At 61.4% G+C, this 109,959-nt stretch carries 120 protein-coding genes and 11 tRNA genes (1 of these 131 only partly in view); 103 read left to right on the top strand and 28 right to left on the bottom strand.

Annotated elements, in window-relative coordinates; translation table 11 throughout:
- The 3 genes from ACFOKJ_RS10390 to ACFOKJ_RS10380 all read left to right on the top strand — a co-directional run.
- Positions 1-150: the 3' end of a phosphoribosylaminoimidazolesuccinocarboxamide synthase gene (locus tag ACFOKJ_RS10390; RefSeq protein ID WP_390279275.1), read on the top strand. 729 nt of this gene lie to the left of the window's left edge; the window shows 150 of its 879 coding nt (coding positions 730-879); its start codon lies beyond the left edge, outside the window; its stop codon occupies positions 148-150.
- Between the two features lie 310 nt (positions 151-460).
- Positions 461-1,042, top strand: a complete 582-nt coding sequence (locus tag ACFOKJ_RS10385; protein ID WP_390279273.1) for a GNAT family N-acetyltransferase — start codon at positions 461-463, stop codon at positions 1,040-1,042.
- Positions 1,043-1,146: 104 nt separating this feature from the next.
- Positions 1,147-2,061 carry an alpha/beta fold hydrolase gene (locus ACFOKJ_RS10380; protein ID WP_390279271.1) on the top strand — a complete coding sequence of 305 codons (915 nt, stop codon included), beginning with the start codon at positions 1,147-1,149 and terminating at the stop codon, positions 2,059-2,061.
- Between the two features lie 10 nt (positions 2,062-2,071).
- Here the strand turns inward: ACFOKJ_RS10380 and ACFOKJ_RS10375 are convergent, their stop codons facing one another.
- Positions 2,072-2,629, bottom strand: coding sequence for a carbonic anhydrase (locus ACFOKJ_RS10375; RefSeq protein WP_390279269.1), 558 nt, complete (start codon positions 2,627-2,629; stop codon positions 2,072-2,074).
- Between the two features lie 196 nt (positions 2,630-2,825).
- On the opposite strand from ACFOKJ_RS10375, the gene ACFOKJ_RS10370 reads away from it, so the two are divergent.
- Together ACFOKJ_RS10370 and ACFOKJ_RS10365 are read left to right on the top strand one after the other, a co-directional pair.
- Positions 2,826-4,847: an oxidoreductase gene (locus ACFOKJ_RS10370; RefSeq protein WP_390279267.1), complete on the top strand. Its 2,022-nt coding sequence runs from the start codon at positions 2,826-2,828 to the stop codon at positions 4,845-4,847.
- Between the two features lie 368 nt (positions 4,848-5,215).
- Positions 5,216-7,999: a putative bifunctional diguanylate cyclase/phosphodiesterase gene (locus ACFOKJ_RS10365; protein ID WP_390279265.1), complete on the top strand. Its 2,784-nt coding sequence runs from the start codon at positions 5,216-5,218 to the stop codon at positions 7,997-7,999.
- Between the two features lie 8 nt (positions 8,000-8,007).
- Here ACFOKJ_RS10365 and ACFOKJ_RS10360 read toward each other — a convergent pair whose 3' ends face one another.
- Complete coding sequence (locus tag ACFOKJ_RS10360; RefSeq protein ID WP_390279263.1) at positions 8,008-8,487, bottom strand: TlpA disulfide reductase family protein; 480 nt, start codon at positions 8,485-8,487, stop codon at positions 8,008-8,010.
- A gap of 123 nt (positions 8,488-8,610) precedes the next feature.
- Between ACFOKJ_RS10360 and ACFOKJ_RS10355 the strand changes: the two genes are divergently transcribed.
- The 5 genes from ACFOKJ_RS10355 to ACFOKJ_RS10335 all read left to right on the top strand — a co-directional run bounded on the left by ACFOKJ_RS10355 (position 8,611) and on the right by ACFOKJ_RS10335 (position 13,596).
- Positions 8,611-9,555 (top strand): carbohydrate kinase family protein, encoded by a 945-nt coding sequence (locus tag ACFOKJ_RS10355; RefSeq protein WP_390279261.1) that lies wholly within the window; start codon positions 8,611-8,613, stop codon positions 9,553-9,555.
- Positions 9,556-9,885: 330 nt separating this feature from the next.
- Positions 9,886-11,166, top strand: coding sequence for a glutamate--cysteine ligase (gshA, locus tag ACFOKJ_RS10350; RefSeq protein WP_390279259.1), 1,281 nt, complete (start codon positions 9,886-9,888; stop codon positions 11,164-11,166).
- Positions 11,167-11,195: 29 nt separating this feature from the next.
- Positions 11,196-12,152 carry a glutathione synthase gene (gene gshB, locus ACFOKJ_RS10345; RefSeq protein ID WP_390279257.1) on the top strand — a complete coding sequence of 319 codons (957 nt, stop codon included), beginning with the start codon at positions 11,196-11,198 and terminating at the stop codon, positions 12,150-12,152.
- 29 nt (positions 12,153-12,181) lie between these two features.
- The gene (locus ACFOKJ_RS10340; protein ID WP_390279256.1) at positions 12,182-13,213 is read left to right on the top strand and encodes an FAD:protein FMN transferase; all 1,032 of its coding nucleotides are present in this window, start codon (positions 12,182-12,184) and stop codon (positions 13,211-13,213) included.
- Positions 13,210-13,596 carry a diacylglycerol kinase gene (locus tag ACFOKJ_RS10335; RefSeq protein ID WP_390279254.1) on the top strand — a complete coding sequence of 129 codons (387 nt, stop codon included), beginning with the start codon at positions 13,210-13,212 and terminating at the stop codon, positions 13,594-13,596. Before ACFOKJ_RS10340 ends, ACFOKJ_RS10335 begins: the two co-directional genes overlap by 4 nt.
- On the opposite strand, the gene ACFOKJ_RS10330 is transcribed toward ACFOKJ_RS10335, so the two are convergent.
- The 6 genes from ACFOKJ_RS10330 to ACFOKJ_RS10305 form a co-directional block, all read right to left on the bottom strand.
- Positions 13,597-14,346: a hypothetical protein gene (locus ACFOKJ_RS10330; protein WP_390279252.1), complete on the bottom strand. Its 750-nt coding sequence runs from the start codon at positions 14,344-14,346 to the stop codon at positions 13,597-13,599.
- A gap of 81 nt (positions 14,347-14,427) precedes the next feature.
- Positions 14,428-14,805, bottom strand: a complete 378-nt coding sequence (locus ACFOKJ_RS10325) for a hypothetical protein (RefSeq protein WP_390279251.1) — start codon at positions 14,803-14,805, stop codon at positions 14,428-14,430.
- A 271-nt stretch (positions 14,806-15,076) separates the two neighbouring features.
- On the bottom strand, positions 15,077-17,374 hold the full coding sequence (topA, locus tag ACFOKJ_RS10320; RefSeq protein ID WP_390279249.1) for a type I DNA topoisomerase: 2,298 nt from the start codon (positions 17,372-17,374) through the stop codon (positions 15,077-15,079).
- 129 nt (positions 17,375-17,503) lie between these two features.
- On the bottom strand, positions 17,504-17,962 hold the full coding sequence (locus ACFOKJ_RS10315) for a DUF494 family protein (protein ID WP_390279247.1): 459 nt from the start codon (positions 17,960-17,962) through the stop codon (positions 17,504-17,506).
- A 17-nt stretch (positions 17,963-17,979) separates the two neighbouring features.
- Positions 17,980-19,086, bottom strand: coding sequence for a DNA-processing protein DprA (dprA, locus tag ACFOKJ_RS10310; protein ID WP_390279245.1), 1,107 nt, complete (start codon positions 19,084-19,086; stop codon positions 17,980-17,982).
- On the bottom strand, positions 19,083-20,105 hold the full coding sequence (locus tag ACFOKJ_RS10305) for a LysM peptidoglycan-binding domain-containing protein (protein ID WP_390279243.1): 1,023 nt from the start codon (positions 20,103-20,105) through the stop codon (positions 19,083-19,085). The genes dprA and ACFOKJ_RS10305 overlap by 4 nt, the downstream gene beginning before the upstream one ends.
- Positions 20,106-20,215: 110 nt before the next feature.
- Between ACFOKJ_RS10305 and def the strand changes: the two genes are divergently transcribed.
- The 8 genes from def to ACFOKJ_RS10265 all read left to right on the top strand — a co-directional run bounded on the left by def (position 20,216) and on the right by ACFOKJ_RS10265 (position 28,851).
- Entirely contained in the window at positions 20,216-20,719 is a 504-nt protein-coding gene (gene def, locus ACFOKJ_RS10300; RefSeq protein WP_390279241.1) for a peptide deformylase, read from the top strand.
- A gap of 72 nt (positions 20,720-20,791) precedes the next feature.
- Complete coding sequence (gene fmt, locus ACFOKJ_RS10295; protein ID WP_390279239.1) at positions 20,792-21,712, top strand: methionyl-tRNA formyltransferase; 921 nt, start codon at positions 20,792-20,794, stop codon at positions 21,710-21,712.
- A 57-nt stretch (positions 21,713-21,769) separates the two neighbouring features.
- Positions 21,770-22,624 carry a zinc metalloprotease HtpX gene (gene htpX, locus ACFOKJ_RS10290; RefSeq protein WP_390279237.1) on the top strand — a complete coding sequence of 285 codons (855 nt, stop codon included), beginning with the start codon at positions 21,770-21,772 and terminating at the stop codon, positions 22,622-22,624.
- Between the two features lie 227 nt (positions 22,625-22,851).
- Positions 22,852-24,102 carry a 16S rRNA (cytosine(967)-C(5))-methyltransferase RsmB gene (gene rsmB, locus ACFOKJ_RS10285; protein ID WP_390279235.1) on the top strand — a complete coding sequence of 417 codons (1,251 nt, stop codon included), beginning with the start codon at positions 22,852-22,854 and terminating at the stop codon, positions 24,100-24,102.
- The gene (locus ACFOKJ_RS10280) at positions 24,062-24,661 is read left to right on the top strand and encodes a DUF4390 domain-containing protein (RefSeq protein WP_390279233.1); all 600 of its coding nucleotides are present in this window, start codon (positions 24,062-24,064) and stop codon (positions 24,659-24,661) included. The genes rsmB and ACFOKJ_RS10280 overlap by 41 nt, the downstream gene beginning before the upstream one ends.
- The gene (locus tag ACFOKJ_RS10275; RefSeq protein ID WP_390279231.1) at positions 24,628-26,772 is read left to right on the top strand and encodes a sensor histidine kinase; all 2,145 of its coding nucleotides are present in this window, start codon (positions 24,628-24,630) and stop codon (positions 26,770-26,772) included. Before ACFOKJ_RS10280 ends, ACFOKJ_RS10275 begins: the two co-directional genes overlap by 34 nt.
- Positions 26,772-28,040, top strand: coding sequence for a sigma-54-dependent transcriptional regulator (locus ACFOKJ_RS10270; RefSeq protein ID WP_390279230.1), 1,269 nt, complete (start codon positions 26,772-26,774; stop codon positions 28,038-28,040). Before ACFOKJ_RS10275 ends, ACFOKJ_RS10270 begins: the two co-directional genes overlap by 1 nt.
- A 49-nt stretch (positions 28,041-28,089) precedes the next feature.
- Entirely contained in the window at positions 28,090-28,851 is a 762-nt protein-coding gene (locus ACFOKJ_RS10265) for a HesA/MoeB/ThiF family protein (RefSeq protein ID WP_390279228.1), read from the top strand.
- Positions 28,852-28,909: 58 nt separating this feature from the next.
- On the opposite strand, the gene ACFOKJ_RS10260 is transcribed toward ACFOKJ_RS10265, so the two are convergent.
- The 5 genes from ACFOKJ_RS10260 to ACFOKJ_RS10240 all read right to left on the bottom strand — a co-directional run bounded on the left by ACFOKJ_RS10260 (position 28,910) and on the right by ACFOKJ_RS10240 (position 31,565).
- Positions 28,910-29,395, bottom strand: a complete 486-nt coding sequence (locus tag ACFOKJ_RS10260) for a TlpA family protein disulfide reductase (protein WP_390279226.1) — start codon at positions 29,393-29,395, stop codon at positions 28,910-28,912.
- A 39-nt stretch (positions 29,396-29,434) separates the two neighbouring features.
- A complete protein-coding gene (locus ACFOKJ_RS10255; protein ID WP_390279224.1) occupies positions 29,435-29,845 on the bottom strand; it encodes an acyl-CoA thioesterase in 411 nt (136 codons plus the stop codon).
- A gap of 80 nt (positions 29,846-29,925) precedes the next feature.
- Entirely contained in the window at positions 29,926-30,294 is a 369-nt protein-coding gene (locus ACFOKJ_RS10250) for a VacJ (protein WP_390279222.1), read from the bottom strand.
- 62 nt (positions 30,295-30,356) lie between these two features.
- Complete coding sequence (locus ACFOKJ_RS10245) at positions 30,357-31,070, bottom strand: energy transducer TonB (RefSeq protein ID WP_390279220.1); 714 nt, start codon at positions 31,068-31,070, stop codon at positions 30,357-30,359.
- A 30-nt stretch (positions 31,071-31,100) separates the two neighbouring features.
- Positions 31,101-31,565, bottom strand: a complete 465-nt coding sequence (locus ACFOKJ_RS10240) for a Dps family protein (protein WP_390279218.1) — start codon at positions 31,563-31,565, stop codon at positions 31,101-31,103.
- A gap of 70 nt (positions 31,566-31,635) precedes the next feature.
- On the opposite strand from ACFOKJ_RS10240, the gene ACFOKJ_RS10235 reads away from it, so the two are divergent.
- Complete coding sequence (locus ACFOKJ_RS10235; protein ID WP_390279216.1) at positions 31,636-31,932, top strand: DUF167 domain-containing protein; 297 nt, start codon at positions 31,636-31,638, stop codon at positions 31,930-31,932.
- On the opposite strand, the gene ACFOKJ_RS10230 is transcribed toward ACFOKJ_RS10235, so the two are convergent.
- Positions 31,929-32,381, bottom strand: a complete 453-nt coding sequence (locus ACFOKJ_RS10230; protein WP_390279214.1) for an FxsA family protein — start codon at positions 32,379-32,381, stop codon at positions 31,929-31,931. The two genes, ACFOKJ_RS10235 and ACFOKJ_RS10230, sit on opposite strands and share 4 nt — an antisense overlap.
- Positions 32,382-32,396: 15 nt before the next feature.
- Between ACFOKJ_RS10230 and cutA the strand changes: the two genes are divergently transcribed.
- The 5 genes from cutA to ACFOKJ_RS10205 all read left to right on the top strand — a co-directional run bounded on the left by cutA (position 32,397) and on the right by ACFOKJ_RS10205 (position 34,995).
- A complete protein-coding gene (gene cutA / locus ACFOKJ_RS10225) occupies positions 32,397-32,729 on the top strand; it encodes a divalent-cation tolerance protein CutA (RefSeq protein ID WP_390279212.1) in 333 nt (110 codons plus the stop codon).
- A 98-nt stretch (positions 32,730-32,827) separates the two neighbouring features.
- Positions 32,828-32,903: transfer RNA gene (locus ACFOKJ_RS10220), tRNA-Lys, on the top strand.
- Positions 32,904-32,919: 16 nt separating this feature from the next.
- Positions 32,920-32,995, top strand: a tRNA-Lys gene (locus ACFOKJ_RS10215).
- 15 nt (positions 32,996-33,010) lie between these two features.
- A tRNA-Lys gene (locus tag ACFOKJ_RS10210) sits at positions 33,011-33,086 on the top strand.
- Positions 33,087-33,246: 160 nt separating this feature from the next.
- Positions 33,247-34,995 carry a PglL family O-oligosaccharyltransferase gene (locus tag ACFOKJ_RS10205; protein WP_390279210.1) on the top strand — a complete coding sequence of 583 codons (1,749 nt, stop codon included), beginning with the start codon at positions 33,247-33,249 and terminating at the stop codon, positions 34,993-34,995.
- Between the two features lie 124 nt (positions 34,996-35,119).
- On the opposite strand, the gene rpoH is transcribed toward ACFOKJ_RS10205, so the two are convergent.
- From rpoH to ftsY, 4 genes are all read right to left on the bottom strand, one after another.
- Entirely contained in the window at positions 35,120-35,980 is an 861-nt protein-coding gene (gene rpoH / locus ACFOKJ_RS10200; RefSeq protein ID WP_390279208.1) for an RNA polymerase sigma factor RpoH, read from the bottom strand.
- 109 nt (positions 35,981-36,089) lie between these two features.
- Positions 36,090-37,001: a permease-like cell division protein FtsX gene (gene ftsX / locus ACFOKJ_RS10195; protein ID WP_390279207.1), complete on the bottom strand. Its 912-nt coding sequence runs from the start codon at positions 36,999-37,001 to the stop codon at positions 36,090-36,092.
- Positions 36,998-37,651: a cell division ATP-binding protein FtsE gene (ftsE, locus tag ACFOKJ_RS10190; RefSeq protein WP_390279205.1), complete on the bottom strand. Its 654-nt coding sequence runs from the start codon at positions 37,649-37,651 to the stop codon at positions 36,998-37,000. Before ftsE ends, ftsX begins: the two co-directional genes overlap by 4 nt.
- Positions 37,652-37,687: 36 nt before the next feature.
- A complete protein-coding gene (ftsY, locus tag ACFOKJ_RS10185; RefSeq protein ID WP_390279686.1) occupies positions 37,688-38,740 on the bottom strand; it encodes a signal recognition particle-docking protein FtsY in 1,053 nt (350 codons plus the stop codon).
- Between the two features lie 161 nt (positions 38,741-38,901).
- On the opposite strand from ftsY, the gene rsmD reads away from it, so the two are divergent.
- The 51 genes from rsmD (at position 38,902) to ACFOKJ_RS09930 (ending at position 73,891) form a co-directional block, all read left to right on the top strand.
- Positions 38,902-39,453, top strand: a complete 552-nt coding sequence (gene rsmD / locus ACFOKJ_RS10180; protein WP_390279203.1) for a 16S rRNA (guanine(966)-N(2))-methyltransferase RsmD — start codon at positions 38,902-38,904, stop codon at positions 39,451-39,453.
- Positions 39,454-39,530: 77 nt separating this feature from the next.
- Positions 39,531-39,782 (top strand): YfhL family 4Fe-4S dicluster ferredoxin, encoded by a 252-nt coding sequence (locus ACFOKJ_RS10175; protein ID WP_390279201.1) that lies wholly within the window; start codon positions 39,531-39,533, stop codon positions 39,780-39,782.
- Positions 39,783-39,912: 130 nt separating this feature from the next.
- Positions 39,913-39,997 (top strand) — tRNA-Tyr (locus tag ACFOKJ_RS10170).
- Between the two features lie 46 nt (positions 39,998-40,043).
- Positions 40,044-40,117: transfer RNA gene (locus tag ACFOKJ_RS10165), tRNA-Gly, on the top strand.
- Positions 40,118-40,129: 12 nt separating this feature from the next.
- Positions 40,130-40,204, top strand: a tRNA-Thr gene (locus ACFOKJ_RS10160).
- A 40-nt stretch (positions 40,205-40,244) separates the two neighbouring features.
- Positions 40,245-41,435, top strand: a complete 1,191-nt coding sequence (tuf, locus tag ACFOKJ_RS10155; protein ID WP_390279199.1) for an elongation factor Tu — start codon at positions 40,245-40,247, stop codon at positions 41,433-41,435.
- Between the two features lie 10 nt (positions 41,436-41,445).
- Positions 41,446-41,521: transfer RNA gene (locus ACFOKJ_RS10150), tRNA-Trp, on the top strand.
- Positions 41,522-41,585: 64 nt separating this feature from the next.
- Entirely contained in the window at positions 41,586-41,939 is a 354-nt protein-coding gene (secE, locus tag ACFOKJ_RS10145) for a preprotein translocase subunit SecE (protein WP_390279197.1), read from the top strand.
- 2 nt (positions 41,940-41,941) lie between these two features.
- Entirely contained in the window at positions 41,942-42,475 is a 534-nt protein-coding gene (gene nusG, locus ACFOKJ_RS10140) for a transcription termination/antitermination protein NusG (RefSeq protein ID WP_390279196.1), read from the top strand.
- A gap of 91 nt (positions 42,476-42,566) precedes the next feature.
- Positions 42,567-42,998 (top strand): 50S ribosomal protein L11, encoded by a 432-nt coding sequence (rplK, locus tag ACFOKJ_RS10135; RefSeq protein ID WP_390279194.1) that lies wholly within the window; start codon positions 42,567-42,569, stop codon positions 42,996-42,998.
- Position 42,999: 1 nt separating this feature from the next.
- Positions 43,000-43,695: a 50S ribosomal protein L1 gene (gene rplA, locus ACFOKJ_RS10130; RefSeq protein ID WP_390279192.1), complete on the top strand. Its 696-nt coding sequence runs from the start codon at positions 43,000-43,002 to the stop codon at positions 43,693-43,695.
- Positions 43,696-43,712: 17 nt separating this feature from the next.
- Positions 43,713-43,787, top strand: a tRNA-Thr gene (locus ACFOKJ_RS10125).
- A 124-nt stretch (positions 43,788-43,911) separates the two neighbouring features.
- Positions 43,912-43,986, top strand: a tRNA-Thr gene (locus ACFOKJ_RS10120).
- Between the two features lie 82 nt (positions 43,987-44,068).
- Positions 44,069-44,566 carry a 50S ribosomal protein L10 gene (gene rplJ / locus ACFOKJ_RS10115; RefSeq protein ID WP_390279190.1) on the top strand — a complete coding sequence of 166 codons (498 nt, stop codon included), beginning with the start codon at positions 44,069-44,071 and terminating at the stop codon, positions 44,564-44,566.
- A 36-nt stretch (positions 44,567-44,602) separates the two neighbouring features.
- The gene (gene rplL, locus ACFOKJ_RS10110; protein WP_390279188.1) at positions 44,603-44,974 is read left to right on the top strand and encodes a 50S ribosomal protein L7/L12; all 372 of its coding nucleotides are present in this window, start codon (positions 44,603-44,605) and stop codon (positions 44,972-44,974) included.
- Between the two features lie 150 nt (positions 44,975-45,124).
- Positions 45,125-49,300 (top strand): DNA-directed RNA polymerase subunit beta, encoded by a 4,176-nt coding sequence (rpoB, locus tag ACFOKJ_RS10105; protein ID WP_390279186.1) that lies wholly within the window; start codon positions 45,125-45,127, stop codon positions 49,298-49,300.
- A gap of 57 nt (positions 49,301-49,357) precedes the next feature.
- Positions 49,358-53,548, top strand: coding sequence for a DNA-directed RNA polymerase subunit beta' (rpoC, locus tag ACFOKJ_RS10100; protein ID WP_390279184.1), 4,191 nt, complete (start codon positions 49,358-49,360; stop codon positions 53,546-53,548).
- A gap of 152 nt (positions 53,549-53,700) precedes the next feature.
- A complete protein-coding gene (rpsL, locus tag ACFOKJ_RS10095; RefSeq protein ID WP_390279182.1) occupies positions 53,701-54,072 on the top strand; it encodes a 30S ribosomal protein S12 in 372 nt (123 codons plus the stop codon).
- A gap of 115 nt (positions 54,073-54,187) precedes the next feature.
- On the top strand, positions 54,188-54,658 hold the full coding sequence (rpsG, locus tag ACFOKJ_RS10090) for a 30S ribosomal protein S7 (RefSeq protein WP_390279180.1): 471 nt from the start codon (positions 54,188-54,190) through the stop codon (positions 54,656-54,658).
- A gap of 27 nt (positions 54,659-54,685) precedes the next feature.
- Positions 54,686-56,785, top strand: a complete 2,100-nt coding sequence (gene fusA / locus ACFOKJ_RS10085) for an elongation factor G (RefSeq protein WP_390279178.1) — start codon at positions 54,686-54,688, stop codon at positions 56,783-56,785.
- 73 nt (positions 56,786-56,858) lie between these two features.
- Positions 56,859-58,049, top strand: a complete 1,191-nt coding sequence (gene tuf / locus ACFOKJ_RS10080) for an elongation factor Tu (RefSeq protein WP_390279176.1) — start codon at positions 56,859-56,861, stop codon at positions 58,047-58,049.
- Positions 58,050-58,063: 14 nt separating this feature from the next.
- Positions 58,064-58,375, top strand: coding sequence for a 30S ribosomal protein S10 (rpsJ, locus tag ACFOKJ_RS10075; RefSeq protein WP_011137734.1), 312 nt, complete (start codon positions 58,064-58,066; stop codon positions 58,373-58,375).
- A 144-nt stretch (positions 58,376-58,519) separates the two neighbouring features.
- Complete coding sequence (gene rplC / locus ACFOKJ_RS10070; protein WP_390279174.1) at positions 58,520-59,164, top strand: 50S ribosomal protein L3; 645 nt, start codon at positions 58,520-58,522, stop codon at positions 59,162-59,164.
- Positions 59,164-59,784, top strand: a complete 621-nt coding sequence (gene rplD / locus ACFOKJ_RS10065) for a 50S ribosomal protein L4 (RefSeq protein WP_390279172.1) — start codon at positions 59,164-59,166, stop codon at positions 59,782-59,784. Before rplC ends, rplD begins: the two co-directional genes overlap by 1 nt.
- Positions 59,781-60,089, top strand: coding sequence for a 50S ribosomal protein L23 (gene rplW / locus ACFOKJ_RS10060; protein ID WP_390279170.1), 309 nt, complete (start codon positions 59,781-59,783; stop codon positions 60,087-60,089). Before rplD ends, rplW begins: the two co-directional genes overlap by 4 nt.
- Before the next feature lie 11 nt (positions 60,090-60,100).
- Complete coding sequence (gene rplB, locus ACFOKJ_RS10055) at positions 60,101-60,928, top strand: 50S ribosomal protein L2 (RefSeq protein ID WP_390279168.1); 828 nt, start codon at positions 60,101-60,103, stop codon at positions 60,926-60,928.
- Positions 60,929-60,941: 13 nt separating this feature from the next.
- Positions 60,942-61,220 carry a 30S ribosomal protein S19 gene (rpsS, locus tag ACFOKJ_RS10050; RefSeq protein ID WP_017507372.1) on the top strand — a complete coding sequence of 93 codons (279 nt, stop codon included), beginning with the start codon at positions 60,942-60,944 and terminating at the stop codon, positions 61,218-61,220.
- Positions 61,221-61,229: 9 nt separating this feature from the next.
- Positions 61,230-61,559, top strand: coding sequence for a 50S ribosomal protein L22 (gene rplV / locus ACFOKJ_RS10045; protein ID WP_390279165.1), 330 nt, complete (start codon positions 61,230-61,232; stop codon positions 61,557-61,559).
- A gap of 10 nt (positions 61,560-61,569) precedes the next feature.
- On the top strand, positions 61,570-62,274 hold the full coding sequence (rpsC, locus tag ACFOKJ_RS10040) for a 30S ribosomal protein S3 (RefSeq protein WP_390279163.1): 705 nt from the start codon (positions 61,570-61,572) through the stop codon (positions 62,272-62,274).
- The gene (gene rplP, locus ACFOKJ_RS10035; protein WP_088965559.1) at positions 62,258-62,674 is read left to right on the top strand and encodes a 50S ribosomal protein L16; all 417 of its coding nucleotides are present in this window, start codon (positions 62,258-62,260) and stop codon (positions 62,672-62,674) included. The genes rpsC and rplP overlap by 17 nt, the downstream gene beginning before the upstream one ends.
- Complete coding sequence (gene rpmC / locus ACFOKJ_RS10030; protein ID WP_088965558.1) at positions 62,674-62,862, top strand: 50S ribosomal protein L29; 189 nt, start codon at positions 62,674-62,676, stop codon at positions 62,860-62,862. Before rplP ends, rpmC begins: the two co-directional genes overlap by 1 nt.
- A gap of 1 nt (position 62,863) precedes the next feature.
- Positions 62,864-63,127 carry a 30S ribosomal protein S17 gene (gene rpsQ / locus ACFOKJ_RS10025; RefSeq protein WP_390279160.1) on the top strand — a complete coding sequence of 88 codons (264 nt, stop codon included), beginning with the start codon at positions 62,864-62,866 and terminating at the stop codon, positions 63,125-63,127.
- A 172-nt stretch (positions 63,128-63,299) separates the two neighbouring features.
- Complete coding sequence (rplN, locus tag ACFOKJ_RS10020; RefSeq protein ID WP_390279158.1) at positions 63,300-63,668, top strand: 50S ribosomal protein L14; 369 nt, start codon at positions 63,300-63,302, stop codon at positions 63,666-63,668.
- Positions 63,669-63,679: 11 nt separating this feature from the next.
- The gene (gene rplX, locus ACFOKJ_RS10015) at positions 63,680-63,994 is read left to right on the top strand and encodes a 50S ribosomal protein L24 (protein ID WP_390279156.1); all 315 of its coding nucleotides are present in this window, start codon (positions 63,680-63,682) and stop codon (positions 63,992-63,994) included.
- 9 nt (positions 63,995-64,003) lie between these two features.
- Complete coding sequence (rplE, locus tag ACFOKJ_RS10010; RefSeq protein WP_088965554.1) at positions 64,004-64,543, top strand: 50S ribosomal protein L5; 540 nt, start codon at positions 64,004-64,006, stop codon at positions 64,541-64,543.
- A gap of 4 nt (positions 64,544-64,547) precedes the next feature.
- On the top strand, positions 64,548-64,853 hold the full coding sequence (gene rpsN / locus ACFOKJ_RS10005) for a 30S ribosomal protein S14 (protein WP_088965553.1): 306 nt from the start codon (positions 64,548-64,550) through the stop codon (positions 64,851-64,853).
- Between the two features lie 13 nt (positions 64,854-64,866).
- Positions 64,867-65,262 (top strand): 30S ribosomal protein S8, encoded by a 396-nt coding sequence (gene rpsH / locus ACFOKJ_RS10000; protein ID WP_088965552.1) that lies wholly within the window; start codon positions 64,867-64,869, stop codon positions 65,260-65,262.
- Positions 65,263-65,275: 13 nt separating this feature from the next.
- Positions 65,276-65,809 carry a 50S ribosomal protein L6 gene (gene rplF / locus ACFOKJ_RS09995; RefSeq protein ID WP_390279153.1) on the top strand — a complete coding sequence of 178 codons (534 nt, stop codon included), beginning with the start codon at positions 65,276-65,278 and terminating at the stop codon, positions 65,807-65,809.
- A gap of 13 nt (positions 65,810-65,822) precedes the next feature.
- Positions 65,823-66,176 carry a 50S ribosomal protein L18 gene (gene rplR, locus ACFOKJ_RS09990; RefSeq protein WP_390279151.1) on the top strand — a complete coding sequence of 118 codons (354 nt, stop codon included), beginning with the start codon at positions 65,823-65,825 and terminating at the stop codon, positions 66,174-66,176.
- Between the two features lie 12 nt (positions 66,177-66,188).
- The gene (gene rpsE, locus ACFOKJ_RS09985) at positions 66,189-66,707 is read left to right on the top strand and encodes a 30S ribosomal protein S5 (protein WP_390279149.1); all 519 of its coding nucleotides are present in this window, start codon (positions 66,189-66,191) and stop codon (positions 66,705-66,707) included.
- Positions 66,700-66,885, top strand: a complete 186-nt coding sequence (gene rpmD, locus ACFOKJ_RS09980) for a 50S ribosomal protein L30 (RefSeq protein ID WP_088965548.1) — start codon at positions 66,700-66,702, stop codon at positions 66,883-66,885. Before rpsE ends, rpmD begins: the two co-directional genes overlap by 8 nt.
- Before the next feature lie 3 nt (positions 66,886-66,888).
- Entirely contained in the window at positions 66,889-67,323 is a 435-nt protein-coding gene (rplO, locus tag ACFOKJ_RS09975; RefSeq protein ID WP_390279147.1) for a 50S ribosomal protein L15, read from the top strand.
- 9 nt (positions 67,324-67,332) lie between these two features.
- Positions 67,333-68,649, top strand: coding sequence for a preprotein translocase subunit SecY (gene secY, locus ACFOKJ_RS09970; RefSeq protein WP_390279145.1), 1,317 nt, complete (start codon positions 67,333-67,335; stop codon positions 68,647-68,649).
- A 20-nt stretch (positions 68,650-68,669) separates the two neighbouring features.
- Positions 68,670-68,888: a translation initiation factor IF-1 gene (gene infA, locus ACFOKJ_RS09965; protein ID WP_144372263.1), complete on the top strand. Its 219-nt coding sequence runs from the start codon at positions 68,670-68,672 to the stop codon at positions 68,886-68,888.
- 34 nt (positions 68,889-68,922) lie between these two features.
- Positions 68,923-69,036 (top strand): 50S ribosomal protein L36, encoded by a 114-nt coding sequence (gene rpmJ / locus ACFOKJ_RS09960; RefSeq protein WP_011137711.1) that lies wholly within the window; start codon positions 68,923-68,925, stop codon positions 69,034-69,036.
- A gap of 69 nt (positions 69,037-69,105) precedes the next feature.
- Entirely contained in the window at positions 69,106-69,468 is a 363-nt protein-coding gene (rpsM, locus tag ACFOKJ_RS09955) for a 30S ribosomal protein S13 (RefSeq protein ID WP_390279142.1), read from the top strand.
- 16 nt (positions 69,469-69,484) lie between these two features.
- Positions 69,485-69,880, top strand: coding sequence for a 30S ribosomal protein S11 (gene rpsK / locus ACFOKJ_RS09950; RefSeq protein WP_088965543.1), 396 nt, complete (start codon positions 69,485-69,487; stop codon positions 69,878-69,880).
- Between the two features lie 17 nt (positions 69,881-69,897).
- A complete protein-coding gene (gene rpsD, locus ACFOKJ_RS09945) occupies positions 69,898-70,518 on the top strand; it encodes a 30S ribosomal protein S4 (RefSeq protein ID WP_390279139.1) in 621 nt (206 codons plus the stop codon).
- A gap of 23 nt (positions 70,519-70,541) precedes the next feature.
- A complete protein-coding gene (locus tag ACFOKJ_RS09940; protein ID WP_390279137.1) occupies positions 70,542-71,525 on the top strand; it encodes a DNA-directed RNA polymerase subunit alpha in 984 nt (327 codons plus the stop codon).
- A 22-nt stretch (positions 71,526-71,547) separates the two neighbouring features.
- On the top strand, positions 71,548-71,940 hold the full coding sequence (rplQ, locus tag ACFOKJ_RS09935) for a 50S ribosomal protein L17 (protein WP_390279135.1): 393 nt from the start codon (positions 71,548-71,550) through the stop codon (positions 71,938-71,940).
- Between the two features lie 310 nt (positions 71,941-72,250).
- Positions 72,251-73,891 carry a methyl-accepting chemotaxis protein gene (locus tag ACFOKJ_RS09930; protein ID WP_390279133.1) on the top strand — a complete coding sequence of 547 codons (1,641 nt, stop codon included), beginning with the start codon at positions 72,251-72,253 and terminating at the stop codon, positions 73,889-73,891.
- A 94-nt stretch (positions 73,892-73,985) separates the two neighbouring features.
- On the opposite strand, the gene lnt is transcribed toward ACFOKJ_RS09930, so the two are convergent.
- The 7 genes from lnt to ACFOKJ_RS09895 form a co-directional block, all read right to left on the bottom strand.
- Positions 73,986-75,497, bottom strand: a complete 1,512-nt coding sequence (gene lnt / locus ACFOKJ_RS09925) for an apolipoprotein N-acyltransferase (RefSeq protein WP_390279131.1) — start codon at positions 75,495-75,497, stop codon at positions 73,986-73,988.
- A 2-nt stretch (positions 75,498-75,499) separates the two neighbouring features.
- Complete coding sequence (locus tag ACFOKJ_RS09920) at positions 75,500-76,339, bottom strand: HlyC/CorC family transporter (RefSeq protein WP_390279129.1); 840 nt, start codon at positions 76,337-76,339, stop codon at positions 75,500-75,502.
- A 12-nt stretch (positions 76,340-76,351) separates the two neighbouring features.
- The gene (ybeY, locus tag ACFOKJ_RS09915) at positions 76,352-76,861 is read right to left on the bottom strand and encodes an rRNA maturation RNase YbeY (RefSeq protein WP_390279127.1); all 510 of its coding nucleotides are present in this window, start codon (positions 76,859-76,861) and stop codon (positions 76,352-76,354) included.
- A complete protein-coding gene (locus tag ACFOKJ_RS09910; protein WP_390279125.1) occupies positions 76,842-77,810 on the bottom strand; it encodes a PhoH family protein in 969 nt (322 codons plus the stop codon). The genes ybeY and ACFOKJ_RS09910 overlap by 20 nt, the downstream gene beginning before the upstream one ends.
- Positions 77,807-78,172: a hypothetical protein gene (locus tag ACFOKJ_RS09905; RefSeq protein ID WP_390279123.1), complete on the bottom strand. Its 366-nt coding sequence runs from the start codon at positions 78,170-78,172 to the stop codon at positions 77,807-77,809. The genes ACFOKJ_RS09910 and ACFOKJ_RS09905 overlap by 4 nt, the downstream gene beginning before the upstream one ends.
- A 23-nt stretch (positions 78,173-78,195) precedes the next feature.
- The gene (gene miaB, locus ACFOKJ_RS09900; protein WP_390279121.1) at positions 78,196-79,530 is read right to left on the bottom strand and encodes a tRNA (N6-isopentenyl adenosine(37)-C2)-methylthiotransferase MiaB; all 1,335 of its coding nucleotides are present in this window, start codon (positions 79,528-79,530) and stop codon (positions 78,196-78,198) included.
- 131 nt (positions 79,531-79,661) lie between these two features.
- On the bottom strand, positions 79,662-80,849 hold the full coding sequence (locus tag ACFOKJ_RS09895; RefSeq protein WP_390279120.1) for a cation:proton antiporter domain-containing protein: 1,188 nt from the start codon (positions 80,847-80,849) through the stop codon (positions 79,662-79,664).
- A 112-nt stretch (positions 80,850-80,961) separates the two neighbouring features.
- Between ACFOKJ_RS09895 and ACFOKJ_RS09890 the strand changes: the two genes are divergently transcribed.
- Positions 80,962-81,282, top strand: coding sequence for a hypothetical protein (locus ACFOKJ_RS09890; RefSeq protein WP_390279118.1), 321 nt, complete (start codon positions 80,962-80,964; stop codon positions 81,280-81,282).
- Between the two features lie 317 nt (positions 81,283-81,599).
- Here ACFOKJ_RS09890 and ACFOKJ_RS09885 read toward each other — a convergent pair.
- The 3 genes from ACFOKJ_RS09885 to ACFOKJ_RS09875 all read right to left on the bottom strand — a co-directional run bounded on the left by ACFOKJ_RS09885 (position 81,600) and on the right by ACFOKJ_RS09875 (position 83,045).
- A tRNA-Met gene (locus ACFOKJ_RS09885) sits at positions 81,600-81,676 on the bottom strand.
- A gap of 35 nt (positions 81,677-81,711) precedes the next feature.
- Positions 81,712-81,788: transfer RNA gene (locus ACFOKJ_RS09880), tRNA-Met, on the bottom strand.
- A gap of 102 nt (positions 81,789-81,890) precedes the next feature.
- Entirely contained in the window at positions 81,891-83,045 is a 1,155-nt protein-coding gene (locus ACFOKJ_RS09875; protein ID WP_390279116.1) for a class I SAM-dependent methyltransferase, read from the bottom strand.
- A gap of 117 nt (positions 83,046-83,162) precedes the next feature.
- Here ACFOKJ_RS09875 and ACFOKJ_RS09870 point away from each other — a divergent pair, with 117 nt between their 5' ends.
- The 27 genes from ACFOKJ_RS09870 to ACFOKJ_RS09740 all read left to right on the top strand — a co-directional run bounded on the left by ACFOKJ_RS09870 (position 83,163) and on the right by ACFOKJ_RS09740 (position 109,836).
- A complete protein-coding gene (locus ACFOKJ_RS09870) occupies positions 83,163-83,915 on the top strand; it encodes a pteridine reductase (RefSeq protein ID WP_390279114.1) in 753 nt (250 codons plus the stop codon).
- Positions 83,916-84,165: 250 nt separating this feature from the next.
- A complete protein-coding gene (ttcA, locus tag ACFOKJ_RS09865) occupies positions 84,166-85,161 on the top strand; it encodes a tRNA 2-thiocytidine(32) synthetase TtcA (protein ID WP_390279112.1) in 996 nt (331 codons plus the stop codon).
- 46 nt (positions 85,162-85,207) lie between these two features.
- A complete protein-coding gene (locus tag ACFOKJ_RS09860) occupies positions 85,208-85,951 on the top strand; it encodes a polyamine aminopropyltransferase (protein ID WP_390279684.1) in 744 nt (247 codons plus the stop codon).
- 124 nt (positions 85,952-86,075) lie between these two features.
- A complete protein-coding gene (locus tag ACFOKJ_RS09855) occupies positions 86,076-87,134 on the top strand; it encodes a Gfo/Idh/MocA family protein (RefSeq protein WP_390279110.1) in 1,059 nt (352 codons plus the stop codon).
- Between the two features lie 41 nt (positions 87,135-87,175).
- Positions 87,176-87,595: a GxxExxY protein gene (locus ACFOKJ_RS09850; RefSeq protein ID WP_390279108.1), complete on the top strand. Its 420-nt coding sequence runs from the start codon at positions 87,176-87,178 to the stop codon at positions 87,593-87,595.
- Positions 87,592-88,158: an acyltransferase gene (locus ACFOKJ_RS09845; protein WP_390279106.1), complete on the top strand. Its 567-nt coding sequence runs from the start codon at positions 87,592-87,594 to the stop codon at positions 88,156-88,158. Before ACFOKJ_RS09850 ends, ACFOKJ_RS09845 begins: the two co-directional genes overlap by 4 nt.
- A 147-nt stretch (positions 88,159-88,305) precedes the next feature.
- Positions 88,306-89,403: a DegT/DnrJ/EryC1/StrS family aminotransferase gene (locus ACFOKJ_RS09840; RefSeq protein WP_390279104.1), complete on the top strand. Its 1,098-nt coding sequence runs from the start codon at positions 88,306-88,308 to the stop codon at positions 89,401-89,403.
- Positions 89,404-89,754: a DUF3147 family protein gene (locus ACFOKJ_RS09835; protein WP_390279103.1), complete on the top strand. Its 351-nt coding sequence runs from the start codon at positions 89,404-89,406 to the stop codon at positions 89,752-89,754.
- Complete coding sequence (locus ACFOKJ_RS09830) at positions 89,751-91,043, top strand: lipopolysaccharide biosynthesis protein (RefSeq protein WP_390279101.1); 1,293 nt, start codon at positions 89,751-89,753, stop codon at positions 91,041-91,043. The genes ACFOKJ_RS09835 and ACFOKJ_RS09830 overlap by 4 nt, the downstream gene beginning before the upstream one ends.
- Positions 91,036-91,560: an acyltransferase gene (locus ACFOKJ_RS09825; RefSeq protein ID WP_390279099.1), complete on the top strand. Its 525-nt coding sequence runs from the start codon at positions 91,036-91,038 to the stop codon at positions 91,558-91,560. Before ACFOKJ_RS09830 ends, ACFOKJ_RS09825 begins: the two co-directional genes overlap by 8 nt.
- Positions 91,554-92,780, top strand: a complete 1,227-nt coding sequence (locus ACFOKJ_RS09820) for a DegT/DnrJ/EryC1/StrS family aminotransferase (RefSeq protein WP_390279097.1) — start codon at positions 91,554-91,556, stop codon at positions 92,778-92,780. The genes ACFOKJ_RS09825 and ACFOKJ_RS09820 overlap by 7 nt, the downstream gene beginning before the upstream one ends.
- Positions 92,777-93,832 (top strand): glycosyltransferase, encoded by a 1,056-nt coding sequence (locus ACFOKJ_RS09815; RefSeq protein ID WP_390279095.1) that lies wholly within the window; start codon positions 92,777-92,779, stop codon positions 93,830-93,832. Before ACFOKJ_RS09820 ends, ACFOKJ_RS09815 begins: the two co-directional genes overlap by 4 nt.
- A gap of 171 nt (positions 93,833-94,003) precedes the next feature.
- Positions 94,004-95,113, top strand: a complete 1,110-nt coding sequence (locus ACFOKJ_RS09810; RefSeq protein WP_390279093.1) for a glycosyltransferase family 4 protein — start codon at positions 94,004-94,006, stop codon at positions 95,111-95,113.
- The gene (locus ACFOKJ_RS09805; RefSeq protein ID WP_390279092.1) at positions 95,110-95,547 is read left to right on the top strand and encodes a hypothetical protein; all 438 of its coding nucleotides are present in this window, start codon (positions 95,110-95,112) and stop codon (positions 95,545-95,547) included. Before ACFOKJ_RS09810 ends, ACFOKJ_RS09805 begins: the two co-directional genes overlap by 4 nt.
- A 2-nt stretch (positions 95,548-95,549) precedes the next feature.
- Positions 95,550-96,245, top strand: a complete 696-nt coding sequence (locus ACFOKJ_RS09800; protein ID WP_390279091.1) for a DUF1345 domain-containing protein — start codon at positions 95,550-95,552, stop codon at positions 96,243-96,245.
- A 187-nt stretch (positions 96,246-96,432) separates the two neighbouring features.
- Complete coding sequence (locus ACFOKJ_RS09795; RefSeq protein ID WP_390279089.1) at positions 96,433-97,668, top strand: glycosyltransferase family 4 protein; 1,236 nt, start codon at positions 96,433-96,435, stop codon at positions 97,666-97,668.
- 36 nt (positions 97,669-97,704) lie between these two features.
- Positions 97,705-98,748: an acyltransferase family protein gene (locus ACFOKJ_RS09790; RefSeq protein ID WP_390279087.1), complete on the top strand. Its 1,044-nt coding sequence runs from the start codon at positions 97,705-97,707 to the stop codon at positions 98,746-98,748.
- Positions 98,749-98,868: 120 nt separating this feature from the next.
- Complete coding sequence (locus ACFOKJ_RS09785) at positions 98,869-100,032, top strand: DegT/DnrJ/EryC1/StrS family aminotransferase (protein WP_390279085.1); 1,164 nt, start codon at positions 98,869-98,871, stop codon at positions 100,030-100,032.
- On the top strand, positions 100,032-100,694 hold the full coding sequence (locus ACFOKJ_RS09780; protein ID WP_390279083.1) for a sugar transferase: 663 nt from the start codon (positions 100,032-100,034) through the stop codon (positions 100,692-100,694). The genes ACFOKJ_RS09785 and ACFOKJ_RS09780 overlap by 1 nt, the downstream gene beginning before the upstream one ends.
- Before the next feature lie 218 nt (positions 100,695-100,912).
- Positions 100,913-102,799, top strand: a complete 1,887-nt coding sequence (locus tag ACFOKJ_RS09775) for a polysaccharide biosynthesis protein (protein WP_390279081.1) — start codon at positions 100,913-100,915, stop codon at positions 102,797-102,799.
- A gap of 260 nt (positions 102,800-103,059) precedes the next feature.
- A complete protein-coding gene (locus ACFOKJ_RS09770) occupies positions 103,060-104,373 on the top strand; it encodes a dicarboxylate/amino acid:cation symporter (RefSeq protein ID WP_390279079.1) in 1,314 nt (437 codons plus the stop codon).
- 407 nt (positions 104,374-104,780) lie between these two features.
- On the top strand, positions 104,781-105,113 hold the full coding sequence (locus tag ACFOKJ_RS09765; RefSeq protein ID WP_390279077.1) for a PadR family transcriptional regulator: 333 nt from the start codon (positions 104,781-104,783) through the stop codon (positions 105,111-105,113).
- Positions 105,110-105,949: a DUF1700 domain-containing protein gene (locus ACFOKJ_RS09760; protein WP_390279075.1), complete on the top strand. Its 840-nt coding sequence runs from the start codon at positions 105,110-105,112 to the stop codon at positions 105,947-105,949. The genes ACFOKJ_RS09765 and ACFOKJ_RS09760 overlap by 4 nt, the downstream gene beginning before the upstream one ends.
- 29 nt (positions 105,950-105,978) lie before the next feature.
- Positions 105,979-106,890: a LysR substrate-binding domain-containing protein gene (locus ACFOKJ_RS09755; RefSeq protein WP_390279073.1), complete on the top strand. Its 912-nt coding sequence runs from the start codon at positions 105,979-105,981 to the stop codon at positions 106,888-106,890.
- Positions 106,891-107,361: 471 nt separating this feature from the next.
- Entirely contained in the window at positions 107,362-108,765 is a 1,404-nt protein-coding gene (gene aspA / locus ACFOKJ_RS09750) for an aspartate ammonia-lyase (protein ID WP_390279071.1), read from the top strand.
- A 166-nt stretch (positions 108,766-108,931) separates the two neighbouring features.
- Positions 108,932-109,414 (top strand): GNAT family N-acetyltransferase, encoded by a 483-nt coding sequence (locus ACFOKJ_RS09745; RefSeq protein WP_390279069.1) that lies wholly within the window; start codon positions 108,932-108,934, stop codon positions 109,412-109,414.
- A gap of 53 nt (positions 109,415-109,467) precedes the next feature.
- On the top strand, positions 109,468-109,836 hold the full coding sequence (locus tag ACFOKJ_RS09740; protein WP_390279067.1) for a hypothetical protein: 369 nt from the start codon (positions 109,468-109,470) through the stop codon (positions 109,834-109,836).
- Positions 109,837-109,959 lie beyond the last annotated feature (123 nt).

Below are 109,959 nucleotides of genomic sequence, written 5' to 3'. Positions count from 1 at the left end.
CCGCCGTCCTTCGACAAGCAGTTCGTGCGCGACTGGCTGGAGGCTTCCTGCTGGAACAAGCAGCCGCCGGCCCCGGCCGTGCCGCTGGACGTGCGCGAGAAGACCGCCGCCAAGTACCGCGAAGCGCTGGAGCGCCTGACCGGCAACTAAGGTTGGCCGCAAGGTCGTATCGCCTGAACCCGTGCTCGCCGGCACCGTTGATTGTGCAAACAAAGTCCTTTTGCCTCGCAAAAGGACTTTGTTTTGTAAACGGTAAGGCTGCCGATTCAAAGATTTGGCCGGGGCGCCCCGGCTTTGCCGGGTCCGGTGACGCTTAAGCGGGCTGTATGTCTGCAGCCTGAACCCGTGCCCGCTGGCACGGGTTTTTTCATGGCTGCCGTCGGTGGCGCTGTCGTAATCAAACCGCGAACGGCCGCTTGATGGCATACTTGCGCCTTTCTGCCGTAGCCCGGAGTGATCGATGGCGACATCGCAGCCCCCCTTGTCCACTGACCGTCTGCAACTGCTGCCCGCCGAGTCCGCGTGGGCCCGCGCCGTGCTGGATTACCAGCAGCGCAACCGCGAGCATTTTGCGCAGTGGGAGCCTACGCCGGGCGGCATGTTCTTCTCCGAGTTTTTCTGGTCGATGCGCATGCGCCAGCGCGAAGAAGACTGGCGTGAAGGCCGTGGCGCCACCTTTCTGCTGATGCGCGACAAGGAGCCGGGCCGGGTGATCGGCATGATCACCATCAGCAATATCGTGCGTGGCGTGTTCCAGGCCTGCCATGTCGGCTACAACCTGGACAAGGACTGCGAAGGTCAGGGCCTGATGCGCGAGGCGCTGGAGGCGGTGGTGCAGTTCGCCTTCATCAATCTGCGCCTGCACCGGGTACAGGCCAACTACCAGCCGCACAATGTGCGCAGCGCCGCGCTGCTCAAGCGCCTGGGCTTCCACATTGAAGGCCATGCCAAGGACTACCTGTTCCTGGATGGCGCCTGGCGCGACCACGTGCTGACCTCGCGCATCAACCCCGATTACGACAGCAAGCCGCTGCAGGCTTGAAGCGTGCCGCCGACGGCTTTTTTCCGGCGGCATATTCTGACAAACTGCAGCCATCATGCAGCCATTGTTACGCAATGGCTGTTTTCTTGTGGACAGGATACGTGATGCAGACATTCGTGCTGGCAGCCAGCGACGACACCCCCATTCATGGCCTGTGCTGGCTACCGGTAGACGCGCCGCGTGGCGTGGTGGTGATCAGCCACGGCATGAGCGAGCACGCGGCGCGCTACGCGCCGCTGGCGGCCAAGCTCGCGGCAGCAGGTTACGCGGTGTATGCACACGACCACCGCGGCCATGGCCGCTACGCGCCGGTGCCCGGCTGGTTCGCGGCGCAGGCAGGCTGGAGCCTGGTGGTGGATGATGTGCGCTGCGTGGTGGATCACGCGCGCAGCCAGCACGACTGCCCGCTGGTGCTGTACGGCCACAGCATGGGCAGCTTCATCGCCCGCAGCTTCCTGCTGCAGTACGGCCAGCGGCTGGATGGCCTGGTGCTGTCGGCCACCGGCTACCGCCAGCGGTGGCTGGCGCGCGTCATGCGCCAGGTCGCCCGCCTGGCCGGGCGGCTGGGCGGCGCGGATCGACCCAGCCCGTTCATGACTGCGCTGGTATTCGGCAGTTTCAATCTGGGTTTCCTGCCGGCACGCACCCGGCTGGACTGGTTGAGCAGCGATCCGGCGGCGGTGGATGCCTACATTGCCGACCCGCTGTGCGGGCAGTTTCCCACCCCGCGGCTGTGGCAGGACCTGTTCGGCGGCATTATCGCCATGGAGGCCGGCGAGGCCGACGGCCGGGCCTTGCCGAAGAACTGCCCGGTGTGGCTGCAGGCCGGCAGCCGCGATCCGGTGAGCCTGGGCAAGTTCGGCCTGGGGCAGTTGGCCGCGCGCTACCGCCGCGCCGGCCTGCAGGATGTGACGGTAACGGTGTATCGCGGCTGCCGCCACGAAATGCATCAGGAAACCAATCGCGCGGAATTCGAGGCCGATCTGCTGGCCTGGCTCAACCGCGTTACCGCGCGCTGATTTTACGGGTTCAGCTGCGCGGCACGATCTGCTGCACGCTGCCGTCCAGCGCCATCAGGTAGGTGTGCACCTGCAGCTGCGGGTATTTAGCCAGAATCTGTTGCCGCAACTGCATCAGGGTTTCGGCGTGTACCGCCGTCTCCGCATCCGGCGTCTTGCCGAAGTCCTCGCCCAGAATCACCTTGTAGGCGCCGCAGTCGCGGTGGTCGAGAACGATTACCTGATGGATGTGGTGCAGGTCGATGGCCACCTGCAGATGCTCCCAGAACGCGGTGTTCCACGCCGGAAACTTGCGCGTTACCGCACCCAGCGCCGCGCCGGCCAATACGATGTGGTCGTACTTGTTGCGCATGCCCATGCCGGCCATGAAGCGCTCGGTATCATCCACCAGCCGATAATCCATGCACGACAGCAGCAGGGCATCGGTACCGCCGGCCGCCAGCGCGGTCTGCGGCAGAAAGCTGCCCAGCAGCGTTGCACCGCCGCCCAGTGCGGCCAACCGCAGGAACTGGCGGCGGCCCAGCTGCAGCGCGGCTGCCGGGGTGACATGACAGGATGGCTGGCACATGGTGACTCCCTGAGAGTGTTGTGATTTTGTCATCAATTGTAAGCCAGCGTGCTGCGCATGACAGACAGGCGTGCGAATTAAAACGATCGTTTGACAACTTACTTACCAGTAAGTATCGTCGCTGGCAGGCTGTGCCATACCGATAATCAAGGGCTTGCCCGCGCAGACGGGCCGCCGCGACACGAGGATGAACATCATGACCGCATACCCGCACCTGCTGGCGCCACTGGATCTGGGCTTCACCACCCTGAAGAACCGCGTGTTGATGGGCTCGATGCATACCGGGCTGGAAGAAGCGCCGGGCGGCTTCGAGAAGATGGCCGCTTTCTATGCCGAGCGCGCACGCGGCGGGGTGGGGCTGATCGTTACCGGCGGCGTGGGGCCGAATGAGGAAGGCCGCGTGGCCGATGGTGCCTCCATGCTGGCGGACGAGCACGAAGTGCCGCAGCACCGCACCGTTACCGACGCGGTGCATGCCGCCGGCGGCAAGATCGCCATGCAGATCCTGCACACCGGGCGCTACAGCTTTCAGGAGCAGCTGGTGTCGGCATCGCCGATCTGTGCGCCGATCAACTTCTACCGCCCGCGCGAGATGTCGGAAGACGATATCCAGCGCACCATCGCCGATTTCGCCCGCTGCGCGAAACTGGCGCAGCAGGCCGGTTACGACGGCGTGGAAGTGATGGGCTCGGAAGGCTACCTGATCAACCAGTTCATCGCCCGCCACACCAACAAGCGTACTGACCGCTGGGGCGGCAGCTTCGAAAACCGCATCCGCTTCGCGCTGGAAGTGCTGCGCGCGGTGCGCGCCGCGGTTGGCCGCGAGTTCATCATCATCTACCGGCTGTCGATGCTGGACCTGGTGCAGGACGGCAGCAATTTCGACGAAGTGGTGGCGTTGGCGCAGGAAGTGGAAAAGGCTGGCGCCACCATCATCAACACCGGCATCGGCTGGCATGAGGCGCGGGTGCCCACCATTGCCACCAGCGTGCCGCGCGGCGGTTTTGCCTGGGTGACCAGGAAACTGATGGGCAAGGTCAGCATTCCGCTGATCACCACCAACCGCATCAACACGCCGGATATCGCCGAGCAGATTCTCGCCGACGGCTGCGCCGACATGGTATCGATGGCGCGGCCGTTCCTGGCCGATGCCGAGTTCGTCAACAAGGCCGCCGCCGGCCGGGGCGACGAGATCAACACCTGTATCGGCTGCAACCAGGCCTGCCTGGACCACATCTTCCAGGGCAAGCTCACCAGCTGCCTGGTGAACCCGCGCGCCTGCCGCGAGACCGAACTCAACTACCTGCCTGCCGCCACGCCGAAAAAACTGGCGGTGGTGGGTGCCGGCCCGGCCGGCATGGCGTTTGCCACCATCGCCGCCGAGCGCGGCCACGCGGTAACGCTGTTCGATGCCGCAGGCGAGATCGGCGGCCAGTTCAACGTGGCCAAGCGCATTCCGGGCAAGGAGGAATTCCACGAGACGCTGCGCTACTTCGCGCGCCGCATCGACACTACCGGTGTGCAGCTGCGGCTGAACACCCGCGTGTCGGCGGCGGATCTGGCGGACTTTGACGAGGTGGTGCTGGCAACCGGCATTGCGCCGCGCACGCCGGACATTCCGGGCATCGATCACCCCAAGGTGCTGAGCTACCTGGATGTGCTCAAGCACGGCAAGCCGGTTGGCCGCAAGGTGGCCATCATCGGTGCCGGTGGCATCGGTTTCGATACCGCCGAGTTTCTCACCCATGAGGGCAAGTCGCCGTCGCTGGATGTGGCGGCCTTCATGCGCGAGTGGGGGGTGGACATGGATATCGCCACTGCCGGCGGTCTGGCAGCCAGCGGCCCGCAGCCGCATCCCAGCCCGCGTGAGGTGTACCTGCTGCAGCGCAAGAACAGCAAGGTAGGTGAGGGTCTGGGCAAGACCACTGGCTGGATTCACCGCAGCAGCCTGCAGATGAAGCAGGTGAAGATGATTCCGGGCGTGAGCTACGAACGCATCGACGATGCCGGCCTGCATGTAGTGATCAAGGGCGAAGCGCAAGTGCTGGCGGTGGACAACATCATCCTCTGCGCCGGGCAGGAGCCGCTGCGCGAACTGCAACAGCCCTTGCTGGCTGCCGGCAAGCCGGTGCACCTGATTGGCGGCGCCGACGTGGCGGCGGAGCTGGATGCCAAGCGGGCAATCGATCAGGGGGCGCGCCTGGCGGCAACAATCTGAAGCTGTTGCAGACGCATTCCAGCAAGGCGGCCGGTATATCCGGCCGCCTTGTTGTTTGTGGCGGCAAGGACAAAATCGGCAGCCAGCCGGCAGGCAAGTGGCGCGCGCGTGTGGCAAAGCGCTGCTTGTTTGCGTTTAGTCATAAACTACTTTTATCGAAAATATACAGTTGCTGACGATTTGGCGATTGTTGCTGGAAGCAATCGTAGTGGCATGGCAATCTTGTCTGACAAAATCCATATCGATAAATGCAGGCGGAAAACAACCACAGGGAGCCGGGGCGAAGGTCTTTCCGGTCAGGCGACATGCCGGCTCGGCAATAGCGCCCCTGGCAAGCCGCCGGCGGAGCAGCAATCACAACCAACATCATGATCCGCACCTTGAGTGAATATCTGCTGTCGTGGCGCCTGACGCCAGTATTGCTGAGTTGCCAGTTGGCGCTGCTGCTGTGGTGGCAATGGCTGGGTTGGCCGCATGCCCATGGCGCCTGGCTGATGCTGCCCTTGTCCGCGCTGTGGCTGGGGCTGCTGTATCGCCGCCAGTGCTGGCGGCTGCAGCAGCTGGCCCGGCGAGCCGGGGCGCAGGCCGAAGGCGCCTTGCTGGAGCGGTTGCCGGAAGCACCCGGCGATGCCACCTCCGCACTGGCCAGCGCCTGCAACCGGTTGGCCGCACAGCTGCAGCGGGCGCGGCAGGGGGAGAATCATGGCCGGCATTTTGCCGACATGCTGCTGCAGGCAATGCCGATGCCGGTGTTCTACAAGGACCTGCAGGGGCGCTACCTGGGTTGCAACGAGGCCTTTGCCCGCGTGATCGGCCAGTCGCGGCACGCCATTCGTGGCAAGAGTGCCGAGGAGCTGTGGGGGCGCCGGCTGGCGCAGGTGCATCAGCAGCATGACGAGGCGCTGCTGCAGGGCGCGGCGCGGCAGGACTACCACGGCCAGTTGCGCGACCAGTACGGCGCTTGCCGCCAGGTGATCTTTTCCAAGAACGTGTTCTACGGCGAGGATGGCAAGCTGGCCGGCATCATCGGCGCCTGGAACGATGTCAGCGAGCTGCGTCAGGCTGAAAGCCGGCTGCGGCTGCTGGCCGGGGTATTCAAGCACTCGCACGAGGGCATCGCCATTACCGATGCGCGCGGCCGCATCCTGGATGCCAACCGCGCGCTGTGCCAGATCAGCGGTTACCAGCGTGAAGCGCTGCAGGAGGTGCGGCTGCAGGATTTCTGCTCCGCCCGGCATGAGCCGGCGTTCTACGACGCGATCCTGCAGCAGCTGCAGGCTGACGGCCACTGGCAGGGCGAGGTGTGGGCCCGCCGCCACGACGGCGAACCCTACCCGGTGCTGCTGTCGATTTCCAGCGTGCCGGATGCCGACGGTACCTTGCGCAACTACATCGCCATCTTCACCGATATCCGCGTACTCAAGGAGCAGGAGCAGCGGCTGGACCAGCTGGCGCAGCACGATGCGCTGACCCAGCTGCCCAACCGCGCACAGTTGGCCGCGCGCATGCAGCAGAGCATGGCGCGCGCGCAGGGCAACGGCCTGCTGCTGGCGGTGTGCTTCATGGACCTGGATGGCTTCAAGCGGGTGAACGACCGCCACGGCCAGCAACTGGGCGACCAGTTGCTGATCCAGGTGGCTGGCCGGCTGCGCGATGCGCTGCGCGGCAGTGACACCGTGGCACGGCTGGGGGGCGACGAATTCGCGCTGGTGCTGACCGACCTGCCGGATCTGGAAGCCTGCCACAGCAGCCTGCAACGCCTGCTGGACATCATCGCCCAGCCTTATGAACTGTCCGGCATGCAGCTGCAGATCAGCGCCAGCATCGGCGTGGCCTTGTACCCGCAGGACGAGCACGATCCGGACACCTTGTTGCGCCACGCCGACCAGGCCATGTACCAGGTAAAAGAGCAGGGCCGCAACGGCTACCGGCTGTTCGATGCCGAGCACGACAAGCGCCGCCGCAGCCGCAAGGAAAGCCTGGTCCGCTTGCGGCAGGCGCTGGAGCAGGGCGAGCTGCGGCTGTACTACCAGCCCAAGGTGAACATGCGCAACGGCAAGGTAGTGGGGGCAGAGGCGCTGCTGCGCTGGCACCACCCGCAACACGGCGTGCTGGCGCCCGGCGCCTTCCTGGCCGATATCGAGGACAGCGAACTGGACATCCCGCTGGGCGAGTGGGTGATCCGTACCGCGCTGGCGCAGATGCAGGAATGGCGCGCCCGTGGCCTGCTGCTGGGCATCAGCGTCAATATTTCCGCCTTCCACCTGCAGCAGCCGGACTTTGCCCGCCGCATGGCGGTGCTGCTGCAGGAATACCCGCAACTGCCACGCGACATGCTGGAGATCGAGGTGTTGGAAAGTACCGCGCTATCCGACCTGGAGCGGGTAATCGCGCTGATGCGCGACTGCCAGGCGCTGGGGGTGCGCTTTGCGCTGGATGACTTCGGTACCGGCTACTCCTCGCTGCTGTACCTGAAGCGGTTGCCGGCGGACAAGCTCAAGATCGACCAGTCCTTTATCCGCAACATGCACGAGGACACCGACGATCTGGCCATCGTGCAGGGCATCATCGGCCTGTCCGGCGCCTTCAACCGCCACCTGGTGGCCGAAGGAGTGGAAACCGACGAGCACGGCAAGCTGCTGCTGTATCTGGGTTGTGAAGTGGCACAGGGCTACGGCATCGCCCGACCGATGCCGGCGGACCACTTCTTTGACTGGGTGCGCCGCTGGCAGGGCAACCCGCACTGGGAGTTCGCCGCGCGCCAGCGCTGGACCCAGCAGGACATCGCGCTGTTCCGCCTGGAGCTGGCCTACCGCGCCACGCTGGGGCGACTGCTGGAACTGGCGGCCGGCGATGGCAAACCGGGCGACTGGGATGCGGCCAGCTACGCCGAGTTTGCCGGCTGGTATCTGGAGGAAGGGCAGCGTGGCTACGGTCATCACCCGCGCTACCGCGAGCTGGGCGAATTGCTGCAGGCCATCGGCAGCCACAGCTTCCAGCTATGGCAGGCCATGCAGCAGCACGACCAGCAGGCAGTGGCGGCCGAGGTGCCCGAGCTGCTGCGCCTGCGCGAAACACTGACCGAGGCGGTGCGCAGCCTGCTGCCCGGCCACAGCATGGCAGATGAGCGCAACGCGTTTTTTGATCTGTAGCCGGCCGCTCAGCGCAGCGGCAGCGCCTGCAGCAGCGCTTTTTCGTCGATGATGCCGAGGATACGCTTCACCGGCTGGCCGCGTTCGTCCAGGATCACGGTGAACGGCAGCCCTCCGGCCTTGTTGCCCAGGGTGCGCATCAGCTCGATGCCGTCACCGTCGGCCAGCACGATGGGGTAGCTCACCGGCGTCTGCTTCAGAAAGCCCTGTACCTGCTCCGGCTGGTCCAGCGCGATGCCGACAAAGCGCACGCCGCGTGCGGCCAAGCGCTTCGCCTCCGCCGACAGCATCGGCATCTCTATACGGCAGGGGGCGCACCAGGTGGCCCAGAAGTTCACCACTGTCAGCTTGCCCTGCAGGCGGGCAAACTGTGCCGGCTTGCCTTCCGGCGTGTTCAGCGGGATGGTGCCCAGGTCGTTGGCAGCCAGTGCCTTGAGCGGGAGCAGCAGGGCCAGCAGCAGTGCTGCGGCAGGGCGGACAATTGCCATGGTTTATTCCGGAGTAATACTTAAAAAGTCGTTAGTTATCTGCATGTTGGCCGCAGTTCACGGCTGACTGTCACACAGGCTTCATGCTAGACTCGCCGATTGCCTTTTAGTTTTGCACCAGCCATGTCGATTCTGGTTTGCGGGGCGCTAGCCTACGATACCCTGTTTGCCTTTAAAGGCCGCTTTGACAGCCAGATCCTGCCGGATCAGCTGCACAAGATTTCCACTACCTTCCTGGCCCCGTCCATGCGGCGCGAGTTTGGCGGCATGGCCGGCAACATCGCCTACAGCCTGAGCCTGCTGGGCGAGCGCCCGATGGTGATGGGCGTGGTGGGCGAGGATTTCGAGCCCTACCGCCAGCACCTCAAGCGCAACAATGTGGATGACCGCTTCATCCGCACCGTGCCCGGGCAGTACACCTCGCAGTGCTTCGGTATCTCCGACAAGGACGGCAACCAGCTGATGGCCTTCCACCCGGGGGCGATGGATTTTGCCACCGATAACCATATTGCCGATATAGCCGAGCCGATTGAGCTGGCCATTCTGTCGCCGGGCGGCCATCAGGCTTTCCTGCAGCACTCGCGCGAACTGCACGCCGCCGGCATTCCCTTCATCTTCGACCCCGGTCAGGAGCTGCCGCTGCTGTCGGCGGAGGAAATCCGCGAGATCGTGGCATTGGCCAATTACGTGGCGATCAATGACTACGAAAGCGAGCTGATGCGCGAGCGCGCCGGGCTGACGGTGGACGACCTGCGCCAGCAAGTCGAGGCGCTGGTGGTGACGCGTGGCTCCAAGGGTGCCGAGATCTACGTTGGCGACAGCGTGCACCTGATTCCGCGCGTGCAGATGCCGGTGAAACCGGTGGATCCGATGGGCTGCGGCGATGCCTTCCGCGCCGGCCTGCTGTACGGCATCAAGTACGGCCTGGACTGGAAAGTCACCGGCCGGCTGGCCAATGTGATCGGCGCCATCAAGGTGGCGACCCACGGCTGTCAGAACCATTTCTTCGACTGGAACAAGCTGCGCCAGCTGTATCAGGAAGCCTACGGCGAGCCGTGGCCGCTGTGATGCGGCCAACCGTGCTTTGTTTTGTAAACAGGAAGGCTGCCGATTCAAGCGCTTAGCTGGAGCGGCCCGGCTTTGCCGGGTCCGGCAATGCATAAATGGGCAGTTTGTCAGCAGCCTGAAACCCGGCCACGGCCGGGTTTTTTGTTGTCTGTCCGGTCGCGTTGCTACCCAGGCTGGTCGGCTGGTTTCTGTCCGCCACGCGGCACTTGTGGTTTGCTAAGCTGGCAATAAAACACGCTGTTCAATTTCCATGTTGGCCGCAGGCTTGAATCTCGTCGTCATCGGCCCCACCATGCATGGATTGCGAATTCCCTCGGCAGAAAGGGCAACATGACCGTACCGCATCTCACCACCGCACTGACCGGCCCGCTACGCGAGCTGGAAAGCCGCATCCTGGCTGCGCAGCCGCATATCGAACACTGGTTCCGCAGCCAGTGGCACAACCACGCGGTGCCGTTCTACGGCTCGGTGGACCTGCGCAACAGCGGCTTCAAACTGGCGCCGGTGGACATGAACCTGTTTCCGGGCGGGCATAACAACCTGAATCCGGACTTTCTGCCGCTGGCGGTACAGGCCGCGCAGAGCGCGGTGGACCGGGTCTGCCCGGAAGCGCGCAACATCCTGGTGATTCCGGAGAATCACACCCGCAACAGCTTCTACCTGCAGAACGTGGCGGCACTGGTGCATATCTTCGAGCAGGCCGGCCTCAAGGTACGCCTGGGCTCGCTGAACCCGGAAATCACCGCGCCTACCCAGCTCACCGCCGCCAATGGCGCGGTGATCACCCTGGAGCCGCTTGAACGCCGTGGCAACCGCCTGGTGCTGGCCGACGGTTTCAGTCCCTGCATCGTGCTGCTGAACAATGATCTGTCCGGCGGCATTCCGGACATCCTGAAAAACCTGGAGCAGAACCTGCTGCCGCCGCTGCATGGCGGCTGGGCGGTACGGCGCAAGAGCAACCACTTTGCCGCCTACGACAAGGTGGCGGACGACTTCTCCTCGCTGATCTCCATCGACCCGTGGCTGATCAACCCCTACTACAGCACCGCCACCGGCCTGGATTTCCATACCCGCCAGGGCGAGGACGAGCTGGCCGCCAAGGTGGAAAGCGTGCTGGCGCGCACCCGTGCCAAGTACCGCGAGTACGGCATCGACCATGAGCCCTACGTGATCGTGAAGGCTGATGCCGGCACCTACGGCATGGGCGTGATGAGCGTGAAGACACCGGAAGAGGTGATTGGCCTCAACCGCAAGGCGCGCAACAAGATGTCGGTGGTGAAGGAAGGCCTGGAAGTGTCCGAGGTGATCGTGCAGGAAGGCGTGTACACCTTCGAATCGATCAACGAGGCAGTGGCCGAGCCGGTGGTATACATGATGGACCGCTACGTGATCGGCGGCTTCTACCGGGTGCATACCGGCCGCGGCGTGGACGAGAACCTGAACGCCCCCGGCATGCACTTCGTGCCGCTGTCGTTCGAGAAGCCCTGCCTGCCGGACCGCCATGCCGGCCCGGACGCCCCGCCGAACCGCTTCTATGCTTACGGTGTGATTTCGCGCCTGGCGCTGCTGGCGGCATCGCTGGAGCTGGAAGCTACCGACCCGGACGCCTGAGCCTGCGGCCAACTTGAGGAAATTACGCAATGCACATCCTGTTCATCGCCGACCCGCTGGAACACTTCAAGCTGTACAAGGACACCACCTACGCCATGATGGAAGAGGCCGCCAAGCGCAGCCACGGCATCTGGTTCTGCGAGGCGGGCGACCTGTACGTGGAAGGCGGGCGCATCCTGGCCGAGGCGGTGCCGGTGCACCTCACCGGCAGCAAGGACAAGGACTGGTTCCGCAAGGGCACGTTGCAGGCGCAGGCGCTGCAGAACTTCTCCGCCATCGTGATGCGCAAGGACCCGCCGTTCGACCTGGAATACCTGTACGCCACCCAGCTGCTGACCCAGGCCGAGGCACAGGGCGCCCGGGTGTTCAACCGCGGCCAGGCGCTGCGCGACTTCAACGAAAAGCTGGCCATCCTCAATTTCGAGGAGCAGATTGCGCCGACCATGGTCACCTCGCGTCCGGATCGCCTCAAGCGCTTCGTGCGCCAGCACCAGGATGCCATTCTCAAGCCGCTGGACGGCATGGGTGGCAGCGGTATCTTCCGCGTTACCCCGGACGACCCCAACCTCAATGTGATCATCGAAACCGTCAGCCACAATGGCACGCGCACGGTGATGGCGCAGCGCTATATTCCGGAGATCCGCAACGGCGACAAGCGCGTGCTGGTGATCGACGGCGTACCGGTGGAGTACTGCCTGGCGCGTATTCCGCAGGCTGGTGAAACCCGTGGCAACCTGGCGGCCGGTGGCCGTGGCGAAGCGCGGGCTCTGACCGACCGCGACCGCGAGATCGCGCTGGCGCTGGCGCCTGAGCTGAAGCGCCGCGGCATCCTGCTGGCCGGGCTGGACGTGATCGGCAACTACCTTACCGAGGTCAATGTCACCAGCCCCACCTGCTTCCGCGAAATCATGGACCAGGCTGGCATCAATGTCGCCGGCCTGTTCATCGACGCGCTGGAGCGCGCGGTGGAGCATCCGGCGACGTGAGCCTGATGCGTCATCGGCAAAGGGCGGCCTTGGCCGCCCTTGTCGTTTTGGCACTGGCGGCCTGCAGCCGCGAACCGGAGCCTTACCAGCAGGAAAGCTATGTGTTCGGCACCCGCGTGGAGCTGACACTGTATGCCGATAATCAGGCGTTGGCCGCACGCGCCGCCGGCGCGGTGCTGGCAGACCTCGACCGCCTGCACCGGCAACTGCATGCCTGGGCGCTGGATGGCGAGCTGGCGGCGGTCAACCGCGCGCTGGCCGCCGGGCAGCCGTTTACGCCCTCGCCGGAGCTGGCGGAACTGATCGCCAAGGGCCAGCGGCTGGAAGCGCAGTCCGATGGTCTGTTCTCGCCGGCAATCGGTGCGCTGGTGGCGGCCTGGGGTTTTCATGCCGATAGCTACGCTGCCCGCCTGCCGGCACCTGAGCAGCTGGCCGCGCTGCTGGCGGCACGGCCACGCCTGGCCGATCTGCAGGCCGGTAGCGGGCGGATGGTTGGCCGCACCCGGGCCATGCAGCTGGATTTCGGCGGCATGGCCAAGGGCTGGGCGCTGGATCGGGCCCGCCGCCAGCTGCTTAAGGCTGGCATCAGCTCGGCATTGTTGAATATCGGCGGCAATATCATCGCGCTGGGGAAAAAGCCGGATGGCACGCCGTGGCAGGTCGGCATCCGCCATCCGCGCCGTGGCGAGGCCATGGCCAGCATCGCGCTGGCGGATGGCGAGGCACTGGGCACTTCCGGCGACTACCAGCGCTACTTCGAACTGGGCGGCCGGCGCTACTGCCACCTGATCGACCCGCGCGATGGCAACGCCGACTGTCGCGTACAATCGGTGTCGGTACTGGCCCGGCCGGGGCCGGATGCCGGCCTGCTGTCGGATGTCGCCAGCAAGCCGCTGTACTTTGCCGGGGCTGCCGCTGCGGCCAACTATGCCCGCCGTTTCGGCCTGGGAGGCTGGCTGTTGATCGATGGCCGCGGCGAAGCCTGGCTCGGCCCGGCCATGCAGGCGCGGCTCCAGTGGCGCCTCAAGCCTGCTGTCATTCACCTAACAGGAACACCATGACGCTGCACAAGGAGAGCCCGTTCAAGGGCAAGACCGGTCTCAAGCGCCTGAGCAATGCGCTGGGCTATTCGCTGGATGGCCTGCGCGCGGCGCTGCGCCACGAGGATGCTTTCCGCCAGTTGTCGCTGCTGGCGGTGGTGCTGATTCCGCTGGCTATCTTCGCGGTACCGGCAAGCGGTGTGGGCAAGGCGCTGCTGGTGGCCGCCTCGCTGGCCACGCTGGTGATCGAGCTGCTGAATTCCGCTATCGAGGCCGCGGTGGACCACACCTCGCTGGAACGTCACCCACTGGCCAAGCGCGCCAAGGACATGGGCAGCGCCGCCCAGCTGCTGGGCCTGCTCAACCTGGCCGCCATGTGGGCGCTGGTGTTGTTTTACCCGTAATCAGCGCAGCAGGCGACGTTGCAGCTCGCTTATCGCCAGGCAGCCCAGTATGGCTATCGCGATGCTTTGCCAGATGCCGGTGCGCTCAAGGCACACGGCCATAATCCCGCAGAAGGCAATGAAGGCCGGACGTCCCGCGCTCATGCCATGCATCAGATCATTCACTGCGCTGACGTTTTGGTAACGATGTATCTCGATTGCCAGCAGACAGCCCAGTATCGGGAACACCGCAAAAGTGCCTCCCCATTGCGGGCCGGCATGCGCTGCGATGAAGCTGGTCAATAGTGTCAGACTTGCACCCGCCAGCAAGCGTAAACCCAAGGGACTTTGCCGACTGGCAGAAGCAGCATGCGTTTTGTCGCGGGGCGGTAGCAGCCTGCTGTTCAGATAGCTGGCCAGCAGCGCTACGATGATCGCAGGGCCCAATCCTGGACCTATGCCGGGAAGCAGGGCGGCCGTTGCCGTCCATAAAGATATGCCGGCAAGGGTGGCAAGTTGCCATCCACGATGACTGTTGCGGGCATAAGCCAGGTTGAAAGCTTCCGATGCGGCAACCGCCGCCACCGACATCGATGCAGCCTGGGCTGCAAAGTGCTTGCCCTGCTCCAGCGCCAGAATGGCGAGTATCGGGCCTGCTACCCAGGGGAGTGCCGTCAGCCTGCCGGCAACATGCTGCCCCCACCATTTACCGCTTTGCGCTAGGGCATATAGCAGGCAGGGAACCAGAATCAGCTTGAGGGTGAGGAGCATGGCTGTGCTTGCAGAAATGACAGCCAATTATACTGACTCTTGTTTCAGGTGGCTGCTCAAGCAGGTACTGGCCACGGCTGGTCATGATTTCCGGCATCGGTACAAGAGCCCTGGATAGACACGAATATAGTCGCCGCCAGGCTCCATGCTCGGCGGTTCTTCGACCAACTCCCATTCACATCCACCAGCCCGCAGGATGCGGTACACCGGGCAGCCGCTCTCGTAGCGCAGCAGCTCCTGGCCGCGAAAGCGCTCCAGCGGCAGCAGCGGCAGCTCCTGGCGCGCCAGGAACATCGCCAGCGTGCTGGGCGTCATGTCGGCAAGCTGTTCCTGATCCGCGCGCCAGATGCCGGTAAACATCACCAGCAGAGAGAAGCCCAGCAAGGGCCAGGCGCCATCGGCGGCAAACATCAGACTGAGTACGCTGGCGCCCACAAAGAAAAATTGGCTGTTTGGCATGATGCGGATACTCCGCTTGCACATCCGTCATGGGCGGCATGCGCCAATGCGAAACGCCGCGCGTTGGCGGCGTGTTGAGGGGAGCCCGTCGGGAATGGAGCGCGATCATCGCTCCGGATGCACTTCCCGCATGACAATCTCCGGCGTGCTCCCTTGCCTGAATCATAGCCACTGCCCGGAGGGATGCCAGCGCAAAAAGTAGGCGCCGACAAAGAAAAACCGCCCTGAAGGGCGGTTTCGGGAGATCGGCTTGCGGCCAACGTTGGCCGCATCAGGCCTCGGCTTCCTTGCCTTCCGGTGGCGCGATCTGCTCGGCGTAGCCGCATTCCTTCTGCGGGCATACCTTCTCGGTGCCGCGGCGCTTGGTGGTCTTGATGGTCAGCACCGGCCATTGGCATTTCGGGCAGGTCTCGGCGATCGGCGGGTTCCAGGTGGCGTAGGTGCACTTGGGGTAGGTGTTGCAGCTGTAGAACAGCTTGCCGTAGCGGCTCTTGCGCTCGATCAGGCTGCCGGCCTTGCACTGCGGGCAGGTAACGCCGGTGTCGCGCGGTTTTTCCAACGGCTCGATGTGCTTGCACTTCGGATAGTTGGCACAGCCGATGAACTTGCCGTAGCGGCCTTTCTTGATGTGCAGCTCGCCACCGCAGTCCGGGCAGGTGCGATCTTCGATCACGGTTGGCGCTTCGGCTTCGGCGGCGGCCTGCTCTGCGGTTTCGCCCACGTTGCGGGTGTAGTCGCAGTCCGGGTAGCCGGTACAGGCGATGAAGCGGCCGCGCTTGCCGAACTTGATCGACAGCGGTTGGCCGCATTTCGGGCAGGCTTCGTCCAGGCTCTCGGTAGTGACCTCGGCGCGGCTTATGCCTTCCTTCTCGGTGATCTGCTTGTGGAAGCCTTTCCAGAAGCTATCCATCACCGGCACCCATTGGCGCTGGCCGCTGGCGATTTCGTCCAGCTGGTTTTCCAGCTTGGCGGTGAAGTTGTAGTCCACGTACTGGGCGAAGTGTTCGGTGAGGAACTTGTTGACGATGTCGCCGGTGTCGGTGGGGAAGAAGCGCTTCTTGTCCAGGATCACGTACTCGCGATCCTTCAGCGTGGAGATGATGCTGGCGTAGGTGGAAGGGCGGCCGATGCCGAATTCTTCCAGTGCCTTCACCAGGCTGGCTTCGGAGAAGCGCGGCGGCGGCTGGGTGAAGTGCTGCTCGCTGTACAGCTTGTCCACCGGCAGGGTTTCGCCTTCTTCCAGCAGCGGCAGCTTGGCGTTTTCCTCGTCCTCGGCGTCGTCCACGTCTTCCTCGTACACCGACAGGAAGCCGCCGAACACCAGTACCTGGCCGCTGGCGCGGAACACGCCTTCGCCAACATGGATATCGATGCTGGTGGTGTCGAACTTGGCCGGCGCCATCTGGCAGGCCAGGGTGCGCTTCCAGATCATCTCGTACAACTTGAACTGGTCGGCGGTGAGGAAGGCTTTGACTGATTCCGGCGTGCGCAGGATGGAGGTCGGGCGGATCGCCTCGTGCGCTTCCTGCGCGTTCTTGGACTTGTTCTTGTAGGTAACCGGGTTCTTCGGCAGGTGGTCGCCGTCGAAGCGCTCGGTGATGTAGCTGCGGATTTCTTCCACCGCCTCATTGGCCAGCGCCACCGAGTCGGTACGCATATAGGTGATCAGGCCGACGGTGCCCTGGCCGATGTCGATACCTTCGTACAGCTGCTGCGCGGTACGCATGGTGCGGTCGGTGGTCATGCCCAGCTTGCGCACTGCCTCCTGCTGCAGGGTGGAGGTGGTGAACGGTGCCGCCGGGTTGCGGGTTTTCTTTTTCTTCTCGATGCGGCCAACCTGGGCGCTGTGGCCCTGTAGCGCGGCCAGCAGGCGCGCCTGCTCGGCATCATCGGGAATATCGAACTGCTCCAGCTTCTTGCCGGCGAACTCATTGAGTTTGGCGCTGAACTTGGTGCGGCTCTTGTGGCTGTCCAGGTGCACCGTCCAGTATTCCTGCGACACGAAGGCCTTGATCTCGTGCTCGCGCTCGCAGATCAGGCGCAGCGCCGGGCTCTGCACGCGGCCGGCGGACAGGCCGCGGCGGATTTTCTTCCACAGCAGCGGCGACAGGTTGAAGCCCACCAGGTAGTCCAGCGCACGGCGCGCCTGCTGCGCATCCACCAGCTCTTGCGAGATATCGCGCGGGTGGGCAATGGCATCCAGCACCGCGTTCTTGGTGATCTCGTGGAAAACCACGCGCTGCGCGGTCTTGTCCTTCAACAGCTTTTTCTTGTTGAGGATTTCCACCAGGTGCCAGGAAATCGCCTCGCCTTCGCGGTCCGGGTCAGTTGCCAGGTAGACGTGGTCCACCTTGGCCACCGCGTCGATGATGGCGTCGACGTGCTTGCTGTTGCGCGCGATCAGCTGGTACTTCATGGCGAAGTCTTTTTCCGGATCCACCGCACCGTTCTTGGGGATCAGGTCGCGCACGTGGCCGTAGGAGGCGAGGACTTCAAAGTCCCCCCCCAGGTATTTTTTCAGGGTCTTCGCCTTGGAGGGCGATTCGACAATCAGCAGGCTAGTGGGCATGTGGATCGTTTCTGCAGAGGTCCCGACAGTCAGGACGACAATATTGTGTATTCATCAAACAAAACAAGAGCGCAAGTCGGCGCTCTTGTCTGAAGCATGCAGGGTGGCGCGGCAAAGCCGGCCAGCGCCTTACTGCATGGTGGGTTCGCCATGCAGCGCAGTCAGCAGATCCTCGCCTACCAGTACCGGCAGCTCGGCCCGCTGCGCCCACAGCACCATCAGTGCCGCGAGCTTGGCGGTGGGCAGGGAAATCTCGTCGTCCGGCATGGCCAGCAGGCGGTCGATCAGCATCTCGCGCTGCGCAGGAGACAGGGCGCCATTGGCTTCCAGGAACAGGATCAGGCCACGTACCTCGGTGGGCAGGCGCTCGATTTCCTCATCGTGGAACACGCGCATGCCGCTGCCTTCGTTGGCACCCTGGTAGGCGCCTTCATTGAGGCTGTTCAGGCCATCCAGCCATTCCAGCGCATTGCTGATTTCATCGTTTTCGAAACCGGCAGCCGCCAGCTGACGGCCCAGATCTTCATGCGCCGGGCAGTTGTCAGGGTCGCTGAACTCTTCCAGCAGGTAGGCAAGGACATCAAACATTCAGGCAAATCAACCGGTTAGCAGGCCGCGTCATCGATGCTGGCCCGTCGCTGATAGCGACTGCCCGGCATGCTGTCAACATGGCCTTGTATTTCAAGCTCGAGAAGCATCGCGTAAACCTCCCCCGGCGTCAACCCGAGCCGTCCGGCCAGAGTGTCGATATCCACCGGATCGAAGCCCATTGCCTGCAGGATGCCGGTTGCCGGCGGGCTGTCCGCGATCCTGGTGCTCGCCGCGGGACGGGGAGGGGCGGGGGCGATGCGGCCAACCTCGTCCAGCACATCGTCCACGGTTTCCACCAGCCTGGCGCCATCCTTGATCAGCCGGTGGCAGCCGCGTGCCTGCGGGTTGAGGATGGAGCCGGGTATGGCCATTACCTCGCGCCCGGCTTCCAGCGCCAGCCGCGCGGTGATCAGCGAGCCGCTTTGCAGCGTGGCCTCCACCACCAGGCAGCCACGGGCCAGCCCGGCGATGATGCGGTTGCGGCGCGGAAAGTTCTGCGCGGCTGGCGGGGCGCCAAGCGGGAACTCCGACAGGATCAGCCCCTGTTCGGCAATCTGGTGTGCCAGCGCGCGGTTGCGAGCGGGGTAGACACGGTCGATGCCGGTGCCGATCACCGCCACGGTACTGGCCGGCTGCGTCAGCGCGCCTTCGTGTGCGGCGGCATCGATGCCTTCTGCCAGGCCGCTGACGATGCTGTAGCCGTTGGCCGCCAGGTTGCGGGCGAAGCTGCGGGCATGCTCGTCCCCCTGGGCGGTGGAGTTGCGGCTGCCGACCATGGCCAGCATCGGCCGTTGCAGCAGCTCGCGCCGGCCGCGCGCGAACAGCAATGGCGGCGCGGCGCCGGCTTCGGCCAGCTGGGTGGGGTAGTCGTCGTCCAGCAGGGTGATGAGCTGGCAGTTGTCGGCCTCGGCCCAGGCGAGTGCCGCGCTGGCGGCCTCGCGCGCCAGTTCGCCGCCCAGTTGCTCGGCAATATCGCGTTCCAGGATGCCTTCCAGCTGTGCTGGCCGTGCTGCCAGCACCGCGGCGGCATTGCCGAAACGCTGGATCAGCTGCAGGAAACGCTGCGGGCCGACGCCGGGCGACAGCGCCAGCGTGGCCCATTGCAGCAGGCTGTCACTCATTCGGGCGCGGCGACGCGGTCACCTACGAAAGCAGGCTGGGTGGCGCGCAGCACCAGGGCATAGGATGCTTTCTGGAACACGCGGTAGACGATCATGTCGCCGATCTTTTCGCTGGGCATGGTCAGCTGCTGCGGCTGGCCCTGGTTTTCCACCTTGATGATCTTGGGCGCGCGGTAGATGCCGAACACATGGCCGACTTCCACGCCTTCGCGCAGGCCGCGGTTGATCACCACGCTGTATAGCTGGCCGATCTCGTTCACGCCGTTGACGCTTTGCACGATCTTGCCTTGCAGCCCGGCTGGCGGCTCATGCGGGATATATTGCAGGTCTTCCTTTTCCGCCTTGTGCGCCAGGCGGTCGCCAATCAGGATTTCCTCATTGACCTTGCCCACCAGCAGGGTGCTGACCTGGTCGAGCTTGCGCACCTGCAGTTCGCCACCGTAGACCACCTCGTGCCCCAGCAGCTCCTTGCTGTCCGGGTCCACTACCGGGCGGCCCATGCGGTAGGCCTGCCACACCCCTCCCGCATTGAGGCCGGTGGCGTAGGCCGGGTCCATGGTGGACAGGATCACGCGGTTTTCCTGGGTGGCGACAATGCGCGGGGCACGCTCGTACTCGGCGGTGTCATCCACCAGCAGCGGGCGCTTGAGGAAGGGTTCGATCACCTTGGCCGGAATCATGGTGATGGCTTCGTCCAGCGCGGTGCTGCGTACCTGCGGCGACAGCTTCACCGTGCGGTTGTTGCCGATGCGCAGTACCGGCTGGCCATTCACGTATTCCAGGTACAGCACGTCACCGGGGTAGATCCAGTGCGGGTTCTTGATCTCGGCGCGATTCATCCGCCACAGCTGCGGCCACTTCCATGGCGATTTCAGGTATTTGCCGGAGATGTCCCACAGCGTATCGCCCTTCTTCACCACGTAGCGTTGCGGCGCATCCTCGCGCAACTGCAGGGTATCGGCGATGGCCGGGGCGGACAGGCCAACGGCCAGGACAAGAGATATAATAGGTTTGAACATCGGAAAGTGACCCCATCTGTAGCCGGCACTGGACGGAAAACGCATTTCACCGGATGCTGACCGCATTATTGACAGCCGTGTCGGCATCCTCAACTGGAACGGTTTTGATTATGGCATTACTCAATATCCTTCATTATCCCGATCCGCGCTTGCACAAGGTAGCCAGGCCGGTAGAAGTTTTTGATGCAGCACTGCAAAAACAGATCGATGACATGTTCGAAACCATGTACGAAGCACGTGGTATCGGCCTGGCCGCCACCCAGGTGGACTTCCACCAGCGGCTGATCGTTATCGATATTTCCGAGGACAAATCGGCGCCCTACGTATTCATCAACCCGGAATTCCTGCAGAAAGACGGCGAGACGGTATACGAGGAAGGCTGCCTGTCAGTGCCCGGCATCTACGACAAGGTGACCCGCGCCGAGCACGTGAAAGTGCGTGCCCAGGATCGCCACGGCAAGCCATTCGAGCTGGAGACCGATGGCCTGCTGGCAATCTGCCTGCAGCACGAGGTGGATCATCTCGACGGCAAGGTGTTCGTGGAGTACCTGTCCGAACTGAAGCAGAACCGCATCAAGACCAAGCTCAAGAAGCGCGAAAAACACACCATGTAAGCTTGCGGCCAACCTGGCCGCAGCTTGACGCGGGGCACGCCAGTCGTGCCCCGCGGCATTTGAGGATTCCCGATGAAACTGATTTTTGCCGGCACGCCGGTATTCGCCGCCAAGGCGCTGGAAGCACTGCTTGCCGCCGGCCACGAGATAGCACTGGTACTGACCCAGCCGGACCGCCCCGCCGGGCGTGGCATGAAGCTCAAGCCCAGCCCGGTGAAGGAGCTGGCGCTGCAGCATGGCCTGCGCGTGGAGCAGCCGCTGACGCTGAAAACCCCGGAAGCACAGGCGCTGGTGTCCGAGGTGGGCGCCGAGGTGATGGTAGTGGCGGCCTATGGCCTGCTGCTGCCCAAGGTCGTGCTGGACATGCCGGCGCGCGGCTGCCTCAACATCCATGCCTCGCTGCTGCCGCGCTGGCGCGGTGCTGCGCCGATCCAGCGCGCCATCCTGGCAGGTGATGCCGAAACCGGCATCACCATCATGCAGATGGACGTGGGCCTGGATACCGGCGACATGCTTAGCGTGCACCCGCTGGCGATCAGTGCCAGCGATACCGCAGCCAGCCTGCACGACAAGCTGGCAGTGCTGGGGGCCGAGGCCATTGTCAGCACTCTGGCGGTGCTGGATAGCTGTCAGCCGACAGTGCAGCCGGAAGATGGCGTGACTTATGCCGCCAAGCTCAGCAAGGAAGAGGCGCGCGTGGACTGGACGCTGCCGGCCGCCGACATCGCCCGCGCCATCCGCGCCTACAACCCGGCGCCTGGCGCGCACACCCTGCTGGCCGGCGAGCCGCTCAAGCTGTGGTTTGCCGAGGCGCTGGACGGCCAGGGCGCACCAGGCGAGGTGCTGCGCGCCGATGCCGACGGTGTGGTGGTGGGCAGCGGTCACGGTCTGGTGCGCATCACCGAGCTGCAGGCTGCTGGCAGCAAGCGGTTGGCCGCACGCGAGTTTGCTGCCGGGCGCAGTGCGCTGGCGGGAACCGTGCTGGGGGCTTGAGGCTCCAAAACCTGCCCGCATCTCATGGGTAGCGCTTGACTGAAAGAGGGAACGGCTATGGGCTTTAACTGGTTGAAGACCACGGTGTTGATGGCGGCCATCGTGGCCTTGTTTGCCGTGATCGGCGGCATGATCGGAGGCAAGAGCGGCATGCTGCTGGCTCTGCTGTTCGGTGGCGCCATGAATATCTTCGCCTACTGGAACTCCGACAAAATGGTGTTGCGTATGTACAACGCCCAGGAGGTGGACGCCCACTCCGCACCGGAGCTGTACGGCATGGTGGCCGAGCTGGCACAGCGTGCCGGCATGCCGATGCCGCGGGTGTACGTGATTCATGAAGACCAGCCCAACGCCTTCGCCACCGGGCGCAACCCGGAAAACGCGGCTGTGGCAGCCACCACCGGCATCATGCGCATGCTCAGCTACCGCGAGCTGCGCGGGGTGATGGCGCACGAACTGGCGCACGTACAGCACCGCGACACGCTGATTTCCACCATCAGCGCCACCATGGCCGGTGCCATTTCCGCACTGGCCAACTTCGCCATGTTCTTTGGCGGCCGCGATGAAGACGGCCGTCCGGTGAACCCGATTGCTGCCATCGCGGTGGCGATACTGGCACCGTTGGCCGCCAGCCTGATCCAGATGGCGATTTCGCGCGCCCGCGAATTCGAGGCGGACCGTGGCGGCGCCGAGATCAGCGGCGACCCGCTGTCGCTGGCAGCCGCGCTGCAGAAGATCGAGTACTACGCGCAGGGCCGGCCGATGCCTGCTGCCGAGGCGCATCCGGAAACCGCGCAGATGATGATCATCAACCCGCTGTCCGGTGGCGGCATCAGCGGCCTGTTCCGCACCCACCCGCATACCGAAGACCGCATCGCCCGGCTGCAGGAGATTGCCCGCGGCATGCGCTGAACCGGTATCATCCGCACAGTCGAATCACGGCCACCGTCCCATCTGCGGGATGGTGGCCGGTTTTCTTGGGCACCTCGCAAACCCCTCGCTTTCGTCGCGATACTGCGTTGCTCACGCAAAATCCCTCCTCACATATCACCCATATGCTGCGTCGGGATTTTGCGCGTGCGCTTTGTCTCGCTTAGAAACCGGGGGTTTTCGAGGCACCCTCTTGTTGGAACCTAAATATGCACCTTATCCAGGAATTGGCTGCCGGCGTGCTCGAACGCGTCGAGAAGGGCCGCACCCTGACCGAAGCGCTGGCCCAGGCCCAGCGCAAGCAGGAACTTAGCCCCGCAGAACGCGGAGCACTGCAGGACATCACCTATGGCAGCCTGCGCCAGCTGGGCCAGTTGCGTTTCGTGCTGCGCCGGCTGGTACCCAAACCGTTGCCGGTGCCGGAGATCGAGCGCCTGCTGCTGGTAGCGCTGTACCAGCTGTTGCACACCCGCGCCGCTGACTACGCGGTAGTGGATCAGGCGGTGAATGCTGCGGCCAAGCTGGCGCACGGCAAGTTCAAGGGCCTGGTGAACGGCGTGCTGCGCAATGCCCTGCGCCAGCGCGACGAGCTGCTGGCCGCAGCGCAGCGCGACAACGAGGCGCGCTACAACCACCCGCGCTGGTGGCTGCAGCGCTTGCGTGCGGCCTATCCGGCGCAGTGGGCCGACATCCTGGACGAGAGCAACCGTCACCCGCCGATGACGCTGCGGGTCAATGCCCGCCATGGCGATGCCGCTGGTTACGTGGCCGAGTTGGCCGCACAGGGCATGGCGGCACGGGCGCTGGATAGTCACGCGGTATTGCTGGAAGTGCCATGCAATGTGCGTGAGCTGCCGGGTTTTGCCGATGGCCGCGTGTCGGTGCAGGACTGGGGCGCACAGCAGGCCGCGCGCTGGCTGGACGTGCAGCACGGCATGCGGGTGCTGGACGCCTGTGCCGCGCCGGGTGGCAAGAGCGGTCATCTGCTGGAGCTGGCCGACATCGAACTGACCGCGCTGGACGTGGATGCCGCACGCCTGACGCGAGTGACGGACAACCTGGTGCGGCTGGGACTTGCGGCCAACGTTGTCGCCGCCGATGCCGGTCAGCCGGCGGTGTGGTGGGATGGCAAGCCGTTCGACCGCATCCTGGCCGACGTACCGTGCTCGGCCAGCGGCGTGGTGCGCCGCCATCCCGATATCAAGTGGCTGCGTCGCCCGGCCGATTTTGCCGCGCTGGGGCAGCAGCAGGGGGCCTTGAGCGATGCGCTGTGGCCGCTGCTGGCCGCCGGTGGCAAAATGCTGTACGCCACCTGTTCCATCATGCCGGAGGAGAACCGTCAGCAGGTGGAAGCCTTCCTGCAGCGTCACCCCGACGCTCAGCTACTACAAGACGAACAATTGCTGCCCACTGCGGAACATGACGGCTTTTACTACGCGCTACTGGCGAAACGTTCTTAGCCTGCTACTGCTGGCTGCCTGCCTGCTGCCGCTGTCGGCACAGGCAGCCGAAGGCATCACTTCGCTGCGCGCCCGCGCCGAGGTGGAAGACAATGCTCTGGCAATTTCCTCGCGTTACCAGGTCGTGCTGCCCGGCAACCTGCAGGATGCCATCCAGCAAGGCATTCCACTGACCTTCCGCCTGACCTTCGAGCTTACCCACCCGCGCAGCAGTGCCTACTGGCTGCGGCTCAAGCATCTATTCGACCCCACTGCCACCCTGAGCTTCAAGGTGATGTACTACCGGCTGACCAACCGCTACCGGGTGGTGATTGGCGGCCTGGCCAACAACTACAACACCCTGGCCGAGGCGATGGCGGCAGTGGGCAGCATTGCCGGCTGGCACGTGCTGGATGTCAGTGACTGGGACGAGGAAGACCGTAAGCTGCTGAAAGGCCGCATCAAGCTGGAGCTGGATATTGGCCAGCTGCCGCGCCCATTCCAGCTCAATGCCCTGGGGGCTGGTGACTGGGGGATGGAGTCGCCGTGGAGTCACGTGGCGGTCGGGGGGGGCAGCTGATGCGTTACCCGGCGATAGCTGCCGCGCTGGGCGTGGTGCTGATGTACCTGCTGGCCATTTCCACCGGCAACACCTCCAAGCTCGCCGAGTACTACTGGTGGGTATTCGGCGCCAACGTGCTGGGCCTGGCCGGCCTGCTGGGCATTGTGCTGCGTCAGGTGCTGCGCTTGCGCCGACGGGTGAAAAGCCGCGAGTTCGGCGCCAAGCTCACCCAGAAGATGGTGGTGATGTTCACCGTGGTGGCACTGCTGCCCGGCATGCTGGTGTTCACCGTTTCGGCACAGTTCCTGACCCGCAGTATCGAGAGCTGGTTCAACGTGCAGGTGGAAACCGCGCTGGATCGAGGCCTGGAGCTGGGCCGCAATGCGCTGGGCTATGTGCTCAACGACCTGTCGCGCAAGGCACGGGTGGTGGCCAATGATATTACCGACCAGAGCGAGCGCGATCTCACCAGCCGGCTGGCACGCCTGCGCGAACAGCTGGGGGTGGAGGAAATTGCCGTCTACACCCGGCAGGGCAAACTGGTGAGTTTTGCCGGGCCGGATGAACTGCGTTACCTGCCGCGGGCGCCGGATTACGAGGTGCTGCGCGCGCTGCAGGGTCGTAAGCAGCACGAGAGTATCGACAACGACCCCAGTAGCGGTCTGCTGCTCAAGGTATTGCTGCCGTATCGCAGCTACGTTACCGACGAATCGCTGGTGGTGCAGCTGATCCAGCCGGCGCCGCGCCAGATCGCCCGCGATGCGGAGCTGATCGAGGAGGCGCGCGCCGACTATCGCCAGCTGGTGCTGGCGCGCGATGGCCTGAAGACCTTCTACATGCTGACGCTGGCGCTGGTATTCCTGCTGGCGCTCACCGCGGCGCTGGCCTTCGCGCTGTTCATTTCCGAGCGCCTGTCCGCGCCGCTGTCGGAGTTGGCCGCAGGCACGCGCGCGGTGGCGCAGGGCGACTACTCCAAGCGCCATCCGGTGTACCGCAAGGATGAGCTGGGCATTCTCACCACCATGTTCAACCGCATGACGCAGCAGCTGGAAGAGGCGCGCTATGCCGCCGACGAAAACCGCCGTTTGCTGGAGGCGGGCAAGCTGTACCTGGAAAGCATTCTTGCCAACCTCTCTGCCGGGGTGGTGGCCTTTGACAGCAACTGGAACCTGCGTGCGGCCAACACCAGTGCCGGGCGCATTCTGGGGGTGGATTTCGAGGCGCTCGCCACGCAGGAGCTGCAAGTGTGGCCTGCCTTGCTGCCGGAACTGGCGCCGCTGGTGGATACCATCCTGCGTGAAGCAAGCAATGTCAGTCCGCATGACTGGCAGCAGCAGATCGACTACAACGGCGTGCATGGCCAGCGTCAGCTGGTGGTACGCGGCGCGGTGCTGCCGGAGCGCTCCGGTACCGGCTACGTGGTGGTGTTCGACGATATCACCGAGCTGGGCCGTGCCCAGCGCGATGCCGCCTGGGGCGAGGTGGCCAAGCGGCTGGCACACGAGATCCGCAACCCGCTGACGCCGATCCAGCTGTCGGCCGAACGGCTGGCGATGAAGCTGGCCGACAAGCTGGAAGGGCCGGATGCCGACATGCTGCGCCGCGCCACCGATACCATCATCAAGCAGGTTGCCGCGCTCAAAGGCATGGTGGATGCGTTCCGCGACTATGCCCGCGCTCCGCGTACCAAGCTGGTGCCGCTGGAGCTCAACACCTTGATTCGCGAGGTGTTGATACTGTACGAGAGCAACCCGGCGGTGAAGGCGGAGCTGTGCAGCGAAGCCCTGCCGTTGATGGGCGATACCGCGCTGCTGCGCCAGGTACTGCACAATCTTCTGCAGAACGCACAAGATGCAGTCCTTGACGCTGACATCCCGATGATTCACATTAGCAGCCGACTAGAAGGAAGGAACGCGCTCGTTTGTGTGCAAGACAACGGCGCAGGGTTCACGGCAGACATACTGCACCGTGCTTTTGAGCCTTATGTAACAACCAAGGCGAAGGGCACGGGGCTGGGCCTTGCGGTAGTTAAGAAAATAGTGGAGGAACACCATGGTCAGGTTCAACTGGCCAACGGTGACAATGGCGGCGCGCGGATCCTTCTCACCCTGCCATTGCTGGAGGCTTAATGCGTAGCAGCGACATTCTGATTGTTGACGACGAAATCGGTATCCGGGAATTGCTCTCGGAGATCCTGCAGGACGAAGGTTTTACCGTAGCGCTTGCCGAAAACGCCGAGGTGGCCCGCCAGTTGCGAGGTCAGACCCGACCCGCGCTGGTACTGCTGGATATCTGGATGCCGGACTGTGATGGCGTCACCCTGCTCAAGGAGTGGGCCAAGTCCGGGCAACTGAACATGCCGGTAGTGATGATGTCCGGCCATGCCAGCATCGATACCGCGGTGGAGGCCACCCGTATCGGGGCTTTCGATTTTCTGGAAAAGCCGATCGCACTGCAGAAGCTGCTGAGCACGGTGCACCGTGCGCTCAAGTATGGCGACATGCAGGCTAACACTTCGCTGAACCTGGACAAACTGGGTAAGAGTGCGCCGATCCAGGAATTGAAGCGTCAGCTCGATCGCGTGTCCAAGGTGAAATCGCCGGTGCTGCTTACCGGTGAGCCGGGCGTGGGTTTTGAGCTGGTGGCACGTTTCTTCCACCACGGCAACATGCCGTGGGTGATGCCGGCCAAGCTGGAACAGCTGGCGGATGCTCCGCTGGAGCTGCTGCAAAAGGCTAACAATGGTGTGCTGTTCCTGCCGGAGATCGGCCAGTACAACCGTCGCACCCAGCAGGGCCTGCTGTTCCTGCTGTCCAAGCTGGATCGCTTCAACGTGCGCCTGGTGTGCTCCTGCAGCCGCCCGCTGCAGGAGTTGCTGGTAGACCCGGAGTGCGACAATCGCATGCTCACCGCGCTATCCAGCGTGATCGTGCCGATTCCGCCGCTGCGCGAGCATGCGGAAGACATCATCTTCATCGCCGAGCAGATCCTGCACGAGCTGGTGGAGTCCAAGCAGATCCCATCGCGCAAGCTCACTACCGCGGCACTCAACGCCATGCGTCAGTATGACTGGCCGGGCAACCTGGAACAGTTGCGCAGCATCATCAAGAGCCTGGGGCTGACGACCGAAGCGGAAGAGATCGACGTCAGCGAGGTGAACAAGGTGCTGGCGCAATTCCGCCACGAAAAACCAGTGGAAGAAACCGGCTTCGACTTCAACCTGCCGCTGCGTGAGCTGCGCGAACAGTTGGAGCGCCGCTATTTCGAGTACCACATCGTGCTGGAAAACGGCAATATGAGCCGCGTGGCGCAGAAGGTGGGGCTAGAACGCACCCACCTGTACCGCAAGCTCAAGCAGCTGGGCGTGAAATTCAGTCGCAAGACCGCCGAGGAATAAACGGCGCAACAACTTACGGGACGGCCGCCTTGGCGGCCGTTTTTGCATCATGAACAAAGAACTCGACGACGCAGCACTGCTGCGCTACAGCCGGCACATCCTGCTGCCGGAAATCGACGTAGTGGGCCAGGAGCGGCTGTTGGCCGCACGCGTGCTGGTGGTGGGGGCCGGTGGCCTGGGCGCGCCGGCGCTGCTGTACCTGGCCAGTGCCGGTATCGGTCAGCTGACACTGGTGGATGACGATACGGTGGAGCTGACCAATCTGCAGCGCCAGATCATCCACGACATGAACACGCTGGGGCAGCACAAGGTGGCCTCCGCAGCCACGCGGCTGGCGGCGATCAATCCGGACGTGCAGCTGCGGCTACTGGCCGAGCGCCTGCAGGGTGAGCAACTGGCCGCCGAGGTGGCGGCACACGACCTGGTGCTGGATTGCTCGGATAATTTCGCTACCCGCCATGCCATCAATCGTGCCTGCGTGCAGGCCGGGGTGCCGCTGGTCTCCGGTGCTGCGGTGCGTTTTTCCGGGCAGCTGGCGGTGTACGACACCCGTGATGCGGCATCGCCGTGCTACCACTGCCTGTTTCCGGAGGAGGGTGAGGCCAGCGATGGGCCGTGTGCCACCTTTGGCGTGCTGGCACCGCTGGTGGGGGTGATCGGCAGCCTGCAGGCGGTAGAGGCGATCAAGCTGCTGGCGGGCTTACGGCCAACCCTGGGGCAGCTGACGCTGTACGATGCGCTGGATGGCAGCTTCCGCCAACTGAAGGTGCCACGCGATCCGGACTGCCCGGTGTGCGCGGCTCGCAAGTAAATCCGCAGGCATGAAAAAAGCCGCTTTCAGCTGAAAGCGGCTTTTTTACGGCATTGACTCAGGCCTTGAGATTCTGCTCGATCAGCTGGTGCAGCTCATCGAAGTTGGGTTCGCCAACGAAGCGCTTGATGATATTGCCCTGCTTGTCGATCAGGATCGAGGTCGGGGTGAGCTGGATGTCGCCGAAGGCCTTGGCAATGCTGCCCTGGCTATCCAGGGTGACAAAGAACGGTAGCTTCTTGTCGCTGACATAGCTCTGCACATAGTTCGGTGGGTCGTAGCTCATGGCCACGGCCACGGTCTGGTAGCCCTGCGCGCCGTATTTCTGCTGGGTGGCAACCAGCTTGGGCATTTCTGCCATGCAGCCACTGCAGCTGGTAGCCCAGAAGTTCACCAGCACCACCTTGCCCTTCAGGCTGTCGGTGCTGGCTTGCTGGCCGCTCAGGCTGGTGTACTGCACTGCCGGTGCGCCGTCGGTGAAACAGCCGGCCAGCAGCGTACTGGCAGCAAGCAGGACAACGGTGAGGGCGTGGTTGAGCTTCATGGTTGGCTTCCGGGTTGGCCGCATGTGCTGCGGCAGCGATCAGGCTTGGTGCTGCAGCGTTTCCAGAAGTTCCCGCAGCTGGCCCTCGATAGGAATGGCCTTCTGCTGGCGGCCATTATAGGCCACCAGGGTCACGTCGGCAGAGGCGGCAATCTTGTCACTGCCGGCCAGCCGGACGCTCTGGTGCAGCACGCTGCTGCGATTTCCTACCGATTTTACCGAAGTTTCGATCACCAGTTCGTCGTTCATGGTGGCCGGGTGACGGTAGTCAATATTGATGTTGACCACGATCAGCGCGATGCCGGAGGCCAGGAAGGCCGGCAGGTCGGCGCGATCTTCAAAGAATGTCCAGCGCGCCTCCTCCAGAAACTCCAGGTAACGGGCGTTGTTGACGTGGCAGTACAGGTCCAGATGATAGCCGCGGACTTTGATGCTGGTTTGGTGTGGCATGGTTTCCCCTCGTGGAAAAAGCCGGTACGTTGCCGGCAGGCCCCGGTTGCTGCTGCAGCCGGTGGCCGAAAGCGGTATTGCTATTCCTGATCCAGATCGAACGGCACGAATGGTTCGCGCTCCAGCGGAAAGTCCACCAGATCGGTCAGTACCGAGTGGATTTCCACATCGAACCAGTGCAGGAACAGTTGCGGTGACATCTCCGGCCAGAACACCTCGTCGTCACACCAGTCGGCCAGTTCTGCGCCAAACAGCGTGCGGTAGTGCTGGCGCACGAAATCCTCGGCACTGGCGTAGTCATCGGCGGCAGGAATCAGCAGGGCATTGCAGTCGCGGCGCAGCTCTGCCAGCTGCAACTGGCCATCCAGCGAGCCCGGCAGCTGCTGCAGCCAATCCAGAAATGGCTGCCGTGGCTTGAGAATGGCGACACTGCGGTTGACTTCGTACATGGCAATTCCTTGGTTGTGCCTGATCATGGGCCGCTAGCAACGCTAGCCGGGCGAGGTGGTCCTTAACTGCCGGCCAGCTGATTAGCGGTGGTAAAGGTCCATTTTCGCACGACTTGCAGTGAGCCGTATTCGGCGGCCAGGCTTGCGGGGAACGGCGGATAGGGGGCGGCCAGTTGTACGATGCGCAGCGCGGCGGCATCCAGTACCGGGCTGCCGGAGCTGCGCAACAGGCGTACATCCAGCAGCGCGCCATCTGCGCCAATGGTCACCAGCAGTTCCAGGCTGCCATACAGATTCTGGGCTTTGACTTCCGCTGGGTAGTTCTGGTTGCCGATGCGTTCGACACGCTTGCGCCAGTCTTCCACGTAGCCGGCCCAGCTCACGCCAATGGCGGCGCTACCAAGCTGCGCTTGCGGCCGCGGGGTACTGCGCTGTGGGGAACTCAGCGTAGCCTGCTGCTGGTTTTCCGGGGCAAGGGGCTGGTTGTTGTCCTGGATTTTGGCCTGCTTGGCCTGCGTTGCTTGCTGCAGCAGGCCTGCGCTGTCATGTTGGGCCAGCAGTAGTGCTTGGGTGGGGCGCTTGGTGGCGGGGGTGGGCAGCAAGGTGACTTGCAGCGAACTTACCGGCAGATTGACTGCCGGCGCGCCGGAGGGAAGCCAGCCGCTGATCGCCACCAGAACAAGCAGGTGCAGCGCCAGCGATATCATGATCGCGACCTTGAACAGGGAAGGGTCCACCGTGGCAGGTGGTGGACTGAAGCGATGTGGAGCGGGCATGCCAGCAGTGTAGCATGCCCTGACAAATGCTTAGTTTTCCAGCAGGCTGCGCAGCATCCAGGCTGTCTTTTCATGCACTTGCAGACGCTGGGTCAGCAGGTCGGCGGTGGGTTCGTCACTGGCCGCGCCTACCAGCGGGAACAGTGAGCGTGCGGTGCGGCAAACGGTTTCATGACCTTGTACCAGTTCGCGGATCATGTCCTGCGCCTTGGGTACGCCACTGCTTTCGGTAATGGAGGTCAGGCGGGCGTAGTCGCCGTAGCTGCCAGGGGCCACATGCCCGAGCGCACGGATGCGCTCCGCCACCAGGTCGACTGCCAGTGCCAGTTCGTTGTACTGGGTTTCGAACATCAGGTGCAGGGTCTGAAACATCGGCCCGGTAACGTTCCAGTGAAAGTAATGGGTCTTCAGGTACAGGGTGTAGCTGTCAGCCAGCAGTCGGGACAAGCCGTCGGCAATCTGGGCGCGGTCCTGTTCGGAAATGCCGATATCCATGGTGTGCTCCTCTCAGTCTGGGGGAAGTTACGTTCTACAATGGCGTCTTTGCGTGAAGCAAGAGACGGTAATGAAAATATGGTTGACCGAACAGCCGACGGGCATCCGGCTGACGCTGCACGTGCAGCCGGGTGCTCGTAAAAGCGAAGTGGCTGGCGAGCATGGCGATGCGCTCAAGATCAGGTTGGCCGCACCGCCGGTAGAGGGCAAGGCCAATGCCGCTCTGCTGCTGTGGCTGGCGGAGTGCCTGCAGGTGCCGCGCAAGGCTGTCAGCCTGCTGTCAGGAGAGCGCAACAGGCACAAGATAGTCGCGGTGCAGGGGCTGGACGCCGTCACGGCACTGCAGCGCCTGTTGCCGCATGCTTAGCGCAGGTGGCGATCCTGTGGCGTGCGCGGCTCCACCCGCTCGTACTCTCCTTCGATGATGTCTGCGCTGCCATTGTCGCCTTGCTGTCCAGGTTGGCTAAACGGTGCCTGGGGAATGTTCAGGTCGGCAAGCTTGGGGCCAGGCCACGGCAACAGCAGCAGTAGCGCGAACAGATCGCTGAGCAGGCCCGGAATCATCAGCAGCAGGCCGGCCAGCATGATGCGCAGCGGCCACAGTAGCGTGAACAGGCTGACATTGCCGGCGCGCATGGTGCCGGCAATGGTCAGCAGGCCGCCCAGCTTGCTGCCGCGCATCAACAGCGAGCCGGCAAAGAAACTGACAATGACCCAGGCCAGGGTCCAGCCGCCACCAATGTGATCTGCTAGCCAGAACAGCGAGTAGATTTCGAAAAACGGGTACAGCAGCAATAAAATCAAGAAACCACGCATGAAACGGATATCCGCATGAAAGTGTTACTGGTTATATGCAATATGCCGGATGCCACGCAGGCGCGGCAGCTGGCGGAAACGCTGGTGGCCGAGCAGCTGGCCGCCTGTGTCAACATACTTCCGGGTTGCCAGTCGATTTATCGCTGGCAGGGGCAGCTGGAGTCAGCCAACGAAGTGCCGCTGCTGATCAAGACCACTGACACAGTATATGCATCCTTGGAACGAAGAATCCAAGAGCTGCACCCGTACGAGCTGCCGGAAATCCTCGCCTTGCCGCTGGCAGCGGGCCTGGCGGCTTATCAGCAGTGGGTGCGCGATGCCGTGCAGCCACCGCTCACTGGAGTGTGACGCTACGGTAAATGTTCCGGGAAGGCGTGGTTTTGTAATTTTTTACAGAAACACTTGACGCGGAAAAAGAGCATCCGTATAGTTGCGAACTCTCTCGGGGGTCGTTAGCTCAGCTGGTAGAGCAGCGGACTTTTAATCCGTTGGTCGCAGGTTCGAATCCCGCACGACCCACCACCCAGAGATATGCGTAGGGTCGTTAGCTCAGCTGGTAGAGCAGCGGACTTTTAATCCGTTGGTCGCAGGTTCGAATCCCGCACGACCCACCACGCAGCCCTCAGGTAGGGTCGTTAGCTCAGTTGGTAGAGCAGCGGACTTTTAATCCGTTTGTCGCAGGTTCGAGCCCCGCACGACCCACCACCATATATTTCAAAAAGCCCGATCAGCAGATCGGGCTTTTTGTTTTTATCTCTCCTGCGGCAGCTCCGGTTGCCCGGCGCTGGCATCGTTACACAGCGCTTTTTACAGTCTGTGGCGGCTGGGCTAGACTTGCCGTTTTTCCGCCCGATTGCATCTGTTCATGACCTTTTTCTTGCGTCGTCAGTCGCTGGCTGGCCTGATGCTGGCTGCCATCGCCTCGCTGCCATTTCTGTCGCGTTTCCATTATTTGCCCTTGCCGCAATGGTGGGGTGAAATCACCGTGGTGATCCTGGCTGCTCTGGCTTGTTGCTGCATGCCACGTCAATGGGAGGCCGAGCTGCCGCGAACCAGTATCTGGATGCTGTTGCTGGCTGCGGTGTGGGCCGTGCAGCCACTATTTCAGACGCTGTTGTTCCCTGGCCTTAATCAGGCTACGGCATTGGCTTTTGTTGCGCTGGCACTGCTTGGCTGGGTAACGGCGCAATGGCGGGCGGCGGAAGGTAGCGAGGCGGTGATTACCTTGCTGGCCAAGTCGCTGTTATTGGGTGCCCTGGCGCAGTCGCTGATCGGGCTGGCGCAGCTTACCGGCTTGGCGCAAGTCATGGGTGGGGTGCTGTTTTATGATGGCGCGCACCCGACCACCAATATTTTTGGCCATATCGGCCAGCGTAATCAGTACGCACATTATCTGACCTGGGGTGTGGTGGCCGCGTGCTGGTTGGCCGCATGTGGCCAGTGGTCGCGTCGTTGGCTGGCGCTCGCGGTGTGCTGGCTGGCGTTGTCGATTGCTTTTGCCGGCTCGCGTACGGTGTTGTTGTATGCGCTGGCTCTGGCACTGCTGGCGCCATGGTGGCACTGGCGGGTAGCGGACGAGTTGTCGCGCCGCATGCGCAACATGCTGTGGCTGGCAGTGCTGGCCATTATCGCCATGCAGTTCGCTCTGCCATTGGGGGAGCGCTTGCTGGCGCCGCTACTGCATGGAGAGGTGGTGGCTAGTGGAGTCGAGCGCCTGACTGGCAATGCCGACGGTATGGGTGCGCGGCGCTTGGCGGAGTGGGGCAAGGCCTGGCTGGTGTTCCAGGCGCACCCAAGCTTCGGCATTGGTTGGAGCCAGTACGCGGCGGAAAGCGTGCGCTTGCAGATGCTGCCGCAGTTTGCCAACGCCGGGATCAATAGCGGGCTGTTCACCAATGCGCATAACCTGGTTTTCCAGTTGTTGGCGGAAATGGGGTTGGTCGGCACGGTGGCGGTACTGCTGGGTTTTGCCTGGTCGGTGTGGCCGTATCTGTCGCGTCGGGTGACCGCCGCGCAGCTGCTGCCGGTGGCGGTCATGAGCATTACCCTGATTCACAGCATGCTGGAATATCCGCTGTGGTATCTCTATTTTCCTGCCGTGCTGGTGATGATGGCGACCTTGGTGCCACCGCCAGGGCGGGCGGCGCCACGGCAGCTGGCCATGCTGGCGCGTGTAGTGGCGCTATTGCTGCTGGGCCTGGCTGCCTATGGCAGCTGGCGTTATGTGGAAATGCAGGGGCTGTATTACCCGACTGCACCCAAGCAGCGTGCGCGGCTGGAGCAGATCATGCGCGAGGAGCCGATGTTTGCTGCACATGCACTGGGCCTGATGGATGATGTGATGACGCCATCGCGCAGTAACTTGCATGAGTACCGCAAGTGGCTGGAGCTGATGGCAGCCTACCGGCCATACCCGGATGTATTGCTGCGCAAGGCGCAGATGGAAGCGCTGGCAGGCGAGCGGCTCAAGGCGCGGCAAACGCTGCGTGCGGCGCTGGCGTCATTCCCGACCTATGCCGGGCAGTTCCTGGATGATCTGGACGAAGATGAGCCTGCATGGCAGGAGCTGCGCAGCATTGTGTTGCAGGCGGTAGAGGCGAAATCGCGGCCTTGAGTCGGCAAGTCGGGCAGGCTAGATAAAATAAATGCCGCACGCCTTTGCAGGTGTGCGGCATTTTTCCTGTTCTGCTGCCGGCAGAACGCACGGGCATTGGCCGTGCCGGTAGCTGTGCAGCAAATCAGGCGTTGATCACGTCACCGCTGGCCAGTGCTGCTTTCATCTTGCCCAGCGCCTTGGCCTCGATCTGACGGATGCGCTCGGCGGAAACGCCGAATTCTGCGGCCAACTCGTGCAGGGTGGCGCCACCATCGTCGGCCAGCCAGCGCGCTTCGATGATGCGGCGGCTGCGCTCGTCCAGCGAGGACAGTGCATGTTCCAGCCCTGCGCTTTGCAGAAGATCCAGCGAACGGCGCTCCAGCGCACGCGTGGGTTCGTCGTGCGAATCGGCCAGCCAGTCGATCGGGGCAAAGCCCTCGTCGTCACCGTCGTCGGCCATCAGGGCGATGTCCTGGCCGCTCATGCGGGTTTCCATCTCGCGCACTTCTTCCGGCTTTACACCCAGCTCCTGCGCAATGTCGAAAGCTTCCTTCTCGCTCAGCGCAGACAGGCTCTGGCGCATGCTGCGCAGGTTGAAGAACAGCTTGCGCTGCGGCTTGGTGGTGGCAATGCGCACCAGACGCCAGTTGCGCAGGATGAATTCGTGAATCTCGGCCTTGATCCAGTGCACGGCGAAGGAGAACAGCCGCACGCCGCGAGTGGGTTCGAAGCGCTTTACCGCCTTCATCAGGCCGATATTGCCTTCCTGGATCAAATCAGCCTGTTGCAGGCCATAGCCGGAGTAGCCGCGGGCAATGGACACCACCACGCGCAGGTGCGACAGCACCAGACGCTTGGCTGCATCCAGGTCACCATCCTGCTGGTGGCGCGTAGCGAGCTCCAACTCTTCTTCCTGCGACAGCATCGGAATGCTGTTCACGGTCTGGATGTACTGTTCCAGGCTGCCGTTGGAAGAGAGCACGGGCAAGGCAATTGCGGTCATAAATGGCTTATCCTCAAGAAAACCTGAACTGATGTTAGCACTCGAGTTATGAGAGTGCTAGCTGCAAGCAGTTCCCGATTGATGATATTTTTTTATGTGCTTCATAGCCTTAGTGCGGTCTGGCGCGGCGCAGATGGTGGTCTGCCGCCAGGCGGGCGCCAAGCAGGCATAGGGCGATGCTGCTGGCGGCAAGCATGCCCAGTTCGAACATGTTCAGTGCAGCCAGCTGGATATTCTCGCCATAAAGATTGGCAAACTGGTTGATCGCTGGCGCGGCCTGCTGCACGAACAGGGTGGATATGCCCCAGCAACACAGGGTGCTGAGCATGCCTACCCAGAAGGCGTGATACAGGAAGGGGCGGCGGATAAAGCTGTCGGTGGCGCCAATCAGTTTGGCGACTTCGATTTCCTCCTGCCGGGCCAGGATCTGCATCCGAATGGTGTTATGGGTAATCAGCACCAGGGCGAGGCCGAATCCGCCGCCCAGGAACCATGCCAGCTTCACCGCAAGGTCCAGCAGACCGTGCAGACGGCGTGCCCAGGCGGCATCAAACTGGGATTGCTCTACCATGGGCAGGCCGGACAGCTCCTTCTGCAGCATGTCCAGCTCCTCGGGGGCTACCTCGGATTTGGGGGTGACAATAAAGGCATCGGGCAGCGGGTTGCCTTCCAGCCCTTCGCTGATGCCGGTCAGCCCACTGCGCTGTTCCAGGTCGTGCAGCGCCTGGTCACGGCTGACAAAGCGGAAGCTGGCCACCCGGGGGTGGGCGCTGAGGCTGGACTGCACCGCGGCGATATCGGCCTGTTCGGCGGACAGTTCCATGAACAGGGTAATTTGCGGCGCGGCTGTAAGCTTGCCGACCCAATGCTGGATGCTGCCGGCGGTCAGATACAGGCTGACCGGTAGTGACATGGCGATGGCCAGCATCAGCAGGTTGAGCAGGTTGCCAAGCGGTTGGCGCAGCATCTTGCGCAGCGCCTGTCTGGCATCCTGCCAGTGCAGGTAGAAAAAGTGCTTCATGAGGCGAATTGTCCCTCCCGCAGCCGAATGATGCGGCGTCCATAGTCTTCCATCAGGCTTTCGTCATGTGCCGAGATCAGCACGGTAACGCCAACCTGATGAAAGGATTTGAACAGTTCCATGATGTCCAGTGCGTAGGCGCGATCAAGGTTGGCCGAAGGCTCGTCGGCCAGCAGGATGCTGGGGCGGTGTACCACGGCGCGAGCGATGCACAGTCGCTGTTGTTCACCGCCGGACAGGCGCACCGGCATGACTTTTTCCTTGCCGGCCAGGCCAACCTTGTCCAGCGCGGCGCGTACGCGACGGGCGGCGTCGCGGCGGTCGAAGCCGATGATGTCCAGCGGCAGCATCACGTTATCGAACACATTGCGGTCGAACAGGATCTTGTGGTCCTGGAACACGATGCCGATATGCTGGCGCACATAGGGCAACTGGCTGGCACGCAGCCGGCTCAAGTTCTGGTTGTTCACCAGTACGCTGCCACTGGTGGCGCGCTCAATGCCGGCGATCAGCTTGAGCAGCGTGCTCTTGCCTGCGCCGGAATGGCCGGCGAGAAACACCATCTCGCCACTTTCAATGGTAAATGACAGGTTGCGCAGTGCCTCATGGCCGCCAGGGTAGCGCTTGGTTACCTGGTCAAACTGGATCATGTCGCATCCTCAAAAAGCGAAGGGTTGGCCGCCGGGTTAATCGAACAGCGCGTCGATGTAATCGCGGCTTTCGAACGGACGCAGGTCGTCAATGCTTTCGCCTACGCCGATGAAGCGCAGCGGTACCGGGCGCTGTTTGGCGATGGCGGCAATCACCCCGCCCTTGGCGGTGCCGTCCAGCTTGGTGAGCACCAGGCCGGTTAGGCCGAGTGCATCGTCGAAGGCTTTTACCTGGTTGATGGCGTTCTGGCCGATGTTGGCATCCAGTACCAGCATCACTTCGTGCGGGCCGTCCGGAATCGCTTTCTGGATCACCCGCTTTACCTTCTTGATCTCTTCCATCAGGTGCAGCTGGGTGGGCAGACGACCAGCGGTATCCGCCAGCACGATGTCGATGCCACGTGCTGTGGCTGCCTGGATCGCATCGTAGCAAACGGCGGCGGCATCACCGCTTTGCTGGGCGATCACGGTCACATTGTTGCGCTCACCCCAGGCCATCAGCTGTTCACGGGCCGCGGCACGGAAAGTGTCGCCGGCGGCGAGCAGTACACTCTTGCCCTGGCTCTGGAAGTATTTGGCGAGCTTGCCGATGGAGGTCGTTTTGCCGGCACCATTGACGCCGACCATCATGATCACGAACGGCTTCTTGGTTGACACGTCCAGCGGCTGCTGCAGCGGGGCAATCAGTTCGTCCAGCGAGTCCTTGAGGGCTCCCTTGAGTTCGCTGGCGTCTTTCAGGCCTTTCAGCGAGACACGCTCGCGAACATCTTTCAGCAGGTGCACGGTGGCATCAATGCCCATATCGGCGGTAAGCAGCACGGTTTCGAGTTCCTCGTACAGGTCCTCGTCGATCTTGCCGCCGCCGAACAGTCCGGCCAGCTGCTTGCCAAGCTTGTCGCGGGTTTTGGACAGGCCGGCCTTCAGTCGTTCGGTCCAGCTGGGCTTGCTGCTGGTGCTGGCTTCGGCTGGTGCGGCTGCAGACTCTGCGGCGGCCGGGGTGGAAACCTGGGCGTCGTCGGCCGGAGCGGACGAGGCGGTGGACTCGGGTTTTTTCTTGAAGAAGCTAAACATGCTTTGGGAATAAGGCAGCTGGACAAACCGCGATTGTAACGTCAAATGCGGTTGCTGACAGTTGGCCGCATGGCATTCCTTATATAGGAGTGTGTGCAGCGGCAGCGTTCGCCGCACGTAATAACAGACGCGGCAGGCCGAGTCGGGTAGAATCGCGCCCTTGAAATTCAGGAGGATACATGACGCAGCAACGCAACAAGGTGCGCATCATCGGTGGGCAGTATCGCAGAAGGCTGCTGGAGGTGCCGGCAGTGGACGGTCTGCGGCCAACACCTGATCGTGTGCGGGAAACCCTGTTCAACTGGCTGGGTCAGGATCTCTACGGCTTGCGCTGCCTGGATCTGTTTGCTGGCAGCGGTGCGCTGGGATTCGAAGCAGCGTCGCGCGAAGCGAGGGAAGTCGTGCTGGTGGAAAAGGCGCGGGCGGTAGCGGACGGTTTGCGGCGTAACGCCCAGCTGCTAGGTGCGAGCCAGCTGCAAGTGCAGTGCCAGGACGTGCTTGCCTACCTGCGCGGCAATCGCCAGGCCTTCGATATCATTTTTGTCGACCCGCCGTACGGTAGCGACCTGCTGGAGCAGGTGTTGCCGCTGCTGGCGGATAGTCTGGCGCCGCAAGGGCGTATTTACGTGGAAACCGGCAAGGTGCGCGACTTTGCCGGCTGGCAGATACTGCGTTCCATTCGCGCTGGACTGGTGCATGGCTATCTGCTGGCGCGCGAAACTGACATATAAGGTTATAACGGCTCGAACTTGCCTGTGCGCAGGTCGAGTGACAGAATTCACTGTGTGGAATACTTGAGGAAATTACTATGGCTTTGATGATTACTGACGAGTGCATCAACTGCGACGTCTGTGAACCGGAATGCCCGAACAATGCGATTTCGCAGGGCGAAGAAATCTACGTGATCGACCCGAACCTGTGCACCCAGTGCGTGGGTCACTATGATGAGCCGCAGTGCCAGCAGGTCTGTCCGGTAGATTGCATTCCGCTGGATCCGTCTCATGAAGAGACGCAAGAGCAGCTGCATGAAAAATATCTGAAGATCAGTGCCAAGGCCTGATGGCTTTAAGTGACTGATTTGCAACACAGCCCTGTCAACGACAGGGCTGTTTGTTTACGAAATGCGAAAAAAAGCCCGTTTGGGTGTTGACGCGGGTGTGGGGTGTCTATACTATTCGGGCTTCTTTAGCGGCGGGATTCCCGAGCGGTCAAAGGGATCAGACTGTAAATCTGACGGCTCTGCCTTCGAAGGTTCGAATCCTTCTCCCGCCACCAGTTGCTATGAGTCTTGGCGGCGATTGTTTGGTTGTCCGGTTCGTAGGCGGGTGTAGCTCAATGGTAGAGCAGAAGCCTTCCAAGCTTACGACGAGGGTTCGATTCCCTTCACCCGCTCCAAGATTTAAGTTGGCCCATGTAGCTCAGGGGTAGAGCACTCCCTTGGTAAGGGAGAGGTCGGCAGTTCAATTCTGCCCATGGGCACCAGTTATATTTAGCCTTTAACTTGCATTCAGGGAATTTTGCCATGGCAAAGGAAAAGTTCGAGCGGACTAAACCGCACGTAAACGTCGGCACCATCGGTCACGTTGACCATGGTAAAACCACTCTGACCGCTGCTATCACCACCATTCTGTCCAAGAAGTTCGGTGGCGAAGCTAAAGACTACTCCCAGATCGACAGCGCGCCGGAAGAAAAAGCCCGCGGTATTACCATTAACACCGCGCACGTAGAATACGAAACCGCTACCCGCCACTACGCACACGTAGACTGCCCGGGTCACGCTGACTACGTTAAGAACATGATTACCGGTGCCGCCCAGATGGATGGTGCGATCCTGGTATGTTCCGCTGCTGACGGTCCGATGCCGCAGACTCGCGAACACATCCTGCTGTCCCGTCAGGTTGGCGTGCCGTACATCATCGTGTTCCTGAACAAGGCCGACCTGGTGGATGACGCCGAGCTGCTGGAACTGGTGGAAATGGAAGTGCGCGATCTGCTGTCTTCCTACGACTTCCCGGGCGACGACACTCCGATCGTTACTGGTTCTGCTCGTCTGGCGCTGGAAGGCGATCAGTCCGAGTACGGCGAGCCGGCAATCTTCCGTCTGGCTGACGCTCTGGATTCCTACATCCCGACTCCGGAGCGTGCCATCGACAAGCCGTTCCTGCTGCCGATCGAAGACGTATTCTCCATCTCCGGCCGCGGTACCGTGGTTACCGGTCGTGTAGAGCGCGGTATCGTTAAGGTTGGTGAAGAACTGGAAATCGTTGGTCTGAAGGCCACCGTTAAGACCACCTGCACCGGCGTGGAAATGTTCCGCAAGCTGCTGGACCAAGGTCAGGCTGGCGACAACGTTGGCGTGCTGCTGCGTGGTACCAAGCGTGAAGACGTTGAGCGTGGTCAGGTTCTGTCCAAGCCGGGTTCCATTACCCCGCACACCAAGTTCCAGGCATCCGTGTACGTGCTGAGCAAGGATGAAGGTGGTCGTCACACCCCGTTCTTCGCTAACTACCGTCCGCAGTTCTACTTCCGTACTACTGACGTTACCGGCGCAATCAGCCTGGCCGAAGGTGTGGAAATGGTTATGCCGGGTGATAACGTGGAAATCACCGTAGAACTGATCGCTCCGATCGCTATGGAAGATGGTCTGCGTTTCGCGATCCGCGAAGGCGGCCGCACCGTTGGTGCTGGCGTAGTTGCCAAGATCATCGCTTAAGTAAGGTTTTAGGCCAGTAGCTCAATTGGTAGAGTATCGGTCTCCAAAACCGAGGGTTGGGGGTTCGAGACCCTCCTGGCCTGCCAAATAAGACTAACCGGCGTTTTCGCCGGTTAGTCTTTTCACGTATCTGCAACACGAGAAAATCGAATGGACTCGCAAGACAAGATCAAACTTGGCCTGGCTATCCTGTTGGTAGTGGCTGGGGTGGCTGGTTTCTATCTGCTGGCGGCAGATCAGACCGTGCTGCGTGTGGTGCTGTTCATTGCGTCCTTGCTGGCAGCTGCTGCTGTGCTTTGGCAATCGAACATGGGGCGCAGCTTTGTGGTGTACGCCCAGGAGTCGGTGGCGGAGGCGCGCAAAGTGGTGTGGCCGGAGCGCAAGGAGGCTACGCAGCTGACGCTGCTGGTATTTGCGTTTGTTTTCGTGTTGGCGCTGTTCATGTGGCTGGTTGACTCCTCGTTGTCCTGGCTGTTTTATGACGTGTTGCTTCGTCGGGGTTGATTATGGCTAAGCGTTGGTATGTTGTGCATGCGTACTCTGGTTTTGAGAAGAGTGTGCAAAAGGCGCTGAAAGAGCGTATTGAGCGCGAGAGCATGCAGGATCTGTTTGGTCAGGTGCTGGTGCCGGTGGAAGAAGTGGTGGACATCAAGAATGGCCGCCGTTCCATTTCCGAACGCAAGTTCTTCCCGGGCTACGTACTGGTCGAGATGGAAATGACCGACGATACCTGGCACCTGGTGAAAAGCACGCCCAAGGTGACTGGTTTTGTTGGTGGTACGGCCAACCGTCCTGCACCGATTTCCGTAAAGGAAGTCGAGGCCATCATGCAGCAGATGCAGGAGGGTGTGGAGAAGCCGCGTCCCAAGGTGCTGTTCGAAGTGGGTGAAAAGGTGCGTGTCAACGACGGCCCGTTCACCGATTTCAATGGCTCGGTGGATGAAGTGAATTACGAACGTAACAAGCTGCGTGTGTCGGTGCAGATTTTTGGTCGCGACACGCCGGTAGAGCTGGATTTTTCGCAAGTCGAAAAACTGTAAGCTTGTAATTTGAAAAAGCCTAAGATATACTCTTGGGCTCACTTGGGGAGCGCCTTGTTGGCGCGTTATACCCGTTTATTAGGAGTTAATCGTGGCAAAGAAAATTGTAGGCTATATCAAGCTGCAAGTGGCCGCTGGTAAAGCAAACCCGTCGCCGCCGATCGGTCCGGCGCTGGGTCAGCGCGGTCTGAACATCATGGAATTCTGCAAGGCCTTCAACGCTCAGACCCAAGGTCTGGAGCCGGGTATGCCGATTCCGGTGGTGATCACCGCCTACGCCGACAAGTCCTTCACCTTCACCATGAAGACTCCGCCGGCAACCTTCCTGCTGAAGAAAGCTGCTGGCATCAAGTCCGGCTCCGCCAAGGCGCATGTCGACAAGGTCGGCAAAGTGACTCGTGCACAGCTGGAAGAAATCGCCAAGACCAAATCTGCTGACCTGACCGCTGCTGACCTGGATGCTGCCGTACGCACCATCGCTGGTTCTGCTCGTTCCATGGGTCTTGAAGTGGAGGGTCTGTAATATGGCTAAGGTTTCCAAGCGTCTGCAGGCTCTGAACGCTCAGGTTGATCGCAACAAGCTGTACGCAGTTGAAGATGCAATCACCCTGGTAAAAGGTGCTGCTACCGCCAAGTTTGACGAGTCCATCGACGTGGCCGTTAACCTGGGTGTTGATCCGCGTAAATCCGACCAGGTGGTACGTGGCTCCGTTGTTCTGCCGCGTGGTACTGGCAAGTCCGTGCGTGTGGCTGTATTTGCTCAAGGTGCCAACGCCGAAGCCGCCAAGGCTGCCGGTGCTGAAGTTGTCGGTTTCGACGACCTGGCTGAGCAAGTTAAAGCCGGTAACCTGAACTTCGACGTGGTAATTGCTTCCCCGGATGCAATGCGCGTTGTTGGTCAGCTGGGCCAGATCCTGGGTCCGCGTGGCCTGATGCCGAACCCGAAAGTTGGTACCGTAACCCCGAACGTTGCTGAGGCTGTTAAAAACGCCAAGGCTGGTCAGGTTCAGTACCGTACCGACAAGACCGGTATCATTCACGCTACCATCGGTCGCGCGTCTTTCGACGTTGAAGCCCTGCGCGAAAACTTCGCAGCGCTGGTAGATGCCCTGGTTAAAGCCAAACCGGCTGCAGCCAAGGGTCAGTACCTGAAGAAAATCGCCGTATCCAGCACCATGGGTGTTGGTGTACGCGTAGATGTGGCAACTGCTCAGGCTTAATGTCTGACATTGCCCGGGCCCATGTAGCTCAGGGGTAGAGCACTCCCTTGGTAAGGGAGAGGTCGGCAGTTCAATTCTGCCCATGGGCACCAAAGGCTTTGGGCTGGCGGACTTCGGTTCGCCAGATTGTCAAAGACCGTAGGTGTCAACGACTTAATGCTCCTTGTGAGTAGCCTACGCAGACGGTGTACCCTTAGAAGGCTGTATCAACGATACGCTCATGTAGCTCAGGGGTAGAGCACTCCCTTGGTAAGGGAGAGGTCGGCGGTTCAATTCCGCCCATGAGCACCATCCGTTTGTATGTCTCCTGATTAGGTCGCCGCTGCAAAGAGGAGCAGGATATCCTGCTTCATTTCAGTCTAGGAGGTGGACCTTGAGTCTCAATATCGAAGATAAAAAGGCGGTCGTCGCTGAAGTATCTGCACAACTGGCAGATGCTCAGACGGTAGTTATCGCTGAGTATCGGGGCATCGAGGTTAGCAGCATGACCAAACTGCGTGCCAAGGCACGTGAGAATGGTGTTTACCTGCGCGTTCTGAAGAACACGCTGGTGCGTCGTGCGGTAGCCGGTACCCAGTTCGAAGCTCTGGCCGATCAGATGGTTGGCCCGCTGGTATACGGTGTTTCCGTTGACGCAGTTGCTGCTGCCAAAGTGCTGCATCAATTTGCCAAAGAAGACAACAAGATTGTCATCAAGGCAGGTTCCTACAACGGCAAGCTGCTGAACGCTGCCGAAGTAACCGAACTGGCTTCCATTCCGAGCCGCGAAGAGCTGCTGTCCAAGCTGCTGTTCGTTATGCAGGCTCCGGTATCCGGTTTTGCCCGTGCTCTGGCCGCTCTGGCCGAGAAGAAGCAATCCGAAGCCGCTTAATCAATTCGACATACCCCATATTCAGGAGTTATACAAATGGCTATCACCAAAGAAGATATCCTCGAAGCAGTTGCTGGTCTGACCGTTATGGAACTGAACGACCTGGTTAAGGCGTTCGAAGAGAAGTTCGGCGTTTCCGCTGCTGCTGTTGCCGTTGCTGGCCCGGCTGCTGGTGGCGCTGCTGCTGCTGAAGAGAAGACCGAATTCGACGTAATCCTGACCGCCGCTGGCGACAACAAGGTTAACGTGATCAAGGTAGTTCGTGCACTGACCGGTCTGGGCCTGAAAGAAGCCAAGGATCTGGTAGACGGCGCTCCGAAAGCTGTTAAAGAAGGCGTATCCAAGGCTGAAGCCGAAGACGTTGCCAAGCAGCTGACCGAAGCCGGTGCTAAGGCTGAAGTAAAATAATCTTCCTTAGGGAAGATTGTTGAGGCTGGCGGAGAAATCCGCCAGCCTTGTTGCGCTTGTAATGCTTTGCAAGTGGGCAAAGGTCAGCAATCAAGTTGAATGTGGCTGCTGACGTTTGATTTCTTGCGCCACCCCTCCGATGGAGACTCTATGAGTTATTCGTTTACTGAGAAGAAGCGTATTCGTAAAAGCTTTGCGAAGCGTAACACCGTTCTCGACGTCCCATTCCTGCTGGCGACCCAGATCGATTCGTACACCGAGTTCCTCCAGCTGGGTGTGCCGTTTGATCAGCGCAAGGATGCAGGCCTGCAGGCCGCATTCAAGTCGATCTTCCCGATCGTTAGCCACAATGGCTTTGCGCGTCTGGACTTCGTGCACTACATCCTGGGCGAGCCGCCGTTTGACGTGCAGGAATGTCAGCTGCGTGGCATTACTTTTGCCGCACCGCTGCGCGCCCGTATCCGCCTGACCATCATGGACAAGGAATCGTCCAAGCCAGTGGTGAAGGAAGTACGCGAAAACGAAGTGTACATGGGCGAAATCCCGCTGATGACCTCGAACGGTTCGTTCATCATCAACGGTACCGAGCGTGTCATCGTTTCCCAGCTGCACCGTTCCCCGGGCGTGTTCTTCGAGCACGACCGCGGCAAGACGCATTCTTCCGGTAAACTGCTGTTCTCCGCTCGCGTGATTCCTTACCGCGGCTCTTGGCTGGACTTCGAGTTCGATGCCAAGGATCAGCTGTTCTTCCGTATCGACCGCCGCCGCAAGATGCCGGTGTCCATTCTGCTGAAGGCACTGGGCTACACCAACGAGCGTATTCTGTCCGAGTTCTACAACACCGATACCTTCTACCTGACTGGTGAAGGTGTGTTTATGAAGGTGGTGGCAGAGCGTCTGAAGGGTGAGGTTGCCAAGTCCGACATCGTGGACAAGGATGGCAAGCTGATCGTTGCCAAGGACAAGCGCATTACCGCCAAGCATATTCGCGACATCGGTGCGGCCAACCTGGACCGTATCGAAGTGCCGTTCGATGTGCTGGTAGGCAAGGTGCTGGCCAAGAACGTGGTAGCGCCGGAAACCGGCGAAGTGATCGCGCGTGCCAATGACGAGATCACCGACGAGCTGCTGGCCAAGATGGATATCCAGGACGTGACCGAGGTCGAGGTGCTGTACACCAACGATCTGGATCACGGTGCCTACATCGCCCAGACCCTGCGTGGCGACGACACTGCTGACCAGCTGGCTGCTCGCGTAGCCATCTACCGCATGATGCGTCCGGGCGAACCGCCGACCGAAGATGCTGTTGAGCAACTGTTCCAGCGCCTGTTCTTCAACGAGGACAGCTACGACCTGTCCCGTGTTGGCCGCATGAAGTTCAACACCCGTACTTTCCAGTACAAGTTCGATGATAAGTCCCCGGACTGGTTCCGCAGCCTGATCGGCGAGAAATTCGCCTCGCGCCGCGATTCCATCGATGGCGTACTGGCCACCGAAGACATCGTGTCCGTGATCGCCATCCTGTGCGAACTGCGTAACGGCCGTGGCGAAGTGGATGACATCGATCACCTGGGCAACCGTCGCGTGCGTTCGGTAGGCGAACTGGCCGAGAACCAGTTCCGCGCCGGTCTGGTGCGTGTCGAGCGTGCAGTGAAGGAACGCCTGAATCAGGCTGAATCCGAAAACCTGATGCCGCACGACCTGATCAACGCCAAGCCGGTATCGGCCGCGATCAAGGAATTCTTCGGCTCCAGCCAGCTGTCGCAGTTCATGGATCAGACCAACCCGCTGTCCGAAGTGACCCACAAGCGCCGTGTATCGGCCCTGGGCCCGGGCGGTCTGACCCGCGAACGCGCCGGCTTCGAGGTGCGCGACGTACACCCGACCCACTACGGCCGTGTGTGCCCGATCGAAACCCCGGAAGGTCCGAACATTGGTCTGATCAACTCGCTGGCGGTATTTGCCCGTACCAACGAGTTCGGTTTCCTGGAAACGCCGTACCGCAAGGTGATCGACGGCAAGGTAACCAACGAGATCGAATACCTGTCCGCCATCGAAGAAGGTCGCTACGTGATTGCGCAGGCCAACGCCGAGCTGGATGCCGAAGGCACCCTGATCGACGAACTGGTTACCTGCCGTGAAAAGGGCGAAACCATTCTGGCGACTCCGGACCGCGTACAGTACATGGACGTGGCAACCGGCCAGGTAGTGTCTGTGGCAGCTTCGCTGATTCCGTTCCTGGAACACGATGACGCCAACCGTGCACTGATGGGCGCCAACATGCAGCGTCAGGCCGTACCGTGCCTGCGCCCGGAAAAACCGATGGTGGGTACTGGCATCGAGCGTGCCGTGGCCGTCGACTCCGGTACTACCGTGATCGCCCGTCGTGGCGGCGTAGTGGACTACGTTGACGCCAACCGCGTGGTTGTTCGCGTGAACGATGAAGAGGCCATGGCCGGTGAAGTGGGTGTGGATATCTACAACTTCACCAAGTTCACCCGTTCCAACCAGAACACCAACATCAACCAGCGTCCGATCGTGAAAGTTGGCGATCTGATCGCTCGCGGCGACGTGGTGGCTGATGGTGCTTCCACCGATATCGGCGAACTGGCGCTGGGTCAGAACATGACCATCGCCTTCATGCCATGGAACGGCTACAACTTCGAAGACTCGATCCTGATCTCCGAAAAAGTGGTGGCTGACGACCGTTACACCTCGATTCACATCGAGGAACTGTCGGTAGTGGCACGTGACACCAAGCTGGGTCCGGAAGAAATCACCCGCGACATCCCGAACCTGTCCGAGCGCATGGCCGGCCGTCTGGATGACTCCGGTATCGTCTACATCGGTGCCGAAGTGAACGCCGGTGACGTACTGGTAGGCAAGGTTACCCCGAAGGGCGAAACCCAGCTGACCCCGGAAGAGAAACTGCTGCGAGCGATCTTCGGTGAGAAGGCGTCCGATGTGAAGGACACCTCGCTGCGCGTACCGACCGGCATGGTCGGCACCGTGATCGACGTACAGGTGTTCACCCGCGAGGGTATCGAGCGCGACAAGCGTGCTCAGTCCATCATTGATGCTGAACTGAAGCGCTACCGTCTGGACCTGAATGACCAGCTGCGTATTTTCGATAACGATGCCTTCAGCCGTATCGAGCGCCTGATCGTGGGCAAGCCGGCCAACGGTGGTCCGAAGCGTCTGGCCAAGGGTACCGAGATCAATGCCGAGTACCTGGAAAGCCTGACCTCCAAGCACGAATGGTTCGACATCCGCATGGCCGATGAAGACATCGCCAAGCAGCTGGAACTGATCAAGGAAAGCCTGGCGCAGAAGCGTGAAGAATTCGACCTCAAGTTCGAAGACAAGAAGCGCAAGCTGACCCAGGGCGACGAACTGCCGCCGGGCGTGCAGAAGATGGTCAAGGTGTACATCGCCGTGAAGCGTCGTCTGCAGGCTGGTGACAAGATGGCCGGTCGTCACGGTAACAAGGGTGTGGTATCGCGCATCCTGCCGGTGGAAGACATGCCGTACATGGCCGATGGCCGTCCGGTAGACATCGTGCTGAACCCGCTGGGCGTACCGTCGCGTATGAACATCGGTCAGATTCTGGAAGTGCACCTGGGCTGGGCTGCCAAGGGTATCGGCGAACGCATCGACCGCATGCTCAAGCAACAGCAGGGCGTGGAACAGATTCGCAGCTACCTGCAGAGCATCTACAACGAGACCGGCAAGCAAGAGCCGATCGCCGAGATGACCGAGCGCGAAATCCTGCTGCTGGCGGACAACCTGCGCAAGGGCATGACCTTCGCCACGCCGGTATTCGACGGTGCCAAGGAAACCGAGATTCGCCAGATGCTGGACCTGGCCTACCCGGATGCCGACCCGCATACCGAGCAGCTGGAGTTCAACAGCAGCAAGACCCAGATGACCCTGTTCGATGGCCGCTCCGGCGAAGCCTTCGACCGCAAGGTTACCGTGGGTGTGATGCACTACCTGAAGCTGCATCACTTGGTAGACGACAAGATGCACGCCCGTTCCACCGGCCCGTACTCGCTGGTTACCCAGCAGCCGCTGGGTGGTAAGGCGCAGTTCGGTGGTCAGCGTTTCGGTGAGATGGAAGTGTGGGCGCTGGAAGCCTACGGTGCCGCCTACACCCTGCAGGAAATGCTGACGGTGAAGTCGGACGATGTGACCGGCCGTACCAAGATCTACGAAAACATCGTCAAGGGCGAACACAAGATCGATGCCGGCATGCCGGAATCCTTCAACGTGCTGGTGAAGGAAATCCGCTCGCTGGGTCTGGACATCGACCTGGAACGTTATTAATTAGGCAAGGTGCCTGCGGCCAACGTTGGCCGCAGGTCCCTCCTGAATGGAGACGCAATGAAAGCTCTGCTCGATCTCTTTAAGCAAGTTACGCAAGAAGAAGAGTTTGATGCGATTAAGATCGGCATCGCCTCCCCGGACAAGATCCGTTCCTGGTCGTTCGGCGAAGTAAAAAAACCGGAAACCATCAACTACCGTACCTTCAAGCCGGAACGCGATGGCCTGTTCTGCGCCCGCATCTTCGGCCCGGTGAAGGATTACGAGTGCCTGTGCGGCAAGTACAAGCGCCTGAAGCATCGCGGTGTGATCTGCGAGAAGTGCGGCGTGGAAGTGACCTTGTCCAAGGTGCGTCGCGAGCGCATGGGCCACATCGAGCTGGCCAGCCCGACCGCGCACATCTGGTTCCTGAAGTCGCTGCCGTCCCGTCTGGGTATGGTGCTGGACATGACGCTGCGCGACATCGAGCGTGTACTGTACTTCGAAGCATTCGTGGTAACCGAGCCGGGGCTGACCAGCCTGCAGCGCGGCCAACTGCTGAGCGAAGAAGACTACCTCGACAAGCTGGACCAGTACGGTGAAGAGTTCGAAGCCCTGATGGGCGCGGAAGCCGTGCGCGAACTGCTGAAGAAGCTGGATCTGGCCGGCGAGATTGAATCGCTGCGCCGTGAACTGGAGTCCACCAGCTCCGACACCAAGATCAAGAAGATCGCCAAGCGCCTGAAGGTGCTGGAGGCGTTCCAGCGTTCCGGCATGAAGCCGGAATGGATGATCATGGAAGTGCTGCCGGTGCTGCCGCCGGAACTGCGCCCGCTGGTACCGCTGGATGGTGGCCGTTTCGCTACCTCCGACCTGAACGACCTGTACCGTCGCGTGATCAACCGTAACAACCGTCTGAAGCGCCTGCTGGAACTGCGTGCTCCGGACATCATCGTGCGCAACGAAAAGCGCATGCTGCAGGAATCGGTTGACTCGCTGCTGGACAACGGCCGTCGCGGCAAGGCGATGACTGGCGCCAACAAGCGTCCGCTGAAGTCGCTGGCTGACATGATCAAGGGTAAGGGCGGTCGTTTCCGTCAGAACCTGCTGGGTAAGCGCGTGGACTACTCCGGTCGTTCCGTGATTACCGTGGGCCCGACCCTGCGTCTGCATCAGTGCGGTCTGCCGAAGAAAATGGCGCTGGAACTGTTCAAGCCCTTCATCTTCCACAAGCTGGAAGTGCTGGGCCTGGCTTCCACCATCAAGGCTGCCAAGAAGCTGGTTGAACAGGAAGTGCCGGAAGTGTGGGACATCCTGGAAGACGTCATCAAGGAACACCCGGTACTGCTGAACCGTGCGCCGACCCTGCACCGTCTGGGTATTCAGGCGTTCGAGCCGCTGCTGATCGAAGGCAAGGCCATTCAGCTGCACCCGCTGGTCTGCGCGGCATTCAACGCCGACTTCGACGGTGACCAGATGGCCGTACACGTGCCGCTGAGCCTGGAAGCGCAGATGGAGGCCCGCACCCTGATGCTGGCAACCAACAACGTGCTGTCGCCAGCCAACGGCGAGCCGATCATCGTGCCGTCGCAGGATATCGTGCTGGGTCTGTACTACATGACTCGCGACAAGATCAACGGCAAGGGCGAAGGCATGCTGTTCGCCGACACCGGCGAAGTGCATCGTGCCTATGAAACCCGTCAGGTTGAACTGGCTACCCGCATCACCGTGCGTCTGCGCGAGTGGGTGCGTGACGAGCAGGGTGAACTGGTGCCGGTGATGAAGCGCCACGAAACTACCGTTGGCCGCGCGATCCTGTCCGAAATCATGCCGCGTGGTCTGCCGTTCGAGCACATCAACAAGGCACTGAAGAAGAAAGAGATCTCCAAGCTGATCAACGCGTCGTTCCGTCGTTGCGGCATCCGCGATACCGTGATCTTCGCCGACCAGCTGATGTACACCGGTTTTGCCTACTCGACCCGCGGTGGTATCTCCATTTGCGTGGACGACATGCAGATCCCGGCCAAGAAGTTCGACCTGCTGGGCGATGCCCAGAAGGAAGTGAAGGAAATCGAGGAACAGTACCGTCAGGGTCTGGTTACCCAGGGTGAGCGCTACAACAAGGTAGTGGATATCTGGGGCCGCACCGGCGACAAGATCGCCAAGGCCATGATGGACGAGCTGTCCAAGCAGAAGGTGCTGGATCGCGATGGCAAGGAAGTCGATCAAGAATCGTTCAACTCGATTTACATGATGGCCGACTCCGGCGCCCGTGGTTCCGCGGCGCAGATCAAGCAGCTGGCTGGTATGCGTGGCCTGATGGCCAAGCCGGATGGTTCCATTATTGAAACCCCGATTACCGCCAACTTCCGCGAAGGCCTGACGGTTCTGCAGTACTTTATCTCCACCCACGGTGCACGTAAGGGTCTGGCGGATACCGCACTGAAGACCGCCAACTCCGGTTACCTGACTCGCCGTCTGGTGGACGTGACTCAGGATCTGGTGGTGATCGAGGATGATTGCGGCACCAGCAACGGCTTCGCCATGAAGGCGGTAGTGCAGGGCGGTGACGTGATCGAGCCGCTGCGCGACCGTATCCTTGGCCGCGTAACCGCTACCGACGTAGTGGATCCGTCCAGCAGCGAAACAGTGATCGAAGCGGGCACCCTGCTCGACGAGAGCCTGGTCGACATGATCGACAATCTGGGCATCGACGAAGTCAAGGTACGCACTGCCATCACTTGCGACACCCGTTACGGTCTGTGCGCGCAGTGTTACGGTCGCGACCTGGCACGCGGCAAGCGCGTGAACGCCGGCGAAGCCGTTGGTGTGATCGCCGCCCAGTCGATTGGTGAGCCGGGTACCCAGCTGACCATGCGTACCTTCCACATCGGTGGTGCGGCATCGCGAAATGCAGCTGCCAGCCAGGTAGAAGGTAAGTCCAACGGTACCGTACGCTTCTCCAGCCAGATGCGTTACGTGGCCAACACCAAGGGTGAGCTGATCGTGATCAGCCGCTCCGGTGAGGTAGTGATTCACGATGATGCCGGTCGCGAGCGCGAGCGTCACAAGGTACCGTACGGTGCCACCCTGATGGTGACCGATGGTCTGTCCATCAAGGCTGGCGCAGTGCTGGCAACCTGGGACCCGCATACCCGCCCGATCATCACCGAGTACGCTGGCCGCGTGAAGTTCGAGAACGTGGAAGAGGGCGCAACCGTTGCCAAGCAGACCGACGAAGTTACCGGTCTGTCCACTCTGGTGGTTATCGACAACAAGCGTCGCGCATCGGCTCAGTCCAAGATGCTGCGTCCGCTGGTGAAACTGCTGGATGAAACCGGTAACGAAGTGAAACTTGCCGGTTCGGATGCCTCGGTATCCATTACCTTCCAGGTTGGCGCGATCATTACCGTGCGTGACGGTCAGGAAGTGGGCAAGGGTGAAGTACTGGCGCGTATTCCGCAGGAATCGTCCAAGACCCGCGACATTACCGGTGGTCTGCCGCGTGTAGCCGAGCTGTTCGAAGCGCGTTCGCCGAAAGATGCCGGCATGCTGGCCGAAGTGACCGGTACCGTTTCCTTCGGCAAGGACACCAAGGGCAAGCAACGCCTGATCATCACCGATCTGGACGGCAACGGCTACGAAAGCCTGATCCCGAAAGACAAGCACGTGCTGGTGCACGATGGCCAGGTGGTGAACCGTGGTGAACTGATTGTCGATGGCGCCGTGGATCCGCACGACATCCTGCGTCTGCAGGGTATCGAGGCTCTGGCTCGTTACATCTGTCAGGAAGTGCAGGAAGTTTACCGACTGCAGGGTGTGAAGATTAACGACAAGCACATCGAGGTGATTGTTCGCCAGATGCTGCGTCGCGTGATCATCATCGATTCCGGTGATACCGACTTCATCCAGGGTGAGCAGGTTGAACGCGCCGAGGTGCTGGAAACCAACGATCGCATGGCGGCAGAAGACAAGCTGCCGGCACAGTACGAAAACGTGCTGCTGGGTATCACCAAGGCATCGCTGTCCACCGACTCCTTCATCTCTGCGGCTTCCTTCCAGGAAACCACGCGCGTGCTGACCGAAGCCGCGATCATGGGCAAGAAGGATGATCTGCGCGGTCTGAAAGAGAACGTGATCGTGGGTCGTCTGATTCCGGCAGGTACCGGCCTGGCCTACCATCGCAACCGTCGCCGTCTGGGTGGTAGCGAAACTGGCCTGGAGTTTGGCGTGCTGGAAGCACCGGTAGAAGCAGACAGCTCCGAGCTGTAAGCTGTACTTGCTGTAAAAAACGCTGTCCTTTCAACGGTTAACGTTGGAAGGGCGGCGTTTTTTTATTGACGTTACCAGTTGACCAAAATATAATCGCGGACTCTCTTGGCGGTATGGTGCCGCCAAAGAGTATCAACTAGGAACTGATAGTAATGCCAACCATTAACCAACTCGTTCGCAAGGGCCGCGTAGCGGTTACCTCGAAGAGCAAGGTGCCTGCACTGGAAGCCTGCCCGCAGAAGCGCGGCGTGTGCACCCGTGTATACACCACTACCCCGAAGAAGCCGAACTCCGCTCTGCGTAAAGTGTGCAAGGTTCGCCTGACCAACGGTTTCGAAGTGATTTCCTACATTGGTGGTGAAGGTCACAACCTGCAGGAACACTCCGTAGTGCTGATCCGTGGCGGTCGTGTGAAAGACTTGCCGGGTGTGCGTTACCACACCGTACGCGGTTCCCTGGATACCGCAGGCGTGAAAGATCGTAAGCAGGCACGTTCGAAGTACGGCGCTAAGCGTCCTAAGTAATAACTGCCCTAAGAACATTGCTTAGTGCGGCAGCGGCTTTATGCCGTTGAGTAAGTGACTGCCTTGCTGGGTGGTCGCGAGCAGATAGCTCAACTGAATATTTGAAGGAATTAACATGCCACGTCGCAGAGAAGTGCCCAAGCGCGATATCCTGCCGGATCCGAAGTTTGGTAGCCAGGATCTGACCAAATTCATGAACGTTGTAATGATCGACGGCAAGAAGTCTGTTGCCGAACGCATCATTTACGGCGCCCTCGCTCAAATCGAGAAGAAAACCGGTAAGAACGCTATCGAAGTGTTCAATACCGCTATCTCCAATGCCAAGCCGGTCGTTGAAGTGAAGAGCCGCCGTGTAGGTGGTGCTAACTATCAAGTTCCTGTTGAAGTACGCCCGTCCCGTCGACTGGCTCTGGCAATGCGCTGGCTGCGTGATGCAGCGCGCAAGCGTGGCGAGAAGTCCATGGATCTGCGCCTGGCCGGCGAGCTGATCGACGCGGCCGAAGGTCGTGGCGGCGCCATGAAGAAGCGTGACGAAGTGCACCGTATGGCAGAAGCCAACAAGGCCTTCTCCCACTTCCGCTTCTAATCTCAATCCTGCGAAAGGATTCTGGCCATGGCTAGAAAGACCCCCATTGAGCGCTACCGTAATATCGGTATTTCGGCGCACATTGATGCTGGTAAGACCACTACTACCGAACGTATTCTGTTCTACACCGGTGTAAACCATAAGATCGGTGAAGTGCATGATGGCGCCGCCACCATGGACTGGATGGAACAGGAACAGGAGCGTGGTATTACCATTACCTCCGCTGCTACCACTACCTTCTGGAAAGGTATGGGCATGCAGTTCCCGGAGCACCGCTTCAACATCATCGACACCCCGGGCCACGTGGACTTCACCATTGAGGTGGAGCGTTCCATGCGCGTACTGGACGGTGCGGTAATGGTGTACTGCGCGGTAGGTGGTGTACAGCCGCAGTCTGAAACCGTATGGCGTCAGGCTAACAAGTACAAGGTTCCGCGTATTGCCTTCGTGAACAAGATGGACCGTCAGGGTGCCAACTTCTTCCGTGCCGTAGAACAGGTTAAGACCCGTCTGCGTGGCAACCCGGTGCCTATCGTTGTGCCTATCGGTGCTGAAGATGGTTTCGAGGGTGTTGTTGACCTGCTGAAGATGAAGGCCATCATTTGGGACGAAGCTTCCCAGGGCATGAAATTCGAGTACGGCGAGATCCCCGCTGACCTGGTCGCAGTGGCAGAAGAGTGGCGCGAGAAAATGGTTGAAGCGGCGGCGGAAGTCGACGAAGAGACCATGAACAAGTACCTGGAAGGCGAAACCCTGACGGAAGAAGAAATCGTCAGCGGTCTGCGTCAGCGTACCCTGCGTTGCGAAATCCAGCCGATGCTGTGTGGTTCCGCGTTCAAGAACAAAGGCGTACAGCGCATGCTGGACGCTGTTGTTGAACTGCTGCCGAGCCCGCTGGACGTGCCGCCGGTACCGGGCGAGAACGAAGACGGTTCCGCTACCGTTCGCGAAGCTTCCGACGATGCTCCGTTCTCCGCGCTGGCATTCAAGCTGATGAACGACCCGTACGTAGGTCAGCTGACCTTCTTCCGCGTTTACTCCGGTGTGGTGAATTCTGGCGACACCCTGCTGAACTCGGTGAAGGGCAAGAAAGAGCGCATGGGCCGTATCGTGCAGATGCACGCTAACGACCGCCAGGAAATCACCGAAGTGCGCGCCGGCGACATCGCCGCGGGTATTGGTCTGAAAGAAGTGACCACCGGTGAAACCCTGTGTGCGGTTGACGCGCCGATCATTCTGGAACGTATGGTATTCCCGGAGCCGGTGATTCACGTTGCCGTAGAGCCGAAAACCAAGGCTGACCAAGAGAAGATGGGCGTTGCCCTGAACCGCCTGGCCAAGGAAGATCCGTCCTTCCGCGTGCGTACCGATGAAGAATCGGCGCAGACCATCATTTCCGGTATGGGTGAACTGCACCTGGAGATTCTGGTTGACCGTATGCGTCGCGAATTCGGTGTAGAAGCCAACGTGGGCGCTCCGCAGGTTGCCTACCGTGAAACCATCACCAAGTCGGTTGCTGACGTGCAGGGTAAGCATGCCAAGCAGTCCGGTGGTAAGGGTCAGTACGGTGATTGTACGATCACTCTGGAGCCGTCCGGCGAAGGTAATGGCTACAAGTTCATCGACGAGATCAAAGGTGGTGTGATCCCGCGTGAATTCATTCCGTCCGTTGATAAGGGTATCCGTAACTCGCTGAACAACGGCATTCTGGCTGGCTACCCGGTGGTGGACGTGACTGTTCGTCTGACCTTCGGTTCCTACCACGACGTTGACTCCTCGCAGATCGCGTTCGAACTGGCTGGCGCCCTGGCTTTCAAAGAAGCCATGCGTCGTGCCGGTCCGTGCATCCTCGAGCCGATGATGGCTGTGGAAGTAGAAACCCCGGAAGAGTACATGGGCGATGTAATGGGCGACCTGAACCGTCGTCGTGGCATCGTACAGGGCATGGACGACGATGGCGTGGGTGGCAAGAAGATCCGTGCTGAGGTACCGCTGTCCGAAATGTTCGGTTACTCCACCGACCTGCGTTCCGCAACCCAGGGTCGTGCTACCTACTCCATGGAGTTCAAGCACTACTCTGAAGCACCGCGACATATCGCTGACGCTGTAATGGCGGCACGTAAGTAATCTGCGCGAAGAGGTTGGCCGCATGCGGCCAACCTTCACTCTGTTTGTTCTTTAAATTAAGGATTTTTGCAAAATGGCAAAAGAAAAGTTTGAGCGGAATAAACCGCACGTAAACGTCGGCACCATCGGTCACGTTGACCATGGTAAAACCACTCTGACCGCTGCTATCACCACCATTCTGTCCAAGAAGTTCGGTGGCGAAGCTAAAGACTACTCCCAGATCGACAGCGCGCCGGAAGAAAAAGCCCGCGGTATTACCATTAACACCGCGCACGTAGAATACGAAACCGCTACCCGCCACTACGCACACGTAGACTGCCCGGGTCACGCTGACTACGTTAAGAACATGATTACCGGTGCCGCCCAGATGGATGGCGCGATCCTGGTATGTTCCGCTGCTGACGGTCCGATGCCGCAGACCCGCGAACACATCCTGCTGTCCCGCCAGGTTGGCGTACCGTACATCATCGTGTTCCTGAACAAGGCTGACCTGGTGGATGACGCCGAGCTGCTGGAACTGGTGGAAATGGAAGTGCGCGATCTGCTGTCTTCCTACGACTTCCCGGGCGACGACACTCCGATCGTTACTGGTTCTGCTCGTCTGGCGCTGGAAGGCGACCAGTCCGAGTACGGCGAGCCGGCAATCTTCCGTCTGGCTGACGCACTGGATTCCTACATCCCGACTCCGGAGCGTGCCATCGACAAGCCGTTCCTGCTGCCGATCGAAGACGTATTCTCCATCTCCGGCCGCGGTACCGTGGTTACCGGTCGTGTAGAGCGCGGTATCGTTAAAGTTGGTGAAGAACTGGAAATCGTTGGTCTGAAGGCCACCGTTAAGACCACCTGCACCGGCGTGGAAATGTTCCGCAAGCTGCTGGACCAAGGTCAGGCTGGCGACAACGTTGGCGTGCTGCTGCGTGGTACCAAGCGTGAAGACGTTGAACGTGGTCAGGTCCTGTCCAAGCCGGGTTCCATTACCCCGCATACCAAGTTCCAGGCATCCGTGTACGTGCTGAGCAAGGACGAAGGTGGTCGTCACACCCCGTTCTTCGCTAACTACCGTCCGCAGTTCTACTTCCGTACTACCGACGTGACCGGCGCAATCAGCCTGGCCGAAGGTGTGGAAATGGTAATGCCGGGTGACAACGTGGAAATCACCGTAGAACTGATCGCTCCGATCGCTATGGAAGATGGTCTGCGTTTCGCGATCCGCGAAGGCGGCCGCACCGTTGGTGCCGGCGTAGTTGCCAAGATCATCGCTTAAGGATCGGAGAACTCATGTCTAGCCAGAAAATCCGCATCCGCCTGAAGGCTTTCGATTACAACCTGATCGATCGTTCCGCTCAGGAAATCGTTGAAACTGCCAAGCGCACTGGTGCTGTTGTTAAGGGCCCGGTTCCGCTGCCGACCAAGATCGAGCGTTTCAACGTGCTGCGTTCCCCGCACGTGAACAAAACTTCCCGTGATCAGCTGGAAATCCGTACCCATCTGCGTCTGATGGACATTGTCGATCCTACCGACAAGACCGTTGATGCGCTGATGAAACTGGATCTGCCGGCCGGCGTGGATGTGGAAATCAAGCTGCAGTAATTGCGGATAGTCGATGTGTGTACGCTAAGTGCTTGCATGCATTGAATTTTCTGTGATACAGTCGCGGACTCATCATTTTGATGAGTCCGCTTTTCTTTTGAGCAAGCCGGTCAATCGTAATCGGCGCCTGTAAAGGAAATAAACATGACTTTAGGTCTGGTCGGTCGCAAAGTCGGCATGACCCGCATTTTTACCGAAGACGGTGCGTCCGTTCCGGTAACTGTGCTGGATATGTCCGCTAACCGCGTATCGCAAATTAAAACTGCTGACACCGACGGCTACACCGCCGTACAGGTAGCAGCTGGCTCCCGCAAAGCCAACCGTGTAAACAAAGCTGAAGCTGGTCACTTTGCCAAGGCTGGTATCGAGGCTGCTCGCACTATGCGCGAGTTCGTCTTGTCCGCCGATCAACTGGCATCCCTGAATGTGGGTGACAAGCTGTCCGTTGAAGTTTTCCAGGTTGGTCAGCTGGTAGACGTAACCGGTACCTCCAAAGGTAAAGGTTTCTCTGGTGCCATCAAGCGCCACAACTTCTCGTCTAACCGCGCATCCCACGGTAACTCCGTTTCCCACAATTCGCCGGGTTCCATCGGTATGGCGCAAGATCCGGGTCGTGTATTCCCGGGTAAGCGCATGGCCGGTCAATACGGTAACGTGAAAAGCACCGTACAGTGCCTGGAAGTGGTTCGTATCGATGCGGAGCGTCAACTGATTCTGGTAAAAGGCGCAGTGCCGGGTGCCAAGAACGGTGACGTGGTAGTGCGTCCTAGCGTGAAGGCAGGTGCATAATGGAATTGAAAGTAATCAATGCTCAAGGGCAGCAGGTTGAAGCCCTGTCGGCCTCCGAAGCACTGTTTGCACGCGACTACAGTGAAGCACTGGTTCATCAGGTGGTTACCGCCTTCCTGGCCAATGCTCGTAGCGCCAACCGTGCTCAGCTGACTCGTGCCGAGGTTAAGCATTCGACCAAAAAGCCTTTCCGTCAGAAAGGTACTGGCCGCGCTCGTGCTGGTATGACTTCTTCCCCGCTGTGGCGTGGTGGTGGTCGCACCTTCCCGAACAAGCCGGACGAAAACTTCACCCAGAAAGTTAACCGTAAGCAATACCGTGCCGGTATGGCTACCATCCTGTCGCAGCTGGTGCGCGACGAGCGTCTGGTAGTGGTTGACGAGCTGACTGTTTCCTCGCCGAAAACCAAAGAGTTTGTGGCCAAGGTTAAGTCGCTGGGTCTGGATCGTGCTCTGATCATCACCAAAGAGCTCGACGAAAACCTCTATCTCTCTTCCCGTAACCTGCCGAACGTGCTGGTTATTGAAGCTCAGCAAGCTGATCCGTTCAGCCTGGTTCGCTTCAATAAAGTGGTCATCACCCGTGATGCCGTGAAGCAACTCGAGGAGCAATGGGCATGAACCAGGAACGTTTGCTGCAAGTAATTCTGGCGCCGATCGTATCCGAGAAAAGCACCATGATCGCTGAAAAGCATCAGCAGGTTGCTTTCCGTGTTGCTACCGATGCGACCAAGCCGGAAATCAAGGCTGCTGTTGAACTGCTGTTCAACGTAAAGGTTGAAGGTGTTTCCACTGTCAACGTCAAAGGCAAGACCAAGCGTTTTGGCCGTTTCGTTGGCCGCCGCAAAGACTGGAAAAAGGCTTATGTAAGCCTGGTTCCGGGTCAAGAACTTGACCTGACTGCCACCCCGGCCGCTGCGGAGTAAGGAGATAGAGTATGGCTCTCGTAAAAGTTAAGCCGACGTCTGCTGGTCGCCGCGCTGTAGTGAAGGTAGTAAACCCGGATCTGCACAAGGGCGCGCCGTTTGCAGCTCTGGTAGAGAAAAAAACCTCTACCGCTGGCCGTAACAACAACGGCCACATCACTACCCGTCACAAGGGTGGTGGTCACAAGAAGCACTATCGTATCGTTGACTTCCGTCGCAACAAGGATGCTATTCCGGCAACTGTTGAGCGTATTGAATACGATCCGAACCGTACCGCCCACATTGCCCTGCTGTGCTACGCAGACGGCGAGCGCCGCTACATCATCGCCCCGCGCGGTGTGAAGCCGGGTGCTGAGCTGATGTCTGGTGCCGAGGCCCCGATCAAGGCTGGTAACGCTCTGCCGATCCGCAACATTCCGGTTGGTACCACTATCCACTGCATCGAACTGCAGCCGGGTAAAGGTGCTCAGCTGGCGCGTTCCGCGGGCTCTTCCGCCATGCTGCTGGCCCGCGAAGGCATCTATGCCCAGCTGCGTCTGCGCTCCGGCGAAATCCGCAAGGTGCACGTTGACTGCCGCGCCACTGTTGGCGAAGTGGGTAACGAAGAGCACAGCCTGCGTAAGATCGGTAAAGCCGGTGCTAACCGCTGGCGTGGTATCCGTCCGACCGTTCGTGGTACTGCCATGAACCCGGTGGATCACCCGCACGGTGGTGGTGAAGGTCGCACTGGTGAAGGTCGCGTGCCTGTCAGCCCATGGGGTACCCCGACTAAGGGCTTCCGTACCCGTCGCAACAAGCGTACCGACAATATGATCGTACGCCGTCGCTTTCACAAATAAAGGGTAATGAGTAATGGCACGTTCGCTTAAAAAAGGCCCGTTTGTTGATCTCCACCTGCTGAAGAAAGTGGATGCGGTGCGTGCAACAAACGACAAGCGCCCGATCAAGACCTGGTCTCGCCGCTCCACCATCCTGCCGGACTTCATTGGTCTGACTATCGCTGTTCACAATGGCCGTACCCATGTTCCGGTGTACGTGTCTGAGAACATGGTTGGTCACAAGCTCGGTGAGTTTTCGCTGACTCGTACCTTCAAAGGCCATGCGGCTGACAAGAAGGCCAAGAAGAAATAAGGTGATGCGATGAAAGTTTCTGCACAACTGAACAATGCACGCCTTTCGGCACAGAAGTGCCGCCTGGTTGCAGATCTGATCCGCGGTCAGTCCGTTGGTCAGGCACTGAACATTCTGACCTTCTCCCCGAAGAAGGGTGCTGGCCTCATCAAGAAGGTATTGGAATCCGCTATTGCCAACGCTGAGCATAACGAAGGCGCGGACATCGATACACTGAAAGTGACCAGCATTTACGTGGACAAGGGCCCGAGCCTGAAGCGTTTTACCGCTCGTGCTAAAGGCCGCGGTAACCGTATCGAGAAGCAGACCTGCCACATCACGCTGAGCGTGGGCAACTAAGGGGTAAGCTATGGGTCAGAAGATTCATCCGACGGGTTTCCGTCTTGCAGTAACCAAAAACTGGGCTTCCAAGTGGTTTGCAAACTCTCAGGATTTTGCCGGCCAACTGAAGCAGGACATCGAAGTACGCGAGTTTCTGAAGAAGAAGCTGGCTCACGCAGCTGTTGGCCGCGTGGTGATCGAGCGTCCGGCCAAGTCCGCCCGTATTACTATTCACAGTGCCCGTCCGGGTGTGGTGATTGGCAAGAAAGGCGAGGATATCGAGGTTCTGAAGAAAGAACTGCAAGCTCGTATGGGCGTGCCGGTTCATGTGAACATCGAAGAAATCCGCAAGCCGGAAGTTGACGCTCAGATCATCGCCGATGGCATCGCTTCCCAGCTGGAGAAGCGCGTGATGTTCCGTCGCGCCATGAAGCGTTCCATGCAGAACGCCATGCGCATGGGCGCCCAGGGTATCAAGATCATGAGTTCCGGTCGTCTGAACGGTATCGATATCGCGCGTAGCGAGTGGTACCGCGAAGGTCGCGTTCCGCTGCACACTCTGCGTGCAGACGTTGACTACGCAACTTCCGAAGCTCACACCACCTACGGTGTGATCGGTATCAAGGTATGGGTGTACAAGGGTGACGTTAAGCCTGGTCAGGTTCAGGCTGCGCCGGTAGCACCTGAGAAGAAACCGCGTAAGGCAGGAGCTCGAAATGCTGCAGCCAACTAGACTCAAGTACCGCAAACAGCACAAAGGTCGTAACACTGGCCTGGCTACTCGTGGCAACAAGGTAAGCTTCGGCGATTTCGGTCTGAAGGCCGTTGGCCGTGGCCGTCTGACTGCTCGTCAGATCGAAGCTGCCCGTCGTGCAATGACTCGTCACATCAAGCGTGGCGGCCGTATCTGGATCCGTGTATTCCCGGACAAGCCGATTACTTCCAAGCCTGCTGAAGTTCGTATGGGTGGGGGTAAGGGTTCTCCGGAGTTCTACGTGGCCGAGATCCAGCCGGGCAAGATGCTGTACGAAATGGATGGCGTAGCTGAAGAGCTTGCTCGTGAAGCCTTCCGTCTGGCCGCAGCCAAGCTGCCGATCCCGACGGTATTCGTGACTAAACAGGTGGGTCAGTAATGAAAGCGACTGAACTGAAAGCCAAGAGCGTAGATGAGCTGAAGGCCGAGTTGCTCGGTCTGCTGAAGGCTCAATTCGCGCTGCGCATGCAGCACGCAACCCAGCAGCTGGCCAAAACCAGCGAGCTCAAGCGTGTGCGTCGTGAAATCGCGCGTGTTCGCACCGTTCTGAAAGAGAAGGCTGCTTAAGATGAGCGAAACTAAAGTGGTTCGTACGCTGACTGGCAAGGTTGTCAGCGACAAGATGGACAAGACTGTAACCGTCCTGGTCGAGCGCAAGGTTAAGCACCCGATCTACGGCAAGGTGATCCGTCGTTCCAAGAAGTTCCATGCCCATGACGAAAACAACGAGTACGGCATTGGTGACGTAGTAGTCATCAGTGAGACTCGTCCGGTTTCCAAAACCAAGGCTTGGGCAGTAACTGCGCTTGTCGAGAAGGCTCGTCAAGTGTAAGGCTTGCAGAGGGGGTCTCCCCTCTGTATAATGGTTGTTTTCGAGGGTTCCCTCGAAATCATCCCTGACGGGGTCCAAGACTGGCCGCTAGACACGCCGCGATTTATTGCGGCGTTTCCTTCATCTTTGGGAGGGAAAGAGGCGGAATTAAGTTGGATAGAAAGGTAATCACATGATTCAAATGCAGTCCATTTTGGACGTTGCAGACAACACCGGTGCGCGTTCCGTAATGTGCATCAAAGTGTTGGGCGGCTCCAAGCGTCGCTATGCTGGCGTGGGTGACATCATCAAGGTGAGCATCAAGGATGCAGCACCGCGTGGTCGTGTCAAAAAAGGCGATGTGTACAACGCTGTTGTTGTGCGCACTGCTAAGGGTGTTCGTCGTGCTGACGGTTCCCTGATCAAGTTTGACAACAACGCCGCAGTTCTGCTCAACAACAAGCTTGAGCCGATCGGTACTCGTATCTTCGGGCCCGTTACGCGTGAACTGCGTACCGAGCGCTTCATGAAGATCGTATCGCTCGCTCCTGAAGTGCTGTAAGGAGAGAATCAGTGCGTAAGATCCGTAAAGGCGACGAAGTAGTCGTAATCGCTGGCAAAGATAAAGGCAAGCGTGGCACCGTTCTGCGTGTTCTCGATGGCAAGCTGGTTGTTGAAGGCGTGAATATCGCCAAGAAACATCAGAAGCCGAACCCGGTGCGTGGTATCGCCGGTGGCATCGTTGAGAAGACCATGCCGCTGGACGTGTCCAATATTGCAATCTTCAATGCCGCCACCCAAAAAGCTGACCGCGTTGGCTTCAAGGTGCTGGAAGATGGCAAAAAAGTGCGCATCTTCAAGTCCACCGGCGAAATCGTGGGCGCGTAAGGAGCAAAAATGGCACGTTTGTATGATTTCTACAAAAGCACCGTTGTTCCTGATCTGATCAAGCAGTTCGGCTACAAGTCCGTAATGGAAGTGCCGCGCATCGAGAAGATCACTCTGAACATGGGTGTAGGTGAAGCTGTTGCCGACAAGAAGGTAATGGAGCACGCCGTTGGCGACCTGGAGAAGATTGCAGGTCAGAAACCGGTTGTGACTGCTGCCCGTAAGTCCATCGCTGGCTTCAAGATTCGTGATAACTACCCGGTTGGCTGCAAAGTTACCCTGCGTCGCGAGCGTATGTATGAGTTCCTGGATCGCCTGGTAACCATCGCTCTGCCGCGTGTGCGTGACTTCCGTGGTGTGTCTGGCAAGTCCTTCGACGGCCGTGGCAACTACAACATGGGCGTTAAAGAACAGATCATTTTCCCGGAAATCGAGTACGACAAGATCGATGCTCTGCGTGGTATGAACATTACCATCACCACTTCCGCGAAGACTGACGAAGAAGCCCGCGCTCTGCTGGCTGCGTTCAAATTCCCGTTTAAGGGCTAAGCTCATGGCTACTCTTGCACTGATCAATCGCGAAGAGAAGCGCGCGAAGCTCGTGGCTAAGTACGCTGCCAAGCGCGAAGAACTTCTCGCCATCATCAACAATTCGAATTTGTCCGACGAAGAACGCTTTGCTGCCCGCCTGAAGCTGCAGCAGCTGCCGCGCAATGCTAGCCCGGTACGCCAGCGTCGTCGTTGCGCCCTGACCGGTCGTCCGCGTGGCGTGTTCCGCAAATTCGGTCTGGCTCGTAACAAGCTCCGTGAAATCGCCATGAAAGGCGAAATCCCGGGTGTAGTTAAAGCCAGCTGGTAATAGGAGATACAGAATGAGCATGCAAGATCCTATCTCCGATATGCTGACTCGCATCCGTAACGGCCAGCGCGCCAACAAAGCTTCCGTGGCCATGCCGTCGTCGAAGCTGAAAGTGGCTATCGCTCAGGTGCTGAAGGATGAAGGCTACATCGAGAGCTTCTCGGTAACTGGCGAAGACAAGAAGCCGGTTCTGGAAGTAGAACTGAAGTACTACGTAGGTCGCCCGGTTATCGAGCGTATCGAACGTGTATCCCGTCCTGGCCTGCGCGTTTACAAGGGTTCCACTGAGATCCCTAAAGTAATGAACGGTCTGGGTGTGGCTATCGTTTCGACCTCCCGTGGTGTTATGACTGACCGCAAAGCGCGTGCTGCCGGTATCGGCGGTGAGCTGCTGTGCGTAGTGGCCTAATCGGAGGGTTGATATGTCTCGCGTAGCTAAAAACCCCGTGGTTATCCCTGCTGGCGTGGAAGTAAAGTTCGGCGCATCCGATGTAACCGTAAAAGGTGCACTGGGTGTTCTGACTACTGCCCTGTCCAGTGAAGTAGAAGTCAAGCTGGTGGACAACCAGCTGGAATTTGCTGCCAAGAACGACAGCAAGTTCGCCCGCTCCATGTCCGGCACCCTGCGTGCCCTGCTGAACAACATGGTGACTGGTGTTAGCAAAGGCTTCGAAAAGAAACTGCAACTGGTTGGCGTAGGCTACCGTGCTCAGGCACAGGGCGAAGCGCTGAACCTTTCGCTTGGTTTCTCTCACCCGGTCGTGCACAAGATGCCGGCTGGCGTGAAGTGTGAAACTCCGACTCAGACCGAGATCCTGATCAAAGGCGCTGACAAGCAGCAAGTTGGCCAGGTGGCAGCTGAAATCCGTGCTTACCGTTCGCCGGAGCCGTACAAAGGCAAGGGCGTTCGTTACTCGGATGAGGTTGTGGTTCTGAAAGAGACCAAGAAGAAGTAATTGAGGCACTGAAATGGACAAGAAACAGACTCGACTCCGTCGTGCACGCAAAACCCGTGCTCGTATTGCGGAGCTCAAGATGGCTCGTCTGTGCGTTCATCGCACTAATGGCCACATTTACGCTCAGGTCATCGATGAAACTGGCAGCCGCGTTCTGGCTAGCGCTTCCAGCCTGGAAGCCGGTCTGCGCGCTCAAGCATCGAATGGTGGCAATACCGCTGCAGCGGCTATCGTAGGCAAAGCAATTGCCGAAAAAGCCAAGGCTGCCGGTGTAAGCCAGGTTGCCTTTGATCGTTCCGGCTTCAAATACCATGGTCGTATCAAGGCCCTGGCCGATGCTGCCCGCGAAAACGGTCTTGTATTCTAATCGGAGTTAAGAATGGCTAAGCACGAGATCGAAGATCGTGGCGATGGTCTGATCGAGAAAATGATCGGTGTAAACCGCGTCACCAAAGTGGTGAAGGGCGGTCGCATCATGGCCTTCTCGGCTCTGACCGTTGTTGGTGATGGCGATGGTGGTATCGGCATGGGTAAGGGCCGTTCCAAGGAAGTGCCAGCTGCCGTACAAAAAGGTATGGAGCAGGCTCGCCGCAACATGTTCAAAGTTCCGCTGAAAAACGGCACGCTGCATCATGCAGTGGTTGGTGTCCATGGCGCCACCACCGTGTTCATGCAGCCGGCTAAGGACGGTACCGGTGTAAAAGCTGGCGGTCCGATGCGCGCTGTTTTTGAAGCGCTGGGTGTTCACAACGTATCTGCCAAGATTCATGGTTCCACCAACCCGTACAACGTGGTGCGTGCAACTCTGGATGGCCTGAGCAAGATTTGCACTCCGTCGCAGATCGCTGCCAAGCGTGGTCTGACCGTTGAGCAGATCCTGGGGGCAGATCATGAGTGATACCAAAACCATCAAAGTAACGCTGGTTAAGAGCCTGATCGGCCGCATCGAGTCCCACCGTGCCTGCGCGCGCGGTCTGGGCCTGAAGAAGCTGAATCAGACTGTTGAAGTAATCGACACTCCGGCTAACCGTGGCATGATCAACAAGATCAGCTACCTGGTTAAATTCGAGGGCTGAGAAATGTTGCTGAATACCATTAAGCCTGGTGCCGGCTCCAAGCATGCCAAGCGCCGTGTTGGCCGCGGCATTGGCAGCGGTCTGGGCAAGACTTGTGGTCGCGGCCACAAGGGTCAGAAGAGCCGTGCTGGTGGTTTCCACAAAGTGGGCTTTGAAGGCGGTCAAATGCCGCTGCAACGTCGTCTGCCGAAGCGTGGTTTCAAATCGCTGACCGCTGGCAACGTGGCTGAAGTTCGCCTCTCCGAACTGGCGCTGCTGCCGGTTGTTGAAGTGGATCTGCTGACTCTGAAGCAAGCAGGCCTGGTTCCGGCGCAATCGCTGGGTGCCAAGCTGATCCTGTCCGGTAGCGTTGACCGTGCCTTCACCCTGCGTGGCATCGCTGCCACCGCTGGTGCCAAGGCTGCTGTCGAGGCTGCAGGTGGTAGCTTCGTAGAATAAGGCTCAGCCGTGGCGAATACTTCTCTAGTTGGAAACAGCGACAAGTTTGGCGATCTCAAAAGTCGTATCTTGTTTCTGCTCGGCGCGCTGATCGTTTATCGCATTGGTGCGCATGTTCCGGTTCCCGGTATTGATCCGGCGGCACTAGCGAAGTTGTTCCAGTCGTCACAGACCGGCCTGCTCGACATGTTCAACATGTTCTCGGGTGGTGCCTTACAGCGATTTACGGTATTTGCCCTGGGCATCATGCCGTACATCTCTGCCTCCATCGTTCTTCAACTTGCTTCCGAGATCGTTCCGACTCTGAAGCAGTTGAAGAAGGAGGGTGATGCTGGACGTCGCAAAATCACTCAGTACACGCGCTATGCAACCCTGGCTCTGGCTTCGTTCCAGAGCTTTGGCATAGCTGTGATGCTGTTCAAGCAACCCAACCTCGTTGTCGTGCCGCAGGCAGAGTTCTACGTTACGACAGTGGTTAGTCTGGTTACCGGCACCATGTTCCTCATGTGGCTGGGCGAGCAGATTACCGAGCGTGGTCTGGGTAACGGCATTTCGTTGATTATCTGTGCAGGTATTGCCGCGGGTGTTCCTTCGGCAATGGGCAAAACGCTGACGCTGACAAGCCAAGGCTCCTTGCCGATCCTGCTGGTGATTCTGCTGTTTGTTGCAGTTATTGCCGTGACATATCTCGTGGTGTTCGTTGAGCGTGGTCAGCGCAAGGTTCTGGTGAATTATGCCAAGCGCCAGGTAGGTAATCGTGTCATGCAGGGCCAGAGCACGCATATGCCGCTCAAGCTCAACATGGCCGGTGTCATCCCGCCTATTTTTGCGTCGAGCATCATCCTGTTCCCTGCAACTGTGCTGGGTTGGTTTGGCAATACCGAAGGTCTGGGAATTTTGAAGTCTGTTGCTGACAAGCTTCATCCTGGTCAACCGGTATATGTGTTGCTGTACGCTGCGGCCATCATTTTCTTCTGTTACTTCTACACCGCTCTGGTTTTCAACCCCAGAGAGACTGCAGACAACCTGAAGAAAAGCGGGGCGTTCATCCCCGGTATTCGTCCTGGCGAACAGACTTCGCGTTACATCGAGAAGATCATTCTTCGCCTTACGCTGATTGGTGCGATCTACATCACACTGGTTTGCTTGCTGCCTGAGTTCCTGATCCTGAACTGGAACGTACCGTTCTATTTTGGTGGGACCTCGCTGTTGATCATGGTTGTGGTAACCATGGACTTCATGGCGCAAGTGCAGTCGTATGTTCTTTCCCATCAGTACGAAGGCCTGCTGAAGAAAGCAAACTTCAAAGGTGGCGCTAGTCGCTAAGGTAAACGGTAGCTGAGCATATGGCGAAAGAAGATACCATCCAGATGCAGGGCGAAGTCCTGGAAACGCTGCCTAACGCAACGTTCCGGGTGAAGCTCGAGAATGGACACGTTGTGCTGGGGCACATCTCCGGCAAGATGCGGATGCACTACATCCGCATCCTTCCGGGGGACAAGGTAACCGTAGAGATGACTCCCTACGACTTGTCTCGTGCCCGCATCGTGTTCCGTGCGAAGTAATCGCACTCGCTCTTTCAGATAGAAAGGAACTGAAATGCGTGTACAACCTTCGGTAAAGAAAATTTGCCGTAACTGCAAAATCATTCGTCGCAACCGTGTTGTACGAGTGATCTGCACTGATCCACGTCACAAGCAAAAACAAGGCTAACATTTGTTGGCTGCGTATTTCTTGTGCTAGAATCGCAACCTTTTCAAGCTTAACGCTTAAGGAAAGAGAATGGCCCGTATTGCAGGGGTAAACATCCCCAATCATGCGCATGCCGTTATCGGCCTGCAGGCTATCTATGGCATCGGCCAAACCCGCGCCAAGCTTATTTGCACTGCAGCTGGTATCAACCCGGCAAGCAAGGTGAAGGATCTGACTGAAGCCGAGATGGAATCTCTGCGTGTTGAAGTGGCTAAGTTCACCGTTGAAGGTGATCTGCGTCGCGAAATCACGATGAGCATCAAGCGTCTGATGGACATGGGCTGCTACCGCGGCTTCCGCCATCGTCGTGGTCTGCCGTGCCGTGGTCAGCGCACCCGTACCAATGCACGTACCCGCAAAGGCCCGCGTAAGCCTATTGCTGGTAAGAAGTAATTAAGGAACATAGATAATGGCTAAAGCAAACACAGCTGGTCGTGTACGCAAAAAAGTACGCAAGTCTGTTAGCGATGGCATCGTGCACGTGCACGCTTCCTTCAATAACACCATTATTACCATCACCGATCGTCAAGGGAATGCTTTGTCTTGGGCTACCTCCGGCGGTGCTGGCTTCAAAGGCTCGCGTAAAAGTACACCCTTTGCCGCTCAGGTAGCAGCAGAGCACGCTGGTAAAGTTGCCCAAGAATACGGTGTAAAAAACCTGGAAGTTCGCATCAAGGGTCCTGGCCCGGGTCGCGAATCCTCCGTACGCGCACTGAACGCGCTGGGTTTCAAAGTGACCAGCATCTCCGACGTGACGCCCGTTCCGCACAACGGTTGCCGTCCTCCCAAGAAACGTCGTATCTAATCTGGAGAGTCTGAGAAATGGCACGTTACACTGGCCCGAAATGTAAACTGGCTCGTCGCGAAGGGACTGATCTCTTCCTGAAGAGCGCTCGCCGTGCACTGGACTCCAAGTGCAAACTGGATACCGCTCCAGGTCAGCATGGCGCCAAGAACACCCGCCTGTCCGGCTTTGGTGTTCAGCTGCGTGAAAAGCAGAAAGTACGTCGCATGTACGGCGTTATGGAACGTCAGTTCCGCAAGTACTTTGCTGAAGCGGCTCGCCGTCAAGGCTCCACTGGTGAAAACCTGCTGCAGATCCTGGAATCCCGTCTGGATAACGTTGTTTATCGCATGGGTTTTGGTTCTACTCGCGCAGAAGCACGCCAGCTGGTAAGCCACAAGGCGATCACTGTTAATGGCGTTGTAGTGAACATCGCGTCCTACCAGGTTAAAGCTGGTGATGTGGTTGCTGTTCGTGAGAAGGCCAAGAAGCAGGTTCGTATTCAAGAAGGTCTGGCTCTGGCTGAACAGATCGGCTTCCCGGCTTGGGTCGCAGTTGACTCCAAGAAGATGGAAGGCGTTTTCAAGACTGTTCCTGAGCGTTCCGAGTTGTCTAGCGATATCAACGAACAACTCGTTGTGGAATTCTACTCCAAGTAATCGCTAGCTCTTAAGGAATGACTATGCAAAACAGCGCTTCGGAATTTCTGAAACCGCGTCTGATCGATGTGCAGCCGGTAACGGCTACACATGCACGTGTGTCGATGGAGCCGTTTGAGCGTGGCTATGCCCATACCCTGGGCAATGCGCTGCGCCGCATTCTGCTGTCGTCGATGCCGGGCTACGCCCCGACCGAAGTAACTATCGCTGGCGTTTTGCATGAGTATTCCGCTCTTGACGGTGTGCGGGAGGATGTTGTTGACATCCTCCTGAACCTGAAGGGCGTAGTGCTTAAACTGCATGGTCGTGAAAACCTGATCCTGTCCCTGAAAAAGGATGGTGAAGGTGCTGTTCTGGCCGGTGACATCGAGCTGCCGCATGACGTTGAAGTGATCAACCCTGATCACGTCATTTGTCATCTGTCTGCTGGTGGCAAGATTGATATGGAAGTCAAAGTGGAAAAAGGCCGCGGTTACCAGCCGGTAGCTGCTCGCATCAACCATGATGACAACCGTGCAATCGGTACCATCCAGCTCGATGCCTCCTTCTCCCCGGTGCGTCGTGTCAGCTTTAATGTTGAAAGCGCCCGTGTAGAGCAGCGTACCGACCTGGATCGTCTGGTTCTCGATATCGAGACCAATGGCGTGATCGAACCGGAAGAAGCAGTCCGCCTGGCGGCTCGCATTCTGGTTGATCAGCTGTCGATCTTTGCAGACCTGCAAGGCACCGCAGTTGAGGAAGTCGTTGAAAAGGCACCGCCGATCGATCCGATCCTGCTGCGCCCGGTAGACGATCTCGAACTTACGGTACGTTCCGCCAACTGTCTGAAGGCCGAGAACATTTACTACATCGGTGATCTGATCCAGCGTACGGAAACCGAGCTGCTGAAGACTCCGAACCTTGGTCGTAAGTCGTTGAATGAGATCAAGGAAGTTCTCGCTTCTAAAGGCCTGACCCTGGGCATGAAACTCGAAAACTGGCCGCCGGCTGGTCTCGAAAAGCCCTGAGCCGGGATAAAAGGACACTACAATGCGTCATCGTAATAGCAATCGTAAACTGAACCGTACCAGCAGCCACCGTCTGGCCATGCTTCGCAATATGGCTAACTCGCTGCTGCGTCACGAAACCATCGTGACTACTCTGCCGAAGGCCAAAGAACTGCGCCGCGTTGCCGAGCCGCTGATTACCCTGGGTAAGAAGCCGTCCCTGGCAAACCGTCGTCTGGCTTTTGACCGCACTCGCGACCGTGAAGTGGTTGTGAAACTGTTCGACGTTCTGGGCCCGCGCTTTGCAGCCCGTAACGGCGGCTACGTTCGCATCCTGAAGTACGGTTTCCGTCAGGGCGACAACGCTCCGATGGCTCTGGTCGAGCTGGTTGACCGTGCAGAAGGTGAAGTAGTTGTTGAAGAAGCTGCTGAATAAGCAGGTTTCTTCCTGAAAAGCCGGCACTTGTGCCGGCTTTTTCTATTCTTGTCCCCGTGTCGCTTCTCGTGTTTTCTCGCTGATTGTTGCGCGCTCCCGTCGCGGCTTGCGTGTTCACTCCTGCTTATCCTTTGTCTGCAATGTGTTGCTCCGCAGTTGCGTGCGCCTAGGGCTTACCCTTGCTTTACCGTGTTGTCGCTGTTTTTCCTGTGCGGCAAGATGACAAATCCTCGGTTTATCTTTAAATTAATTGATATAAAAAGGTGTGAACAAGCACCATTCATACAAAAAGAGCCCCGGGAGATTGTCGATGAAGCAAAGCAAGAGCTGGTCACTGAAGAGCAGGTTGTGGCTGCAGGTAGTGGTGGTGGCGGTAGTACTGATGACGGTGGGAGGATTGTCACTGTTGCATGAGCGTTCCGCCATGCTGAAGGACCGTGAGACCAAGGTGAAGAATCTGACCGAGGTCGCCCTGTCGGTGGTCAAGAGTTACGAGCAGCGGGCAGCCAGCGGTGAGCTGAGCGAAGCCGAGGCGAAGCGTCAGGCGGCGATGGTGCTAAACCAGGCGCGCTATAGCGGAGCGGAATATTTCTTTGCCTTTGACCGTGACTGGAACTGGGTAGTGCATGGTGCCAAGGCCGCGATGATCGGCAAGAACCTGGAGAGCATCAAGGATGCTTCCGGCGCGCCATTAAAACCGATCTTCGTAGCGTCGCTGCAGCAAGAGGCTGGCAAGGGAACTGCCCGTTATGTATGGGACAAGCCGGGACATGATACGCCGCAGCCCAAGGTTTCCTACCTGGCTACTTCCGAGAAGTGGGGCTGGGTGGTTGGTACCGGCATTTATCTGGACGATGTGCAGGCTGAGTTCATGCAACAGGCGCTGTTGCTGGCGCTGGAGATCCTGATTGCCATTGTGGTGGTGGTGGCGCTGGGGGCCTGGCTGCGACGCAGTGTGATGCAGCAGCTTGGTGCTGAGCCATCGGTGACTCGTGAGGTAGTGCATCGTATCGCGCAAGGTGACTTGCATGTCCCGATTCCGGTGGCGAAAGGCGGGGAAGAGAGCCTGTTGGCCGCGGTAGCCGACATGCAACAGCACTTGCGTGAGCTGGTTGGTGGCATCGCCGATAGCAGCGGCAATCTTTCCGGCATGGCGGCGGATATCAGTAGCAGTGCCAGGGAGGTTGCGCATAGTTCTGACCGGCAGAGCGAGGCGGCTACGCAGATGGCGGCGGCAATCGAGCAGCTGACGGCCAGCATCAAGCAGATTGCCGAGCTGGCGGACCATGCGCGCGAAGTTTCGGCCAATTCAGGCGAGTTGTCGAATCAGGGCGGGGAAGTGATTGCCAGTGCGGTAGTGGAGATGCAGCGTATCAATGCCGCTGTCGACCATGCTGCCTCGACGATCAGCGAACTGGTCGACAAGACAGAAACCATTTCCAGCATCATGCAGGTGATCAAGGATATTGCCGACCAGACCAATCTACTGGCGCTGAATGCAGCGATCGAGGCGGCGCGTGCAGGTGAGAGTGGCCGCGGCTTTGCCGTGGTGGCGGATGAGGTACGCAAACTTTCCGAGCGCACCGCCGGCGCCACTCAGGAGATTGCCGACATGATCCGCGACATTCAGCAGGGTTCTGCAGAGTCGCGCAACAATATGGAAGAAGCGGTGAACCGGGTGAAGGCTGGCCTGGCGCTGGCCGAGCAGGGCGGTGAGGCAATTCGCCATATTCGCGACAGTGCTGGTGGGGTGGTGGGAGTGGTGAAGGAAATCTCCCAGGCCCTGGCTGAACAGGGTCATGCCAGCGAGGAGATTACCCGCAGCGTGGAGCAGATTGCGCATGCTGCGGCCAATAATGCTGATGCTTCTGGCAAGACCTCCGGATCAATGAGCGAACTGAACCGCCTGACCGAGCGCTTACGCGGCTTGGTGGCACGCTTCCAGGTGTAATGCCAATCGCCTGTGACTAGCCAAGGCGGATAGGCAGCAAAATGCCGCGCACCAGTAAAACTGGGCGCGGCATTTTGCATGGTAGCTGTTAGGCTCAGGCGCTGGCCTTGCCGGGCTGGCGACGCTGCCACAAGCCCAGCAGCAGGCCTGGCAGTAACAGCAAGGCACAGCCAAGCAGTACCGGCAGATTGCCGGTCCGCATGTACGGTGTCAGCCCGCTGCGGCCCTGCACGGTAGCGCTGAGAACCTGGCGGGTATCGGGCGCCGCTACCGAGATGACTTCGCCACGATGATCGATCACGGCAGTCATGCCGGTGTTGGTGCTGCGCAGCATCGGGCGGCCGGTTTCCAGCGCACGTGCTTGCGATAGTTGCAGATGCTGGCTCATGGCATTGCTTTTGCCGAACCAGGCCAGGTTGCTGACATTGGCCAGCATGGTAGCGTTGGCCGCAGGGCCGATCAGCTCTTCGCCAAAACCGTCTTCATAGCAGATGTTGAAGGCAATACGCTGGTCGGCAACCGCCAGCGGTAGCTGCTTGCTGCCCCCTGGGGTAAAGCCGGACAGCGGCATGTTCATGAACTGGTAGATCCAGCTGGTGATCAGCGGCAGCGGGATGAACTCGCCGAACGGTACCAGGTGATCCTTGGCGTAGTAGGGGAAAGCCGGGTCGTTCAGGGTAACCACCGCATTCAGATAGCCGCGGCCATCCGGTGTACGTCGCGGCAGGCCGGTAATCAGCGTGCTGTTCTTCTGGCCGGCAGCACCGTTGATCATGGTCAGGTAGCCGGAGGGCATGTCCTCCAGGAATACCGGCAGCGCGGTTTCCGGCAACAGCAGTAGCTGCGAAGCCGGCGCTTGCACCACCATGCGGTAGTAGGTGGCCAGCGTGAATTCGAAGGTGGCCGGATCCCATTTCAGCGACTGCGGGATATTGCCCTGCAGTAGCGATACGGTGAGCGGCTTGCCGATGTTCTGCGTCCACTGCTGCCGTTTGGCCGCCTCGCCGCCGCCCCACAGCGCCGTGATGGCGAGCACGGTCAGCAATGCGCGCTGGCGAGGCAGCTGCAACAGCCATACCAGCAGGCTGGCACTCAGCGCCACGGCAAAGGTCACCAGGTGAATGCCACCCAGTGGTGCGTAGCCGGCCAGCGGGCTTTCGGTGATCTGGCTGTAGCCGGCGGCGCCCCAGGGAAAGCCGGTAAGCAGCCAGCTGCGCAGCCATTCGCCTATGGTCCAGAACGCAGGAAACAGCAGCAGGTGGCGTACCCAGGGTTGGGGATGGATGCGCATTGTCAGGTGGCAGGCCAGCGCCGGATAGAGCGCCAGATAGGCCGGCAACAGTACTGTCATGCCGCCAGCCAGTGGCGCAGGCAGGCCGGCGATATCGTGCAGACTGATATAGATCCAGTAGAACTGGCTGCAGTAGGCGGTGAGCCCCCACAGCCAGGCGGTGCTAAAGGCGCGTTGCGGCCAGCGTTGTACCAGCCACAGCAGTACGGCCAGGCACAAGGGCATCACCATGAACAGGCGATAGGGCGCGTAGGCCAGTACCGTGGCGGCGCCGCTGCCGATGGTCAGCAGCAGCCAGGCAAACTGCAGCAGCATGCTCAGCCCTGCGCCTCGCCGCGACGTTCTACCAGCAGCGCCTGCAGGCGGCGGCTATCGGCGCGGATCACGGTGAAGTGCCAGCCATCCAGTTGCAGCCCTTCGCCACGGGTTGGTACATAGCCAAGATTGGCGGTGACCAGGCCACCGACGGTATCAACCTCGTCATTCGGCAGCTGGCAATCGAAATACTCGTTGAAATCTTCCACCGTGGTGGTGGCCAGCACGCGGAAGCGGCCGCCGCGCACCTGGACGATGTCGTCCTCGGATTCGATCAGATCGTGCTCGTCATCGATGTCGCCAACGATTTCTTCCAGCACATCCTCGATGGTCACCAGGCCGGATACCCCGCCGTACTCATCCACCACGATGGCCATATGTGTCTTGGTGGCACGGAATTCGCGCAGCAGGCTGTCCACGCGCTTGCTTTCCGGGACGAATACCACCGGGCGCAGCATCGCCTGCAGATTGAAGGCCTGCGGTGCCTGGAAGTAACGCAGCAAGTCCTTGGTCAGCAGAATGCCCTTGACGTCATCCTTGTCGTCGGCGATGACCGGGAAGCGCGAATGCCCAAGCTCGATTACGCGCGGCAGCAGCTTTTCCACGGTGTCGTCCAGGCCAATCACATCCATCTGGCTGCGTTGCACCATGATCTCGCGCACGGTGCGCTCGGAGAACGACAGCACGCCTTCGATCATCGCCAGCGCCTCGGCGTCCAGCAGGTTGCGCTCGAAGGCCGCATGCAGCTGGGCCTTCAGCTCTTCGCGATCTTCCGGCTCGTGGGTGAAACGGTTGAGCAGGCGCTCGAACCAAGTGGGGGACGGTTTACTGGAATCATCCATGATGGGGCGGGTTCAGACCTTCTCGGCAGCGTAGGGATCGGCATAGCCTAACTTGGCGAGGATCACGCTTTCAAGCGCTTCCATTGCCTCGGCTTCATCATCGGCTTCATGGTCGAAGCCCTGCAGGTGCAGCATGCCGTGCACGGCCAGGTGTGCATAGTGTGCTTCCTGGCTCTTGCCCTGCTCGGCGGCTTCGCGCGCCACAACCGGGGCGCAGAACACCAGGTCGCCAAACAATGGCATGCCTGCCACGCTGTCGCCCTCGTTCAGCGCGAAGGACAACACATTGGTGGCGTAGTCCTTGCCGCGGTAGTCGCGGTTCAGTGCACGACCTTCGGCTTCGTCCACCACCACCAGCGAGATCTGTGCCTGCTTCACGCCGCTTTGCAGCGCGGCTTGGCACCAGCGGCGCCACAGCTTGCCTTCCGGCAATGGCTGCTCGCTCTCCAGGCGGTCTTCCAGGCTCAGTTCCAGCCGTGCGGCCAACCTTTGCAGCAGCGGATTACGTTTGGCTTGTTTCATTGTCTTGCTTGCTTTGATATCGGTCGTAGGCGTCGACGATCTTCTGCACCAGTGGGTGGCGCACGACGTCTTCGCTGTTGAAATGATGAAAGTGGATGCCGCGCACGTCTTTCAGAATACGCTCGACTTCCACCAGCCCGCTCTTCTGGTTGCGGGCCAGGTCGATCTGCGTCACATCGCCGGTAATCACCGCCTTGGAGCCGAAGCCGATGCGGGTAAGGAACATCTTCATCTGTTCCGGCGTGGTGTTCTGCGCTTCGTCCAGGATGATGAAAGCGTTGTTCAGCGTGCGGCCACGCATATAGGCCAGCGGCGCGATCTCGATCAGGTTCTTTTCGAACAGCCGCGCCACCTTGTCGAAGCCCATCAGGTCGTACAGCGCGTCGTACAGCGGGCGCAGATATGGGTCCACCTTCTGTGCAAGATCGCCGGGCAGGAAGCCCAGCTTCTCGCCGGCTTCCACCGCCGGGCGCACCAGTACGATGCGCTTCACCGCATCGCGCTCCATTGCATCCACCGCGCAGGCCACCGCCAGGTAGGTCTTGCCGGTGCCGGCCGGACCGACGCCGAAGGTAATGTCATGGGCGAAGATCTGCTTGATGTACTGGCCCTGGCGCGGGGTGCGGCCCTTGAGGTCGCGGCGGCGGGTAGCCAGCTGCGGCGAGTCGTCGTCCTGCGGATTGTCCTGGCGTGCTTCCACCAGCCCCAGCTGGATGTCGCGCACGTTCAGTTCGCGTTTTTCCGCCAGCGCGTAGAAGCGCTGCAGCAGCAGCAGCGCGCGGGTGGCTTGCGCGCCCTTGATGCTGAACTGCTCGGCTCGGCGCTGGATGCTGACATCCAGCCCGGTTTCGATCTGCTTGAGGTTTTCATCCAGCGGGCCGGTCAGGCGCGCCAGTCGTTCGTTATCCACCGGGGTGAACTGGTAACTGCAGCTTTGGTGCTCGCTCATGGCGTTTTGGTCTGGGCTTCCGGGCAGCGTTTCTGTTGCTGCCATTGTCGTAGGCGGGACTGGTATTGTTCAAGCGCGGCAATTTCCTGCTCCGGGCGGCGCAGCTGACCCAGCGGCACCGGAATCGACAGGCCGATGCTGCCATGGCTGCCGATGGTGCTGCCCAGACCGATATTCATCTGGGTGTCGCTGCCGCTGGTGCGCAGCTGGCGCAATCTGGCTTCGGTGCGGCCAACTTGCCGCGCCAGTGCCGGGCAGTCCAGGGTGGCCGGGTCCACGGCAACAAAACCGTCATCACTGGCGGTGCTGGCACAACTGCTGAGCAGGGCAGCCAGCATAAGCGGCATCACGGTACGTTGCATGGCGTGCTCCCGGCCTGGCGGCCTTATACCGTCTCGGTGGTCAGCACCTCGCCACCCAGCGAATGCGGGAAGGCTTCGGTGATCACCACTTCGATCATCTGGTTGATCAGGCGCGGGTTGCCGTGGAAGTTCACCACGCGGTTGTTGGCGGTGCGGCCGGCCAGCATATTGGGGTCTTTCTTGGAGATGGCTTCCACCAGCACGCGCTGCACGCTGCCCACCATGCTCTTGTTGATCTCGAAACCCTTGGCCTCGATCACCTCGTTCAGTGCCTCCAGCCGACGCACCTTTTCCTTGTGCGGGGTATCGTCCGGCAGGTTGGCCGCAGGGGTGCCCGGGCGCGGGCTGTAGATGAACACGAAGCTGAAGTCGAACTCCAGGTCCTGCACCAGTTTCAGCGTAGCCGCGAAATCGGCTTCAGTCTCGCCGGGGAAGCCGACGATGAAGTCGGACGACAGGCACAGGTCCGGGCGCAGCACGCGCAGCTTGCGGATGATGGACTTGTATTCCAGCGCGGTGTAGCCGCGTTTCATCGCGCTGAGCACGCGGTCGCAGCCGCTCTGCACCGGCAGGTGCAGGTGGGAAACCAGCTTGGGCAGCTTGCCGTAGCAGTCGATGATGCGCTGGTTGAATTCACGCGGGTGGCTGGTGGTGAAGCGTAGTCGTTCCACGCCCGGAATCTCGTGCACGTACTCCAGCAGCATGGCGAAGTCGGCAATTTCGCCATCGACCATCTTGCCGCGGTAGGCGTTCACGTTCTGCCCCAGCAGGGTGATTTCCTTCACGCCCTGGGCGGTGAGGCCGGCGATCTCGGTAAGTACATCTTCGAACGGGCGCGAGACTTCCTCGCCGCGGGTGTAGGGCACCACGCAGAACGAACAGTACTTGGAGCAGCCTTCCATGATCGACACGAAGGCCGCGCCGCCTTCCACCTTGGCCGGCGGAATGTGGTCGAATTTTTCGATTTCCGGGAAGGAAATATCCACCTGGGCGGCGCCGCTCTGCTGGCGGCTCTTGATCAGGTCCGGCAGGCGGTGCAGGGTCTGCGGACCGAACACCACATCCACGTACGGCGCGCGCTTGACGATGGTATCGCCTTCCTGCGAGGCTACGCAGCCGCCCACGCCGATGATCAGGTTGGGGTTGGCTTCCTTCAGCGGGCGGATGCGGCCCAGGTCGGAGAACACCTTCTCCTGCGCCTTTTCGCGCACGCTACAGGTGTTGAACAGGATAACGTCGGCTTCTTCCGGGTTGTCCGTCTTGATCATGCCTTCGCTGCTGCCCAGCACGTCCACCATCTTGTCGGAGTCGTACTCGTTCATCTGGCAGCCGAATGTCTTGATGTAAACCTTTTTCATGCCTGCTTGTGTGTCTGCTGATTGGCGGCAGCGCGGCTGCCGCAAAAAAATAAAGGCCAGCGTTGGCCGCACTGCTTCCGGTTGGAAAAGCGCTTTTTCGCTGGCGAATGAATGGCTTGCGCGCGAGTTTATCACACAGCCACGCTGGCTGCAGCGCCGCCACGGCGCAGCGCCAGTTTGAAGATGAAGGGGTTGAGCAGGATGGACAGAATGGCGCCAGCCATGATCAGCGCGTGACCGCGGCTGGAGAGCAGCTCCAGCTGCAGCCCCAGCCCGGCGAGAATGAAGGAGAATTCGCCGATCTGCGCCAGGCTGGCGGCAATCAGCCAGCGGTCGCCGCGCGGCTGGCGCAGTGCCGCCATCAGCCACCATGCGGCCAAGCCCTTGCCGATAATGATGATGGCCAGCGTGGCCAGTACTGCCGGCAGATCGGTGAGCAGTACGCGTGGATCGAACAGCATGCCGGCGGCGACGAAGAACAGCACGGCGAAGGCATCGCGCAAGGGCATCGCCTCCTCGGCGGCGCGGTGGCTGAACGGCGAGCCGGCCAGCACGGTGCCGGCAAAGAACGCCCCCAGCGCGAACGACACGTCGAACAGCGCGGTGGCGCCATAGGCCACGCCCAGCGCGGTGGCCAGCACGCCGAGGCGGAACATCTCGCGGCTGCCGGTGTAGACGATCTTCTCCAGCATCAGCGGGATCAGCTTCTGCCCCACCAGCATCATCACCGCCACAAAGGCTGCTACCTTGCCCAGCGTCAGCAAGATGGCCTGCAGCGAGCCGCCCAGGTTGGCCGCATCATTGCCGGCAATGGCCGGAATCAGCACCAGCGCCAGGATGGTGGCGATGTCCTCGGTGACCAGCCAGCCCACTGCCACCTTGCCGGCCGGGGTTTCCAGCCGTTCATGTTCTTCCAGCGACTTGAGCAGCACCACGGTGCTGGCCACCGACAGCGCCATGCCGAACAGCAGGCCTTCACTCAGCGGCCAGCCCAGCGCGGCGGATAAGCCATAACCCAGGCCAATGGCCACCGCGATCTGGGCGATGGCGCCGGGCAGAGCGATGCGGCGCACCGCCAGCAGGTCATGAATGGAAAAGTGCAGGCCGACGCCGAACATCAGCAGGATCACGCCCAGTTCAGCCAGCTCGGCGGCCAGGTGGCCGTCGGCGACAAAGCCCGGTGTGAATGGGCCGATGATGATGCCGGCAGCCAGATAACCCAGCAGTGGCGGCAGCCGCAGGCGCAAGGCGACCGCGCCCAGCGCGAAGGCGGCTACCAGCGCCGCGACAAGGGTGGTGATGAGGGGTGTTGCGTGCATGGTGTCTCCCTGTTCTCGTTTATTGAAATACGAGAGCGCACGGCGGTGAGAGTTCCTGCGCCTATGCTGGCGAATTGCTTAAAATTAGACAAAATCGATAAAGGACGGAGGCATGTTTCATCAAGATTATTCCGACGCGGAGCTGGAGCAGATTGTCGAAGAGGCGATGCTGTATATGTGCGCCTGTCCCGGTCAGGTGGCCAGCGAGATTCGCCGTCTGCGCGAACTGATTGCCTACCAGCAATCCTGCGAGCAGCAGCCGGATAATGAGAGCGTCGTGCATCAGTGTATTGCCAGACATGCCATGCAGTCGCATGCGGTGATGGAGGCGTGCTTGAGTGAGGTGCTGGCGCTGGAAGGTTGGGATCGCCAGACCCTGCGCATGCCGGAAGGCCTGCGGATGCGGCGGGATGCGGTGCTGCGCGGAGAGTGAGCGAGGGGCGGCAGGTTTATGACCTGCCGTTTGCAGGTGCGCAACAGCAAGTACGCCGGCTTGGAGGGTGCCTTGTCTGTCCTGTGCCGGGCTCGGTAATTTTCCTGCAGGCATGAAAAAAGCCAGCTCGATGAGCTGGCTTTCAGGCTGCTGGCAAACTACCCACTTACGCATTACCGGACCCGGCAAAGCCGGGCCGCGCCTGGCAAGTCTTTGAATCGGCAGCCTTCCTGTTTACAAAACAAAGTCCTTTTGCGAGGCCAAAGGACTTTGTCGACAAGAAAAAAGCCAGCTCGATGAGCTGGCTTTTTTCTTGATGGTGGCGAATCAGGGACTCGAACCCCGGACCTGTGGATTATGATTCCATCGCTCTAACCAACTGAGCTAATTCGCCGTGAGACTCTGCTTGCACACAGTCTCGATAAACTGTGGTGGCGAATCAGGGACTCGAACCCCGGACCTGCGGATTATGATTCCGTCGCTCTAACCAACTGAGCTAATTCGCCACATTTCGATGCGCTGGCATCGAGGCTGCGAACTATACGCAGCAGATTTCTGGGTGTCAACTATTTCTGCAAAGTGGCGCGCAATGGTCTAGTGGCTGGCAACTACAGCGTGTAGCAGCGGTCGCCGTTGCGAAAGCCCAGCCAGTCGATGCCTACCTGCTTGCCAAAGCCGATCACCTTGAAGGTTTCGCCCATTTCCTGTGGCGACAGCAGCCGCTGCGCCGCCTTGGCCACCGGCAGGTAGTCCTTGATGTTGTCTGCATCCAGGTGCGACAGCAGCTCGGTGATGCCGCTGTTGACCAGGAACTGTGCCTGGCTGGTGTAGCCGATCAGATCCAGCCCGGCATCGATGCCGGACTGTGCCACCGCACTGAAATCCACGTGGGTGGTGAGGTCCATCAGCCCCGGCAGGTAGAACGGATCGTGCAGCGTGTGGTGGCGGTAGTGGCCCAGCAGTGTGCCCATGCTGCGCTCCGGGTGGTAGTACTCGCCGGCGCTGTGGCCGTAGTCGATCATCAGCATGGCGCCGCGGCTCAGCACTCCGGCCAGGGTGCGGATGAAGGCGCGGTTGGCCAGGCTGATCTCGCTGACGTAGTCCGGGATGTCCGGCAGCAGTTCCGCCGCCAGCGCCGCCAGCTGCGGGTCGTCGAAATCGCGGTCCTCGAAACACAGTGCGCCGTCGCGCACGGTAACGCCGCGCTGCTGCAACTGCTTGCTGGCGTTGCGCAGCACCATTTCCACCGGCATGGCGTCCAGCACCTCGTTGCCCAGCAGGATGCCGTCCACGCTGTCCGGCAGCGTCGGCAGCCAGCGTACCTTTGCGGCCAACGCTGGCGGCAGGCTGGCGATGGTGGCCTGCTGGCGTTCGATCAAGTCCGGCGACAGGTCGACGATGCTGTAGCTGGCCGGCTCGCAGCCCAGCTCGTGCAGTGCCAGCAGCAGGTCGGCAGCCAGGCGGCCGCTGCCGGCGCCGAATTCCACGATATGGCCGGCGGTCTGCGGCAGCAGCTCGGCCAGCTGGCGCGCCAGGCACTGGGCGAACAGCGGGGTGAGCTCCGGCGCGGTGATGAAGTCGCCACCCTCGCCGAATTTGCGGCTGCCGGCGGTGTAGTAGCCGAGGCCCGGCGCGTACAGCGCCAGCTCCATGTAGCGCGAGAACGGTATCCAGCCGTCACGGTCGGCGATCTCGGCGGCGATGGTGCGGGCCAGGGTCTGGCTGATGGCCAGGGCGTCGGCGGAAACTTCGGGCAGGGTCATGACAAAAACTCGCAAGGCGGAACGCGCGGCCATTTTCTGGCGCGGGTTCGCGTTAAAATGGCGGGAATTGTCGCTAATCGGCGCGTTGTCGCCAAGCAGATCGCAAGGGGAATGTGCATGCAGGCGGAAGTTGATGACAAGGTGGTGTTGATTACCGGTGCGGCACGACGCGTGGGCGCTGGCATTGCGCGCCACCTGCATGCCCGTGGCGCGCGGCTGGCGTTGCACTACCGTGGCTCGCGCGCACTGGCGGAACAGCTGGCGGATGAACTAAATGCCACGCGGCCAGGGTCGGTAGTGCTGCTGCAGGCCGACTTGCTGGATGTTGCCGCGCTGCCGCGGCTGGTGGAGGATGCCTACGCCGCCTTTGGCCGGCTGGATGGCCTGGTCAACAACGCTTCCAGCTTCTACCCCACCGAGATGGGGGCCATCCGCGAGCAGGACTGGTTCGACCTGATGGGCAGCAACCTCAAGGCACCGCTGTTCCTGGCGCAGGCGGCGGCCAGCTACCTGGCGGCCACGCGCGGCGCCATTGTCGGCATTGTCGATATCCACGCCGAGCGGCCGATGAAGCGCCACCTGGTGTACAGCCTGGCCAAGGCCGGCCATGCGCAGCTGATCCGCAGCCTGGCGGTGGAGCTGGCGCCGCTGGTGCGGGTGAATGGCGTGTCGCCGGGGGTGAATCTGTGGCCGGAGGACGAGGTGTCGTTCGATGCCGGCGAGCGCGCGGCGATCGAGGCATCGATTCCGCTGGCGCGCACCGGCGTGCCGGAGGACATTGCCCGCGCGGTGGCATTCCTGCTGTTCGATACCGACTACGTCAACGGCCAGATTCTGGCGGTGGATGGCGGTCGCAGCGTGGTGCTGTAGCGTTGTTGTCTTGCAAAAGTCATGCGTCTTCACGGGGCAGAAGCAAGGTGGCGCGCGTAGGGTGGGCAAAGCGCAGCGTGCCCACCGGTGGCGCCCTGATGGTGGGCACGGCCTGCCGCCTTTGCCCTCCCTACGATTGAGGCGTAACGCGTCGCCCGATGCGGGCTGCAAAAAAATGCCCGCTGCTGCATGGCACAAAGCAGCTTGATCGGACTAAAATAGCCGGTTTTTCAATTTCTTAGCCGTACTCATGTCCGAACAGCTCCACGATGCCGAGGCCAAGGCCAAAAAGGCCCAGTTTGAAGGCAACAAACTCACCAAGCGCCTGCGCCACCAGGTAGGCGATGCCATCAACGACTTCAACATGATCGAAGAGGGCGACCGCGTGATGGTTTGCCTCTCCGGCGGCAAGGACAGCTACACCCTGCTGGACATCCTGCTGGGGCTGCAGAAATCGGCGCCGATCAATTTCAGCATCGTGGCGGTGAACCTGGACCAGAAACAGCCGGGCTTCCCCGAGCATGTGCTGCCGCAGTATCTGGAATCCATCGGTGTGGAATACCGCATCGTCGAGGAAGACACCTACAGCATCGTCAAGCGGCTGGTGCCGGAAGGCAAGACCACCTGCAGCCTGTGTTCGCGCCTGCGCCGCGGCATCCTGTACCGCGTGGCCGACGAGCTGGGTGCCACCAAGATCGCGCTGGGCCACCACCGCGACGACATCCTGCACACTTTCTTCCTGAACATGTTCTACGGCGGCAAGCTCAAGGCCATGCCGCCCAAGCTGGTGTCGGACGACGGCAAGCACATGGTGATCCGCCCGCTGGCCTACTGCCGCGAGAAGGATATCGAGCGCTACGCCACGTTACGCGCCTTCCCCATCATCCCGTGTAACCTGTGCGGCTCGCAGCCCAACCTGCAGCGCCAGGTGGTGAAGGAGATGGTGAACGACTGGGACAAGCGCTTCCCGGGGCGGGTGGAAAGCATGTTCCGCGCCATGCAGAACGTGGTGCCTTCGCACCTCGCCGATACCGGTCTGTTCGACTTTGCCGGTCTGCAGACCGGCGATGCGCCGTTCGAAGGCGGCGATACCGCCTTCGACAAGGAAGAATTCCGCGACCCGCAGCCGCCGGTCGAGGACGACGATGCAGCACCGCAGGCGGCTGCCCCGCGCCGTACCATCAGCATCCTGGATTCACGCCCCAAGGCCCCGAGCGAGGCAAGCGGAGGCAGCTGTGGCGCATAAGGCCCTGCACCCGTTCCGCCGTCGCGTGCGCAAGGGCGTGGATGCCATGCCGGAGGTGGAAATCTCCGAAGAGGGCAATATCCGTTCGCTGCACCTGGGCTCGGCCACCATCCAGAGTTCGATGAACCTGGATGAGCCTGCCGATCTGGTGCTGTCCTACAGCCGCGCCATGATGGCTTTCCTGCTGTGGCACGACGACCCGCGCCATATCCTGCAGATCGGCCTGGGCGGCGGCTCCTTCGCCCGCTGGATCGACGAATACCTGCCGGACGCGGTAAGCGTGGCGGTGGATATCAATCCGCAGGTGATCGCGGTGGCGCGTGCCTTTTTCGAGCTGCCGGAAGAAGGCGACTTCTTCGAGATCATCGAAGCCGATGGCGCCGAGTACGTGAAAGTGTTCCGCGAATCCACCGACGTGATCATGGTGGACGGCTTTGACGGTTTGCAGATCGTCGACGAGCTGACCACCGAGGCGTTCTTCGAGGACTGCCGCCGCGCGCTGACACCGAACGGCGTGTTCGTCACCAACTGGTGGAGCGGCGACAAGCGCTACCAGCAGTTCGTCGAGCGCTTGCTGGCGGTGTTCGAAGGCCGGGTGGTCGAATTGCCGGCGGTAAGCCACGGCAATATGGCGGTGATGGCGTTCAAGGAAACCCCGTCGCCGCTGGCCTGGGATGCGCTGGAAAAGAAGGCTGACGAACTGGAAGGCCGCTTTGGCCTGGAGTTCGGCGACTTTGTCAGCCGGATGAAGGATGTGAACCTGCACAGCAATAACCGGCTGCTGCTTTGAGAACGACTTGGCCACGAAAACCACGAAAAGACACAAACAAATTCGGATCAACTGTGCTGGCTTTCATCTGTCTGCTGGTTCGTGACATTTCGTGGGTTTCGTGGCCAGAGAGAATGGACGCACGATGATCAGTTACCAAACCATTACCGACCGCAAGATCCGCTTCGCGTTGGTCGGCTGCGGCCGTATTGCGGCCAACCATTTTGGCGCCATCGAACAGCATGCCGAGCGCTGCGAGCTGGTGGACGTGTGCGATACCGACCCGGCGGCGCTGGCTGCCGCGGTGGCGCGCACCGGCGCGCGTGGCCACGCAAGCTTGCGCGAGCTGCTGGCCAGCAGCGATGCCGACGTGGTGATTCTCACCACCCCGTCCGGCCTGCACCCGCAGCAAGCCATCGACTGCTTTGCCGCCGGCTTCCACGTGATGACCGAAAAGCCGATGGCCACTCGCTGGCACGACGGTGTGGCGATGGTGAAAGCCGCCGACCAGGCCGGCAAGCGCCTGTTCGTGGTGAAGCAGAACCGTCGCAACGCCACCCTGCAGCTGCTCAAGCGCGCCGTGGAAGCCAAGCGCTTCGGCCGCATCTACATGGTGAACATCAACGTGTTCTGGACCCGTCCGCAGTCCTACTACGACCAGGCCGACTGGCGTGGCACCTGGGAATACGATGGTGGTGCCTTCATGAACCAGGCCAGCCACTACGTGGACCTGATCGACTGGCTGATCGGCCCGGTGGAAAGCATGCAGGCCTATACCGCCACGCTGGAACGCGATATCGAGGTGGAAGACAGCGGCGTGGTGAGCCTGCGCTGGCGCTCCGGCGCGCTGGGCAGCATGAACGTGACCATGCTCACCTACCCGAAGAACCTGGAAGGCAGCATCACCATCCTCGGCGAGAAGGGCAGCGTGCGCGTGGGCGGGCTGGCAGTGAACGAAATCCAGCACTGGGAATTCGCCGAGCCGCACGCCATGGACGAAGACATCAAGCACGCCAGCTACGCCACCACCAGCGTCTATGGTTTCGGCCACCCGCTGTACTACGACAACGTGATCCAGGTGATGCGTGGCGAGGCGGAGCCGGAAACCGACGGCCGCGAAGGTCTGAAGTCGCTGGAGCTGCTGATCGGCATGTACCTGTCGGCACGCGACGGCAAGCGCGTGAGCCTGCCGCTGGAGTACTGATTTTTTAGTTTTTGCCACGAAAACCACGAAAGCCCACGAACATGCTGGAACAGGAGCTTTGCTACCGGATTCAGGGCTGTGTGTTCGAGGTGTACCGCGAGCTGGGTCATGGCTTTCTGGAAAAGGTCTATGAAAAGGCCCTGCTGCTTGAACTGGAGCGGAAGGGCCTGGCGGCCATGGCACAGTGCCCGTTGGCCGTAAGCTACAAGGGAACGATGGTTGGCGAATATTTTGCCGACCTTATCGTGGAAGACCGGGTGCTACTGGAGCTGAAGGCACAAGACAAGTTGACGGATGCTCACAAGGCACAGGTACTCAATTATCTGAAAGCAACGGGTATCCGGGTGGGGTTGCTGGTCAATTTTGCCTACCCGAAAGCGGAGATTGTCCGCCTGGTGCGTAGGGTTCATTTCGTGTTTTTTTGTGGTTTTCGTGGCCAAAGAAAAAGGTTCAAACAATGAGCTACACCGTACATCCCAGCGCCATCGTCGATGATGGCGCCGTTATCGGCACCGACACCCGCGTGTGGCACTGGGTGCATATCTGTGGCGGCGCGCGCATCGGCGCGCGTTGTTCGTTTGGCCAGAACGTGTTCGTCGGCAACGATGTGATCATCGGCGACAACGTCAAGGTGCAGAACAATGTGTCGATCTATGACGCGGTAACACTGGAAGACGACGTGTTCTGTGGCCCGTCCATGGTGTTCACCAACGTCAACAACCCGCGCAGCCACGTCAACCGCAAGAACGAATACCGCCGCACGGTGGTGAAGCGCGGCGCCAGCATCGGCGCCAATGCCACCATCGTCTGTGGCCACACCGTGGGCGAATACGCGTTTATCGGCGCTGGCGCCGTGGTCACCAAGGACGTGAAACCGTACGCGCTGATGGTGGGTACCCCGGCGCGACGCATCGGCTGGATGTGCCAGTGCGGCGAGCGTCTGCCGGACAGCATCGGCGAGCACGGCTGCGGTGTATGCGGCCAACGTTTCGACATCGGCGGCAATCACTGCGCGCCGGTATAGCAAATTGTCTGGCCACGAACCCCATGAAAAGACACGAACGATAGAGCAAGGCGCCATGACTGGCGTGCAAGAGCATCCGTGCCAATTGCCGAGTACTGCTTTTCGTGTTTTTTCGTGGGGTTCGTGGCAAAAAAAGGAATCGGAACCATGTCCATCCAGTTCATCGATCTGAAAGCGCAGTACCAGCATCTCAAGGCCGATATCGACGCCCGCATCCACGCGGTGCTGGATCACGGCCAGTACATCATGGGGCCGGAGGTGAAGGAGCTGGAAGCGCAGCTGGCCGACTACACCGGCGCCAGACACGCCATCGGCGTGTGCGATGGCACCAAGGCGATCCTGATCGCGCTGATGGCGCTGGGCATCAAGCCGGGCGACGAGGTGATCACCACCCCGTTCACCTTCATTGCCACCGGCGAGATGATTGCCCTGCTTGGCGCCAAGCCGGTGTTCGTCGATATCGACCCGGTTAGCTACAACCTGGACCCTGCGCTGCTGGAAGCGGCCATCACCCCGCGCACCCGCGCCATCATGCCGGTTAGCCTGTACGGGCAGTGTGCCGATTTCGATGCCATCAACGCCATTGCGGCCAAACATGGCCTGCCGGTGATCGAAGACGGCGCGCAGAGCTTCGGCGCCAGCCAGCATGGCAAGCGCTCCGGCAACCTGTGCACCATCGGCACCACCAGCTTCTTCCCCAGCAAGCCGCTGGGCTGCTACGGCGACGGCGGTGCGGTGTTCACCAATGACGACGAGCTGGCGAAGAAAATGCGCGAGATCCGCATCCACGGTCAGGACCGTCGCTACCATCACCCGGTGATCGGCCTCAATGGCCGGCTGGATACCATCCAGGCCGCGGTACTGCTGGCCAAGATGCCGAGCTTCCCGACCGAGGTCGAGGCGCGTGCGCGCATCGGCGCCCGCTATAGCGAATTGCTGCAGGATGTGGCACGCGTGCCGGTGATCGCGGCGGGCAATACTCACGTCTACGCGCAGTACACCATCGAGGTGGACAACCGCGAGGCGGTGCAGCAGGCGCTGCAGCAGCTGGGCGTGCCGACCGCGGTGCACTACCCGATTCCGCTGCACCTGCAGCCGGCATTCGCCCACCTGGGGCAGGGCGAGGGCAGCTTCCCGCTGGCCGAGGCCGCCGGCAAGCGCGTGATGAGCCTGCCGATGCACCCGTTCCTGGATGAAGCCACCCAGGATGCCATCGTGGCGGCAGTAAAGAAGGCGCTGGGCTAAGTGGCATTTCTGGCGTTCAAGTACCTGCTGACCGCCGCGCTGGTGGTGCTGGTATCGGAGCTGGCCAAGCGTAGCGACCAGCTCGGTGCGCTGCTGGCTTCGCTGCCGCTGGTCACCATCCTGACGCTGATCTGGCTGCAGCTGGAAAAACAGCCGGCCAGCAAGATCGGCAACCACGCCTGGTACACCTTCTGGTACGTGCTGCCCACCTTGCCGATGTTCCTGCTGTTTCCCTGGCTGCTGGCGCGGCTGGGGTTCTGGCCGGCGCTGGGAGCCAGCGCCGTGCTCACCATGCTGTTGTTCGGCGTGTTTGCCTGGCTGCTGCGGCCGTTCGGGGTGCAGCTGCTATGAAGCTGGCCGCATTCCGGCAGCGGCTGGCCGCCGGCGGCTTTGCCCGCAATGTGGCCACGCTGGCTAGCGGTGCCGCGCTGGCGCAGCTGCTGCCGCTGCTGTTCGCCCCGCTGCTCACCCGGCTGTATACCCCGGCCGATTTCGGGGTGCTGGCGGTATTCGTGGCCTGGCTGTCCAACCTGGCGGTGATCGCCACCGCGCGTTTCGACATGGCGGTGGTGCTGCCGGCCGAGGACGCCGACGCGGCGCGGCTGATGCGGCTGTCGCTGCTGATCAATACCGGCCTGTTGCTGTTGTGTCAGCTGCTGTTCTGGCCCTGGCATGCCGCCATTGCCGGGCTGCTGCGGGCGCCGCAGCTGGCGCCGTGGCTACCGTGGCTGCCCATAGGCGTGTGGCTGGCGGGCAGTGTGGCGGCGTGGACGGCATGGAACAATCGCCAGCGGCGCTATGCGGCCAACGCCCAGGGGCGGGTGGCGCAGTCGCTGGGGGTGTCGCTGCTGCAGCTGGCGGCCGGCTGGTCCGGCCTGGCCGCGGCCGGGCTGATCCTGTCGCAGCTGCTGGGGCAGGCGCTGGCGCTGCTGGCGCTGGCGCGCGCCGATCTGGCCCAGGGTTGCGCCTGGCTGCGCGGCCATCGCCGGCAGCAGCTGCGCGCAGTGGCGCAGCGTTATCGCGAGTTTCCCCTGGTCAATACACCGCATGCCTTCGTGGTGGCATTCCAGGATTCGCTGCTGCTGGCACTGCTCAGCGCGCTGTCCGGCGCCGCTGTCGTCGGCCAGTACGCGCTGGTGCTGCGCGTGCTCAAACTGCCGGCGGCGCTGGTGGGGCAGGCGGTGGCGCAGGTGGTGTTTCGCGATCTGGCGGAAGCCGCCGGCCAGGGGCAGCGGCTGTCGGGCTTGCTCAAGCGCGCCTTGTTGATTCTGGCGCTGTTGTCGCTGCTGCCGTTCGGCCTGCTCGCCTTGTGGGGCGGGCCGCTGTTCGCGCTGGTGTTCGGGCCGCAGTGGCAGGGCGCGGGCGAGATCGCCGCGGTGCTGACGCCGTATTTCGCCGCCGCCTTCGTGGCCGGGCCGGCGTTCATGGTGCCGATGGTGATCGGCCGCCAGCGCGCGTCGTTCCTGTTCGTGCTGTTCGGGGTTATCGTCAACCTGGCGGCATTTGCCGCGTTCTATCTGGCCAGCCGCGATGCCATGCAGGCATTCGCGCTGATGTCGGCGGTAATGACAGTCTATTTTGCAGCTTACGTGGCGTGGGTATTCCGCCTGCTGCGCCATCGGGAAGCTTCCCATGCTTGATCGAATCCTGTTGCTGTTGTGGAGCCGCTGGCTGCGGCTGCGAGGTGCACGGCTGGCCGGCTCGGCGCGGGTCAACCCCGGCGCGAGGGTGCATGCCGCCGCGCTGCAGCTGGGCGAGCATGCCCGGCTGTACTGGGGCTGCGATGTGCTGACCCAGGGCGCCGGCCGCCTGCAGCTGGGGGCGCACAGCCACCTGGCACCGCATTGCTACTGCCTGATCGGCAGCCGGCAGCTGCAGTTCGGCAGCCATGTGGCGGTGGGGCCGCGCAGCATGTTCTTCTGCCACAGCAACGGCATACCCGCCGATGCGCCGGCCACGCCGTTCACCGCCTGCCATATCGATGGCGACATCCACGTCGGCAATAATGTGTTCATCGGTGCCGGCTGCATCGTGCTGCCGGGCAGCCGTATCGGCGACAACGTCGTGATTGGCGCTGGCAGCGTGGTGAAAGGCGAGCTGGAAAGCGGCTGGGTATATGCCGGCCAGCCGGCCAGAAAGGTGAAAGCGCTGTGCTGACTGCCAATTCCCTGAGCTTTGCCCGTTTTCTGCTGGCGCTGCCCGGCATGTTGCTGGGGCGCAGGCGCCAGCGCGCAGCACTGCGCCGCGAGTTGGCCGCATTGCTGCAGGTGGACGAGCCGCGCATCCGCCTGTACGACAGTGGTCGTGCCGCCTTTGCCGAGCTGCTGCAACTGCATGGCGTGGGGCCGGGCGACGAGGTGATCGTGCCGGCGTTCACCTGCGTGGTGGTGCCCAACCAGGTGCCGCCCAGCGGCGCCACGCTGCGCTTTGTCGATATCCAGCGCGGCAGCATGGGCTACGACTGGCAGCTGCTGGACCTGTCCATCCGCCGCAATACCCGCGTGGTGGTGGTGCCGCACAACTTCGGCATCGCCTGCGAGGTGCCCACCTGGCTGCGCGAGAAGCACCGCCAGGTGCGTTTCGTCGATGACGCGGCGCATGGTTTTGCCTCGCGTTGCGCCGGGCAATGGCTGGGCAGCTATCACGACGGGGCGTTCTTCAGCTTCGAATACTCCAAGAACCTCACCGGTGGCATCGGCGGTTTCGCGCTGCTGCCGGCTGGCGCCGAACTGCCGCAGACTGCCTTGCCCGAGGTGAGCTGTACCGACCAGTGGCGACTGCTGGCCACGCTGAAGGCGCATATCCTGTCTGCGCGCTGGCCGCTGCAGGGGCGCATCGGCATGGCGCTGGTGCGGCGCCTGGGGCTGATCTACCGCTCCGGCGACCACGAAGTACGCGACGGCGCGCCACACCCGGCCCGCGAGATGCCGCTGCTGTCCGCCGTGCTGCTGCGCGCGCAGCTGGCGCGCTTGCCGGCCACGCTGGCGCACAAGCAGCAGCTGGTTGCCCGCTACCGCCAGGCACTGGCCGCGCTACCGGGCATCACCCAGTGGCAGGCGCCGGCGGATACCCACTGGGTACGCTACCCGTTTGCGCTGCCATTTCACGTGTTGGACAAGGCGCGGCTGGCGCGCGAGCTGTCTGCGGCCAGCGGGCTGAACATCGGCGTGTGGTTTGATGACGTGATCCACCCGGCCGGCTCGTTCCGCCACGGCTACCAGGCCGGCAGCGCGCCGGATGCCGAGGCGCTGGCCGCCACGGTGTTCAACCTGCCGGTGAATATCAACCTGGCAGCAGACCGCGCGCTGGATTTACGGCTGCAACGCCTGCAGCAGGCGCTGGGCCGTCTGCTGCAACGCCACGAGGAATCGGCATGAAACTGCTGCTGATCGGCTCCGCCTCGGTGCACACCTTCCGCTACCTGGCCGGCATCGCGCCGCATGTGGAGGTGGTGCACCTGGTCAGCAGCGGCCCGCTGCCGGAGCGCTACCATGCGGCCAACCTTGGCCGCGTGGAGCAGGTGGATTTCAGTCTGCGCGCGCTGCGCACCGCCAGCCGCATCGCCGCGCTGATCGACGAACTGCAGCCGGACATGGTGCACGTACACCAGGCCAATAGCGTGGCCTGGCACGCGCGCCGCGCGCTGGCCGGCAAAACCACGCCATGGCTGCTCACCACCTGGGGCTCCGATGTACTGCTGCTGCCGCAGCAGAATGCGCTGATGAAGCGCATGGTGGCGGCCAACCTGGCGGCTGCCAGCGCTGTCAGCAGTGACTCGCTGCACATGGCTGCCGTGTGCCGCCAGCTGGCGCCACTGCAGCGCATGGACGTGCTCAACTTCGGCATGGACGCCTTGCCGGCCGAGCCGGATATCGCCGCCAAGCCGCTGAGCGTGCTGTCCTGCCGCCTGCACAAACCGCTGTACCGCATCGATGCAATCGTGCGCGCCTGGGCCGAGGTAGAGGCCGATGCGCGCTTCGCCGGCTGGTCGCTTACCGTGGCCGCCAGCGGTAGCGAGACCGATGCATTGCTCAAGCTCGCCAGGTCGCTGCAGCTGCAGCGCATCCACTTCACCGGCTTCGTGGCACCGGACGTGCTGGCCGGGCTGTACCGCGATGCCCGCGTGTTTGTCAGCGTGCCGGAAAGCGATGCCACCAGCATCAGTCTGCTGGAAGCCATGGGCCATGGCTGTCTGCCGCTGCTATCCAACCTGCCGGCCAACCTGGAATGGGTGCTGGATGGCGTCAACGGAGCCATCGTCGAGGACGTAGCGCGGCTGGGCGCAGCCCTGAAAACCCAGCTGCTGCGCGCTAGCGACGACGCGCAACTGGCCGAGGCGGTGGCGCTGAATCGCCGGCTGGTGCAAGAGAAGGGGCTGCAGCAGGCCAATATGGCGCGCTTTGCGCAGATTTACCGCGAATTGCTTTGAATTTTTTGCCACGAAAACCACGAAATAACACGAACAGGTCAGATGGTTGGCCGCATGCCCGGCATGCCGTCAGAACAGCCGGTCTGAGCAGTGGTGATAGGGGAGAACGATGCGGTTCTTTTCGTGTTTTTTCGTGGGGTTCGTGGCCAAGGAAAGGTAGTTGAAGAGCTTATGAAAATCGCCCATCTCACCAGCGCCCACCCGCGCCACGATATCCGCATCTTCGTGAAGGAGTGCGCCAGCCTGGCCGCCGCCGGCCACGAGGTGCACCTGGTGGTGGCTGATGGCAACGGCGACGAGATCAACCGCGGCGTGCGTTTTCACGACGTCGGCCCCAAGAGCGGCGGCCGGCTGTCGCGCATGACCGGCACGGTGAAGCGTGTGTACCAGCAGGCGCTGGCGCTGATGCCGGACGTGGCGCATTTTCACGACCCGGAGCTGATTCCCGCCGCGCTGCGTCTGCAGCAGGCCGGCATCAAGATCGTGTACGACGTGCACGAGGACGTGCCGCGCCAGGTGCTGGCCAAGCACTGGATTCCCGGCATGGCGCGGCCATGGGTGTCGCGCGGGGTGGAAACGCTGGAGGACTACGCCGCGCGCCGCTTCGACGCCATCGTCGCCGCCACGCCGGTGATCCGCCAGCGCTTCGAGCAGGCCGGCGCCCGCCGCTGCATTGATGTGTGCAACTACCCGATTCTGGAAGAACTGATCCGAGATACGCCGTGGGCCAGCCGCCGCAACGAGGTGTGCTACCTGGGCGGCATCAGCCGTACCCGCGGCATCGAGCCCATCATCGCCGCGCTGCCGGACACCGATACCCGGCTGAACCTGGCCGGCATCTGGAGCGAGCCGGATCTCAAGGCCGCGCTGCAACGCGAGGCCGGCTGGAGCCGCGTCAATGACCTGGGCGTGCTGAACCGCGCCGGGGTGGCCACGGTGCTGGCGCAGAGCAAGGTGGGACTGGTGACGCTGCTGCCCACGCCCAGCTACGTGGAATCGCTGCCGATCAAGCTGTTCGAATACATGGCCGCCGGCATGCCGGTGATTGCCAGCGATTTCCCGCTGTGGCGCGGCATCGTCGAGGATGCCGGCTGCGGCCTGCTGGTGGATCCGCAGGATCCGCGCGCCATCGCCGATGCCATTGCCACGCTGCTGGCCGACGATGCCCGCGCCCAGGCGATGGGCGAGGCCGGCAAGCGCGCGGTGCTGGCCAAGTACAGCTGGGCGGCCGAGGCCGACAAGCTGGTGGCGCTGTACCGCCAGCTGGGAAGTGAATCATGAAGATGATCGGACATCTGCAAACAGTAGGGTGGGCCGTGCTAGCGACAGCTGTCCTGCTGGGGGTGAAAGCGCTCAGTGGCGACACGCTCGGTGTTGGCATCATGTGGCGAATCTTTGCCGTGATGTTGCTGTATATGTTGAGTTTGCAGTGCTACTCAGCCTGGTTGGCACGACAACAACGCTACGATTTTGCCGGCTGGAAGCGCGTGGCGGGCAAGGGAAAGCTGTATTTCCTGCTGCGCTATGGCATACCGGCCCGTGGCTGGACCTTGGGGCTGGTGATGGTCGGCCTGCATTGGGCAGATGGTGGCAAGTTGTTTAGCAATGAACAGTTGTTATTGGGGCTATTGATCTGGTCCGGGGCAGGGGCGGTGTTGGCTAGTAGTGACTGGCAGCGCCTGCAGCGCAGCTATCTTGCAACAACAAAGATCTAGCGATGACTGCCACCCATCCACATCGCCACCACGCCATCACGCCACTGCGCATGCTGCTGGCGCGGCCGCGGCTGCTTTCCGCCGGCGCATTCGGCTTGCTGCTAGCCTTGCTGGCGCAGTGGCAGCAGTTACTGCCGCTGCGTGGGATGACCGCCTTCATGCTGGGCTGGAATGGCGGTGCGCTGCTGTACCTGCTGCTGGCAGCGCACATGATGGCCGGCGCCAGCGAGGAACACATCCGCCGCCGTGCGCTACAGGAAGATGTCGGCCAGCGCAGCATTCTCACCCTGGTGGTGTTTGCCTCGGTAACCTGCCTGCTGGCGATAGCGCTGCAGCTGTCCGCCGCGCGCGAGCTGCATGGCGCCGAGCGCGCCGGCCATGTGCTGCTGGCCGCCGTTACCATCCTGAGCTCCTGGCTGTTCACCCAGACCATGTTCGCGCTGCACTACGCGCATGCCTATTTTGTCGGTCTGGCACGTGGCGAAGCGCCGGCGCTGCAGTTTCCTGGCGATGACACGCCGGACTACGCCGATTTTTTTTATTTCTCGGCAGTGATCGGTACTTCGGGGCAGACAGCGGATGTCAGCCTGGCCAGTCGCCACATGCGCCGTATCGGCACGGTGCACTGCATCCTGTCCTTCCTGTTCAACACCACGGTGGTGGCGTTGATGATCAATATCATGGCCGGGCTGTTCTGAAGACCTTGCGGCCAACCCGGCCGAATAATAATAGGGCGCTTCGAAAAGCCCCGATTTCTAAGCGAGACAAGGCGCGAATGAAATATCCCGACGCCGCATATGGTTGATATGTAAGGAGGGATTTTTCGTGAACAACGCAGTATCGCGACGAAAGCGGGAGCTTGTCGGGGTGTCCGGAAAGAGTTACGTGCGCATTCTGTACATCAACCACTATGCCGGCAGCCCGCAGCACGGCATGGAATTCCGCCCCTACTACCTGGCCCGCGAATGGGTAAAGGCCGGGCACGAGGTGCACATGCTGGCGGCGGATTACTCTCACCTGCGCCAGCACAACCCGCAGCTGAGCAGCAACTACGCCGACCAGGACATCGACGGCATCCGCTACACCTGGTGCCGCACGCCGCGCTACGAGGGCAACGGCCTGAAGCGGGTGATCAACATTTTCCGATTCCTCGGCCGGGTGATGGGCCTGTCCGGGCGCTACCTCAAACAGTGGCGGCCGGACGTGGTGATTGCCTCTTCCACCTACCCGCTGGATACCATTCCGGCGGCTTTCATCGCCGGCAAGACCGGGGCGAAGCTGGTGTACGAAGTACATGACCTGTGGCCGCTGACGCCGGTGGAAGTGGGCGGCATGAGTCCGAAGCACCCATTCATCCGCCTGCTGCAGTGGGCGGAGGACTTCGGCTACCGCAAGGCGGACTCCGTGGTATCGATGCTGCCGTGCGCGAAGGACTACATGCTGGCGCATGGCATGGCGCCGGAAAAATACGTGGTGATTCCCAACGGCGTGGACGTGGGGGAGTGGCAGGGCGCCAGCGAGCCGCTGCCAGCCGAGCACCGCATGCGCCTGGCGGAACTGAAGGCCGACAAGCGCTTCATCGTCGGCTACGCCGGCGGCCACGGCCTGGCCAACGCGCTGGATTTCCTGCTGCAGGCGGCAAGCCAGCTGCAGCAGGATGCGGCGCAGAACCTGCACATCGTGCTGGTGGGCGATGGCCCGGACAAGGCGGAACTGGTGAGCCAGGCGCAGGCGCTGGGGCTGATTAACGTCACCTTCCTGCCGTCGATTCCCAAGCGCGCGGTGCCGGCTTTCCTGGCCGAGTGCGACGCGCTGTACATCGGCTGGCGCAAGCTGCCCATCTACCGCTTCGGCATCAACCCCAACAAGCTGTTCGACTACATGATGGCCGGCAAGCCGGTAGTGCATTCGGTGGAAGCCGGCAATGACATGGTGGCCGAGGCCGGCGCCGGCATCAGCGTCGGGGCGGAAGACCCGGCGGCGATTGCCGACGCGTTGCGGCGCATGGCGGCGCTGACGGCGAACGAGCGCGGCCGCATGGGCGCCGCCGGCAAAGCTTACGTGCTGGCGAAGCACGACTACGCGGTGCTGGCCAAACGCTTCCTGCAGGCCATGCGCTAAGCTGCCTGCGGCCAACCTTTTGATGACGGGAGCAGCATGAGCCAGCAACAGCAACACATCCGCTTCGACTTTGCCGACGGCCTGCGCGGCCTGGCCATGCTGGCCGTGGTGCTGTTCCACTACACGCAGATCTTCTGGCAGCGGCGCGACCGCATTGCCGAGGTGATGAACCTGCCGCCGATCGAGGGCTACCATGGCGCCTCCTTCGTGCTGCCGTTCAACCTGGGCGCGGTGGGCGTGGGGCTGTTCCTGCTGATCTCCGGGTTGCTGATTCCGCTGTCGCTCACCCGCATGGGTGCGGCGCGCTTCGCGGTATCGCGCTTGTTTCGCATCTACCCCACCTACTGGGCCGGGCTGACGCTGACAGTTGCCGCGCTGTGGCTGGCATCCTGGCTGCCGGATGGCGAGTTCGACGTGACTCGCGCCGATGTACTGGGCCACGCCAGCATTGCATTCCAGGACTGGCTGGGCGGCAGCAATATCGACCCGGTGATGTGGACGCTGAAGGTGGAACTGTGGTTCTACGCCATGCTGGGCGCGGCATTTGCGCTCACCGGCCGGCGCATCAAGTGGGCAATCTGGCTGCTGCTGCCGCTGGTGGCGTGGCTGACGCGCTTTGCCGCCCCCAACAATTTCCAGACCATCGTCTGCTACTTCCCGCTGATGTTCGCCGGCTGCTGGCTGTACTTCTACCGCACCGGGCAGGCCGGCAGGCTGGAGACGGCGGCGCACTTCATTGTGCTGCTGGCGCTGTTCGTGTGGGTGACCAACTGGGGCTCGCCAGAGTTGTACGCCAGCTACGGCATCGGCATCGTACTGTTCCTGGCCGGCGCCTTGCGGCCACAGCTGGTGGCTGCACCGCTGCTCACCCGTGTGGCGAGTGTCAGCTACGCCTGGTATGTCTGCCACTCGGTGCCCGGTTACGCCATCCTGTTCACGCTGGCACAATACGGCACCCCGTGGTGGCTGATGGTGATCATCGCGCTGGCGGCAACCTGGTGCCTGGCGCTGGCGATCAACCGTTGCGTCGAGCTGCCGACGCAGAAAATCGGCAAGCGGCTGGCGGACCGATTGAAGTAGGGCGGAAGCCGCAACGCGGCGTTCCGCCGGCACATGGCATGAATGACGCGGCCTACGTTGGCCGCAAGAATTTTTACCCGGTGGCGCAGTGCCGCCGGCAAGGTAATGAAAGACAAGACAATGGCTGAACAGAAATTCCTACCGTTTGCGCTGCCGGATATCGGCGAAGATGAAATCAACGAAGTAGTCGACGCGCTGCGTTCCGGCTGGGTAACCACCGGCCCCAAGACCAAGCAGTTCGAGGCCGATTTTGCGGCGTTTATCGGTGACGGCGTGGAAGCGATTGCAGTCAACTCCGCCACCGCCGGCCTGCACCTGGCCCTGGAGGCGGTGGGGGTGAAAGAGGGCGACGAGGTGATCGTGCCCAGCTACACCTTTACCGCCACCGCCGAGGTGGTGCGCTACCTCGGCGCGCACCCGGTGATCGTGGACGTGGACCCGGCGACGTTCAACATCCGCCCGGAAGCGATCCGCGCTGCCATCACGCCGAAAACCCGCGCCATCATGCCGGTGCACTTTGCTGGTCTTGCCTGCGAGATGGACGAGATCATCGCCATTGCCCGCGAGCATGGTCTGAAGGTGGTGGAAGACGCCGCCCACGCCATGCCCACCTACTACAAGGGCAAGCTGATCGGCACGCTGGATTCCGATGTGACGGTGTTCAGCTTCTACGCCAACAAGACCATGACCACCGGCGAAGGCGGCATGGTGGTGTCGAAAAACAAGGAGATCATCGCCCGCTGCAAGGTGATGCGCCTGCACGGCATCAGCCGTGATGCCTTCGACCGCTACACCTCCAAGACCCCGGCCTGGTACTACGAGGTAGTCGCCCCCGGCTACAAGTACAACATGCCGGATACCGCCGCAGCGATGGGCATCCACCAGCTGAAGAAGATCAATGCCTTCCTGGCCAAACGCGAAACCCTGGCTGCACGCTTCGACCGCGAGCTGGCCGACCTGCCGCTGATCCTGCCGGCTCGCCCCACCGATGCCGGCAGCAACCACGCCTGGCATTTGTACCCGGTACGCCTCAAGCCGGAGGCCGGGATCAGCCGCGACGATTTCATCGCGCGCATGGCGGAGCTGGGCATTGGCTGCTCGGTGCACTTCATTCCGCTGCATCGCCAGCCGGTATGGCGCGATGGCTACAGCCTCAAGCGCGAAAGCTTTCCGGTAGCCGACACGGCGTTCGAAGCCGAGGTGACGCTGCCGCTGTACACCCGCATGAGCGATGACGATCAGACCCGTGTGATCGCCGCCGTGCGCCAGCTGCTGGGTAAGTGATGGCGCAGTCCGAAGAAAAAGGCATCGATACGCTGCGGCCAACGTTGGCCGCATCCCACGGCTCGCCGTTGCTGAAGCGCCTGTTCGACCTGATCGCCGTACTGGCCGGATTGTGGCTGCTCTGGCCGCTGCTGCTGCTGATTGGCCTGTGGGTGAAGCTGGATTCGCCCGGCCCGGTGTTCTTCCGCCAGGTGCGGGTAGGGCGCGGCGGCCGGCTGTTCCGCATCCACAAGTTCCGTACGATGCGCATCAATGCCGAGGCTGCCGGCCAGCTGACGGTGGGCGCGGACAGCCGCGTCACCCGTGCCGGGCATATCCTGCGCAAGACCAAGCTGGACGAGCTGCCGCAGCTGCTGGATGTGCTGTACGGCGACATGAGCCTGGTCGGCCCGCGCCCGGAGGTGCCCAAGTACGTGGCCTGCTACCCGGACAATGTGCGCGACATCGTGTTGTCGGTGCGCCCCGGCATTTCCGACTGGGCGTCGATCAAGATGATCGACGAGAACGAGATACTGGGTAAGGCTGCCGACCCGGAGCGTGCCTACATCGAGCAGGTGCTGCCGGAAAAGCTGGGCTACTACCTGCGCTATGCGCAGAGCTACACCCTGCTCGGGGATGTACGGATCATCCTCGCCACTTTGCTGAAGATCGTGACGCGTTAATTTTCTGCCACGGAAACACGGGAATACCGGCCACGAAAACCACCAAACGACACGAACATCGGGACTAGACTTCCCTCCTGCTTGATAGCGCCAAGGTGGCTAACCGCTACTGCTCTTGCCGTTAGCTGGCGGGCGAGTAGCGCCGGGTTTTCGTGTGGTTTCGTGGTTTTCGTGGCCAGCAGGTTTTTGTGTGCTGGTGGCAGCCAATAGGTTCAAACATGCTGGAAAAACTGCTTTCCTTCTCGCGCCATCACAAGATGGCGTTGCTGATGCTGCTGGATGCGCTGCTGCTGCCGCTGGCGATGTGGAGCGCGGTAGTGCTGCGCCTGGGCGGCAACTGGGATCCGAAGCTGGACCCTTACCTGTGGATTTTCGCGGTGCCGCCACTATGGGTGCTACCAATCTTCATCAAGCTCGGCCTGTACCGCGCGGTGCTGAAATTCCTCGACGACCGCATCGTGTACACCGTATTCGTCGGCGTGTCGCTGTCGGTGCTGGTGCTGATGGCGGTGATCCTGATGGCCGGCATCGGGCCGTTCCCGCGCACCGCCATCATCATCTTCTGGGTGTTCGCCATGGCCTATATCGGCGGCAGCCGCTTCCTGCTGCGCGGTGTGGTGCGCCGTATCGACGCGCTGGACGCGCCGCGGCGGCCGGTGATCATCTACGGCGCCGGCCGTGCCGGCCTGCAGCTGATGGTGGCGCTGCAGGAAGGCCGCGAGTACCGGCCGATGGCCTTCGTGGATGATAACCCGCAGCTGTGGGGCCGCACCTTCCGCGGTCTGATGGTGCACGACCCAAAAACCATCGCCGAGCTGGTGGACGATACCGATGCCGGGCTGATCCTGCTGGCGATGCCATCGGCCAGCCGCGGCCGCCACCGCCAGATCCTGGAGCAGTTGGAAACCCTGCACGTGCCGATCAAGCGCCTGCCGGGCATGGCCGACCTGGTGTCCGGCGAGGTGCGGGTGGACGAGCTGCGCGAGGTAGAAATCGACGACCTGCTGGGCCGCGACCCGGTGCCGCCGCGCGGCGAGCTGCTGGCGGCCAACATCCGCGGCAAGGTGGTAATGGTTACCGGTGCTGGCGGCTCCATCGGTTCCGAGCTGTGCCGCCAGATCGTCAAGCAGCAGCCGGTGCGCATCGTGCTGTTCGAGCTCACCGAATTCGCGCTGTACAGCATCGACCAGGAGCTGGCGCAGCTGGCGCCGGCGGTGGAGCGGCTGCCGGTGCTGGGCACGGTCACCGACCTGGCGCGGCTCACCTCGGTGATGCAGGCGTTCGCGGTGGAAACCGTGTACCACGCCGCCGCCTACAAGCATGTGCCGATGGTGGAGCACAACCCGATTGCCGGCATCGTCAACAACGCCTTCGGCACCGACAGCTGCGCGCAGGCGGCGGAAGCGGCCGGCGTGGCGACCTTCGTGCTGATTTCCACTGACAAAGCCGTGCGGCCAACCAATGTGATGGGCGCGACCAAGCGGCTGGCGGAATTGGCACTGCAGGCGCGGCATGCGCGTGGCAGCGCCACCCGTTTCGTGATGGTGCGCTTTGGCAACGTGCTGGGCAGTTCCGGCTCGGTGGTGCCGCTGTTCAAGCGCCAGATCGCCGCTGGCGGCCCGGTCACGCTCACCCACCCGGACATCACCCGCTACTTCATGACCATTCCCGAGGCGGCGCAGCTGGTGATTCAGGCCGGGGCTATGGGGCAGGGCGGCGATGTGTTCGTGCTGGATATGGGCGAGCCGGTGAAGATCATCGACCTGGCGCGGCGCATGGTGCATCTGTCCGGGCTGGAGGTGCGCGACGAGCAGCATCCGCACGGCGACATCGAGATTCGCTGCACCGGGCTGCGCCCGGGCGAGAAGCTGTACGAGGAGCTGCTGATCGGCGACGGCGTGCTGGCCACCGAGCACCCGCGCATCATGCGCGCGCAGGAATACCACCTGCCGGCGGCGGAGTTGGATGGCCACCTGGCGGCGCTGGGCGCAGCCTGCCAGGCGCTGGATGCGCCACGGGCATTTGCGCTGCTGCAGGGCGTGGTGCACGAATTCCGCGCCGCCGAGGCCACCGCGGATTGGGTGAGCCAGGCCACGAGGGCCTAGCACCGGTAGCTGCCAGCGCTGCGGTATTTCCGTCACACCCCGCCCATGCCGGCGGGGTTTTTTATCGACATTAGGGAAAGCGAAGGCTGGCAAGCCCGGTGTTTTCTGTTTTAATGCCTCCCCTTCACGACAGATGGTGATAGCCATCCGCGATGAAGGCCGGTCCCCGCCGGCAAACAGGTTCCGGACAGAGAACCGACGACAATAGCAATCGCACTACAAAGGAGGTTTTTCAGTGAAGACAGCACAGGGAAACCACCGTGAAAATCAACCGACTTACCGCCATGATCCTGGCAGCCATGCTGCTGGGCATCGTTGCCGGCTACGGCTGGCGTGAAACCGCCGGCAGCCCGGAGGCCATCAACGCCTTCGCCGAGCAGCTGAGCATTCTTACCGATATCTTCCTGCGCCTGATCAAGATGATCATCGCGCCGCTGGTGTTCTCCACTCTGGTAGTGGGCATCGCGCGCATGGGCGACTCCGCCACCGTTGGCCGCATCGGCGCCAAGACCATGGGCTGGTTCCTTACCGCCTCCTTCGTGTCGCTGTCGCTGGGTCTGCTCATGGTGAACCTGCTCAAGCCGGGCGTGGGCCTGGGCCTGCCGCTGCCGGACGTGACCGCCAGCTCCGGCATCGAGAAGGGTGCGCTGACGCTGAAGGACTTCATCAGCCACCTGATTCCCAAGAGCGTGTTCGATGCGCTGGCCAAGAACGAGATCCTGGCCATCGTGGTGTTCTCGCTGTTCTTCGGTACCGCCGCTTCCGCTGTCGGCGACAAGGCCCGCGGCCTGATCGACGCTATCGACGCCGTGGCGCACATCATGCTGAAGGTCACCGGCTACGTGATGAACTTCGCACCGTTCGCGGTGTTCGCGGCGATTGCCAGCATGGTGGCCAAGGAAGGCCTGGGCATTCTCTCCACCTACGGCAGCTTCATGGCGCAGTTCTACCTGACGCTGGGCGCGCTGTGGCTGTGCCTGCTGCTGATGGGCAGCGTGTTCCTCAAGCGCCGTGTGCTGGAGCTGCTGGTAGCGGTGCGCGAGCCGGCGCTGCTGGCGTTCTCCACCGCCAGCTCCGAGGCCGCCTACCCCAAGACGCTGGACCGCCTGAAGCGCTTCGGTTGCAGCGACCGCATTGCCAGCTTCGTGCTGCCGATGGGCTACTCGTTCAACCTCGATGGCTCCATGATCTACTGCACCTTCGCCAGCATCTTCATTGCCCAGGCCTACGGCATTGATCTGTCGCTGTCGCAGGAAATCACCATGATGCTGATCCTGATGGTGACCTCCAAGGGCATGGCCGGCGTACCGCGCGCCTCGCTGGTGGTGATTGCCGCCACCCTGGCGCAGTTCAATATCCCGGAAGCCGGCCTGCTGCTGCTGCTGGGCGTGGATCACTTCCTGGACATGGGCCGTTCCGCCACCAACGTGCTGGGCAACGCGATTGCCGCCAGCGTGGTAGCCAAGACCGAAAACGCACTGGGTGCCGCCCAGCCGGAGCTGGACGAGGACGACGATATCGATCCGGAACCGCGCCAGGAACTGGAACCGGCGTTCGCCAAGCAGTCGGCCTGAAGAGCGGGAGTAGGGAATGGGGAGTAGGGAGTAGCCGCAGTTCGTTGTCTGCGCCACTCCTGGTTGCCACCTCTTTCATCGTTGCGCCGCAGCCGCCTTCGGGCGGCTTTTTGTATGCCTGCGGCTGGCGAGCGTTTTGCTGCCGGGGGCACGGCTGTCGTGCAGGGTCGCGAGCCGTTGTTGCTTCTCGTCCCGCTTCATCTGGCGGCTAGCGATGCACGCATGTGGTGACAGCTACCTTGCAATACACAGTAGTGTGCTGCTAGGATGACCTCATCATCAGCAGCACGATGCCGGCTGGTTCCTTGTATTGCAAGGTAGTGAGGAGAGTGAGTCATGAAACGTATGTGGACAGGGCCGGCGCGCTGCCAGCCGCAGTGCAAGCCAGCTGCGGTGGTGCTGCAACCATGAAGACGCAACTGCGCAAGGGCACGCTGGAAATGTGTGTGCTGGCGGTGCTGGCGCGCCAGGACAGCTATGTGTACGAGATCGTCAGCACGCTGGCCCAGAGCATGGACATCAGCGAGGGCACCATCTACCCGCTGATGCGGCGGCTGCAGGCCGATGACTGGGTGAGCACCTACCTGGTGGAGTCGGCCAGCGGGCCGGCCCGCAAGTATTACCGGCTGACGCCGGCCGGGCGCGATGCGCTGGCCAGCATGCGCCAGGAGTGGGGCAGTTTCGTAGCCGAGATCAATGCCGTGCTGGGCCACGCCCGGACTGAAGGAGAAGCACCATGAACCGTGAACAGTATCTGCAACGCTTGGCCGCCGCGCTGGGTAAGCTGAGCCCCGCCGAGCGCGACGAGATTCTGGCCGATTACCGAGCCTATTTCGACGATGCCGCCGCCGACGGCCGCAGCGAGGCCGACGTGTGCGCCGCGCTGGGCGAGCCGGAGCGGCTGGCGCGCGAGCTCACCGCCGAGCGCAAGCTGGCCGACTGGGAGGCCGACAAGAGCCCCGCCAACATGAAGCAGGCACTGGGCGCGCTGGCCGGCCTGGGGCTGCTCAACGTGCTGCTGGCATTTCCCTACCTGTTCCTGCTCACCTGGCTGGGTAGCTTGTGGCTGGGCGCTGTCGGCCTGCTGATCGCCGGGGTGGTGATCACCGGCAGCTGGGCCAGCCACAGCGCGTTCGGCTGGCCATCGCTGGACAATATCGTGGTCAACGACAGCGGTATCGGCCCATGGCTGATTGCCGCTGGTCCGCGCGATGGCCAGCCGCCACGGCTGAACATCGAGGGTGAGCATGGCGAAAGCGTGCGCATCGAGCCGGACCCGGCCAGTGGCAAGCTGGTGATCGAAGCACGTGATGGTGACGAGCACTTCCGCCTGGAGCGCGACGCCAGCGGCAACCTGGCCCAGCTGCATATCCGCGACGGCGCCGGCAGTGTCGAGCTCAGCGGCCTGCAGAAAGCGTCGTCCGGCAGCGTGCTGGTGTTGGGGCTGGTGCTGACCGTACTGGGGCTGATCGGTAGCGTACTGGGCTGGAAGGTGTTGCGCTGGGTGTGGCAGGGAACAGGCCGCTGGCTGCGCTGGCAGCAGCGCCTGGTAGCGGGCGAGGCGGCAGTGCGGTAGGCTGCGGCCAACTTTTGCAGGAGCCCCTGATGGATACCCGCTGGCTGGAAGACTTCCTGCTGCTGGCCGAAACCGGCAGCTTCACTCGCTCGGCCGAGCTGCGCCACCTCACGCAGCCGGCATTCTCGCGCCGCATCAAGTCGCTGGAGAGCTGGCTCGGCGCAGACCTGATCGACCGCACCACCTGGCCGACGCAACTGACGCCGGCCGGCGAGCTGCTGCGCGACAAGGCGCGCGTGCTGGTGGGCGAGCTGTCCAGCGCCCGCAGCCAGGTGCGCGCGCTGCAGGCGGCCGATGCCGCCACGCTGACTCTGGCGGTGCCGCACACGCTGTCGTTCGGCTTCGTGCCGCGCTGGCTGGCCGAAGAGCACGAGGCGGTAAGCGAGATTTCCTGGCGCCTGCTGGCGCACAACGTGCACGACGCGGTGGTGGCGCTGGCGGAAGGCAACGCCGACCTGATGCTGTGCTATCACCACCCGCGCCACCCGGTGGAGCTGCCGGCCGAGCGCTACCAGGCGCTGGTGCTGGGCAGCGAGACGCTGCGCCCGTTCACCCGCCAGCTGCCGGACGGCACGGCGGAATGGCAGCTGCCGGGCGAGGAGCGGCTGCCGATTCCCTTCCTGGCCTACGGCCCGAACGCCTACTTCCACCGCATGGTGGAGCTGATCCTGCAGCGCTCGCCCGAGCCGGCGGCGCTGCAGCGCTGCTTCGAAACCGATATGGCCGAAGGCCTGAAAGCCATGGTGCTGGAAGGGCACGGCATGGCCTTCCTGCCGCACAGTGCGGTGCAGCGCGAACTGGCCGCCGGGCAGCTGGCACTGGCCGGCGACGATAACTGGTCGCTGCAGATGGAGATTCGCGTCTACCGCGACGCCCGCCGCGAGCTGCCGGCGCTGGATGCGCTGTGGCAGCGGCTGGCGCAGCGCTATCCGGCGGTGTAGCGCCGGCATGGCTGCGGCCAAGCGTAGATACCGTCTTGGCCCGCAAGCCAAAATGCATGCGGGCTACGTTGTGTAGCGCCCAAGTGCCCTACGGGGAGCGCCGGTCAAAATGGTGTTCGCCAGGTTTTAAGACGGCAGCTGAGCCGTTTGACGTTAGCAAACGGCGAATTGCCGGCGCCTGGCGAATGCCTTTTTGACCGGGGTTTCGCGGACCATTAGGGCGAGCGGGGGTGGAGGGGGGCGGCGGTACGCCCCCCGCCCCGTCCGCCGGGCGGAACCGGCAACTTTAAACACCATCCGCGCAGCGGATACAAATAATTGGCCGCGCAATGCGGCCTTTTTCACGTCTGCAGCAGGCGTGTTGCCGGATGATGCAAATCCTGCATGATCCGATCGGCATTCGGAATTGGCGGTGATTTGGCCGCTGGCGCTACATTGCGCAGCACCCAACCTCACCGCGAAACCCACACCATGACCACCCGCCTGGAACACGATCTGCTCGGCGACCGCGAAGTGCCGGCACATGTCTACTGGGGCGTGCACACCCTGCGCGCCATCGAGAACTTCCCCATCACCGGGCAGACCATCGCCAGTTACGGCGACCTGATCCGTGCGCTGGCGGTGATCAAGCAGGCGGCGGCGCTGGCCAACCATCAGCTGGGGCTGTTGAGCGATCATCACAAGGAGGCCATCGTGCTGGCCTGCGAGGAGATCCGCGCCGGCAAGCTGCATGACCAGTTCGTGGTCGACGTGATTCAGGGTGGCGCCGGCACCTCCACCAATATGAATGCCAACGAGGTAATCGCCAACCGCGCGCTGGAGCTGCTGGGCCACGGCAAGGGCGAGTACCAGCATCTGCACCCCAACGAGCACGTCAATATGGGGCAGAGCACTAACGACGTGTATCCCACCGCGCTGCGCCTGGCCACCTTCTGGGGTGTGCAGCGCCTACTGGCGGCCATGGCCCGTCTGCGCGATGCCTTCGACGACAAGGCCGACGAATTCGCCGACGTGCTGAAGATGGGCCGCACCCAGCTGCAGGACGCGGTGCCGATGACCCTGGGCCAGGAATTCCGTACCTACGCGGTGATGCTGGGCGAGGACGAACAGCGGCTGTACGAAGCCAGCGCGCTGATGCTGGAAATCAACCTGGGCGCCACCGCCATCGGCACCGGCATCAATGCCCACCCGGACTACACTCCGCTGGTGTGCGAGAAACTGTCGGCGCTCACCGGCCTCGCGCTGGAGACCGCGCCCAACCTGATCGAGGCCACCCAGGACTGCGGCGCTTTCGTGCAGCTGTCCGGCGTGCTCAAGCGCGTGGCGGTAAAACTGTCCAAGAGCTGCAACGACCTGCGCCTGCTGTCCTCCGGCCCGCGCGCCGGCCTAGGCGAAATCAACCTGCCGGCACGGCAGGCGGGCTCGTCCATCATGCCGGGCAAGGTCAACCCGGTGATTCCGGAGGTGGTGACCCAGGTGGCCTACGAGGTGATCGGCAACGACATGACGGTGACCATGGCGGCAGAAGCCGGCCAGCTGCAGCTCAATGCCTTCGAGCCGGTAATCGCCTACAGCCTGTTCCGCAGCGTCAGCCACCTGGCCAATGCCTGCGATGCCCTGCGCGACAACTGCGTGGTGGGCATCACCGCCAATGTCGATTACCTGCGCGACAGCGTGCACCGCTCGGTAGGGCTGGTGACCGCGCTCAACCCTTACATCGGTTACGCCGCCGCCACCGAAGTGGCGACGGAAGCTCACCACACCGGCGGCAGCGTGTACGACATCGTGCTGCGCCGCGGCCTGCTCACCCAGCAGCAACTGGACACCGTGCTGCAGCCGGTGGCACTCACCAGCCCGCGCTGGGTGGAAATCTGATGATGCACAGCGTTTGTCCCCTCCTTATGTAGTGTGAAGCGAAGCCTGGGCATGATCTTTTGCAAGAAGGTTATGCACGGGCACCTAAGAAGGGTTGGCCGCAACGTCGCAGGACGTTGCGGCATTTTTTTGCTTCTGCCAGTCTGTGACGATATCAGGAGGAAGCATGGACAAGCTCGCATGCCGGCTGGCCGGGCCGGAGGATGTGGATACCCTGCGTGCGCTGCTGCAGGCTGCATTCAGCCCGCTGCTGGGCGTGGTCTCCAGCCGGCCCACGGCGCTGGACGAGGATGCGGCCACGCTGAGGCAACGGCTGGCGCAGGGGCAACTGTTCGCCATCGGTGAGCTATCTGGCAGGGCGGTGGCCACCGCCTGCCTGCTGCCTACCGGCAATGCCGCAGTGGCGGAGATCAAGCGCGTGGCGGTGCTGCCGCAGCTGCAGGGCCAGGGTTGCGGCCAACAGCTGCTGGCCTGGCTGGAGCCGCTGGCGCGGGCGCGTGGCTATGCGCGGCTGCGGCTGTCGATTCGCCGCAATCTGCCGGGCAACCTGGCTTTCTATCTGCGCTGTGGTTACGTGCAGACCGGGGTGGAGCCGCATCCACGCGCGGCGGACGACGCCATCGTGTGGCTGGAAAAAGCGCTGGAGTGATGCCGCAGGCTGGGCTATACCGAATTGTTGCATTGCACAATCGGAGGTGTGCCATGACCACACTGCACCCGCACTACCCGACGGCCCTGCCGCAGGCGTGGCTGGATTGCCAGCGCGCGCAGCGGCAGAGCTGGCAAAGCTGGCAGCGTGCTCAGGGCCTGGCGTATGCGCACCTGTGGCTGGCGGTGGCCAGCGGCAGCAGCTACTGGCCGTACTGGCAACGGGCGTCCAGCCGCCATAGCCTGGCCTTGGGGCACGATTGTTTCGATGCCGGCATGCAGCTGTGCGAACAGCTGCTGGCGCTGGTGCGCCCGGGGCGTTTACTGCGCCCGCTGTGGCGTTGCGGCCAACGTTGCGTCAGCACCTGCCATCAACATGGCAATGCCGGCCTGCTGGATTTCGCGCGCCAGGCACTGCGTTGAGCAGCCGGCAATAAAAAAGGCTATGTCCCAATTACGAGTTGGTAACTAAGCTGAAGCAAGCACCTCACCAGGAGCGCGATGATGGATACCCAATCCTTTCAACGTCTGCTTGCCCAGCTCGAC

This window comes from Vogesella amnigena, assembly GCF_042648905.1.
GTDB lineage: Bacteria > Pseudomonadota > Gammaproteobacteria > Burkholderiales > Chromobacteriaceae > Vogesella > Vogesella amnigena.
The sequence above is the reverse complement of the archived record's forward strand: the minus strand, read 5'-3'. Positions and strand labels throughout refer to the sequence as shown.

Coding starts and splice junctions, on each gene's coding strand:
- rplR (WP_390279151.1), top strand. CDS start 65,823: ATGGACAAGAAACAGACTCGACTCCGTCGTGCACGCAAAACCCGTGCT.
- ACFOKJ_RS09875 (WP_390279116.1), bottom strand. CDS start 83,045: ATGACCCTGCCCGAAGTTTCCGCCGACGCCCTGGCCATCAGCCAGACC.
- ACFOKJ_RS09765 (WP_390279077.1), top strand. CDS start 104,781: ATGAAGACGCAACTGCGCAAGGGCACGCTGGAAATGTGTGTGCTGGCG.
- rplF (WP_390279153.1), top strand. CDS start 65,276: ATGTCTCGCGTAGCTAAAAACCCCGTGGTTATCCCTGCTGGCGTGGAA.
- miaB (WP_390279121.1), bottom strand. CDS start 79,530: ATGAAAAAGGTTTACATCAAGACATTCGGCTGCCAGATGAACGAGTAC.
- ACFOKJ_RS10260 (WP_390279226.1), bottom strand. CDS start 29,395: ATGAAGCTCAACCACGCCCTCACCGTTGTCCTGCTTGCTGCCAGTACG.
- ACFOKJ_RS09740 (WP_390279067.1), top strand. CDS start 109,468: ATGACCACACTGCACCCGCACTACCCGACGGCCCTGCCGCAGGCGTGG.
- rpsM (WP_390279142.1), top strand. CDS start 69,106: ATGGCCCGTATTGCAGGGGTAAACATCCCCAATCATGCGCATGCCGTT.
- ftsX (WP_390279207.1), bottom strand. CDS start 37,001: ATGAAGCACTTTTTCTACCTGCACTGGCAGGATGCCAGACAGGCGCTG.
- aspA (WP_390279071.1), top strand. CDS start 107,362: ATGACCACCCGCCTGGAACACGATCTGCTCGGCGACCGCGAAGTGCCG.
- ACFOKJ_RS10280 (WP_390279233.1), top strand. CDS start 24,062: ATGACGGCTTTTACTACGCGCTACTGGCGAAACGTTCTTAGCCTGCTA.
- ftsE (WP_390279205.1), bottom strand. CDS start 37,651: ATGATCCAGTTTGACCAGGTAACCAAGCGCTACCCTGGCGGCCATGAG.
- ACFOKJ_RS10175 (WP_390279201.1), top strand. CDS start 39,531: ATGGCTTTGATGATTACTGACGAGTGCATCAACTGCGACGTCTGTGAA.
- rplN (WP_390279158.1), top strand. CDS start 63,300: ATGATTCAAATGCAGTCCATTTTGGACGTTGCAGACAACACCGGTGCG.
- rpsK (WP_088965543.1), top strand. CDS start 69,485: ATGGCTAAAGCAAACACAGCTGGTCGTGTACGCAAAAAAGTACGCAAG.
- cutA (WP_390279212.1), top strand. CDS start 32,397: ATGAAAGTGTTACTGGTTATATGCAATATGCCGGATGCCACGCAGGCG.
- secE (WP_390279197.1), top strand. CDS start 41,586: ATGGACTCGCAAGACAAGATCAAACTTGGCCTGGCTATCCTGTTGGTA.
- ACFOKJ_RS09890 (WP_390279118.1), top strand. CDS start 80,962: ATGTTTCATCAAGATTATTCCGACGCGGAGCTGGAGCAGATTGTCGAA.
- rpsE (WP_390279149.1), top strand. CDS start 66,189: ATGGCTAAGCACGAGATCGAAGATCGTGGCGATGGTCTGATCGAGAAA.
- ACFOKJ_RS10370 (WP_390279267.1), top strand. CDS start 2,826: ATGACCGCATACCCGCACCTGCTGGCGCCACTGGATCTGGGCTTCACC.
- nusG (WP_390279196.1), top strand. CDS start 41,942: ATGGCTAAGCGTTGGTATGTTGTGCATGCGTACTCTGGTTTTGAGAAG.
- tuf (WP_390279176.1), top strand. CDS start 56,859: ATGGCAAAAGAAAAGTTTGAGCGGAATAAACCGCACGTAAACGTCGGC.
- ACFOKJ_RS09825 (WP_390279099.1), top strand. CDS start 91,036: ATGCTTGATCGAATCCTGTTGCTGTTGTGGAGCCGCTGGCTGCGGCTG.
- ACFOKJ_RS10250 (WP_390279222.1), bottom strand. CDS start 30,294: ATGTACGAAGTCAACCGCAGTGTCGCCATTCTCAAGCCACGGCAGCCA.
- rplC (WP_390279174.1), top strand. CDS start 58,520: ATGACTTTAGGTCTGGTCGGTCGCAAAGTCGGCATGACCCGCATTTTT.
- ACFOKJ_RS09805 (WP_390279092.1), top strand. CDS start 95,110: ATGAAGATGATCGGACATCTGCAAACAGTAGGGTGGGCCGTGCTAGCG.
- ACFOKJ_RS10245 (WP_390279220.1), bottom strand. CDS start 31,070: ATGCCCGCTCCACATCGCTTCAGTCCACCACCTGCCACGGTGGACCCT.
- rpoB (WP_390279186.1), top strand. CDS start 45,125: ATGAGTTATTCGTTTACTGAGAAGAAGCGTATTCGTAAAAGCTTTGCG.
- ACFOKJ_RS10330 (WP_390279252.1), bottom strand. CDS start 14,346: ATGCTCCTCACCCTCAAGCTGATTCTGGTTCCCTGCCTGCTATATGCC.
- ACFOKJ_RS10305 (WP_390279243.1), bottom strand. CDS start 20,105: ATGTTCAAACCTATTATATCTCTTGTCCTGGCCGTTGGCCTGTCCGCC.
- rplD (WP_390279172.1), top strand. CDS start 59,164: ATGGAATTGAAAGTAATCAATGCTCAAGGGCAGCAGGTTGAAGCCCTG.
- ACFOKJ_RS09930 (WP_390279133.1), top strand. CDS start 72,251: ATGAAGCAAAGCAAGAGCTGGTCACTGAAGAGCAGGTTGTGGCTGCAG.
- ACFOKJ_RS09800 (WP_390279091.1), top strand. CDS start 95,550: ATGACTGCCACCCATCCACATCGCCACCACGCCATCACGCCACTGCGC.
- ACFOKJ_RS10255 (WP_390279224.1), bottom strand. CDS start 29,845: ATGCCACACCAAACCAGCATCAAAGTCCGCGGCTATCATCTGGACCTG.
- ACFOKJ_RS10240 (WP_390279218.1), bottom strand. CDS start 31,565: ATGGATATCGGCATTTCCGAACAGGACCGCGCCCAGATTGCCGACGGC.
- rpsC (WP_390279163.1), top strand. CDS start 61,570: ATGGGTCAGAAGATTCATCCGACGGGTTTCCGTCTTGCAGTAACCAAA.
- ACFOKJ_RS09760 (WP_390279075.1), top strand. CDS start 105,110: ATGAACCGTGAACAGTATCTGCAACGCTTGGCCGCCGCGCTGGGTAAG.
- rpsS (WP_017507372.1), top strand. CDS start 60,942: ATGGCACGTTCGCTTAAAAAAGGCCCGTTTGTTGATCTCCACCTGCTG.
- ACFOKJ_RS10360 (WP_390279263.1), bottom strand. CDS start 8,487: ATGGCAATTGTCCGCCCTGCCGCAGCACTGCTGCTGGCCCTGCTGCTC.
- ACFOKJ_RS10265 (WP_390279228.1), top strand. CDS start 28,090: ATGAACAAAGAACTCGACGACGCAGCACTGCTGCGCTACAGCCGGCAC.
- ACFOKJ_RS10365 (WP_390279265.1), top strand. CDS start 5,216: ATGATCCGCACCTTGAGTGAATATCTGCTGTCGTGGCGCCTGACGCCA.
- rplE (WP_088965554.1), top strand. CDS start 64,004: ATGGCACGTTTGTATGATTTCTACAAAAGCACCGTTGTTCCTGATCTG.
- rplW (WP_390279170.1), top strand. CDS start 59,781: ATGAACCAGGAACGTTTGCTGCAAGTAATTCTGGCGCCGATCGTATCC.
- gshB (WP_390279257.1), top strand. CDS start 11,196: ATGCACATCCTGTTCATCGCCGACCCGCTGGAACACTTCAAGCTGTAC.
- ACFOKJ_RS10375 (WP_390279269.1), bottom strand. CDS start 2,629: ATGTGCCAGCCATCCTGTCATGTCACCCCGGCAGCCGCGCTGCAGCTG.
- rpsD (WP_390279139.1), top strand. CDS start 69,898: ATGGCACGTTACACTGGCCCGAAATGTAAACTGGCTCGTCGCGAAGGG.
- ACFOKJ_RS10315 (WP_390279247.1), bottom strand. CDS start 17,962: ATGTTTGATGTCCTTGCCTACCTGCTGGAAGAGTTCAGCGACCCTGAC.
- gshA (WP_390279259.1), top strand. CDS start 9,886: ATGACCGTACCGCATCTCACCACCGCACTGACCGGCCCGCTACGCGAG.
- ACFOKJ_RS10380 (WP_390279271.1), top strand. CDS start 1,147: ATGCAGACATTCGTGCTGGCAGCCAGCGACGACACCCCCATTCATGGC.
- rpsL (WP_390279182.1), top strand. CDS start 53,701: ATGCCAACCATTAACCAACTCGTTCGCAAGGGCCGCGTAGCGGTTACC.
- ACFOKJ_RS09840 (WP_390279104.1), top strand. CDS start 88,306: ATGTCCATCCAGTTCATCGATCTGAAAGCGCAGTACCAGCATCTCAAG.
- ACFOKJ_RS09755 (WP_390279073.1), top strand. CDS start 105,979: ATGGATACCCGCTGGCTGGAAGACTTCCTGCTGCTGGCCGAAACCGGC.
- ACFOKJ_RS10335 (WP_390279254.1), top strand. CDS start 13,210: ATGACGCTGCACAAGGAGAGCCCGTTCAAGGGCAAGACCGGTCTCAAG.
- ACFOKJ_RS09815 (WP_390279095.1), top strand. CDS start 92,777: ATGAAACTGCTGCTGATCGGCTCCGCCTCGGTGCACACCTTCCGCTAC.
- rpoC (WP_390279184.1), top strand. CDS start 49,358: ATGAAAGCTCTGCTCGATCTCTTTAAGCAAGTTACGCAAGAAGAAGAG.
- ACFOKJ_RS09910 (WP_390279125.1), bottom strand. CDS start 77,810: ATGAGCGAGCACCAAAGCTGCAGTTACCAGTTCACCCCGGTGGATAAC.
- ACFOKJ_RS09920 (WP_390279129.1), bottom strand. CDS start 76,339: ATGGATGATTCCAGTAAACCGTCCCCCACTTGGTTCGAGCGCCTGCTC.
- ACFOKJ_RS10205 (WP_390279210.1), top strand. CDS start 33,247: ATGACCTTTTTCTTGCGTCGTCAGTCGCTGGCTGGCCTGATGCTGGCT.
- ACFOKJ_RS09830 (WP_390279101.1), top strand. CDS start 89,751: ATGAAGCTGGCCGCATTCCGGCAGCGGCTGGCCGCCGGCGGCTTTGCC.
- rpsQ (WP_390279160.1), top strand. CDS start 62,864: ATGAGCGAAACTAAAGTGGTTCGTACGCTGACTGGCAAGGTTGTCAGC.
- rplO (WP_390279147.1), top strand. CDS start 66,889: ATGTTGCTGAATACCATTAAGCCTGGTGCCGGCTCCAAGCATGCCAAG.
- ttcA (WP_390279112.1), top strand. CDS start 84,166: ATGTCCGAACAGCTCCACGATGCCGAGGCCAAGGCCAAAAAGGCCCAG.
- ACFOKJ_RS09810 (WP_390279093.1), top strand. CDS start 94,004: ATGAAAATCGCCCATCTCACCAGCGCCCACCCGCGCCACGATATCCGC.
- ACFOKJ_RS09905 (WP_390279123.1), bottom strand. CDS start 78,172: ATGCAACGTACCGTGATGCCGCTTATGCTGGCTGCCCTGCTCAGCAGT.
- rpsG (WP_390279180.1), top strand. CDS start 54,188: ATGCCACGTCGCAGAGAAGTGCCCAAGCGCGATATCCTGCCGGATCCG.
- ACFOKJ_RS09940 (WP_390279137.1), top strand. CDS start 70,542: ATGCAAAACAGCGCTTCGGAATTTCTGAAACCGCGTCTGATCGATGTG.
- tuf (WP_390279199.1), top strand. CDS start 40,245: ATGGCAAAGGAAAAGTTCGAGCGGACTAAACCGCACGTAAACGTCGGC.
- ACFOKJ_RS10270 (WP_390279230.1), top strand. CDS start 26,772: ATGCGTAGCAGCGACATTCTGATTGTTGACGACGAAATCGGTATCCGG.
- ACFOKJ_RS10235 (WP_390279216.1), top strand. CDS start 31,636: ATGAAAATATGGTTGACCGAACAGCCGACGGGCATCCGGCTGACGCTG.
- rplP (WP_088965559.1), top strand. CDS start 62,258: ATGCTGCAGCCAACTAGACTCAAGTACCGCAAACAGCACAAAGGTCGT.
- ACFOKJ_RS09855 (WP_390279110.1), top strand. CDS start 86,076: ATGATCAGTTACCAAACCATTACCGACCGCAAGATCCGCTTCGCGTTG.
- ACFOKJ_RS10355 (WP_390279261.1), top strand. CDS start 8,611: ATGTCGATTCTGGTTTGCGGGGCGCTAGCCTACGATACCCTGTTTGCC.
- rplL (WP_390279188.1), top strand. CDS start 44,603: ATGGCTATCACCAAAGAAGATATCCTCGAAGCAGTTGCTGGTCTGACC.
- ACFOKJ_RS09775 (WP_390279081.1), top strand. CDS start 100,913: ATGCTGGAAAAACTGCTTTCCTTCTCGCGCCATCACAAGATGGCGTTG.
- rpoH (WP_390279208.1), bottom strand. CDS start 35,980: ATGACCGCAATTGCCTTGCCCGTGCTCTCTTCCAACGGCAGCCTGGAA.
- rpmC (WP_088965558.1), top strand. CDS start 62,674: ATGAAAGCGACTGAACTGAAAGCCAAGAGCGTAGATGAGCTGAAGGCC.
- dprA (WP_390279245.1), bottom strand. CDS start 19,086: ATGAGTGACAGCCTGCTGCAATGGGCCACGCTGGCGCTGTCGCCCGGC.
- rplA (WP_390279192.1), top strand. CDS start 43,000: ATGGCTAAGGTTTCCAAGCGTCTGCAGGCTCTGAACGCTCAGGTTGAT.
- rpmD (WP_088965548.1), top strand. CDS start 66,700: ATGAGTGATACCAAAACCATCAAAGTAACGCTGGTTAAGAGCCTGATC.
- ACFOKJ_RS09845 (WP_390279106.1), top strand. CDS start 87,592: ATGAGCTACACCGTACATCCCAGCGCCATCGTCGATGATGGCGCCGTT.
- ACFOKJ_RS09780 (WP_390279083.1), top strand. CDS start 100,032: ATGGCGCAGTCCGAAGAAAAAGGCATCGATACGCTGCGGCCAACGTTG.
- rpsN (WP_088965553.1), top strand. CDS start 64,548: ATGGCTACTCTTGCACTGATCAATCGCGAAGAGAAGCGCGCGAAGCTC.
- ACFOKJ_RS09745 (WP_390279069.1), top strand. CDS start 108,932: ATGGACAAGCTCGCATGCCGGCTGGCCGGGCCGGAGGATGTGGATACC.
- ACFOKJ_RS09860 (WP_390279684.1), top strand. CDS start 85,208: ATGCCGGAGGTGGAAATCTCCGAAGAGGGCAATATCCGTTCGCTGCAC.
- ACFOKJ_RS09790 (WP_390279087.1), top strand. CDS start 97,705: ATGAGCCAGCAACAGCAACACATCCGCTTCGACTTTGCCGACGGCCTG.
- rpmJ (WP_011137711.1), top strand. CDS start 68,923: ATGCGTGTACAACCTTCGGTAAAGAAAATTTGCCGTAACTGCAAAATC.
- ACFOKJ_RS09895 (WP_390279120.1), bottom strand. CDS start 80,849: ATGCACGCAACACCCCTCATCACCACCCTTGTCGCGGCGCTGGTAGCC.
- rpsH (WP_088965552.1), top strand. CDS start 64,867: ATGAGCATGCAAGATCCTATCTCCGATATGCTGACTCGCATCCGTAAC.
- ACFOKJ_RS10325 (WP_390279251.1), bottom strand. CDS start 14,805: ATGCCAAACAGCCAATTTTTCTTTGTGGGCGCCAGCGTACTCAGTCTG.
- rsmB (WP_390279235.1), top strand. CDS start 22,852: ATGCACCTTATCCAGGAATTGGCTGCCGGCGTGCTCGAACGCGTCGAG.
- htpX (WP_390279237.1), top strand. CDS start 21,770: ATGGGCTTTAACTGGTTGAAGACCACGGTGTTGATGGCGGCCATCGTG.
- rsmD (WP_390279203.1), top strand. CDS start 38,902: ATGACGCAGCAACGCAACAAGGTGCGCATCATCGGTGGGCAGTATCGC.
- rplB (WP_390279168.1), top strand. CDS start 60,101: ATGGCTCTCGTAAAAGTTAAGCCGACGTCTGCTGGTCGCCGCGCTGTA.
- rpsJ (WP_011137734.1), top strand. CDS start 58,064: ATGTCTAGCCAGAAAATCCGCATCCGCCTGAAGGCTTTCGATTACAAC.
- fusA (WP_390279178.1), top strand. CDS start 54,686: ATGGCTAGAAAGACCCCCATTGAGCGCTACCGTAATATCGGTATTTCG.
- ybeY (WP_390279127.1), bottom strand. CDS start 76,861: ATGAAACAAGCCAAACGTAATCCGCTGCTGCAAAGGTTGGCCGCACGG.
- rplV (WP_390279165.1), top strand. CDS start 61,230: ATGAAAGTTTCTGCACAACTGAACAATGCACGCCTTTCGGCACAGAAG.
- lnt (WP_390279131.1), bottom strand. CDS start 75,497: ATGCTGCTGCAGTTTGCCTGGCTGCTGCTGACCATCGGCAGCGGCGCC.
- def (WP_390279241.1), top strand. CDS start 20,216: ATGGCATTACTCAATATCCTTCATTATCCCGATCCGCGCTTGCACAAG.
- ACFOKJ_RS10385 (WP_390279273.1), top strand. CDS start 461: ATGGCGACATCGCAGCCCCCCTTGTCCACTGACCGTCTGCAACTGCTG.
- topA (WP_390279249.1), bottom strand. CDS start 17,374: ATGCCCACTAGCCTGCTGATTGTCGAATCGCCCTCCAAGGCGAAGACC.
- infA (WP_144372263.1), top strand. CDS start 68,670: ATGGCGAAAGAAGATACCATCCAGATGCAGGGCGAAGTCCTGGAAACG.
- rplQ (WP_390279135.1), top strand. CDS start 71,548: ATGCGTCATCGTAATAGCAATCGTAAACTGAACCGTACCAGCAGCCAC.
- ACFOKJ_RS09785 (WP_390279085.1), top strand. CDS start 98,869: ATGGCTGAACAGAAATTCCTACCGTTTGCGCTGCCGGATATCGGCGAA.
- fmt (WP_390279239.1), top strand. CDS start 20,792: ATGAAACTGATTTTTGCCGGCACGCCGGTATTCGCCGCCAAGGCGCTG.
- ACFOKJ_RS09870 (WP_390279114.1), top strand. CDS start 83,163: ATGCAGGCGGAAGTTGATGACAAGGTGGTGTTGATTACCGGTGCGGCA.
- ACFOKJ_RS09850 (WP_390279108.1), top strand. CDS start 87,176: ATGCTGGAACAGGAGCTTTGCTACCGGATTCAGGGCTGTGTGTTCGAG.
- ACFOKJ_RS10230 (WP_390279214.1), bottom strand. CDS start 32,381: ATGCGTGGTTTCTTGATTTTATTGCTGCTGTACCCGTTTTTCGAAATC.